The 115108-nt window shown below is 64.6% G+C and carries 99 protein-coding genes and 2 tRNA genes (2 of these 101 running past the window's edge); 41 read left to right on the forward strand and 60 right to left on the reverse strand.

The features are described 5' to 3' along the window. From plsX to ACE3TJ_RS02230, 4 genes are all read right to left on the reverse strand, one after another. Positions 1-142 carry the beginning of a phosphate acyltransferase PlsX gene (plsX, locus tag ACE3TJ_RS02215; protein WP_374593413.1) on the reverse strand. 926 nt of this gene lie to the left of the window's left edge, so the window shows 142 of its 1068 coding nt (coding positions 1-142); its start codon is at positions 140-142; its stop codon lies beyond the left edge, outside the window. A 30-nt stretch (positions 143-172) separates the two neighbouring features. Further along, positions 173-352 (reverse strand): 50S ribosomal protein L32, encoded by a 180-nt coding sequence (gene rpmF, locus ACE3TJ_RS02220; protein ID WP_184068517.1) that lies wholly within the window; start codon positions 350-352, stop codon positions 173-175. 158 nt (positions 353-510) lie between these two features. Further along, positions 511-1182: an MBL fold metallo-hydrolase gene (locus ACE3TJ_RS02225; RefSeq protein ID WP_374593415.1), complete on the reverse strand. Its 672-nt coding sequence runs from the start codon at positions 1180-1182 to the stop codon at positions 511-513. 33 nt (positions 1183-1215) lie between these two features. Next, positions 1216-3189, reverse strand: coding sequence for a prolyl oligopeptidase family serine peptidase (locus ACE3TJ_RS02230; RefSeq protein WP_374593417.1), 1974 nt, complete (start codon positions 3187-3189; stop codon positions 1216-1218). Positions 3190-3237: 48 nt separating this feature from the next. On the opposite strand from ACE3TJ_RS02230, the gene pabB reads away from it, so the two are divergent. Together pabB and ACE3TJ_RS02240 are read left to right on the forward strand one after the other, a co-directional pair. Continuing rightward, positions 3238-4995, forward strand: a complete 1758-nt coding sequence (pabB, locus tag ACE3TJ_RS02235) for an aminodeoxychorismate synthase component I (protein WP_374593419.1) — start codon at positions 3238-3240, stop codon at positions 4993-4995. A 38-nt stretch (positions 4996-5033) separates the two neighbouring features. Next, the gene (locus ACE3TJ_RS02240) at positions 5034-6239 is read left to right on the forward strand and encodes a pyridoxal phosphate-dependent aminotransferase (RefSeq protein WP_374593421.1); all 1206 of its coding nucleotides are present in this window, start codon (positions 5034-5036) and stop codon (positions 6237-6239) included. A 3-nt stretch (positions 6240-6242) separates the two neighbouring features. Here the strand turns inward: ACE3TJ_RS02240 and ACE3TJ_RS02245 are convergent, their stop codons facing one another. The 3 genes from ACE3TJ_RS02245 to ACE3TJ_RS02255 are packed head-to-tail and all read right to left on the reverse strand — an operon-like array spanning position 6243 to position 11826. After that, complete coding sequence (locus ACE3TJ_RS02245) at positions 6243-7445, reverse strand: DUF445 domain-containing protein (protein WP_374593423.1); 1203 nt, start codon at positions 7443-7445, stop codon at positions 6243-6245. Positions 7446-7499: 54 nt separating this feature from the next. Further along, positions 7500-10634, reverse strand: coding sequence for an efflux RND transporter permease subunit (locus ACE3TJ_RS02250; protein ID WP_374593425.1), 3135 nt, complete (start codon positions 10632-10634; stop codon positions 7500-7502). 22 nt (positions 10635-10656) lie between these two features. Beyond that, a complete protein-coding gene (locus ACE3TJ_RS02255) occupies positions 10657-11826 on the reverse strand; it encodes an efflux RND transporter periplasmic adaptor subunit (protein WP_374593427.1) in 1170 nt (389 codons plus the stop codon). 362 nt (positions 11827-12188) lie between these two features. Between ACE3TJ_RS02255 and ACE3TJ_RS02260 the strand changes: the two genes are divergently transcribed. Together ACE3TJ_RS02260 and ACE3TJ_RS02265 are read left to right on the forward strand one after the other, a co-directional pair. Then, positions 12189-12449, forward strand: coding sequence for a GlsB/YeaQ/YmgE family stress response membrane protein (locus ACE3TJ_RS02260; protein WP_374593429.1), 261 nt, complete (start codon positions 12189-12191; stop codon positions 12447-12449). 96 nt (positions 12450-12545) lie between these two features. After that, positions 12546-13265, forward strand: a complete 720-nt coding sequence (locus tag ACE3TJ_RS02265) for an SIMPL domain-containing protein (RefSeq protein ID WP_374593431.1) — start codon at positions 12546-12548, stop codon at positions 13263-13265. Positions 13266-13283: 18 nt separating this feature from the next. On the opposite strand, the gene ACE3TJ_RS02270 is transcribed toward ACE3TJ_RS02265, so the two are convergent. Beyond that, positions 13284-14060 (reverse strand): SDR family NAD(P)-dependent oxidoreductase, encoded by a 777-nt coding sequence (locus ACE3TJ_RS02270; RefSeq protein ID WP_374593433.1) that lies wholly within the window; start codon positions 14058-14060, stop codon positions 13284-13286. Between the two features lie 14 nt (positions 14061-14074). Further along, positions 14075-15313, reverse strand: coding sequence for an acetyl-CoA C-acetyltransferase (locus ACE3TJ_RS02275; RefSeq protein ID WP_374593435.1), 1239 nt, complete (start codon positions 15311-15313; stop codon positions 14075-14077). A gap of 137 nt (positions 15314-15450) precedes the next feature. Here ACE3TJ_RS02275 and ACE3TJ_RS02280 point away from each other — a divergent pair, with 137 nt between their 5' ends. Further along, entirely contained in the window at positions 15451-16992 is a 1542-nt protein-coding gene (locus tag ACE3TJ_RS02280) for a phospholipase D family protein (RefSeq protein ID WP_374593437.1), read from the forward strand. Here ACE3TJ_RS02280 and ACE3TJ_RS02285 read toward each other — a convergent pair. From ACE3TJ_RS02285 to ACE3TJ_RS02305, 5 genes are read right to left on the reverse strand one after another with little or no spacing between them, the layout of a single operon-like run. Beyond that, positions 16989-18101 (reverse strand): S-(hydroxymethyl)glutathione dehydrogenase/class III alcohol dehydrogenase, encoded by a 1113-nt coding sequence (locus ACE3TJ_RS02285; RefSeq protein WP_374593439.1) that lies wholly within the window; start codon positions 18099-18101, stop codon positions 16989-16991. The genes ACE3TJ_RS02280 and ACE3TJ_RS02285 overlap by 4 nt on opposite strands. A gap of 28 nt (positions 18102-18129) precedes the next feature. Beyond that, positions 18130-19536, reverse strand: coding sequence for a succinylglutamate-semialdehyde dehydrogenase (gene astD / locus ACE3TJ_RS02290; protein ID WP_374593441.1), 1407 nt, complete (start codon positions 19534-19536; stop codon positions 18130-18132). Next, positions 19533-20534 carry an arginine N-succinyltransferase gene (locus ACE3TJ_RS02295; protein ID WP_374593443.1) on the reverse strand — a complete coding sequence of 334 codons (1002 nt, stop codon included), beginning with the start codon at positions 20532-20534 and terminating at the stop codon, positions 19533-19535. The genes astD and ACE3TJ_RS02295 overlap by 4 nt, the downstream gene beginning before the upstream one ends. After that, on the reverse strand, positions 20534-21730 hold the full coding sequence (locus ACE3TJ_RS02300; RefSeq protein ID WP_374593445.1) for an aspartate aminotransferase family protein: 1197 nt from the start codon (positions 21728-21730) through the stop codon (positions 20534-20536). The genes ACE3TJ_RS02295 and ACE3TJ_RS02300 overlap by 1 nt, the downstream gene beginning before the upstream one ends. A 40-nt stretch (positions 21731-21770) precedes the next feature. Further along, a complete protein-coding gene (locus ACE3TJ_RS02305) occupies positions 21771-22784 on the reverse strand; it encodes a 2-oxoadipate dioxygenase/decarboxylase family protein (RefSeq protein ID WP_374593447.1) in 1014 nt (337 codons plus the stop codon). An 88-nt stretch (positions 22785-22872) separates the two neighbouring features. Here ACE3TJ_RS02305 and gcvA point away from each other — a divergent pair, with 88 nt between their 5' ends. From gcvA to motA, 7 genes are all read left to right on the forward strand, one after another. After that, entirely contained in the window at positions 22873-23760 is an 888-nt protein-coding gene (gene gcvA / locus ACE3TJ_RS02310; RefSeq protein ID WP_374593449.1) for a transcriptional regulator GcvA, read from the forward strand. Positions 23761-23798: 38 nt separating this feature from the next. Next, entirely contained in the window at positions 23799-24821 is a 1023-nt protein-coding gene (locus ACE3TJ_RS02315) for a COX15/CtaA family protein (protein ID WP_374593451.1), read from the forward strand. A gap of 153 nt (positions 24822-24974) precedes the next feature. Continuing rightward, on the forward strand, positions 24975-25448 hold the full coding sequence (gene rplM, locus ACE3TJ_RS02320) for a 50S ribosomal protein L13 (RefSeq protein WP_374593453.1): 474 nt from the start codon (positions 24975-24977) through the stop codon (positions 25446-25448). Between the two features lie 2 nt (positions 25449-25450). Continuing rightward, on the forward strand, positions 25451-25951 hold the full coding sequence (rpsI, locus tag ACE3TJ_RS02325; RefSeq protein WP_374593455.1) for a 30S ribosomal protein S9: 501 nt from the start codon (positions 25451-25453) through the stop codon (positions 25949-25951). A gap of 84 nt (positions 25952-26035) precedes the next feature. Further along, entirely contained in the window at positions 26036-28090 is a 2055-nt protein-coding gene (locus ACE3TJ_RS02330) for a protein-disulfide reductase DsbD family protein (RefSeq protein WP_374593457.1), read from the forward strand. A gap of 38 nt (positions 28091-28128) precedes the next feature. Next, complete coding sequence (locus ACE3TJ_RS02335; RefSeq protein ID WP_374593459.1) at positions 28129-28734, forward strand: thioredoxin family protein; 606 nt, start codon at positions 28129-28131, stop codon at positions 28732-28734. A gap of 70 nt (positions 28735-28804) precedes the next feature. Then, entirely contained in the window at positions 28805-29677 is an 873-nt protein-coding gene (motA, locus tag ACE3TJ_RS02340; RefSeq protein ID WP_374593461.1) for a flagellar motor stator protein MotA, read from the forward strand. Here motA and ACE3TJ_RS02345 read toward each other — a convergent pair. Then, a complete protein-coding gene (locus ACE3TJ_RS02345; RefSeq protein ID WP_374593463.1) occupies positions 29674-30195 on the reverse strand; it encodes a hypothetical protein in 522 nt (173 codons plus the stop codon). The genes motA and ACE3TJ_RS02345 overlap by 4 nt on opposite strands. A gap of 117 nt (positions 30196-30312) precedes the next feature. Here ACE3TJ_RS02345 and argC point away from each other — a divergent pair, with 117 nt between their 5' ends. Genes argC through ACE3TJ_RS02360 form a run of 3 tightly spaced genes read left to right on the forward strand, consistent with a single transcriptional unit; the run spans position 30313 to position 32440 of the window. Then, on the forward strand, positions 30313-31353 hold the full coding sequence (argC, locus tag ACE3TJ_RS02350; protein WP_374593465.1) for an N-acetyl-gamma-glutamyl-phosphate reductase: 1041 nt from the start codon (positions 30313-30315) through the stop codon (positions 31351-31353). Continuing rightward, positions 31350-31889, forward strand: coding sequence for a GNAT family N-acetyltransferase (locus tag ACE3TJ_RS02355; RefSeq protein ID WP_374593467.1), 540 nt, complete (start codon positions 31350-31352; stop codon positions 31887-31889). Before argC ends, ACE3TJ_RS02355 begins: the two co-directional genes overlap by 4 nt. Before the next feature lie 23 nt (positions 31890-31912). Continuing rightward, a complete protein-coding gene (locus ACE3TJ_RS02360; RefSeq protein ID WP_374593469.1) occupies positions 31913-32440 on the forward strand; it encodes a gamma carbonic anhydrase family protein in 528 nt (175 codons plus the stop codon). Here ACE3TJ_RS02360 and ACE3TJ_RS02365 read toward each other — a convergent pair. Further along, positions 32437-33420, reverse strand: coding sequence for an oxidoreductase (locus ACE3TJ_RS02365; protein ID WP_374593471.1), 984 nt, complete (start codon positions 33418-33420; stop codon positions 32437-32439). The two genes, ACE3TJ_RS02360 and ACE3TJ_RS02365, sit on opposite strands and share 4 nt — an antisense overlap. Positions 33421-33613: 193 nt before the next feature. Between ACE3TJ_RS02365 and bla the strand changes: the two genes are divergently transcribed. Beyond that, entirely contained in the window at positions 33614-34498 is an 885-nt protein-coding gene (bla, locus tag ACE3TJ_RS02370; RefSeq protein WP_374593473.1) for a class A beta-lactamase, read from the forward strand. 55 nt (positions 34499-34553) lie between these two features. Here the strand turns inward: bla and ACE3TJ_RS02375 are convergent, their stop codons facing one another. The 10 genes from ACE3TJ_RS02375 to ACE3TJ_RS02420 all read right to left on the reverse strand — a co-directional run bounded on the left by ACE3TJ_RS02375 (position 34554) and on the right by ACE3TJ_RS02420 (position 45506). Beyond that, on the reverse strand, positions 34554-35516 hold the full coding sequence (locus ACE3TJ_RS02375) for a YncE family protein (protein WP_374593475.1): 963 nt from the start codon (positions 35514-35516) through the stop codon (positions 34554-34556). Positions 35517-35763: 247 nt separating this feature from the next. Continuing rightward, positions 35764-36039, reverse strand: coding sequence for a hypothetical protein (locus ACE3TJ_RS02380; protein WP_374593477.1), 276 nt, complete (start codon positions 36037-36039; stop codon positions 35764-35766). Further along, the gene (locus ACE3TJ_RS02385; RefSeq protein WP_374593479.1) at positions 36040-36432 is read right to left on the reverse strand and encodes a hypothetical protein; all 393 of its coding nucleotides are present in this window, start codon (positions 36430-36432) and stop codon (positions 36040-36042) included. A gap of 106 nt (positions 36433-36538) precedes the next feature. Beyond that, positions 36539-36952: a holin family protein gene (locus tag ACE3TJ_RS02390; protein WP_374593481.1), complete on the reverse strand. Its 414-nt coding sequence runs from the start codon at positions 36950-36952 to the stop codon at positions 36539-36541. A 30-nt stretch (positions 36953-36982) separates the two neighbouring features. Beyond that, on the reverse strand, positions 36983-37537 hold the full coding sequence (locus ACE3TJ_RS02395) for a glycoside hydrolase family 108 protein (RefSeq protein WP_374593483.1): 555 nt from the start codon (positions 37535-37537) through the stop codon (positions 36983-36985). A gap of 113 nt (positions 37538-37650) precedes the next feature. Further along, positions 37651-37727 (reverse strand) — tRNA-Pro (locus ACE3TJ_RS02400). Positions 37728-37789: 62 nt separating this feature from the next. Next, positions 37790-40597 carry an XrtA/PEP-CTERM system TPR-repeat protein PrsT gene (prsT, locus tag ACE3TJ_RS02405; RefSeq protein WP_374593485.1) on the reverse strand — a complete coding sequence of 936 codons (2808 nt, stop codon included), beginning with the start codon at positions 40595-40597 and terminating at the stop codon, positions 37790-37792. Positions 40598-40675: 78 nt separating this feature from the next. Next, a complete protein-coding gene (gene prsR, locus ACE3TJ_RS02410) occupies positions 40676-42031 on the reverse strand; it encodes a PEP-CTERM-box response regulator transcription factor (RefSeq protein WP_374593487.1) in 1356 nt (451 codons plus the stop codon). After that, positions 42032-44113, reverse strand: a complete 2082-nt coding sequence (gene prsK / locus ACE3TJ_RS02415) for an XrtA/PEP-CTERM system histidine kinase PrsK (protein ID WP_374593489.1) — start codon at positions 44111-44113, stop codon at positions 42032-42034. It lies immediately after the preceding gene. 4 nt (positions 44114-44117) lie between these two features. Continuing rightward, positions 44118-45506, reverse strand: a complete 1389-nt coding sequence (locus ACE3TJ_RS02420; RefSeq protein WP_374593491.1) for a TIGR03013 family XrtA/PEP-CTERM system glycosyltransferase — start codon at positions 45504-45506, stop codon at positions 44118-44120. A gap of 185 nt (positions 45507-45691) precedes the next feature. Here ACE3TJ_RS02420 and ACE3TJ_RS02425 point away from each other — a divergent pair, with 185 nt between their 5' ends. The 3 genes from ACE3TJ_RS02425 (at position 45692) to ACE3TJ_RS02435 (ending at position 48053) form a co-directional block, all read left to right on the forward strand. After that, complete coding sequence (locus tag ACE3TJ_RS02425; RefSeq protein WP_374593493.1) at positions 45692-46753, forward strand: mannose-1-phosphate guanylyltransferase/mannose-6-phosphate isomerase; 1062 nt, start codon at positions 45692-45694, stop codon at positions 46751-46753. Between the two features lie 38 nt (positions 46754-46791). After that, positions 46792-46884, forward strand: a tRNA-Ser gene (locus tag ACE3TJ_RS02430). 170 nt (positions 46885-47054) lie between these two features. After that, on the forward strand, positions 47055-48053 hold the full coding sequence (locus ACE3TJ_RS02435; protein WP_374593495.1) for a rod shape-determining protein: 999 nt from the start codon (positions 47055-47057) through the stop codon (positions 48051-48053). Between the two features lie 55 nt (positions 48054-48108). On the opposite strand, the gene ACE3TJ_RS02440 is transcribed toward ACE3TJ_RS02435, so the two are convergent. After that, the gene (locus ACE3TJ_RS02440) at positions 48109-48555 is read right to left on the reverse strand and encodes an Lrp/AsnC family transcriptional regulator (RefSeq protein ID WP_374593497.1); all 447 of its coding nucleotides are present in this window, start codon (positions 48553-48555) and stop codon (positions 48109-48111) included. Positions 48556-48673: 118 nt separating this feature from the next. Between ACE3TJ_RS02440 and alr the strand changes: the two genes are divergently transcribed. Genes alr through ACE3TJ_RS02455 form a run of 3 tightly spaced genes read left to right on the forward strand, consistent with a single transcriptional unit; the run spans position 48674 to position 51440 of the window. Then, on the forward strand, positions 48674-49813 hold the full coding sequence (gene alr / locus ACE3TJ_RS02445; protein ID WP_374593499.1) for an alanine racemase: 1140 nt from the start codon (positions 48674-48676) through the stop codon (positions 49811-49813). Next, positions 49813-51069: a D-amino acid dehydrogenase gene (locus ACE3TJ_RS02450; protein ID WP_374593501.1), complete on the forward strand. Its 1257-nt coding sequence runs from the start codon at positions 49813-49815 to the stop codon at positions 51067-51069. The genes alr and ACE3TJ_RS02450 overlap by 1 nt, the downstream gene beginning before the upstream one ends. Before the next feature lie 26 nt (positions 51070-51095). Then, the gene (locus ACE3TJ_RS02455) at positions 51096-51440 is read left to right on the forward strand and encodes a RidA family protein (RefSeq protein ID WP_374593503.1); all 345 of its coding nucleotides are present in this window, start codon (positions 51096-51098) and stop codon (positions 51438-51440) included. A gap of 245 nt (positions 51441-51685) precedes the next feature. Here ACE3TJ_RS02455 and ACE3TJ_RS02460 read toward each other — a convergent pair whose 3' ends face one another. The 8 genes from ACE3TJ_RS02460 to ACE3TJ_RS02495 form a co-directional block, all read right to left on the reverse strand. Beyond that, the gene (locus ACE3TJ_RS02460; protein WP_374593505.1) at positions 51686-52777 is read right to left on the reverse strand and encodes a sensor histidine kinase; all 1092 of its coding nucleotides are present in this window, start codon (positions 52775-52777) and stop codon (positions 51686-51688) included. Between the two features lie 172 nt (positions 52778-52949). Beyond that, positions 52950-54074: a DSD1 family PLP-dependent enzyme gene (locus ACE3TJ_RS02465; RefSeq protein ID WP_374593507.1), complete on the reverse strand. Its 1125-nt coding sequence runs from the start codon at positions 54072-54074 to the stop codon at positions 52950-52952. Next, positions 54061-54879 (reverse strand): 5'/3'-nucleotidase SurE, encoded by an 819-nt coding sequence (gene surE / locus ACE3TJ_RS02470; RefSeq protein ID WP_374593509.1) that lies wholly within the window; start codon positions 54877-54879, stop codon positions 54061-54063. The genes ACE3TJ_RS02465 and surE overlap by 14 nt, the downstream gene beginning before the upstream one ends. Before the next feature lie 10 nt (positions 54880-54889). Continuing rightward, on the reverse strand, positions 54890-56008 hold the full coding sequence (locus ACE3TJ_RS02475; RefSeq protein WP_374593511.1) for a C45 family autoproteolytic acyltransferase/hydolase: 1119 nt from the start codon (positions 56006-56008) through the stop codon (positions 54890-54892). Positions 56009-56018: 10 nt separating this feature from the next. Continuing rightward, on the reverse strand, positions 56019-57353 hold the full coding sequence (locus ACE3TJ_RS02480; protein ID WP_374593513.1) for an MFS transporter: 1335 nt from the start codon (positions 57351-57353) through the stop codon (positions 56019-56021). After that, positions 57350-59260: a serine hydrolase domain-containing protein gene (locus ACE3TJ_RS02485; protein WP_374593515.1), complete on the reverse strand. Its 1911-nt coding sequence runs from the start codon at positions 59258-59260 to the stop codon at positions 57350-57352. The genes ACE3TJ_RS02480 and ACE3TJ_RS02485 overlap by 4 nt, the downstream gene beginning before the upstream one ends. After that, the gene (locus ACE3TJ_RS02490; RefSeq protein WP_374593517.1) at positions 59260-61392 is read right to left on the reverse strand and encodes a TonB-dependent receptor; all 2133 of its coding nucleotides are present in this window, start codon (positions 61390-61392) and stop codon (positions 59260-59262) included. The genes ACE3TJ_RS02485 and ACE3TJ_RS02490 overlap by 1 nt, the downstream gene beginning before the upstream one ends. Positions 61393-61399: 7 nt before the next feature. Further along, positions 61400-62935: a M81 family metallopeptidase gene (locus tag ACE3TJ_RS02495; protein WP_374593519.1), complete on the reverse strand. Its 1536-nt coding sequence runs from the start codon at positions 62933-62935 to the stop codon at positions 61400-61402. Positions 62936-63047: 112 nt separating this feature from the next. Here ACE3TJ_RS02495 and ACE3TJ_RS02500 point away from each other — a divergent pair, with 112 nt between their 5' ends. The 3 genes from ACE3TJ_RS02500 (at position 63048) to ACE3TJ_RS02510 (ending at position 66387) form a co-directional block, all read left to right on the forward strand. Then, on the forward strand, positions 63048-63698 hold the full coding sequence (locus ACE3TJ_RS02500; protein WP_374593521.1) for a TetR/AcrR family transcriptional regulator: 651 nt from the start codon (positions 63048-63050) through the stop codon (positions 63696-63698). Between the two features lie 77 nt (positions 63699-63775). Beyond that, positions 63776-65224 carry an amidase gene (locus ACE3TJ_RS02505; protein ID WP_374593523.1) on the forward strand — a complete coding sequence of 483 codons (1449 nt, stop codon included), beginning with the start codon at positions 63776-63778 and terminating at the stop codon, positions 65222-65224. Beyond that, on the forward strand, positions 65221-66387 hold the full coding sequence (locus tag ACE3TJ_RS02510; RefSeq protein WP_374593525.1) for a diaminopropionate ammonia-lyase: 1167 nt from the start codon (positions 65221-65223) through the stop codon (positions 66385-66387). Before ACE3TJ_RS02505 ends, ACE3TJ_RS02510 begins: the two co-directional genes overlap by 4 nt. A 13-nt stretch (positions 66388-66400) precedes the next feature. Here ACE3TJ_RS02510 and ACE3TJ_RS02515 read toward each other — a convergent pair whose 3' ends face one another. Genes ACE3TJ_RS02515 through leuC form a run of 3 tightly spaced genes read right to left on the reverse strand, consistent with a single transcriptional unit; the run spans position 66401 to position 69346 of the window. Then, entirely contained in the window at positions 66401-67303 is a 903-nt protein-coding gene (locus ACE3TJ_RS02515) for an alpha/beta fold hydrolase (RefSeq protein ID WP_374593527.1), read from the reverse strand. Continuing rightward, positions 67287-67904, reverse strand: coding sequence for a 3-isopropylmalate dehydratase small subunit (gene leuD / locus ACE3TJ_RS02520; protein ID WP_374593529.1), 618 nt, complete (start codon positions 67902-67904; stop codon positions 67287-67289). Before leuD ends, ACE3TJ_RS02515 begins: the two co-directional genes overlap by 17 nt. A gap of 11 nt (positions 67905-67915) precedes the next feature. Beyond that, positions 67916-69346, reverse strand: coding sequence for a 3-isopropylmalate dehydratase large subunit (gene leuC / locus ACE3TJ_RS02525; protein WP_374593531.1), 1431 nt, complete (start codon positions 69344-69346; stop codon positions 67916-67918). 103 nt (positions 69347-69449) lie between these two features. Here leuC and ACE3TJ_RS02530 point away from each other — a divergent pair, with 103 nt between their 5' ends. The 10 genes from ACE3TJ_RS02530 to ACE3TJ_RS02575 all read left to right on the forward strand — a co-directional run bounded on the left by ACE3TJ_RS02530 (position 69450) and on the right by ACE3TJ_RS02575 (position 83028). Continuing rightward, the gene (locus ACE3TJ_RS02530) at positions 69450-70367 is read left to right on the forward strand and encodes a LysR family transcriptional regulator (RefSeq protein WP_374593533.1); all 918 of its coding nucleotides are present in this window, start codon (positions 69450-69452) and stop codon (positions 70365-70367) included. A 307-nt stretch (positions 70368-70674) separates the two neighbouring features. Further along, a complete protein-coding gene (locus tag ACE3TJ_RS02535; protein ID WP_374593535.1) occupies positions 70675-73674 on the forward strand; it encodes a TonB-dependent receptor plug domain-containing protein in 3000 nt (999 codons plus the stop codon). 94 nt (positions 73675-73768) lie between these two features. Beyond that, entirely contained in the window at positions 73769-75376 is a 1608-nt protein-coding gene (locus tag ACE3TJ_RS02540; protein ID WP_374593537.1) for an AbgT family transporter, read from the forward strand. Between the two features lie 58 nt (positions 75377-75434). Further along, entirely contained in the window at positions 75435-76631 is a 1197-nt protein-coding gene (locus ACE3TJ_RS02545; RefSeq protein WP_374593539.1) for a M20 aminoacylase family protein, read from the forward strand. A 22-nt stretch (positions 76632-76653) separates the two neighbouring features. Continuing rightward, positions 76654-79077: a penicillin acylase family protein gene (locus ACE3TJ_RS02550; protein ID WP_374593541.1), complete on the forward strand. Its 2424-nt coding sequence runs from the start codon at positions 76654-76656 to the stop codon at positions 79075-79077. Positions 79078-79145: 68 nt separating this feature from the next. Then, positions 79146-79868, forward strand: a complete 723-nt coding sequence (locus ACE3TJ_RS02555) for a transporter substrate-binding domain-containing protein (protein WP_374593543.1) — start codon at positions 79146-79148, stop codon at positions 79866-79868. Continuing rightward, positions 79868-80521 (forward strand): amino acid ABC transporter permease, encoded by a 654-nt coding sequence (locus tag ACE3TJ_RS02560; protein ID WP_374593545.1) that lies wholly within the window; start codon positions 79868-79870, stop codon positions 80519-80521. The genes ACE3TJ_RS02555 and ACE3TJ_RS02560 overlap by 1 nt, the downstream gene beginning before the upstream one ends. Beyond that, a complete protein-coding gene (locus tag ACE3TJ_RS02565; protein WP_374593547.1) occupies positions 80518-81243 on the forward strand; it encodes an amino acid ABC transporter ATP-binding protein in 726 nt (241 codons plus the stop codon). The genes ACE3TJ_RS02560 and ACE3TJ_RS02565 overlap by 4 nt, the downstream gene beginning before the upstream one ends. Positions 81244-81268: 25 nt before the next feature. Next, positions 81269-81637: a cupin domain-containing protein gene (locus ACE3TJ_RS02570; protein WP_374593549.1), complete on the forward strand. Its 369-nt coding sequence runs from the start codon at positions 81269-81271 to the stop codon at positions 81635-81637. Then, positions 81634-83028 carry an NAD(P)/FAD-dependent oxidoreductase gene (locus tag ACE3TJ_RS02575; RefSeq protein ID WP_374593551.1) on the forward strand — a complete coding sequence of 465 codons (1395 nt, stop codon included), beginning with the start codon at positions 81634-81636 and terminating at the stop codon, positions 83026-83028. The genes ACE3TJ_RS02570 and ACE3TJ_RS02575 overlap by 4 nt, the downstream gene beginning before the upstream one ends. A gap of 1 nt (position 83029) precedes the next feature. Here ACE3TJ_RS02575 and ACE3TJ_RS02580 read toward each other — a convergent pair whose 3' ends face one another. Beyond that, positions 83030-85099, reverse strand: coding sequence for an alpha/beta fold hydrolase (locus ACE3TJ_RS02580; protein WP_374593553.1), 2070 nt, complete (start codon positions 85097-85099; stop codon positions 83030-83032). A gap of 123 nt (positions 85100-85222) precedes the next feature. Further along, positions 85223-85474 (reverse strand): hypothetical protein, encoded by a 252-nt coding sequence (locus ACE3TJ_RS02585; RefSeq protein WP_374599474.1) that lies wholly within the window; start codon positions 85472-85474, stop codon positions 85223-85225. Here ACE3TJ_RS02585 and ACE3TJ_RS02590 point away from each other — a divergent pair. The 4 genes from ACE3TJ_RS02590 (at position 85385) to ACE3TJ_RS02605 (ending at position 88570) form a co-directional block, all read left to right on the forward strand. Then, complete coding sequence (locus ACE3TJ_RS02590) at positions 85385-86215, forward strand: LysR family transcriptional regulator (protein WP_374599279.1); 831 nt, start codon at positions 85385-85387, stop codon at positions 86213-86215. The two genes, ACE3TJ_RS02585 and ACE3TJ_RS02590, sit on opposite strands and share 90 nt — an antisense overlap. A 173-nt stretch (positions 86216-86388) precedes the next feature. Then, positions 86389-87015: an HAD family hydrolase gene (locus ACE3TJ_RS02595; protein ID WP_374593555.1), complete on the forward strand. Its 627-nt coding sequence runs from the start codon at positions 86389-86391 to the stop codon at positions 87013-87015. A gap of 14 nt (positions 87016-87029) precedes the next feature. Then, positions 87030-88157: an alanine racemase gene (locus ACE3TJ_RS02600; protein WP_374593557.1), complete on the forward strand. Its 1128-nt coding sequence runs from the start codon at positions 87030-87032 to the stop codon at positions 88155-88157. Between the two features lie 32 nt (positions 88158-88189). Next, positions 88190-88570 carry a RidA family protein gene (locus tag ACE3TJ_RS02605; RefSeq protein WP_374593559.1) on the forward strand — a complete coding sequence of 127 codons (381 nt, stop codon included), beginning with the start codon at positions 88190-88192 and terminating at the stop codon, positions 88568-88570. A 15-nt stretch (positions 88571-88585) separates the two neighbouring features. On the opposite strand, the gene ACE3TJ_RS02610 is transcribed toward ACE3TJ_RS02605, so the two are convergent. From ACE3TJ_RS02610 to ACE3TJ_RS02650, 9 genes are all read right to left on the reverse strand, one after another. Further along, on the reverse strand, positions 88586-89767 hold the full coding sequence (locus ACE3TJ_RS02610) for a CaiB/BaiF CoA transferase family protein (RefSeq protein WP_374593561.1): 1182 nt from the start codon (positions 89765-89767) through the stop codon (positions 88586-88588). A gap of 75 nt (positions 89768-89842) precedes the next feature. Beyond that, positions 89843-92377, reverse strand: coding sequence for a TonB-dependent receptor (locus tag ACE3TJ_RS02615; RefSeq protein ID WP_374593563.1), 2535 nt, complete (start codon positions 92375-92377; stop codon positions 89843-89845). A 72-nt stretch (positions 92378-92449) separates the two neighbouring features. After that, positions 92450-93619 (reverse strand): acyl-CoA dehydrogenase family protein, encoded by a 1170-nt coding sequence (locus ACE3TJ_RS02620; protein WP_374593565.1) that lies wholly within the window; start codon positions 93617-93619, stop codon positions 92450-92452. Positions 93620-93630: 11 nt separating this feature from the next. Next, positions 93631-94140, reverse strand: a complete 510-nt coding sequence (locus ACE3TJ_RS02625) for a MaoC family dehydratase (RefSeq protein ID WP_374593567.1) — start codon at positions 94138-94140, stop codon at positions 93631-93633. Beyond that, the gene (locus tag ACE3TJ_RS02630) at positions 94133-94948 is read right to left on the reverse strand and encodes a CoA ester lyase (RefSeq protein WP_374593569.1); all 816 of its coding nucleotides are present in this window, start codon (positions 94946-94948) and stop codon (positions 94133-94135) included. The genes ACE3TJ_RS02625 and ACE3TJ_RS02630 overlap by 8 nt, the downstream gene beginning before the upstream one ends. 3 nt (positions 94949-94951) lie before the next feature. Next, positions 94952-95758 (reverse strand): alpha/beta fold hydrolase, encoded by an 807-nt coding sequence (locus ACE3TJ_RS02635; RefSeq protein WP_374593571.1) that lies wholly within the window; start codon positions 95756-95758, stop codon positions 94952-94954. Then, positions 95751-96398, reverse strand: a complete 648-nt coding sequence (locus tag ACE3TJ_RS02640; RefSeq protein ID WP_374593573.1) for an isochorismatase family protein — start codon at positions 96396-96398, stop codon at positions 95751-95753. Before ACE3TJ_RS02640 ends, ACE3TJ_RS02635 begins: the two co-directional genes overlap by 8 nt. A 3-nt stretch (positions 96399-96401) precedes the next feature. Continuing rightward, positions 96402-98324: a hydantoinase B/oxoprolinase family protein gene (locus ACE3TJ_RS02645; RefSeq protein WP_374593575.1), complete on the reverse strand. Its 1923-nt coding sequence runs from the start codon at positions 98322-98324 to the stop codon at positions 96402-96404. Between the two features lie 16 nt (positions 98325-98340). Further along, positions 98341-100398 (reverse strand): hydantoinase/oxoprolinase family protein, encoded by a 2058-nt coding sequence (locus ACE3TJ_RS02650; RefSeq protein ID WP_374593577.1) that lies wholly within the window; start codon positions 100396-100398, stop codon positions 98341-98343. A gap of 223 nt (positions 100399-100621) precedes the next feature. Between ACE3TJ_RS02650 and ACE3TJ_RS02655 the strand changes: the two genes are divergently transcribed. Beyond that, positions 100622-101359 (forward strand): GntR family transcriptional regulator, encoded by a 738-nt coding sequence (locus tag ACE3TJ_RS02655; protein WP_374593579.1) that lies wholly within the window; start codon positions 100622-100624, stop codon positions 101357-101359. 3 nt (positions 101360-101362) lie between these two features. On the opposite strand, the gene ACE3TJ_RS02660 is transcribed toward ACE3TJ_RS02655, so the two are convergent. The 8 genes from ACE3TJ_RS02660 to ACE3TJ_RS02695 all read right to left on the reverse strand — a co-directional run bounded on the left by ACE3TJ_RS02660 (position 101363) and on the right by ACE3TJ_RS02695 (position 111198). Beyond that, the gene (locus ACE3TJ_RS02660) at positions 101363-102487 is read right to left on the reverse strand and encodes a CaiB/BaiF CoA transferase family protein (protein WP_374593581.1); all 1125 of its coding nucleotides are present in this window, start codon (positions 102485-102487) and stop codon (positions 101363-101365) included. Positions 102488-102498: 11 nt separating this feature from the next. Beyond that, positions 102499-103653 carry a CaiB/BaiF CoA transferase family protein gene (locus ACE3TJ_RS02665; RefSeq protein WP_374593583.1) on the reverse strand — a complete coding sequence of 385 codons (1155 nt, stop codon included), beginning with the start codon at positions 103651-103653 and terminating at the stop codon, positions 102499-102501. Between the two features lie 69 nt (positions 103654-103722). Beyond that, entirely contained in the window at positions 103723-105027 is a 1305-nt protein-coding gene (locus ACE3TJ_RS02670) for an amidase (RefSeq protein ID WP_374593585.1), read from the reverse strand. 2 nt (positions 105028-105029) lie between these two features. Beyond that, the gene (locus ACE3TJ_RS02675) at positions 105030-106250 is read right to left on the reverse strand and encodes an MFS transporter (protein WP_374593587.1); all 1221 of its coding nucleotides are present in this window, start codon (positions 106248-106250) and stop codon (positions 105030-105032) included. Positions 106251-106505: 255 nt separating this feature from the next. Next, on the reverse strand, positions 106506-107651 hold the full coding sequence (locus ACE3TJ_RS02680; protein WP_374593589.1) for an LLM class flavin-dependent oxidoreductase: 1146 nt from the start codon (positions 107649-107651) through the stop codon (positions 106506-106508). After that, entirely contained in the window at positions 107648-109285 is a 1638-nt protein-coding gene (locus ACE3TJ_RS02685; RefSeq protein WP_374593591.1) for an AMP-binding protein, read from the reverse strand. The genes ACE3TJ_RS02680 and ACE3TJ_RS02685 overlap by 4 nt, the downstream gene beginning before the upstream one ends. Before the next feature lie 78 nt (positions 109286-109363). Next, complete coding sequence (locus ACE3TJ_RS02690) at positions 109364-110032, reverse strand: TetR/AcrR family transcriptional regulator (RefSeq protein ID WP_374593593.1); 669 nt, start codon at positions 110030-110032, stop codon at positions 109364-109366. Next, positions 110029-111198 carry an iron-containing alcohol dehydrogenase gene (locus ACE3TJ_RS02695; RefSeq protein WP_374593595.1) on the reverse strand — a complete coding sequence of 390 codons (1170 nt, stop codon included), beginning with the start codon at positions 111196-111198 and terminating at the stop codon, positions 110029-110031. Before ACE3TJ_RS02695 ends, ACE3TJ_RS02690 begins: the two co-directional genes overlap by 4 nt. A gap of 163 nt (positions 111199-111361) precedes the next feature. Here ACE3TJ_RS02695 and ACE3TJ_RS02700 point away from each other — a divergent pair, with 163 nt between their 5' ends. Continuing rightward, entirely contained in the window at positions 111362-112528 is a 1167-nt protein-coding gene (locus ACE3TJ_RS02700; RefSeq protein WP_374593597.1) for a CaiB/BaiF CoA transferase family protein, read from the forward strand. Here ACE3TJ_RS02700 and ACE3TJ_RS02705 read toward each other — a convergent pair. From ACE3TJ_RS02705 to ACE3TJ_RS02715, 3 genes are all read right to left on the reverse strand, one after another. Next, positions 112525-113784 (reverse strand): cytochrome P450, encoded by a 1260-nt coding sequence (locus ACE3TJ_RS02705; RefSeq protein ID WP_374593599.1) that lies wholly within the window; start codon positions 113782-113784, stop codon positions 112525-112527. The genes ACE3TJ_RS02700 and ACE3TJ_RS02705 overlap by 4 nt on opposite strands. Then, the gene (locus ACE3TJ_RS02710; RefSeq protein WP_374593601.1) at positions 113781-114686 is read right to left on the reverse strand and encodes an MBL fold metallo-hydrolase; all 906 of its coding nucleotides are present in this window, start codon (positions 114684-114686) and stop codon (positions 113781-113783) included. The genes ACE3TJ_RS02705 and ACE3TJ_RS02710 overlap by 4 nt, the downstream gene beginning before the upstream one ends. Before the next feature lie 72 nt (positions 114687-114758). Beyond that, positions 114759-115108: the final stretch of a TonB-dependent receptor gene (locus ACE3TJ_RS02715; protein WP_374593603.1), read on the reverse strand. 1915 nt of this gene lie beyond the right edge of the window; the window shows 350 of its 2265 coding nt (coding positions 1916-2265); its start codon lies beyond the right edge, outside the window; it ends in the stop codon at positions 114759-114761.

Below are 115108 nucleotides of genomic sequence, written 5' to 3' on the forward strand. Positions count from 1 at the left end.
CGCGGATCGCATCCTCGCGGCCATAGAGCCGGAAACGGATATCGGGGTGGCGCGTACGTGCGATTTCGGCGGCGGCGATGGTCACTGCCGGACCGCCGTCGCCACCCATGACGTCAAGCGCGATGACAGGCACGGCCGTCATCGGACACCCCCCAAAGCGTTGTCCACCGGTTTAGGCGCCGGCTTCGACAACCTCTCGGCCGTTGTAGAAGCCGCAGGCTCCACACACGTTGTGCGGAAGCTTGAGCTCGCCGCAGTTGGAGCATTCCTGGAACGTCGTCGCGCTGAGCGCATGATGGCTACGACGCATATTCCGCCGCGACGGCGAGGTTTTTCTCTTAGGGACAGCCATGCGGCACCTGTTACCTTCAACGTGAATTTTCGTGAACCGGCCGACCTTTCAGGACAATGCAAATTGCCCCGGAAACCCGCCGGATTCGGTTGAGCGCGCGAACATAGCGATTCATCGCCGCGATGCAAGTGGGCTTTCTGTTGCACGGTTCGTCTATATCAGGCGCGCGCCAAAACCGCATCCGCGACGAACGGATTCGATCGCCGTTCCTGCCCGAACGTGGACATCGGACCGTGCCCCGGAACGAACGCAGTGTCGTCGCCGAGCGGCCAGAGCTGCGTGCGGATGGAATCGATGAGCGCCTGGTGGTTGCCCTTCGGAAAATCCGTGCGGCCGATCGATCCCTGGAACAGCACGTCGCCGACGATGGCGAGGCGGCTTTCGGGGTGATGGAAGATCACGTGGCCGGGCGTGTGCCCGGGACAGTGATAGACGTCGAGCGTCAGCTCGCCCACCGTCACCGTGTCGCCGCCCTTCAGCCAGCGGTCGGGCGTGAACGGCGCGGCGCCGGTGATTCCGTACTGGTGGCCGACACTGCTCGCCATATCGATCCAGAACTTGTCTTCGGGATGCGGCCCCTCGATCGGCACGCCGAGCTCGGCGGCGAGCACGCCGGTGAGCCCGCAGTGGTCGATATGGCCGTGCGTCACGAGCAGCTTTTCGATGGTGACGCCATACTGCGCCGCCGCCGCCTTCAGCTTATCGAGGTCGCCGCCGGGGTCGACGAACGCGCCGCGCATGGTGCGCGTGCACCAGAGCAATGTGCAGTTCTGCTCCAGCGGCGTGACCGGAACGATCGCGGCGGCAAGCGGGCGGGTGTCGGAGGTCATGTGGGCAGCATTGAGGCCCGCAAGGGCGGAATGTCAACGGCTTGCGAGGGCATCGGGTACCGTCCCAAGCAGGTAGCGTTGCCAGAACAGCACAGTCGCGAGGAACTGATAGTCGGCGTTCGGCCTCTTCTCGAAGCCGTGCCCCTCGTCCGCCGCGACGACGTGCCACGCCGTCCCGCCCCGCGCGCGCAGCGCCGTAACGATCTGGTCGGCTTCGGAGGGCGGCACGCGCGGATCGTTGGCGCCGGTGACGACCAGCAGAGGCGCCCGGATACGGTCCACCTTTGTGAGCGGTGAAATCGCCTTCAGCTTGCGGCGTTCTGCCGGATCGCGCTCGTCGCCGTATTCGAGGCGGCGGAGGTCGCGGCGATATTCGCCGGTGCCTTCGAGGAAGGTCACAAAGTCCGATATGCCGACGATGCTGACACCGGCGCGGAAGTCCTTCGGGTAGCGGATCAGCGCGGCGAGCGTCATGTAACCGCCGTACGAGGCCCCGCTTACCGCCATGCGCGTCCGGTCGATCCCCGGATCATGGCGCAGGCGCTTCAGGAACGCCCCCACGTCGCGCACCGCGTCTTCACGGAGAAACGGCCCGTCGTCGAGTGCGACGAAGCGCTTGCCGTAGCCGGTGGAGCCGCGCACGTTCGGGAAGAACAGCGCGATGCCGAGTTCGTTCACCATGTGGTTGCTGCGCCCGAGAAACCCGGGGCGGGACTGCCCCTCCGGCCCGCCGTGGAAGACCATCACCAGCGGTCGCGGCCCCGGGAAGCGCGCCGGATCGGGCCGGTAGAGCAGCCCGGAGACGGGAAGTCCGTCGAAGCTCTTCACGGTGACGATCTCGGGCTCGACACCCGGCGGCAGGTCCGCGCCGCTCTCCGTCCAGCGCGTGAGTTCGAGCCGGTCGGGATCGAACGACCATACATCGCCCGGCGAGGATGCGGTCGTCAGCGAGAAGCCGACCTCGCCCCACGGCGCGATCGACAGCCCCGTGAGGATGCCGCCGGGAAGCGGGGGCGCCGCACGCGGGCGCCCGGTCGCGAGATCGAGAAGGCGAAGCCGCGACAGGCCGTTCTCGTTCACCACGTAGGCGAGGAAGCGGCCTTCGGGATCGATGCGAAAATCCTCGACGGACCAGCCGGTTTCGGGATTGAGCCTGCGCGGCAGGCCCGTCACGCGGTCGATCTCGGCCAGATAGCGGTGTTCCGCGCCGAAATCGGTGACCGCGAAAATGCGTCCGCCGGGGGCATAGCGCGCCGACCCGAAGGCAAACGGCTCGGCGGTTGGCGGGACCAGCGCCCGGAGCACGCGCGTTTCGAGGTTGATCTCGAACAGGCGGCTGATCGCCACGGAAATGTAGTTGTAGAGGAGCGCGCGTTTCCCGTCGTCCGAGAAGTCGGCAAAACTCCAGCCGCCGCCCCGCCCTTCCATCACCAGCCGGTCGGTCGCGGGATCGCGCGGGTCCATGATGTGGAGATCGGTGTCGAGGCCGGTGCGGCGCGTCGTCGAATAGCCGATGCGCTTGCCGTCCGCCGTCCAGCGGACGCCGAGGTTGCGCCCGTCATCACCGGTCAGGCTCACCATCCGGCCCTCATCGACGCGGAAGATCTGGTACTGCTCGTCGCCCTGCCGGTCCGCGAGCGCCAGCGTCACGTCGCCCGAAATCGGCGCGAACTCCCCGGCGATCACCGGCTCCTCGCCGAAGGTGAGCTGGCGCGGTGCGGCACCGGGCACGGCAACCTCGTAAAGCTGGCGATTGTCGTCAAGGCGCGCGCCGATCAGCACCGAGCGGCGCAGCGGATGCCAGCCGAGCAGCCGCGCCGAGCGGTATTCGAGATAGGGCTTCGCCTGCTCCATCAGCGTCACGGGCACGGCGGGAACGCCGCTCACCGTGAGCGCCGCGGGCGCCTCCACCGAAGCCGCGCGGGCATCATGCGGGAGAAGGCTTGCGGCAAGCGCGGCAAGACCTGCTAAGAACCACCCCCGGACCATGACGCTTCGTTTTTTCACTTTCCCCACTCTACCGATTCCGCCGGGTTCCCGGCAACGGGTGTCGTGATGCCGAGCGCGCCCTTCGTGGCGCTCGACGACGCGCGCGGCGACGGAACGCGGCCACTCACGCTCTACAGCGGCGCACATGAGATTATCACGGCGACACGGCGGGACGAGGTCCGGCCCGCGCTTGCAGCGCTGCAGCATCACGTCGATGCCGGTCGCCACGTCGCGGGTTTCCTTGCCTACGAGGCCGGGCACGCGCTGGAGTCGCGCCTTTTCGCCATTCCGGAGCGACGCACCGAAACCCCGCTCGTCTGGTTCGGCATCTTCGACGCGCCGCAGTTCGTGCCCCCGGACGCGCTGCTGGGCAGCGTGCTCGGGCGCTCGGCACACGTGTCGACGCCGGAACCTGGTCTGGACGCGGCGCGCTACGCCGCCGCCCTCGGCGAGGTGAAGGCGCTGATCGAGGCGGGAGACATCTATCAGGCCAACCTCACCTTCCCCACGCGCCTCGCCATCGAAGGCCATCCACTTGCGCTCTACGCCCGGCTGCGCCACGCGCAGCGCATGGGCCACGGTGCGGTCGTGTTCACGGGGCACGAATGGATATTGTCCTTTTCGCCGGAGCTGTTCTTCACGCTCTCCGGCGACGTGCTGCAAACGCGCCCGATGAAGGGTACTGCCTCGCGCCGTCCGCTTGCCGCAGACGATGCCGCCATGGCCGCAGCACTCGCCGCCGACCCCAAGAACCGCGCCGAAAACCTGATGATCACCGATCTCATCCGCAACGACCTCGCGCGCGTCGCCGAAGCCGGATCGGTAACGGTGAAGAATGCGTTCGCGGTCGAGCGCTACCCCACGGTCCACCAGATGACGACGACGGTCGAGGCCCAGCTCCGCGAGGGCCTCGACGCCTTCAACGTTCTCACCGCGCTCTTCCCCTGCGGCTCCGTCACCGGTGCCCCCAAGATCCGCGCGATGGAGGTGATCGAGGCGGTCGAGGCGCGACCGCGCGGGGTCTACACCGGATCGATCGGCGCCATCGGCCCCGACGGCGCGCATTTCAACGTCGCGATCCGCACGATTGAAATTCGGAACCAAACCGCGACAATGGGCATTGGATCGGGCATTGTCGCGGATAGCGATGCTGCGTCCGAGTGGCGCGAGTGCGGAGAGAAGATGGCGTTCGTCAGCGCGTCGGGGCGGCCGTTCCACCTCATCGAAACGATGGGCTTCACGCCCGACGAGGGCATTGCCCATCTGCCGCTGCATCTCGAACGGCTGGAGCAATCCGCCGCGTGGCACGATTTTCGCTTCGATCGGCACGAGGTCCGCAATCTGCTGCAGGCCGCCGTCGGCGCGCTCCGAGCGCCCGCACGCATCAAGCTGGTGCTGGCGGCGGGCGGCGCGGCTGCGGTGAGTTGTACGCCGCCACCCTCTCCGCCTGCCTCGGCGCGCGCCGCCATCGTGCCGCTGCCGGTGACGCCCGGCGATCCCCGCCTCGCGCACAAGACGAGCGACCGCACCTTCTACGACGCCGCCCGCCGCGCCTCCGGCATGGACGAGGTGATCTTCGAACGCAGCGACGGCCGGCTCACCGAGGGCAGCTTCACCAACCTGTTCGTCGAGCGGGACGGCGTGCTGCTGACACCCCCTGCGGCGGACGGCCTCCTTCCGGGCGTGCTCCGTCGCCACCTCCTCGAAACCGGCCGCGCCCGTGAGGCGTCCCTCTCCCGCGCCGATCTCGATGGTGGATTCCTGCTCGGAAATGCATTGCGCGGACTTTTTCGCGCCGCGCTGGTTGCCCCCGCAGGCGAGTGACTCTAAGAGGCCCGCGACCTCTCAAGCGGAGCCTTTTCATGACCTTCCTCTCCGACGCCATCCAGCGCATCCAGCCTTCCCCCACGCTCGTCGTCACGCAGAAGGCCGCAGCGCTTAAAGAGGCAGGGCGGAACGTCATTGGTCTCGGCGCGGGCGAGCCTGATATGCCGGTGCCGGATTTCGTCGCCGAGGCCGCCATTGCCGCCATTCGCGGTGGGCAGAACAAGTATACCAACGTCGACGGCACGAATGCGCTCAAGGAAGCCGTGCGCGGCAAGTTCAAGCGCGACAACAACCTCGACTACGGTCTCGATCAGGTCACCGTGAACGTCGGCGGCAAACACACGATCTTCAACGCGCTGCTGGTCACGCTCAATCCCGGCGACGAGGTGATCGTTCCCGCGCCCTATTGGGTCTCTTATCCCGATATCGTGCAGTTCTGCGGCGCGAAGCCGGTGTTCATTTCGGCCGGGATCGAAGCGGGCTTCAAGATCACGCCCGCGCAGCTCGAAGCCGCGATCACGCCCAAAACGCGCTGGCTGATCCTCAATTCGCCGTCGAACCCCACCGGCGCCGTCTACACGCGCGATGAAATCGCCGCGCTCGGCGAGGTGCTGCGCCGCAATCCGCACGTGTGGATCCTGTCGGACGATATGTACGAACACATCATCTACGACATCGAATTCGCGACCATCGCCGACGTTTGCCCGGACCTCTACGACCGCACGCTCACCGTGAACGGCGCCTCGAAGGCCTATTCGATGACCGGCTGGCGCATCGGCTTCGCGGGCGGCCCCACGCAGCTCATCAAGGCGATCGCCAAGATCCAGTCCCAGTCGACCACGAACCCCTGCGCCATCGCGCAGGCGGCGGCGACGGCGGCGCTGAACGGCCCGCAGGACTTCCTGAAGGCCCGCGTCGAAACCTTCCGTGGCCGCCGCGATCTCGTCGTCTCGATGCTGAACCAGACGGACGGCCTCAAGTGCGCGACGCCCGACGGCGCCTTCTACGTCTATCCGGACTGCACAGGCCTCATCGGCCGCAAGACACCCTCGGGCGCAGTGCTGGCGAACGATGAGGACGTTGCCAGCTATCTGCTCGAAGCAGAGGGCGTGGCGGTGGTGCACGGCGGCGCCTTCGGCGTCTCGCCCGCGTTCCGCATCTCCTACGCGACGTCGACCGAGCTTCTGGAAGATGCCTGCACGCGCATCCAGCGTGCCTGCGGGGCCCTCAAGGCAGCGTAAGCTCTACAGAAGCTCGGTGACGGCATGGATGGTGAGGCCGACAAGGCCGCCCACCAGCGTGCCGTTGATGCGGATGAACTGGAGGTCGCGGCCCACCGCAGCCTCGACACGCTCGGTGACGGTGTCGGCGTCCCAGCTCCGCACGGTGTCCGATACGATACGCACAAGCTCGTCGCCGTAGTCGGCGACGACGCCTACGATCGCGCGCCGCGCGTATTTGTTGAGCGCGCCGCGTAGCGCCGGATCGCTCTCGATGGTCTTGCCGATGTGCCGCGCGGCCTCCCCGACACGCCCGGCAAGCGCCTGCTCGGGGTCAGCGAGCGACGCGCGGAGCGATGCCTTGGCGTTCGTCCAGATACCGTCGAGGAAACCGCCGAGTTCGGGATTGTCGATCACTTCAAGCTTCAGCGTCTCGATGCGCGCCTGCGTTTCCGATTCGAACTGCATGTCGAACGCGAGGTCCTTCAGCCCCACCATCACTTTCAGGCGCAGCGGGTGCTCGGGATCGGCGGACATCTCGTTCAGCAGCCGCCGCAGCGCCTCGATGATCGAGTTCGCAAGCCGCTCGTCGAGCGAGGCAAGGCGCAGCAGCCACATTGTCCGCGCCTCTACGAGATCGCGGATCAGTCCCTCGTTCTGATCAAGCACGCGCGCGAGCCACGTGATGCCCGAATCGACGAGCGGCTGCAGACGCCCCTCGTCGATCGAACGGTCGAGCACGCGGCCCATCAGCGGCGCGAGTTCGAAGCGGCGCAGGTTGCCGCCGATCGCGCCGCGTATCCAGCCCGAGACCGCCTCGTTGTCGAGCGCGTCGAGGAGCTGGATGCCGAGCTTGCCGATGCTGCCGCTCAGGCGCGTTTCGGCGGGCGGCGCTGAGAGCCAGCGGCCGACGGCGCCCGCCATGTCCACGCCCCGCATCCGGCGCGCGACGATCGCGGGTTTCAGGAAGTTCGTCTTCAGGAACGTGGCGAGGTTGTCGCCGAGCCGGTCCTTGTTCTTCGGGATGATCGCCGTGTGCGGGATCGGCAGGCCAAGCGGATGGCGGAACAGCGCCGTCACCGCGAACCAGTCGGCAAGCCCGCCGACCATCGCCGCCTCGGCGAAGGATTCGACATAAGGCGCCCAGACATAGGCTTCGCCGAGCAGGCGCGCCGCCACGAACACCGCCGCCATCAGCAGCAGCATCCCCGTCGCCACGATCTTCATGTGTCGTGCCGGGTCGGCGGTCACCCAGGTGCGCGCTGGACCGATCGTCCCGTCCTACTCGGCGGGGGCAGCGGGCGCCGTTGCCGGCTTGCCCGGATGGTCGTGCGTCAGGAGCTTGCCGAACTTCGCGCCAAGCCAGCGCTCGAAGTCATCGGCAAGGCTGAAGCCCGCGGGAACGATAACCAGCGTCAGAAGCGTCGACAGGATCAGCCCGCCGATCACGGTGATGCCCATCGGGGAGCGCCATGCGCCGTCGCCCGTAAGCGAAAGCGCCGTCGGCAACATGCCCGCGGCCATGGCCACCGTGGTCATCACGATGGGCTGCGCGCGCTTGTGACCTGCGTCGATGATCGCCGTCACCTTGTCCACACCCTTGTTCATCTCCTCGATCGCGAAATCGACGAGCAGGATGGAGTTTTTCGCAACAATGCCGAGCAACATCAAGAGGCCGATCAGCACGGGCATCGAGATCACCTGCCCCGTGAGGTGCAGCGCCAGCGCACCGCCGAGCGGCGCGAGCAGCAGCGACCCCATATTCACGAAGGGCGGCATGATACGCTTGTAGAGCAGCACGAGCACCGCGAACACGAGCAGGATGCCCGAAACGACGGCGATCGTGAACTGCGTGACCAATTCGGCCTGCATCTTCGATTCGCCGAATTCGACACGCTCCACGCCTGCCGGAAGGTTGCGGAGGGTGGGCAGCGCAAACGCCACCTTCAAGCCTTCGCCCTTCACATAGCCCTCGGCAAGATCGGCGCCCACGACGATCCGGTCGCGCTGGTTGTAGCGCCGAAGGATCGACGGGCCCGCCCCGAATCCGATATCGGCGACGACCTTCAGCGGCACCGATCCGCCGCTCGATGTCGGCACCGGCAGGTTCTCGATCGTGGCGATGTTCTTGCGCGAATCCGCCGGCAGCACGACGCGGATCGGAATCTGCCGGTCGGAGAGCGAGAACTTGGCGACGTTCTGATCGATGTCGCCGATTGTGGCGATGCGGATCGTCTCGCTGAGGTCCGCCGTGGTGATGCCAAGCTCCGCGGCGAGATCGAAATGCGGCGAGATGACGATCTCGGGGCGTTGCAGATCGCCCTCGACACGTGGCGCGACGAACATCTTCTGTGCCCGCATCTCATCGACGATCTTCAGCGCGGTATCATGCAGCAGCTCGCTGTTGTCGCCGGCGATCATCACCGTCACGTCGCGCCCGCCGCTCCAGCCTTCCATCGACTGGAAGGTGATGCGTGCGTCGGGAATCTTCTGCAGTTCAGGCGTCAGCTGCTTCTGATACTCGATGCTCGAACGCTTCCGCTTATCGCTAAGCTGCGTGTAGATCATCGCCTCGCCCGGCTGCTCGATATCGATGTAGCTGAGCTGCGTTTCCGGCTCCTTCAGAAGCACGGCATTTGCGCGCTCGGCAACGGCGCGGGTCTGTTCGAGCGTGGTGCCCGGTACCATCTCGATCTTGAGCTGGGTCGAATCCTGATCGGATTCGGGCTGGAAGGTGAACGGCAGCGTCGCGAACGACACGACCGTGAGCAGCAGCGCCACCACGCCGATCCCCATCACCCAGACACGATGATCGGCAAAGCGCCACAAATGGCGCTTCCAATCCTGCCGCGCCCGCGCCTTCTCTGCCTTCCGCGTATCGAGCGACCAGTGCAGCAGCGCGAGGTAGCGGTCCATCATCGGGCCGTCGCCGTGGTTCTGCTCGCCCTGCGCCTTCAGGAAATAGGCAGCAATGAGCGGCGTGATCATGCGCGCGACGGCAAGGCTCATCAGCACGGCGACGACGACCGTCAGCCCGAACTGCTTGAAGAACTGACCCGTAACGCCGCCCATCAGGCCGACCGGCAGGAACACCGCGGCGATCGCGGAGGTTGTCGCCACGACGGCGAGCCCGATCTCGTCGGCCGCATCCATGGAGGCCTGATAGGCGGTCTTGCCCATGCGCATGTGGCGCACGATGTTCTCGATCTCCACGATCGCGTCGTCGACGAGCACACCGGCGACAAGGCTGAGCGCGAGCAGCGACAGGCCGTTCAGCGTGAAGCCCATCAGGTCCATGAACCAGAACGCCGGGATCGCCGAAAGCGGAATGGCGGTCGCCGAGATCAGCATGGCGCGCCAGTCACGCAGGAACAGGAACACCACGATCACGGCCAGCACGGCACCTTCCAGCAGCGCCGCCATCGAGGCTTCATACTGCTGCTCGGTATACTTCACCGTGGTGAACATCGGCGTGATCTTCACCTTGGGATATTCTTTGGCGAGTTCGTCGAGAACTTTGAGCGCATCCTTGTAGACCGTGACGTCGGACGAGCCCTTGGCTTTCGCCAGGCGGATGCTCACCACCTGACGCCCGTCGATCAGGCCGAGACCGCGCTGCTCGCCATAGGAATCGCGCACGTTCGCGACGTCGGAAAGCCTGAGCGTGCGCCCGCCGACGCTGAGCTGCGTCGCGCCGAGCGCCGCAGCGTCGGCCGCGTTGCCGAGCACGCGCACGGACTGTTCCGCGCCCGCGATCTCGGCGCGCCCGCCGGTGGCGTTGAGGTTGAGCTGGCGGAGCTGCTGGTTCACCTGCGCGGCGGTGATGCCCTGCGCCTGCAGCTTCATCGGATCGAGCTCGACGCGGATTTCGCGCGATACACCGCCGCCCCGGCTCGCCACCGCCATGCCGGGCACGGAAAGCAGCCGCTTCGAAGCGACGTTATCGACGAACCACGACAGCTGCTCGAGCGTCATGTCGACCGACTGCACGGTCCAGTAGGCGAGCACGCCGTCGATATCCTCGCGCACCACCTGCGGTTCGAGAATGCCCTGCGGCAGGTCGCCGCGAACCTTCTGCACCGCGTCGCGCACGTCGTTCACGGCGCGGTCGATCGGCGTGCCGATGTCGAACTGCACCATCGTCGTCGATGTGCCCTCGGTCACCCACGATGTGATCTCGTCGACACCGCTCACGTTCCGCACCGAGGCCTCGACGATCTGGGTGATCTGCGTCTTCATTTCCGAAGGCGCAGCGCCCGGCTGGGTGATGATCACCTGTGCCATCGGAAAGCTGACGTCCGGGTTGTTGTTGATGTCCATGCGGATGAAGCTGACGATGCCCGCCAGCGTCAGCGCCACGAACAGCACGATCGGCGGAACCGGGTTCCGGATCGACCAGGACGAGATATTCCGCATCGTTTCGCTTCCTGTCGGCCGCTTATTGCGGCTTGTGCAGAACCGGGCTGACTTTCTCGCCCGGATTGAGGAAGGCGCCGGCCGACTGCACGACCTGCTCCTTGCCGGAAAGGCCGCTCGAAATTGCGACACCGGCCGAAGAGACCGCGCCGACCTTGACGTCGCGGCGCTCGACCGTGCCATCCTTCGCCACGACAAAGACGAAGCTGCTCTCGGCATCGCCCATCACAGCGGATTCGGGCAGCAACGGCCGTTCGGCTTTGCCCACCTCGATCTTGCCCGAGGCGAAGCCGCCGGGGCGCAGAGCGCGATCACCCGAAAGCGCGATGCGAACGAGGCCCTGGCGGGTCTGCGGGTTGATCACCGGCTCCACCATCCAGACACGGCCTGCGTAGGCGGTCTGCGAGCCGACCATCTGCACCGTCGCCGACTGCCCGGTCGTGATACCGGCGAGATCCTGTTCGGCAACGAGCGCACGCATTTCCATCGCGCCGTCCTGCGCCATGCGGAACACGGCGGGGCTGCCGGAGCTCACCACCTGACCCGGCTCGACGTTGCGTTCGAGGACGAGACCAGCTTCCGGCGCCCGGATATCGAGCCGCCCGAGCCGAGCCTGTGATTCCCGAAGCTGCGCGGCGGCAACGCCCACGGCGGCGTTGGCGCCGTCGCGGGTGGCCGTGCGCCGCTCGATGTCGGCCTTCGAGATGAACCCGCGCGCGACCAGCGACTGCGCCCGATCGAGCTCGGACTGCGCAAGCGCCGCATCGGCGCGAGCCCGCGTCACGGAGGCCTGCAGCTGGCTCACTTCCTGCTCGAGCACCGAACGATCGATGCGCGCGAGCACCTGTCCCTTCCGCACATAATCGCCGGCATCGACAAGAACCGCGACAATCGCTCCGCCCTCGCCCTGCACGCCGACCGGCATGTCGCGGCGCGCGGCAATGCTGCCCACCGCCGTCACGCTGTCCGCGACCTGCGTTGTGCCCGGCACGATCACCGTGATGGAGGGGCGGCCAGCATCCGGGTTCTCGGCAGGCGCTTCCGCGCCGCCGCCGAAGATCAGCCACGCTGCGACAGCCGCCGCACCAAGGATCGCCGCCAGTATCAGCAGACGGCGGCGACGGCCAGCATCGGCCGATGCCCAGGACCGGGAAACGCTGCTCTTGAAGGAGCTATCGACGGGTTGATGCATGTTCATCGCCAGTGACTGAGCCTGTTTTGTATCGAAGGGTGTATTACCCGAATAAGTCAGTTAGCGCAAGGTCTGCATGACGACACGGGAAGTTCGAGATCGCTCGAAAAGATGAAAACTTGGCGGCAATTAGCACGTTTTCGACAGTCAAACGAGCCAAGAACCGAATATTTCAGCCTAAGTTGCGTAGACTCCACACCAAGTTTCGGCTCGACAGCTATTCGATAAACGGATTTTATCATCGACGAACGCACGACGAGAGTGCGTTCGGGGATCGCCCGGTCGGTATCAACCGCCGGGGCCGCCCGCAGGAAACGTGAGGGACATCTACGGTTTTTTCCGAAAACAGGAGGAGTGAGCAGATGGACTACGGTTTTCTCGGTTGGATCGTCGTTGGCCTCATCGCCGGCGCGCTTGCGAAGTGGATCATGCCGGGCAAGGACCCCGGCGGCATCATCGTCACCATCCTCATCGGCATCGCCGGCGGTCTTCTGGGCGGCTATATCGGCAGTCTGCTGGGTGTTGGCGGTGCGAACAGCAATCTCATCAACATCCTGATCGCCACGGCAGGCGCGGTTCTGCTTCTGTGGATCTACCGCCTGGTCAAGTCCCGGCAGGCATAAGCCGGTACTTTTCAACTTCGGTTCATGTCAGGCGGCGGATAGGGCGACCTGTCCGCCGCTGATCCGTTGGGGCGGAAAACGAAAGGAATGAAACACATGCGTACTGCAACGCTTCTCGCCCTCGGCGCACTCGCCGCCACCGCCGCGACTCCGGTCTCGGCGCAGACGGCGCCGAGCGTACCCGCCGAGACCCTGCTGTCGTTGACAGCGACCGGCGAGAGCACCCGCGTTCCCGATATCGCCATCATTTCGGCGGGCGTCGTCACGCAGGCCGCGGAGGCGCGCGCCGCGCTCACGGCCAACAATGGCCAGATGACGCGCGTGGTCGCCGCACTCAAGAAGGCCGGTATCGCCGAGCGCGACATCCAGACCTCCAACATCAACCTCAATCCGCAATACAGCTACGAGGAGCGCAAGGCCCCGCAGCTTATCGGCTATCAAGCGACCAACACCGTCACCGTGAAGCTGCGCAAGCTCGCGGGCGCGGGCGACGTGATCGACGCGCTGGTCAGCGAGGGCGCCAATCAGGTGAACGGACCGAGCTTCGGCCTCGACAAGCCCGAGGACGCCACGAACGAAGCCCGCCTCGATGCCATCAAGAAGGCTCGTTCGCGCGCCGATCTCTATGCGGGTGCGGCGGGCCTCCGCGTGAAGCGCATCGTCTCGATCAGCGAAGGCGGTGGTTACCAGCCGCCCTACCCGATGCCCAAGATGATGGTCCGCGCCGAATCCGCAGATGCGGGGGCCGCACCGCCCGTCGAGGCGGGCGAGGTCGGCACCAACGTCACGGTCACGGTGGTGTTCGAGCTTCAGTAGAACGCGCCGGGCAGGGCTTCAGACGACGGTCGCACCACCGTCGATCACGAAGCCCTGCCCGCTCGTGAAACCACCCGCCTTCGCAGCAAGGAACACCGCCATGCCCGCGATCTCGTCGGGCTCGCCGATGCGCTGCAGCGTCGAGTGCGCGGTGGATTGCTTCAGGATTTCGGGATTGTCCCACAGTGCCTTCGCGAAATCGGTTCTGATCAGGCCGGGGCAGATCGCGTTCACGCGCACGTTGGCGGGGCCATATTCGGCCGCGTAGTTGCGCACGAGCTGCAGGTCCGCCGCCTTCGAGATGTTGTAGGCGCCGATCATCGTCGAGGCCTTGAGCCCGCCGATCGACGAAATGACGATGATCGCCCCGTCCTTCCGCTCAACCATCTGCGGTGCGGCCATCTGGATGAGCCAGTGGTTCGAAACGATGTTGTTGTGCAGAATCTTGGTGAACTGGTCGTCGGCGATCCCCGCCATCGGCCCGAAATACGGGTTCGAGGCCGCGTTGCAGACGAGGATGTCGATCTTGCCGAGCTTCGCCGTCGCGCCGCTGATCAACGCCTGAAGATCTTCCTTTACGGAGATATTGGCGGTGATCGCGATCGCCGCGTCGCGACCGACGGCGGCGTTGATCTCGGCAACGGCCTCGTCGCACGCCTCCTGCTTGCGGCTGGAGACAACAACGCTCGCGCCGTGTTCCGCCATGCGGTGCGCGATCGCCTTGCCGATGCCGCGCGAGGAACCCGTGATGACGGCGACCTTGCCGGTCAGATCGAAAAGTGCGGGTATACCCATGATGTCTCTCCCTATCAGACGCGTTCGATGATGATCGCGGGCGCCATGCCGCCGGCTGCGCACATGGTGACGAGGCCGCGCTTGAGGTCGCGCCGCTCCAGTTCGTCGAGGATCGTCCCAATGAGGATCGATCCGGTCGCGCCGATCGGGTGGCCGAGCGCCATCGCCCCACCGTTTACGTTCACCCGGTCGCGGTCCAGCTTCAGGTCGCGGATGAACTTTTCCGCGACCACGGCAAATGCCTCGTTGATCTCGAAGAGGTCGATATCGTCCACAGTGAGCCCGGCCTTCGCCAGAACCTTTTTGGCGGCCGGAACCGGCGCATTCAGCATCAGCGTCGGGGAATCCCCCATGTTCGCCATCGCCACCACCTTGGCGCGCGGCTTCAGGCCCCGTTTCGCCGCGTAAGACGGAGAGGCGAGCAGCAGCGCCGCCGAGCCATCGACGACGCCTGACGAGTTGCCCGCGTGGTGCACGTGCTCGATCTCAAGATCGGGATAGGCCTGGCGCACGAGGCTGCGATACGTCAGCCCCGCCTCGTCGAGCGGCATGTCGATCAGCCGCGTGAACGCCGGCTGGAGCTGCGAGAGGCTTTCGAGCGTCGTGCCGGCGCGCGGAAACTCCTCCCGATCGAGCGCAAGGCTGCCGTCCTCGCGGTAGACGGGGACAAGGCTTCGGTCGAAGTGCCCGCCCGCGATGGCTGCCGCGGCACGCTGCTGGCTGACGACTGCAAGCGTATCGAGATCGCGGCGGCTGATGCCTTCCAGCGTCGCGATCACGTCGGCGCAGACGCCCTGGTGCGGCTGCGGATGCCGGTCGCGCAGGCGCCGGTTGCCGCGGTCCATCGTACGGGAGGCGTCGGCCGAGACACCCTGCCCGGTCTGCGACATCATCTCGGTGCCGCCCGCGATCACGCAGTCCTCCATGCCCGACATGATCGAGGCCGCCGCCATGTTCACCGTCGTGATGCCCGATCCGCAGAAACGGTCCAGCGTCACCGCCGAAGAGCGGATGTCGTACCCCGCATCGAGCGCGGACATGCGCCCGAGATCGCCCGCTGCCGGGCCGGTCTGCGAGCTGGTGCCCCAGATGATGTCGTCCACCTCGGCGGTATTGAGCGCGTTCCGCTCGGCGAGCGCCTTCAGCACCGTCGCCCCCACCTGTTGCGGGTGGATATCGGCAAGCGACCCCTTGCCGACCTTGCCGATGCCGCGCGGCGTCCTCACGGCGTCGATGATCAGTGCTTCGGGCATATGCGTCTCCTGTTTTCGTCTTTCCGCGCCGCTCTAGAGGAAAGCGCAGGCGCCCGGATACCGCTTCAAACTCACAGCCTGTTTGCATCGCCTGCCGCTTTGGGCCACGCTCGGCCTTGAAAACGCTGGGAGAGATCGTGCGCCGGTTCAGACGCCTGCCGCCCCTTGAACCGCGCCTTCAGAGCGAGGCGCTGTCCGACACCGAAGATACGCGGCTCGGGCGCAGTATCGAGCAGGAAGCCGCTGCAAGGCCCGGCCTTTCCGGCATCCATCTGCTCGCCGACGCGCATCAGGCCTTCGCCGCGCGCATCCTCCTCGCCCGCGCCGCCGAGCGCAGCCTCGACGTGCAATACTATATCTGGCGCGGCGACCTTTCGGGGATGCTGATGCTGGAGGCGCTGCGCGAGGCGGCGGACCGCGGCGTGCGCGTGCGGCTGCTGCTCGACGACAACGGCATCGCCGGCCTCGACAACCTGCTCGCCGCGCTCGACGTCCATCCGATGATCGAGGTGCGCCTGTTCAACCCGTTCTTCGTCCGCCGCCCGAAAGCGCTCGGCTACCTCACCGATTTCAAGCGCCTCAACAGGCGGATGCACAACAAGAGCTTCACCGCCGACAGCCAGGCGACGATCATCGGCGGCCGCAATATCGGCGACGAATATTTCGCTGCGCGCGACGGCGACCTCTTCGCCGATCTCGACGTGCTCGCGATCGGCGCGGTGGTGAACGACGTCTCCTGCGACTTCGACCGCTACTGGAACTGCGCCTCGGCATGGCCCGCGACGCGCGTTCTGCCCGTCGTCGGCATCGAGCAGCTAGAGGAACTGGCGCAGCGATCGGCCGCCGTCCACGCCGACCCGAGGGCGCACAACTACGTGGAAACCGTCCGCTCCCTGCCCTTCATCACCGATATGCTGAGCGGCTCGCTGCCCTTCATCTGGGCGCCCGTGCGCATGGTCAGCGACGATCCCGCCAAGGTGCTCGACAAGGCAAAGCCCGGCACCTCGCTCAGCGATCAGTTGCAGGAAGCGATCGGGCGACCGTCACGCGAAATGGGTCTGGTTTCCGCCTATTTCGTGCCGACCGCCGCCGGCGTTGAAGCGTTCGCCGCGCTCTCGCGGGAAAACATCAAGGTCTCCGTGCTGACGAACGCGCTCGAATCCACCGATGTCGCCATCGTCCACGCGGGTTACGCCAAGCGCAGGGAGGCGCTGATCCGCGCCGGGGTTCGGCTTTATGAGATGCGGCGCCCGCGCGCAGGCACGCGCCGGAAACGCCGCCTGCCGCTCGGCGTCGGCGGCTCGGGCGCCAAGTCCGTCACCGGCTCGATCCTGCGTTCGAGCGGTTCGATGCTGCACGCCAAGACCTTCACGGTAGACCGCGCGCGTCTATTTATTGGATCATTCAACTTCGATCCGCGCTCGGTCGCGCTCAACACCGAGCTCGGCTTCGTCATCGAATGCCCCGAGCTTGCCGCCGACGTGCAGGACGCCTTCGAAAGCGCGATCCCCATGAGCGCCTACGAAGTGACGCTCAGCGACAAGGGCCGCCTGCGCTGGATCGAACGCGAGGACGAGGGGGACGAAATCGAAATCCACGACCTCGAACCCGGCACGACGCGGCTGCAACGCCTCGCCATCCGGGTCCTGTCGCGCCTCCCGATCGAGTGGCTGCTTTAGTAGACGACCACGCTGCGGATCGACTTGCCCGCGTGCATCAGGTCGAAGCCCTTGTTGATCTCTTCGAGGCCCATGACATGCGTGATCATCGGATCGATCTCGATCTTGCCGGCCATGTACATGTCGACAATCTTGGGAACATCCGTGCGGCCCTTGGCGCCGCCGAACGCCGTGCCGCGCCAGTTGCGTCCGGTGACAAGCTGGAAGGGCCGCGTGCTGATCTCCTTGCCCGCCTCGGCCACGCCGATGATGATGCTCGTGCCCCAGCCGCGATGGCAGGCTTCGAGCGCCGTGCGCATCACTTCGGTATTGCCGGTTGCGTCAAAGGTGTAATCCGCGCCGCCATCGGTCATCGCGACGATCTTTGCGACGACATCCTCGCGGCTCATCCCCTTGGAATTGAGAAAGTCCGTCATGCCGAACTTGCGGCCCCATTCCTCGCGATCGGGATTGATGTCCACGCCGATGATCTTGTTGGCGCCCGCCAACCGCGCGCCCTGCAGCACGTTGAGGCCGATGCCGCCCAGACCGAACACCACGACATTGTCGCCGACCTGCACCTTGGCCGTATTGATGACCGCACCGACACCCGTCGTCACGCCGCAGCCGATGTAGCAGCTCGACTGGAACGGCGCGTCCTCGCGGATCTTGGCGAGCGCGATCTCGGGGAGCACGGTGAAGTTCGAGAAGGTCGAGCAGCCCATGTAGTGGTAGATCGGCTGGCCCTTGTAGGAAAAGCGCGTCGTGCCGTCCGGCATCAGCCCCTTGCCCTGCGTGGCGCGGATCGCCGTGCAGAGGTTGGTCTTGCCCGAAAGGCAGCTTTTGCACTGGCGGCATTCCGGTGTGTAGAGCGGGATCACGTGGTCGCCCGGCTTCACCGAAGTGACGCCCTGCCCCACTTCGCGCACGATGCCCGCGCCTTCATGGCCAAGCACGCTCGGGAAAATGCCTTCGCTGTCGAACCCTTCGAGCGTGTAGGCGTCCGTATGGCAGATGCCCGTCGCCATGATCTCGACCAGAACCTCGCCTGCCTTCGGGCCTTCAAGTTCGAGTTCCACGATCTCAAGAGGCTTCTTCGCCTCGAAAGCCACAGCCGCGCGCGTCTTCATGAATCAGCCCTCCCGTCAGCGAAATTGGTCACCCGTCTAATCCGGGAACCTCCACTGCGCCAACCCCTTCCGCCTCGAAACTGGCGATCGGGTACGCGCAATAGTCCGCTGCGTAATACGCACTTGGGCGATGATTTCCAGAGGCTCCGAGTCCGCCGAACGGCATATTGGCGGCAGCGCCCGTCGTCGGGCGGTTGCGGTTGACCACGCCCGCACGGCTTTCCTCGACGAAACGCGCCCACAGCCCTGCGTCTTCACTGATGAGCCCGGCGGAAAGCCCGAACACGGTGTTGTTCGCCGCGCGCATCGCCGCGTCGAAGTCCGGCACCCGGATTACCTGCACCACCGGCGCGAAGATCTCGGCGTCCGGCACGTCGATGCCGGTCACGTCGAAGATCGCGGGCGTCACGAACGCAACCGAACGCCCATCGATCCCCTCGAACGGCCGAATCACCTTCGCCCCGCGCGAGACGATCCCGTCCGCCGCCATCCGCGCCCCGGCGGCAGCCGTGTCGGAAACGAGCGGCCCCATGAACGCGGCACCCGCCTCGTCCCACGCCGCGATGCGCAGCCGCCCGGCCATCGCATCGACGGCGTCGACGATCGCGTCACCGACCTTGCCCTCGGGCACGATCAGCCGCCGCGCGCACGAGCAGCGCTGGCCGGTGGTGACGAAACTCGACTGCACGATGATCGATGCCGCCGCTTCCGGCGAATCCCACGCAACCAGCGGATTGTTGCCACCGAGTTCGAGCGCAAGGCTCACGTTCGGCCGGTCGATCAGCGCGCGCCGCAGCGCAGCGCCCGCGCCCGCAGAGCCCGTGAACAGCAGCCCGTCGATATCACCCGCGACCAGCGCCTCGCCGGTCGCCCGCGCGCCCTGCACGAGATTGAGCACGCCGTCCGGCAGCCCCGCCTCCGCCCATGCCGCCACCATCGCCTCGCCGATGGCGGGCGTGATCTCGGATGGCTTGAACACCACCGTGTTGCCCGCGAGCAGCGCCGGGATGATGTGCCCGTTCGGCAGGTGGCCGGGGAAGTTGTACGGCCCGAGCACCGCCATCACGCCGTGCCCCCGGTGGCGCAGCACGGCACGGCCGAACGGCATCTCCGCCGCCCGCTCGCCGGTGCGCTCTGCAAAGGCGCGGATCGACACCTCGACCTTGCCGATCATCGAGGCGATTTCCGCCTCGGTTTCCCACAGGAGCTTGCCCGTCTCGCGCGAAATCAGCCGAGAAAGCTCCGCCTTGCGGGCGGCCAGCACCTCGGCATAGCGCCGTGCAAGCGCGATCCGTTCGTCAACCGGGCTCGCGCGCCACGCCCCGAGTGCGGCGCGTGCCTTTGCAATCGCGGCATCGCAGTCGTCTGCGCTCGCCGCTGGGCCTTCCCAAACGGTTTCGCCCGTGGCCGGATCGATCGAACGGAAAATCGTCATGCCGACACCCTCACCGGATCGCCGCTGCTCAGCTTCAACGCGTCGGCGGCCTCCTTGCTGATCGTCACGGCGGTCTCGCCGATACCCGCCGCCGCGCGCACCGATCGAAAACCATCGATCTGCGTCGTCGAGAGCAGCGCCTGTACCTCGCCCGGCTCGCCGATTTCGAGCCGAAGCGTCCGCGTCGCGCGGATCGTCGCCACTTCGTCCGCCGAACAGGTCATCGTCGGCCCGCCGTCGAAGATGTCGATGAGACCCGAGCGTTCGAAGCCTTCCTTTTCAAGCAGCGCCAGCGCGGGTTCGCCGTCGCGGTGCACGCGGCCGATCGCCGCGCGCGCATCCTTGTCGATCAGGTCGACGTAGATCGGGTGGCGCGGCGCAAGGTCGAGGATGAACTGGCCGTCGGTGGACATCACCATACGGTCCGCCTCCTCGAACGGCAGGCGGAAGAATTTGGAGGCGACGCCCTCCCAGAACGGCGACTTGCCGGTCTCGTCGAAAAAGCCGCGTAGTTCCGCCATGATCGTGTGCGAAAAGCGCGTCGGCTCGGCGCCGATCAACATGTAGCGCGAACGCGCGAGCAGGCTGCCCGCGCCGCCGCTGCGCCGCTCGGGGCGCAGGAACAGCGAACCGACCTCGGTCCAGCCGCCGCACTCGTTCACCAGCACCAGCGCCTGGTGATCGAAGCGCGTGCCGATGGCCGACGAATATTGCGCGAGCGTCATCACGCGGAACGAGAAATGCGGGCGTTTCAGCCCCACGGCCGCCCGCACCCCGGCCAGCCCCTCGACGCGGCCGGTCTCGGTGTCCTCCAGCATGATCGTGTACCATGCCTCGGCCGGTGCGATGGCGCCCGTGAAGCTCGCCTCGGCGAGCGCGAGGCGCGCGGAGAGCGTCGCTTCGTCCTCGGGCAGGCTGGTGAACCCGCGGCCCGAAAGCACCGCGAGTTCCATCATCACATCGAGATCGGCCGGCCGCGCCGGCCGGATCACCAGCATCAGGCCGCCTTGGCGAGGCGCGTCCGCGCATCGGCGAACGCCGCGTCGAGCCGCTTCACGGCTTCCGCCGCTTCTTCGCTGCTGAGGAGCAGCGACGGCAGCAGACGCACGCAGTTCTCGCCGCCGCCCGCAACAAGGATGCCGTGATCGCGCGCCAGCGCCATGAACTCGCGGTTGTTGGGCACGAGCTTGAGGCCGATCAGCATCCCCTTGCCGCGCACTTCGACGATGAGGTCGCTGTGCTTGTCCTTGAGCGCATTGAGCTGCGCCACGAGTTCCGCCGAAACCGCGCGGGCGTGCGCCAGCGTCTCTTCCTTGGCGATCTCGTCGAACGCCGCGATGCCCACCGCCATGGCGAGCGGGTTGCCGCCGAAGGTGGAACCGTGCGTGCCGACGACCATGCCCTTCGCCGCGTCCTTGGTCGCAAGGAACGCGCCGATGGGGAACCCGCCGCCGAGCGCCTTGGCGATCGCCATGATGTCCGGCTCCACGCCTTCGAACCACTGGTGCGCGAACAGCTTGCCGGTCCGGCCCATGCCGCTCTGCACCTCGTCGTAGATCAGGAGCACGCCGTGCTGCGTGCAGAGGTCGCGCACGCGCTTCAGCCATTCGCCGGTCAGCGCCCGCGCGCCGCCTTCGCCCTGCACCGGCTCCACGATCACCGCCGCCGCCGTCGGGCGCGCGATGGCTTCGGCGATGCCCGCCTCGTCGTCGATCGTCAGCTGCACATAGCCCGGAAGCCGCGGCCCGAAACCTTCGAGGTAGGAGGCGTTGCCCGAAGCGTTCACCGCCGCATAGGTGCGGCCGTGGAAGGAGCCCGCAAAGCCGATCACGTCGATCCGCTCGGGCGCGCCATTCACGAAATGATAGCGCCGCGCGGTCTTGAGCGCGCCCTCGATCGCCTCGGAACCAGAGTTTCCGAAGAACACGACGTCCGCAAAGGTCGAATCGATCAGACGCTGGGCCAACGCCTCCTGCCCCGGAATGCGGAAAATGTTGGAGACATGCCACAGCTTCTTCGCCTGCGCTTCCAGCGCTGCGACCAGCTTCGGGTGCGCGTGGCCGAGCGCGTCGGTGGCGATGCCCATCACGCAGTCGAGCCAGCGGTTGCCGTCGGTATCATAGAGCCACGCCCCCTCGCCGCGATCGACGACGACGGGCGCCCGGCTGTAAACTCCAAGCAGATTGTCGGACATGGTCTTCTCCATCTAAAACTGTTCGGCGCTGCTTACCGCGTTACGCGGCGCGCGTCATCGCGAAGATACCGGTGGCATTGCCGCTGTCGAAGCGCAGGTCGAGGCCGTCTGTGGCGGGATCCACGTCGCGCGTGATGAACTCGTAGAACGAGCCCGGCACGGTGCGGCGCACGCCGCCCGCGAACTTGCGCTCGAAGGTATCGGCGCGGAATGCCGTCTGGCGCACGCGGCCACTGCTCGACACCTCCACCTTGTCCTTCATCGGCCGGCCTTCCGCCTTCAGCCGCGCGGCGTGCGCATCGACATCGGCCACGCGGTCGGTCGCGTGATTGAAGGCATTGCCTTCGGTCGCGATCCACGCCGCCTCGCCCGAGCGGGCGAGCAGTGCCTCATAGTCACCGAGCGACACGGCGTCGTGGTGGCAATCAAAACAGGCGAGGATCGCGGGCAGCGCGTGCAGCGCATCCGGGTAAGGCACGCTGCCGTCCGCTGCGAACGCCGCCAGCACATCCTGCGCATCGGCGCTCAGCGGATCACGCGTCGTGCCGAATACGCGCTCGGCGACGCGCACGAAGCCCTCGTCAAAACGCTCGACATGAAGCTCGCTCACGAAGAACTGCGGGATCGTCTCCGCCGCATCGCGATGGCAGTAAGCGCGACCCGTCATGCGCAGCGCGGGCAGCGGATAGGTGTCCGCCACATGGTAGCCGAGCGGCTCCAAAATACGCTGGAATGCATCCTGTCCGGCGGGAAGTGCACCGGTCGAACCCTCGCGGAACCGGATGGTACGCAGCGCGCCGTGATCGAAGGTGATGCGCTCGCCGCGCGCCACCGTGTCCGCCACATAAGCCGCGCCGCTCGGCACGCGCTTCAGAAGATCGTCGAACAGCAGCACATTCAGCGCCATCGCGAAGCCCGCGCGCGAAACCGTCTCGCCGGTTTCGGCAAGCAGTGCCGCGTCGATGGCAAGCGCGCCGAGCGCTTTCACACCCGCCTGCGGCCCCAGCGTATCCATCACCAGCCGTTCGATCGTGGCTACATTCGCATTCGACATGACAAAACTCCCTGCGTTCCGGCGCCAATTGTCAGGAAACGATTGATATGGCAAACAAGGAGCCTTCATCTGCTCATGCGAGTTTGGAATGAGTGAACGCCGCCACCTGCCGCCGATAGGGGCGCTTGCCAGCTTCGCCGCCGCCGCGCGTCACGGCAGCTTCTCTCGCGCCGGTGAAGAGATCGGCCTCACGCAAAGCGCCGTCAGCCGCCAGATCGCGCTCCTGGAGGACTGGCTGCAGACGCCGCTATTTGATCGCACCGGCCGCCGCGTCGCGCTGAACAGTGACGGCCGCGCTTATGCCGACGAGATCACCCCGGCGCTTGATCGCATCCGCCGCGCCACCGCCCGCCTCGCAACCAAACGTCCCGAAAACGCGCTCAGCATCGCCACTCTGCCCAGCTTCGGTATGCGCTGGCTCGCCCCGCGCCTTCCCCGCTTCACCGCCGAGCACCCCGACCTCGTCGTCAATTTCGCCGCACGCTCGGACACGTTCGATTTCGCCGACGAGGATTTCGACGCCGCGATACACTTCGGCCTCCCCGATTGGCCCGGCGCCGCGCACGACTTCCTGTTCCGCGAAACCTCGATCCCCGTCTGCGCGCCCGCATGGCTCGCGGCGAACCCTCTCGGCTCTCCCGCCGATCTCATCGGCAAGCCGCTGCTCTTCCAGACCTCCCGCAAGGATGCGTGGGCACGCTGGTTCCGCCTCGCCGGAGTAACCACGCCCACCGTGTCCGGCCCAACCTTCGAACATTTCCTGATGCTCGCGCAGGCCGCCGCAGCGGGCGCGGGCGCCGCGCTCATTCCCAGCTTCCTCATAGAGCCGGAGCTTGCATCGGGCGCCCTCGTCTCGCCCTTCGATCTGCCGCTCGCCACCGACAACGCCTATTATCTCGTGTCGCCCGAAACCGGCGGCAGCGAAGCGCTTGCCCGCTTCCGCGACTGGCTGGTGCGGGAGGCCGCGTCATCGTAGCGCTTGGCGCGCCCTGCGCGCTGCATTAATCCCGCCGCATGACAACCTCTGCCCGCCCCCGTGCCATTGCGCTTTGGCTTTATGTCGTTGCCGCGCTTGTCTTCGCGATGGTCGTCGTCGGCGGCATCACGCGGCTTACCGAATCCGGCCTCTCGATGGTCCGCTGGGAACCGATCTCGGGCGTCGTCCCGCCCTTGAATGATGCCGAGTGGCACGCAGAATTCGAAGCCTACAAGGCCTACCCCGAATACCAGAAGGTCAACCGGGGCATGTCGCTGTCCGAATTCAAGGCGATCTTCTTCTGGGAATATCTGCACCGCGTCCTCGGCCGCTTCATCGGCCTCGCCTTCGCGCTGCCGCTCGCGTGGTTCTGGGCCCGCCGGGCGATCCCGGAAGGCTACAAGCCGCGCCTTCTCGCGCTCCTCGCGCTGGGAGGACTGCAAGGCGCGATCGGCTGGTGGATGGTCGCCTCGGGCCTCATAGACCGTCCCGACGTGGCGCACGACCGCCTCGCCGTGCATCTCGGCACTGCGCTCTTCATCCTCGGCGGCCTCGTCTGGACCGCGCGTGACCTGACGGCGCACGCGCGCGGCGAGCGCCGTTCACGCCTCACCGGCTTCGCCCTGCTCACGCTCCTCGTGCTCGCCGTCCAGATCGTCCTCGGCGCGTTTGTCGCGGGCCTCAATGCGGGCCACGCCTTCGCCGAATGGCCGCTGATGGGCGGGCGTTTCTTCCCCGAAGGCGTGGAATGGCTGGAGCCGCTCTGGCGCAACGTCGTCGACAACCCCGTCGTCGTGCAGTGGGTACACCGCTGGTGGGCGTGGATCGCCGCCGCGCTGCTCGTCATCATCTCGCTGCGCACGTCGCGCGAAAGCGGCGGCAGCGCGCCGCGTCTCGTCCTGCTGCTGCTCACCGCGCAGATCATCCTCGGCATCGCCACATTGCTCACCGGCGTCGCGCTCCACGTCGCGGTCGCGCATCAGGCCGTGGCGGCGCTTCTGGTGTGGGCGTCGGTCTCGTGCGCGCATGGCCTCGGCAGGCCGGGATACCGGATGCGCTGAAAGCCCCTGATTCCGCACGCAAATTTGTCTGAACACCATAATACCCCACGCCTAAACACCTATTTCGCTTGACGCTTTCGGGGCGCTCCATCATATGCCGCGCGGTTCACGCGGGCGGCTTCATGCGGCCCGCCTTTGTTTTGGGATCGAACCATGCACACCAAGTCCACGGTCTCGGCGAAGCCCGCCGAAGTCGAAAAGAAGTGGCTGCTGATCGATGCCGACGGTCTCGTCGTGGGCCGTCTCGCCTCGATCATCGCCAATCGCCTGCGCGGCAAGCACAAGGCGATCTTCACGCCGCACGTCGATTGCGGCGACAACGTCATCGTCATCAACGCCGATAAGGTCCGCTTCACGGGCAACAAGCTCAAGGACAAGACCTACTACCGCCACACCGGTTATCCGGGCGGTATCAAGGGCGTCACCGCCGGCAAGGTTCTCGAAGGCCGCTTCCCGGAGCGCGTGCTCGAGAAGGCGATCGAGCGCATGGTTCCGCGCGGGCCGCTCGGCCGCGCGCAGATGCGCAACCTTCGCATCTATGCGGGCGCAGAACATCCGCATGTCGCACAGAATCCGCAGGTCGTCGACGTCGCCGCGATGAATCGCAAGAACAAGGTGGGTGCCTGATCATGTCTGAAGAGAAGATGGGTCTTGAGGATTTGAAGGACCTCGCCGTCGAAACCGTCGCGGGCACGCCTGTGGCCGTCTCCTCCGCGCCGCTGCGCGAGCAGGAAATCGACGCGCAGGGCCGCGCCTATGCGACCGGCCGCCGCAAGGATGCTGTCGCCCGCGTGTGGCTGAAGCCGGGCACGGGCAAGATCACGGTGAATGGCCGCGATCAGACCGTGTATTTCGCGCGTCCGACGCTGCGCCTCGTCATCAACCAGCCGTTCGAGATTTCGGGCCGCAACGACCAGTTCGATGTCGTCGCCACCGTTTCGGGCGGCGGTCTTTCGGGTCAGGCCGGCGCGGTGAAGCATGGCATCAGCCAGGCGCTCACCAAGTACGAGCCGGGTCTCCGCACGGTCGTGAAGCAGGCGGGTTTCCTCACCCGCGACAGCCGCACCGTCGAGCGCAAGAAGTACGGCCGCGCCAAGGCACGCCGCAGCTTCCAGTTCTCGAAGCGCTAGTCCGCTTTCAGAAGCACGTTCAAAAGGGCCGGCCGCAACGCCGGCCCTTTCCGTTTGTGGCGAGTGCCATTAAGCCTTGGCGCTATGTTTCGCGCCGTTCTCCTGCTGCTTGCCGCCCTCGCGTCGCCCGCCCTTGCGGCGAGCGCCGTTCAGAACCCCAACACGCGCGTCGAGCTGATCGCGGAAAGCGCGGCGCCCGCGCCGGGCAAGATCGCCGCGCTCGCGATCGTCACGACGCCCCGCAAGGGCTGGCACACCTATTGGAAGAACCCCGGCAGCGCGGGCATGGAAACGCAGGCGGCGTGGACACTGCCGAAGGGTGCCACCGCCTCGGCCATCCGCTATCCCGTGCCGTCGACGTTCACCGTCTCGGGCATCATGAACTACGTGTTCGAAGGCGAAGCGGCGCTGCTCGTCGACCTTTCGGTGCCGCAGCTTGCCCCCGGCACACCGCTCCCCGTGAAGGTGCGCGTCGACTATCTCGTCTGCGACGATGAGCTGTGCGTCCCGGAAAGCGCCGATCTCGCACTCGACCTCAAGGTCGGCGACGGTGCGGCGGACGCAGCTGCTCAGCCCCGCTTCGAAAAGGCGCGCGCCGCCCTGCCCCGCCCGGTGGATTGGCCCGCGCGCTATGCCCGCGCAGACGGCACGTTCCGCCTCTCGGTCGACACAACCGGCGCGGGCGACATCAGCCGTGCCTACTTCTTCCCGGAAGCAGACGGCGTTCTCGACTACGATGCCCCGCAGACGGTAAGCCGCAGCGGCGACACGCTCATCATCGAAACCACGGCAGGCGCGAACGTCGATCCGGGCGCAGTAAGCGGCGTGCTGCGGCTCGACCGTGCCGACGGCAGCCATTTCGGTGCCAGCCTCACCGCAAACGCGGGCGAGGTCGCGGCAGCGGGCGCAGCGCTGGCCTCCGCTGGGCACGAACAGCATCAGCCGGGCCTGCCTTCGGCGCTCACAGCCTTCGCGCTCGCCATACTCGGCGGCTTCATCCTCAACGTCATGCCGTGCGTGTTTCCGATCCTCGGCCTCAAGGCGCTCAGCCTTGCGAACGGCGGCCATTCCGAAGCCGCGGCGCGGCGAGAGGCGCTTGCCTACACGGCGGGCGTCGTCGGCACTTGCGTCGCGCTCGGCGCGGCAATCCTCGCACTCCGCGCGGCGGGCGCGCAGGTCGGCTGGGCCTTCCAGCTCCAGGACCCGCGCGTCATCTTCCTCCTCCTGCTGCTCGTCACGGCCATCGCGCTCAACCTCGCCGGGCTGTTCGAAATCAGCGCGCCGCGCGTGGGCGGCGACGCGCTCGCATCGCGCGGCGGCACGCAGGGCGCGTTCTGGACCGGTGCGCTCGCCGCCATCGTCGCGACGCCCTGCACCGGCCCCTTCATGGGCCTCGCGCTCGGCGCGGCGATTCTGCTGCCCACCGCGCTCGGCCTGCTCGTCTTCGCCGGGCTCGGGCTCGGTATCGCCTTGCCCTTCATCCTGATCGGCTTCATCCCCGCGCTTCGGAACCGCCTGCCGAAACCGGGTCCGTGGATGGTCACGTTCCGCCGCATCATGGCGCTGCCGATGTTCGCCACCGCCGTTGCGCTCGCGTGGGTGCTCGGGCGTCAGGCGGGCGTTTCGGGCATGAGCTTCGGCCTCGCCGCCGCCGTGTTCCTCGCCGCCGGGCTCTGGTGGGTCGGTATCCGCCAGCACGGGGGCCGCCCCGCCGCCGTGCCGCTCGTCGTTGCCGCGCTCTCCGTGGCAGCCGTCCTGCTCATCACGCCGCGTGCCGAGGCACCCGTCGCCAATGCTGCGCTCCCCAATCTCGAACCGTTCACGGAGGCCCGCCTCGCCGCGCTTCGCGCCGAAGGCCCGGTGTTCGTCTATTTCACCGCAGACTGGTGCATCACCTGCAAGGTGAACGAAAACGGCGCGCTCTCTGCCCCCGCCGTCACCGCAGCTTTCACGGATGCCGGAATCCCGACGCTCGTGGGGGATTGGACCAACGCCGATCCCGCGATCACGCGCTTCCTCGAAAGTCACGGGCGCGCGGGGGTTCCGCTCTATCTCTTCTACCCGCGCGGCAAGGAGGCGGAGGTGCTGCCGCAGCTTCTCAGCGAGGCACTGATGCTGGAACTCGCCCGCCGCGCCTGATTGTGGCATCCTCGCCTCTCACGAAAAGGAGACGAGACATGAAAACCGCCATCGCCGCCTTCGCAGCCATCGCTTTCGCGGGCGCAGCAGCAGCCGCACCGGAAGTCGGCAAGCCCGCCCCCGCCTTCACCGCGCAGACCGCAGCGGGCAAGACCGTCAGCCTCAAGGATTTCGCCGGGAAAACCGTCGTTCTCGAATGGACGAACAGCGGCTGCCCGTTCGTGAAGAAGCACTATGATTCGGGCAACATGCAGAAGCTGCAGGCCGATGCGAAGGCAGGCGGCGGCGTCTGGCTCACCGTCAACAGCAGCGCGCCCGGCAAGCAGGGCCATGTCGATTCCGCGCTCGCCGCGAAGGAAATGAAGGACTGGAAGTTCCAGCCCACGGCCTATCTGCTCGATCCGGCGGGCAAGATCGGCAAGGCGTACGACGCGCGCGCGACGCCGCACATGTACGTGATCGACGGCAAGGGCGTGCTCCGTTACGCGGGCGCCATCGACGACAAGCCGACCGCGAACCCCGCCGACATCAAGGCCGCGAAGAACTACGTGACCGCGGCGCTCGGCGACGTCGCTGCGGGTCGTGCCGTCGCCAGCCCCGTCACGCGCGCCTACGGCTGCTCGGTGAAATACCCGGACGCTTAAAACGCCCTTAACCAGCCCACCCGCACCATAGCCCCTGAGAACGTGTACCTGTCTCGCGGGGTCGTGGGTCGTGATTATCTTTTTCGGGCTGGCCATCGTGCTCGTCTGCGTGTTCGGCAGCTTCCTCATTGCGGGCGGCGAACTCGGCATCATTGCCGGGGCGCTGCCGCAGGAGCTGCTCATCATCGCGGGCGCGGCGGCGGGCGCCTTCATCATCGCCAACAGCAGCACGACTCTGCGCCGCGCCGCCGAAGGCGTGCGCCGCGCGTTCGAAGGCGAGCGCTGGGGGAAGGCCGACTACCGCGACCTCCTCTGCCTCCTTTTCCTCCTCATCAAGACGCTGCGCACGCGGGGCGTCGTCGCGATCGAAAGCCACATCGAATACCCTGAGGAATCGCGCCTGTTCGCGGCCTTCCCGCGCATCGCGGCAGACCCGGCGCTAGTCTCCTTCATCTGCGACTACGTGCGCATGATGGCGATGAACTTCGAAGACCCGAACCAGATGGCGGATGCGATGGAGGCCGATCTCGACCGCCACGTCGCCGAAGAATATCAGGCGCAGGGTGCGCTCCAGACACTCGCAGACAGCCTCCCCGCACTCGGCATCGTCGCCGCCGTGCTCGGCGTCATCAAGACCATGGGCTCGGTCGACCAGCCCACCGAAGTCTTGGGCGCCATGATCGGCGGCGCACTCGTCGGCACCTTCCTCGGCGTGCTCCTCAGCTACACCGTCGTCGGCCCCATCGCCTCGCGCCTCGCGCAGGTGATCGATGCGGAGGCGAAGTACCTCACGCTCGTGAAAACCGTCATCGTCGCCCACCTGCAAGGCCAGGCCCCGCAGGTCGCCGTCGAACTCGGCCGCCGCACCACCCCCTCGAACCACGCCCCCACCTTCGCCGAAATGGAAGCCGCGCTCGACGCCCTGCCGCGCGACCTCGTCTAGCTGAACAGCCTTGCGAGAAAACCGCGCGACGGCTTCCGATCGGCGCGAACCTCAAGACGGCCATCACGGTTCGTCATGCTGATCTTTACCCGCCCCGGTTCGGTCGACCATGCGGGAAGTTCACCCATCACCGTCAAAAACCCCGCCGAGGGTTCATCCGGCAAATCCGGCGGCGCCTGCCCTCGCAGGACGGGCGTACCCGGCGCGCGGTGGAAGATTTCAGCCGAGAGTGCGCGCACATGCCGGTCGCGGCCCGCAACATCTTCGAGGAAGCTTTTCACGATGTCGCGCCCGAACATGGTCTGTGCGGGCTCGTCCAGCATCGCGCGCGTCAGCGAAAGCGTCAGCATGGAAAATCGCCCATCCGCGCCAGTCTCCGCCGCCAACGACACCTGATCCCGAAACACTTCACTCTCGGGTCGCCACAGCAAATCTCCTGCGGGCTTCATGCTGAACCATTTGAAGAAGGCGCTCTTCTCCATCTGCTGCGGCCCGTTGCCGAAAGCGCCGAATGCCATGTCTTCGTTTCTCCCCGCCCACTGCGGGCCGAACGTAACGCATGATCCTCATGCCGTCTTTCGCCGTCCATCGCACGCCGTCTGGAAACGTCTTCGCATATCCGCTAAGCGCCCTCCATGTCGCAGAAAGTCCGCATCGCCGTGCTGGGAGCGTCGGGGTACACCGGCGCCGATCTCGTTCGCCTCGCGCTCACGCATCCGAACATCGAAATCGCCGCGCTCAGCGCCAATGCGAAGGCGGGTCAGGCGATGGCGGACGTGTGGCCGCACTTCGCCCACGTGCCACTCCCCGGTCTCGCCCGCGCCGAGGAGATCGACTGGGCGGGCATCGACGCCGTGTTCGGCTGCCTGCCGCATGCCGCCTCCGCCGCGCTGCTTTCAACGCTCGTGGGCCCGCGCATCATCGACCTGTCGGCGGATTTCCGGCTGAACGACGCGAAGACCTACGCCGAATGGTACGGCAACGAGCACCCCGCGCCGGAGCTGCTGCCCGATGCGATCTACGGCCTCACCGAATACGCCGCCGAGCTTCTCCCCGCCGCGCGGATCGTCGCCTGCCCCGGCTGCTACCCGACCGCCGCGCTCCTCGCGCTGCTCCCCCTCCTCGAATCCGGCCTCATCGGCCACGAGCGGATCACGATCAACGCCCTCTCCGGCGTCTCCGGCGCGGGCCGCAGCCTCAAGGAAGCGAACCTCTTCACAGAGGTCGCGGAGGCCGTGCACCCTTACGGCATCGGCCGCCACCGCCACATGCCGGAGATCGAGCAGGAGCTTTCGAAGCGCGCGAACGGCGCCGTCACCATCAGCTTCACGCCGCATCTCGTGCCGATGAACCGCGGCGAGCTTGAAACCATCACGGTCGAACTGATGCCCGGCAAGTCCGCCTCCGATCTCCGCGCCGCGCTCGGCCACCGCTATGCCGCTGCGCCGTTCGTGCACCTGCTGCCCGAGGGCAAGGCTCCGGCGACGCGCATGGTGCGGGGCTCCAACCACTGCGTGATGAACGTGTTCGAGGATCGCATCCCCGGCCGCGCCATCGTCATCGTCGCCATCGACAATCTCGTGAAGGGCTCGTCGGGCCAGGCGATCCAGAACATGAACCTGATGTTCGGCCTTCCCGAAACCACCGGGCTCCTGCAGGCGCCGCTCTTCCCATGATCGTTACAGACCGTTTGAAACTCCGCCCCTGGCGCGAGTCCGATCGCCTGCCGTTCCGCATGCTCTGCGCCGACAAGCGCGTCATGGAGCACCTCGGCGGCCCCCGCAGCGCGGCAGACGCCGACGCCGCCATGGAGCGCATGATCCAGAGCGAGAAAGAGCGCGGCCACTGCTTCTGGGCGATCGAGCGCAAGGCGGACTTCTCGTTCATCGGCTTCTGTGGGCTTCTCCTCTGCGAAAAGCCCGGCACGCCCGTTGACGGCGAGATCGAGATCGGCTGGCGCCTGCGGCACGATTGCTGGGGCCAGGGCTTTGCCAAGGAAGCCGCCTACGCGAGCTTCGACTGGGGCTTCGCCAATCTCGATGTCGAGCGCATCATCGCGATCACCATGTCGGAAAACACGCGCAGCTGGGGGCTGATGGACCGTCTGCGGATGCGCCGCAGGCCCGAGCTGGATTTCTACGAAACCTCCGCCACCACGGGCGGCCAGGAAACGCGCATCATCACCTATTCCCGCTCGCGCGCCTGGGATTGATCTCTCCCGAAGGACGAACACGAATGCCGGTTTACAGCTACGAGGGCACCGTGCCCGAGATCGCCGAGGATGTTTTCATCGCCCCCGGCGCGCACGTGATCGGCAATGTGAAGATCGGCGCGGGCTCCAGCGTCTGGTACAACTGCGTCGTGCGCGGCGACGTGGGTTCGATCACCATCGGCGAAGGCACCAACATTCAGGACGGCACGATCGTCCACATCTCCGGCGGCGCATTCGATACCGTGATCGGCAACCACTGCCTGATCGGCCACACCGCGATCGTCCACGGCTGCACGCTCCATGATCACGCGTTCGTCGGCCTCGGTGCCATCGTCATGGACGGCTGCGTCATCGAAAGCGATGCGATGCTCGCGGCGGGCGCCATGCTCACCCCCGGCAAGCGCATCCCTTCGGGCCAGATGTGGGCGGGCCGCCCCGCCAAGTACGTGCGCGATCTCTCACCCGAAGACATCGCCGGAAACCGCGAGGGGCCGAAGCACTACGCGCGGCTTTCGAAGGCGCACCGGAATCTCCCCGTCGTAAAACCCTAAAGCATCGACTCGCTGACCGTCCACAGCCGCTCGGCGGCGGCAGGATCGATTGCGTGCGGCCACACCCCCACCTTGCCGAGCCCATCGCCCGCCGCGGGCGCCGCGTCGCTCTCCGCCATCACCGGCGAGATGTCCGCGTTCTCGCAGTAAACCCCGCCCATGCCGTCGAGCGCGGGGCTCGTCGCGCACCACACCTGCGTCGCCGCGCCCTGCACTGCGGTTTTCAGCCCCCGTGCCGGATCGATCACCGGGCGGCCGCCCTCGTCCACCACGCCGAGCCGCTTCGGCATCTCCGGCGGCATGTGCTTGGCGAGCCCCGTGTCCATGATCGTGCCCGGATGCACTGCGAACGCCCGCACCCCCTCCGCCTGCCCCCGCGCATCGAGCGCGACCGCGAACAGCACGTTCGCCGTCTTGGACTGGCCATAGGATGTCCACGGGCTATAGGGCCGCCGCTCGAAATCGATGTCGTCGAACACGATCGGCGACAGTCTGTGCCCCATCGAAGAGACGGAAACCGCCCGCGCGCCCTTGGCGGCAACCAGCGCCGGCCACAGCCGCGTCGTAAGCTGGAAGTGCCCGAGGTGATTGGTCGCGAACTGCATCTCGTGCCCGCGTGCATCGCGCGTGAGTTCGGGCAGCGCCATGATCCCCGCGCTGTTGATCAGCATATCGAGCGGCGTGCCGCCCTCCAGAAAGCGCGCCGCGAACGTATCGATCGAGGCCGGGTCCAGTAGATCCATTGCCCAAATCTCGGCATCGATACCGGCAAGCGCTGCACCCGCCCGCGCGACATCGCGCGCCGGCACGATCACGCGCGCACCCGCCGCCGCGAGCACGCGCACCGTCTCGCGTCCCAGTCCCGAATAGCCGCCCGTCACGATCGCGGTCTTCCCCGAAAGGTCGATTCCCGCGATCACGTCGTCGGCGGTCGAGCGCGCATCAAAGCCGGAATGGATCGGTGATTGGGGCGTGGGCACGGCTTGTCTCCAATTTCAGGAGGCGGGCTTGCAATGCGCGCGCCGCGCCGGAATGATCGCGGCCCATGCCCGTAAACGATCCCCCCGCAGCGCCGCATCGTGCCGCCTCCACGTCCATGTCTTGCGCATCGCCCGCACAGAATCAAACATTGTTTGTTTCCAACCGCGACTATTCGAGAAAGCCTCACCAGCCATGACCGCCCGGTACACCCGCCGTTTCGCCCTCGCCGGTATCGGCGCGACTGTCCTCGCCGCCGGCATGCCCGCCCGCGCCGCGAGCGAGATCGTGCGCCGCCTCGAAGAGGTCGAGGCCCGCACCGGCGGCCGCATCGGCCTTTTTGTGCGGAACACCGGCAACGGCCGTGCGATCGCGTACCGCCCGGACGAACGCTTCGCGATGGCCTCCACCTTCAAGGCGGCGCTTGCCGCAGCAGTGATCGCGGGCAGCGAGGCCGGGGATTTCCGCCTCGATCGCCGCATCCCCTACACGGCGGGCGACCTTCTCGAATATGCGCCCGTCACCAAGCGCCACGTCGGTGAGGGCGCGATGAGCATCGAGGCGCTGTGCGCCGCCGTCGTGGAGCTCAGCGACAACACGGCGGCGAACCTGCTGCTGCCCCTCGTCGGCGGCCCTGCCGGGTTCACGCGCTGGCTGCGCGGCATCGGCGACACCGAAACGCGCCTCGATCGCACTGAGCCGACCCTCAACGCCAACACCCCCGGCGATCCGCGCGACACCACCACACCCCGCGCCATGGCCGTCACGCTTGAAAGGCTGCTGGTCTCCGATGCCGTTCTGCCGCAGGCCGCGCGCGACCGCCTCACCGGCTGTATGATCGCCTCGCCCACGGGGCGGGATCGGCTGCGCGCGGGCCTCCCGGTAGACTGGCGTGTCGGCGACAAGACCGGCACAGGCATGAACGGCGCCGTCAACGTCATCGCGATCCTCTGGCCGCCGAAAGCCTCAGCCCCGCTCATCGCCGCGATCTACATGGATGGGTCGAAAGCCCCCCTCGCCGATCTCAACGCAGCGCACGCCGCGCTTGGCGGCTTCATCGCCGCCTGGCACGCGTCCTAGCCGCGCCGCGCCCGCAGGCCCATGCGCGGGCGCTGACGGCGTTGCAGAGGGAACGTTACTTCGCGCCTACCGGAGACCAGCCGAGCCCGTCCCCGTTCACGCCCACGGGAAAGCGCCGCAGCACCTTGCCGCTCGGCCATTCGAGTTCCGCCACCGTGTTCGTTCCCGTCTCCGCCACGAACAGCCGCTTGCCGTCCGGCCGGAACAGGATCGTCACCTGCATCGCCTCGCCCTTGCCGCTCACCGGGATCGTGCGTTCGTGCTTGCCCGTCGCCACGCTGTAAACGCCGAGCGCACCCGCCTGCAGTTCAGAGGTCACGGCGTGCTTCCCGTCCGGGCTGATCGCGATGCGCAGCGGGAACGGCCCCGTCTCGATGCGCCGCACGAGCGTGTCCGTCGCCGTATCGTAAACATGCACCTCGTTCGATCCCCGGCTGGAGATCCACACCTCTTTGCCGTCCGGCGTGATCGCGATCCCCTCCGCCTCGCGCCCGGCGGGCAGATGGCCGACCGTGCGCCCGCTATCGAGATCGATCACACTCGCGCTGCCGCTTTTCAGGTTCGCCGTGTAAGCGCGCGGCCGCGAAGGATGCACCGCCACCATGTGCGACCCCTCTGCGTCTGTCGGGATCGACCGCAGCACACGGCCGTCCGTGCCGTCGATCACCACCAGCGTCTTCGAAGCCTCGGCCGTCGCCACCAGCCGCCCGTCGGCAAGCCAAAGCAGCCCATGCGGCCGCGAATTCGGCCCAATGTCCCACGTCGCAAGCCGCTCACCGCCCGGCACCGCATAAACATCGATCGCCGCAGCACCATAGTTCACCACCGCTGCCCGCGCCCCGTCCGGCGAAAGCGCCACCTCATGCGGATTCGCCCCACTTGCCGAGCGCGCCAACTCCTTCCCGCTCGCCAGATCGATGAAACTCACCGTATCCTCGCCCTTGTTCCCCACAATGAGCGTCTCGGCCGAAGCCGGAAGCGCGGCAATCAGCAGCGCGGCGGTGAAGATGGTACGCATGAAGCTCTCCCGATGTTTCGGGGCATATTGACGTGGATAGGGCGGGAGGTCACCTTTAAGCGACCTCAGACTAATAATAACACACCTACAACACATGACCCGACCGTCGTTTGTTCAAACTCACAGGAAATGAGTGCCGCTCCTTCACTCTCGTAAAAAAGTCGGCACTCGCTCTACAAATCAGAAAACCAGCGCGATTAAAAATCAAGTGAAGGGAAGTTTTCCATATCAGTGGGGACTGAAAATGTTAAGCACGTGCTTTTTGTAACCAATCCACAGCGATTTTCGATGCCCAGCCTTGGCGGTTGGCAATTGACAATTCTACAACAAGTATATCGTCTGTTTTGCCGAGAAGGGGACGAATCAAATCGTAGAGCACCTTCGCATCATGCGAAAATGAATAGACATAGTAGGTATTGCTCGAAAAGCGAAGCCAATCATAACCAGACAAAGCCTTCTGGATCGCCTCCGTTCTTGGGCCATCCTTATAATTTAGCGTAATCGCGAAAAATTTCCCAAGCACTTAGACCTCGCCTTCTTTTAACGCGGGAGGCAAACCGCCAAAATCCTCAATGAGTGGTGTACAACTATCAGGCGTGACCCCCTTCGCGGCCACCTCCATTCTGTGCCATTCTAGTAATTCAGCCCCTTCCAAAAGCGCTAATGCTGGGTTCCGTTCGGCATAAGAGCGGCTTGACTTAATGAACCAAAAAGCGAAGGAAGTCGCTATCGATCCCGCTAAAACCAACCCAAAATTCATCATCAGGCTCTCCGACCATCGCCATACAACAATGCCCCAAATCAGCAATGGAATGGCGGCAATGTAGCTAGTCTTTGAGGTTACACCTTTCCCCAACCGCACATTCCGAGCAGATTCTAAGGCCTTTGTCAGGCCGATGATTGGGTCGTCAGACATCTAGTGAAAATAGCAGATAATCTTGCCGTTCAAAACGGTGTCTTATCGATTTTAAAGTATTACACTTTTGCAATTATTGCGATCTTTTCGACACTCGCTTCGGCGGCTATTTATCCGCCCCCTTCGCCTTCCCCCAGCTCCGCGCCGCCGTGTAGCCAAGGTAGCCGGTGCCGAAGAGCATGTAGAGCGGTTCGGGGATCGCTTCGAGGTAGGCGCCCATCCCATCCCCGATCGCCTTCGCCATCGCCGGGTCGGCGGCGGCGATGAGGCCCATGGGGATGGACCAGAGCAGCAGCACGTACATCACATAGAGGAAGCTCGGCCGCGCGCGGCTCGTCCACGGGTCCGCCGCGTTCGCCTCCGCGATGATCGCGGACATGCGCGCCTCTATCAGCTTCAGTTCGTGGCTGTCTTCGAGCTGGATCAGCTCCAGCTTGGCGCGTTCGCGCGCCTCCTTGTCCGGGATGATGCGGTCGAGCAGCTTGGCGACCGGCGCGATGATGCCGTCAACGAGTGACATGATGGTCCTTTCTTTCCGGGCGGAGGGCTGTCAGGCGTGGAAGTCGCCGATGCGGCCGGCGAGCCAGCCGTAGACGAAGCTTTCGTTCGCGGGCCGCGCCTCGGCGAGTTCGATGTAGCGGGCGCCCTGCAGCGCTTCGAGCGCGCGGAGCAGCACGGTTTCCCCCGCCTTGCCGCGCGTTTGGAGCATCGCTTTCAGCGCGGCGAGCGTTGCCGTGTCGATGCGGCGGGTTTGCGGGATGTCCGGCCAGTCGCGTTCACGGCGGTTGAGCGCGTTCAGCGCGCGCTGGAGGAAGCCGGTGGCGACCGCAGGCCCCATGTTGACGCCGGCGTCGAAAAGCTCCGCCGCGATGCGCGGGGCGAGCGCGTTCACGCGGTCGAAGCCGGTCTCGTGCCAATAGCGTTTCCGGTAGATGTCCGCCGCCGTGCTGCGCGGCAGGTCGCGCACCGCGCCGCCGTAGCCCGCCGCCCGCGCCGTCGCCTCCGTGATGCCGAAGTTGGTGGGGCCGCCCCGGTCGTCCGGGTGGTCGATGTATCCGCCTTCGCGGCGCAGCAGCATTTCGATGAGATCGTCGATGGACGCCATGTGGGCTCTCCTGCTCTTGGGGAGCAGAACGAACCCATATGGTTCCTATTTGTCAAATCCTATCACGAAACCGGCACCACGCACCGTCTCGGTTGTTTCGCTCAAGGGAAAGCTGGTCGGAGCGACAGGATTCGAACCTGCGACCCCCACACCCCCAGTGTGATGCGCTACCAGGCTGCGCTACGCTCCGACCGTGGCCCGCACTTAAGGGCCTTGGCGGGCAAAGGCAAGCCTTGCCCGCCGGGTTTATGCCTAGCTGCCCTGCAGGCTGGTCAGCAGCTTCTGCGCCGCCGGGCGGCTGTCGAACTTCGGCGCCTTCAGCGCTGTTTCCAGCGCCTCCACCGCCTTGCCGCGCTGCCCGTTCATCGCGTAGCCGACGGCAAGGTGGAAGCGCACGTCTGGATCGTTCGGCGTTCCCGCCACCGCCTTCTGGAGCAGGCTGAGCGCCAGCTTCCTGTCCCCCTTGTTGCGGAGGAGCAGCCAGCCATACGTGTCCTGCACCGCCGGCACATTCGGCCCCACCGCATAAGCCTGCTTCCCGGTCGCGAGCGCGCGCTTGTCGCCCACCAGTGAATAGGCCCAGGCGAGGTTGTTGAGCACGGTCACGCTCTGCTCGGCGTTGGGCAGTTTGCGCAGCGCCTCGTAGTTGGCGATGGCCGCCTTGTATTGCCGCTGCTGCATCTGCAGCTCGGCGATTGCCGCAAGCGCGATCGGATCGCGCGGGTTCGCCTTCTGATAGGCCTGCATCATCGTGACGGCCTGCGCGGGCTTGCCGGTCTGCACATAGGCCTGCGACAGCGCGCGCGCGGCTGCGAGGTTGAACTTCGTCTTGCGCGCGGCTTCGAGGTACGGAAGCGCCGCCGCGGCCTGGTTCCGCCCGAGGTAGGCGCGGCCGAGCGCGAGATCGGCGAAATTCTCCTTGGGCGCCTGCTTGCGAAGACGCTCCGCCCACTGCTTCGCCGCGTTCCAGTCACCCTGCCGTGCTTCGAAGAACACGAGCTCGGAATAGACCGGAGTCGGGTCGACACGCGGCATCGTCAGGATGCGCTGGTAGGTCGCGCGCGCCGCTGCGACCTTCTTGTTGGCCTCCTGCGCACGGGCCAGCATCACGCGCGGCTGCGGGCTGTCCGGCTGCGCATTCACGAGCCGGTTCAGAACCGATTCGACCTGGCTCTTCTGACCCGCCGCTTCATAGACGCGGGCCGCCGCCAGCAGGGCCTGCGGCTGCTCGGGGAAGTCGCGCAGGATCGAGGCGACCTCGTCAAGCGCGCGCTTGTTCTGATTGGTGTCGAGGTAGGCATCGGCAAGCTGCACACGCGGGCCGAGCTGCTTGGCATCGACCGCGGCGGCCTGACGCAGCCACTCTACACGTGCGGTCGCATCGCCGCGCCGCGCCGCCGTTACGGCGAGCAACGTCAGCGCACGGCCATCGCGCTTGTTGTATTCGAGCAGCTGCTTCAGCTCGCGCTCGCCCTCGGGAATGCGGTTCGTCGCGATCAGCACCTGCGCAAGGTTGCGCCGCGCTTCGGTGTAGTCGGACTTCTTTTCTAGCGCAGTGCGGAAGCTCGCTTCAGCCTTCTTCGTCTGCCCAATGCCAAGCTCCGCGCCGCCGCGGATGTTGTAGCCCACGGGCAGGTTCGGATAGAGCGTGATGATCCGGTTGCTGGTGACGAGCGCCTTGTCGAACTCACGGTCGCGAATCTGGATCAGCGTCAGCACCATCAGCGCCTGCAGCGACTTGCTGTCGTCCTTCAGGACGTCCATCAGCCCCTCTTCGGCGGACTCGGCGTTGCCCTGAAGGAGCTGCGTCATCGCGAGCTGGGTTTTCAGCTCGCCCGCCTTAGGCGCCTCCGTGACAGCCTTTTGCAGGTACTGCTGCGCTTCGGCCATCTTGCCTTCGCGCGCGAAGGCTGCGCCGTAAAGCGCATAGGTGCGGCCATCGGCAGCGCCGGAATCGATGACCGGCTTCAGCGTTTCGATCGCGCCCCGCGTGTCATTGCCCTTCAGCTGCGAAGCCGCATACAACTTGCGGGGAAGCACAGCGTTCGGCGAAGCGCCAACCACCTTGCCGAAGAAATCGGTGGCCTGCGCAGTGTCGTTCGCCTGATAGGCGAGCATACCCTGCAGCATCAGCGCGGGCACATAGCTCGAAAGCGTGCCCTTCGTGCGCGTCATCAGCTGGCGCGCTTTCTCATACTGGCCGGCGCGGGTTTCGAGGACGGCTTCCAGATAGAGCGCGAGCGGGTGATCCGGAACCAGCCCATTGATGCGCTTCAGATCTGCACGCGCCTGATCTTCACGCTTGAGGTCGCCGAGCGTCGCAGCGCGCTCCAGTAGCGCCTCGATGTTGTTGGGATCAACCTCCAGCGCACGGTTGAAATAGGTGAGCGAGGGTTCAAGGCCCTGCGAACGGCGCACGAGGTCGCCCTTCAGCATCAGGCCCTTCACGTTCGTCGGCTTCGCGGCAAGCACCTGATCGGCCAGCGCCGAAGCTTCCTGCAACTTGCCGTCGGACGCATAGAAGCGCGCGACATCGACCAGCGTTTCCGGGTCTTTCGGTGCGATACGGCGCGCGCGTTCGAACTCGGCACGCGCTTCCGGCATGTTGCGCTGCTGTGTCAGAATCTGGCCGCGCAGCCGCGCCGCATAGGCGGCGAACTGCGGCTCGATCGTCCGCGCGTCGAGCAGGTCCATCGCTTCGCCGTACTTGCGCTGCATCATCAGCGCGTGGGCGCGCAGATGGCGCACTTTCGCCGAAGGGATGCCCGCCTGCATGGCGCGCTCCAGCTCCGTCTGCGCCTGAATGCCGGAGCCGAATTCCAGCGCGACGCGTGCCTGAAGCAGACGCGCCAGCCCGTTATTGGGGTTCGCCTTCAGCGCCTTCATCAGCTGAATGCGTGCGCTGCGATAGTCGCCGGCCTGAAAGAGGCGGAAGCCCTGAACATAGGCATCGTTCGATTCGCTCCGCGCGTCGGCGTACGCCGGGAAGGCGACAATGCCGACGGGAGCTGCAAGCGCGAGGGTCGCCGCTGCAAGCTTTAGGAAGGTCTTGTTCAACATCTTTTTATCCTCGGTAGGACGGTTCGACTTGCCGTGGCCGCGTGCGACCCTTTTTTGATAACCACGGCATTATGACCGTCAGGTCTCAATATTATATTGCTTTAGAAGATCATACAGCGTTGGCCGGCTCACACCGAGCAGCTTGGCTGCGTTCGACACATTGGACTCGGTACGCGCCAGCGCCATACGAATGGCGTTTCGGTCCGCCCGCTCGCGTGCGGACCGGAGGTTCAGGAAATCGTCGTCCTCGACTTCGGCAAGGTCGAGGTCAGCCGCTGAAAGCCGGCTTCCATCCGCCATGATGACGGCCCGTTTCATGCGGTTTTCAAGCTCGCGCACATTCCCCGGCCACTTCCACGCCTCGATCGCGGCCAGCGCATCCGCATTGAAACCCTTCACCGGGCGCTTCATGTCGCGGGCATATTTGCGCAGGAAATGATGGGAAAGCAGCACGGCATCGCCCTGCCGCTCGGCAAGCGGCGGAATCTTGATGACGACCTCGGCAAGCCGGTACCAGAGGTCTTCGCGGAAGGCGCCGTCGGCGATCATCGCTTCGAGGTTCTGGTGCGTCGCGCAGACGATGCGGACATCGACAGGGATCGTCTTGCGGCCGCCGATGCGCTCGATCACGCGTTCCTGCAGGAAGCGGAGCAGCTTCACCTGCAGCGGCAGAGGAATGTCGCCCACCTCGTCGAGAAACAGCGTACCGCCCTCGGCGAGTTCGATCTTGCCCTCGGTGGTTTTCACCGCACCCGTGAACGCGCCCTTCTCGTAGCCGAACAGTTCAGCCTCCAGAAGGTTTTCGGGAATCGCCGCGCAGTTGATCGCAACGAACGGCGTGCCTTTGCGTCCGGAACTCTCATGCAGCCCGCGCGCCAGCACTTCCTTGCCTGTGCCGCTCGCGCCGAGCAGCATGACGGAGACGTCGGTGTTGGCGACGCGCTCGATCATGCGGCAGACGCGGAGCATACTGTCCGAGCTGGTGATGAGGCCGCCGAGCGCCTCGTGACCGTCGCGTTCGGCAAGCTGCCGGTTTTCCGTCTCGATCTCGTGGAGGTGGAACGCCCGCTGCACGATAAGGCCGAGCTGATCGATATCCACGGGCTTCTGGTAAAAATCGTATGCGCCGAGCGCGATCGCCCGCAGAGCGCTTTCACGCGCGCCGTGGCCAGAGGCGACGATCACTTTGGTATCGGGTTTCAGGGCCAGGATTTCCACGAGCGTCGCGAAGCCCTCGCTGGTCCCGTCCGGATCGGGCGGGAGACCGAGGTCCAGCGTTACCACCACAGGTTCGTGGGCGCGCAGCAGCTCGATGGCGGTGCGGCGATCGCCCGCACAGATCACTTCATAGTCCTCGTAAGACCACTTGAGCTGCCGCTGCAGCCCTTCGTCGTCTTCAACGACCAGCAGTTTCGGTGCCGTTTTGTTCGCCATTCAGCCTTCTCGCCTATTCGCCAGCGGCGCCGCAGCCGCCGGCAGCTCGATCGTAAAGCAGCTCCCCACACCCGGCTCGCTTTCAACCAGGAGTTTGCCGCCCATGTCCCGTGTCATTTCCCGCGCCTCGAACGCGCCTATACCAAAGCCCCCGGATTTGGTCGACTTGAAGGGCGCGAAGAGTTCGTCGCGAATGAAGTCAGCGTTCATGCCGCGACCACGGTCGCGCACGCGCACGCGCACGGTGTCGCCCGGCTCCACCGCAATCGTCACCGCACTTCCCGGTTCGCTTGCATCAACAGCGTTCTGGACGAGATGGATCAGCACCTGCTCGAAACGCTCAGCTGTACCATTCACCATGACATCCTGCCCACAGCGATCGACGGTCACGCCGGGCCACGAGCGCCGCGCCGTATTCGCGACAGCCTCGACCGCACAGCAGACATCGAACGTGTCCCCGGAAGGGCCTGCCTGTACGCTTTGCTGCGAAAGCCGCGCCAGCAGGTCGTTCATCTTGGCGACCGAGCTCTGCAGCGTCGCGATCATGTCCGCCCGGAACTCGGGATTCTCGGCATGGCGCTCCGCATTGCGCGCAACGAGGCTCAGCTGACTCACGAGGTTCTTGAGATCGTGCATGATGAAGGCGAAGCGGCGGTTGAACTCGTCGAACTTGCGCGATTCCGCGATCTTCGCGAGCGCCGCAGCCTCGGCGACGTAGCTCGCCGCCTGCCGCCCCACGGTACGGAGGATGTCGAAATCCTCCCAGTTGAGCTCGCGCTGGGTAAGCGGCCGTTCAATCAGGATGAAACCGATCGCCTCGTCGATATGAATGAGCGGCACGATCAGCCACGCCTGCGGGTCTTCGACCAGCCATTGTGGAAGGCTGAGCGCCGCACTCTCGCGGCCGCCCCTATGCTCCTCGATATCGAGGACACGGCCGCTCGCCTCAAAATGCGCCTTGAGGCGAGCCGCGCCTTCAATCCGCCCTGGCCGCAGCGTTCTGTAGTTCCAGCGGGCGAGGTGTACAAAGCTGTCGTCCTCCGCCCCGATGAACAGTGCACCGCCGGGCGAATCCACCGGCTCGCAAGCGGCCTGAACGACGCGCATGTGCAGCTCGCCGAGTCCCGGCCCCGAGCTCGATACCGTGTTCACGAAACGAAGCCATTCCTGCCGGTAGTCATACTTGTAGGCGAAGAAATGCTTGTTGATCTGGACGCGGAGCCACGCCCGCGCACGGCCCGAGAATAGAATGACGGCCGCGAGCACCGCCGCCGCAAAGATGAAGCTGATCTGGAGCAGACGTCCCCAGTCTCCCCCCACCAGCCGCAGGCCGTAACCTGCAAGCGACATCAGGACGAGATAGAAGCCGATCGCGCCGAGCGACAGCGTATGGAACGCCGCCTGCCGCGAAACCTGCAGCTTCAACCCGCGATTGCGCGCGGCGGACAGATAGATGAGCGGCACGACGAACGCATTCACGAGCCCGCGCACTTCGACGAGGTCCGGCCCCATCGCGGGATCGAGCAGGAACAGCGTGTAGAGATTAAGGTCGTAGGCGAAGATGCCAGCAAGCGCGATGCAGAGCAGGCGGATGCTCCAGCGGTTCGCAGGCGCGGAGTTCACGTAGACGTTGTGCGTCAGTACCAGCCCACCGATGGCGACGGCGAGCCGCCCCATCGTATAGAAATACTGCAGCCATCCCGGAACGGCGGTCCCCCGCACAAGGCTCCAGATGTCCCCTGCCAGTTGAAGCACCACGACGGCGGCAAGCGCGATAAGCACGCTGCGCGAGGGGTTGTGCGCCGTATCCTGCCAATTGCTGATAACGAGGACCGCTGCGAAAACGGCCCACGCTGCCGAACGCAGCGTTTCCGCGATCGAGACGAGCACGGAATAGGCCGGGTCGACGACGGGAACGAGGACGACGAGCACCGCCCACACCGCCATCGCCAGCGATGCGCCGACCAGCCACATGTCCGCGCGCGATTCCAGCCGGCGATAGATCAGCAGTCCCGCGAGCAACAGATAGCCGATCGCCGCCACGCTGTGGCTGAATGTGCTGACATCGCTGTAGGCGGGCACGGCGCTAGCGCACCCCGTCCTGCCAGACGACGACGCGAACGGTCTGGATCAGGATCAGCAGGTCGAGAAACAGGCTGTAGTTCTTGATGTAGTAAAGGTCGTATTCGAGCTTGTGGCGCGCATCCATCACGCTCGCGCCATAGGGATAGTTCAGCTGCGCCCAACCCGTGATGCCCGGCTTCACGATATGCCGTTCCCGGTAGTACGGGATTTCAGCGGCGAGCTCCTCCACGAACACCGGCCGTTCAGGGCGTGGGCCCACGAAGCTCATGTCCCCGGTGAGCACATTGTAAATCTGCGGAATCTCGTCGATTCGGCTCGCGCGCAGGATACGGCCAACCGGCGTCACGCGCGGATCGCCCGACTTTGCCCACTGCGCTTTCCCGTCCTTCTCCGCGTCCGCCACCATCGAGCGGAACTTCACGACATTGAAGGTCTTGCCGAACTGCCCCACCCGCTCCTGCCGGTAGAAGGTATCTCCCGGGCTCGTCAGCTTCACCGCAAGCGCCGCCACGATGAGGATGGGCGAAGCGAGCACGAGCAGGATGAGGCTGGCCGTGACGTCGAACAGCCGCTTCAGCATGATCGAAACCGGCTCGGCGCCCAGAAAACCGTCCGAATAGATCAACCACGAGGGCGAGATCGAACGCAGATCGACGCGCCCCGTCTGCCGTTCGAGGAAGCTGCTGATCTCCGAAACCGGAAAGCCCGCCAGCTTCACCTCGAGCAGCTTTTCGCTCGGTGCCGCGCCGCGACGCTCATCGAGCGCCAGCACGACCTCATCGATCCGCAGCCGCTCGCACAGATCAACAAGCGACGGCACCGAATCGATCGGAATCGCATTGTCGATCGCATTGCCCGTGTTGGTGAGCCGCACCACTGCGGCGGCGGTGAAGTTCGAATCGGAGGCTTCCGCGGCGCGCGCCAGCCGGGCGCCGCGTTGCCCCGCGCCGATGATGAGCACACGGAAACGGAAGCTCTTCCACTTCACGATCCGCGAGATGAGGACCCGCCACGCGAAGATCACGACGAACGTGAGCGCGATCGCATAGAGGACGACCGACCGCCAAAGATCGACGTCCGGGAAGAAGAACAGGATCACCGAAATGGCGGTGATGCTGACCAGCATGGCCACGGCAAGCCGGCTCATCGCCATGCGCAGCGACCGGAAGCAGTCCATCTGGTAGGCGCCAATTCCGAGCATCACGAGGTACACGGTCAGCGCATAGAGCGCGAATTGCGGCGCGCGCGCCACAATGCTGCCCGGGTCCATGTCGATCTGCTGCGTGCGGAAAAGCCACGCAGCCTGAGCCGAAAGATAGATCAGCACGATCTCGATAAGGCCGAGGATGAGCAACGGACGTGGGAGATAATGGTTGAAAAGTCGGATCAAACGCGGCCACCCCTGCTCATAGACTTCGACTATCCCCCTGCTTTGCCGACAGTTTACAATAGCTTGCTAGGAACACGCCAGCGACGGATTTATGGCATGGATGCGCCAGACCGTGTTCGGCACCGCTTGTGGGCGCCTTAACCCGGACCTAATGGCTGTGCAGGTAGAGCAAGGCGGTGAACAAAGTGCAAACCACGCCCGTTATCCTTTCCGGAGGCGCCGGAACCCGCCTATGGCCGCTGTCGCGCAACGCGACCCCCAAGCAGTTGCTCCGCCTCCTGGGTTCCGAAACGCTGATCCAGTCGGCCGCACGGCGTGCGCCTGCTGAAAATGGCTTCAAAGCGCCACTTATCGTTGCCGGAGACGCACATCTCGCAGAGATCGAAGCGCAGTTCGCTGAGATCGGCGTTGCGCCGCGCGCGATCGTTCTTGAGCCCGCGGGCCGGAATACGGCGCCCGCGGTCGCGCTTGCGGCGCTGATGCTTCCCGAGGACGAGCTGATGCTCGTTATGCCGTCCGACCACATCATCAACGATGTCGAGGCCTTCCGCGCCGCGATCGCACGCGCCGAGCCCCTGGCGAACGACGGCTGGCTCGTCACCTTCGGCATAACGCCCGACCGCCCGGAAACCGGCTACGGCTATATCGAAACCGCCGAATCCATTGCAGACGGCGTCCACCGCGTCGCACGCTTCGTAGAAAAGCCACCGCTGGAGACGGCGAAAGCCTATCTCGAAACCGGCCGTTTCTCTTGGAATGCCGGCATCTTCCTGCTTCGCGCCGGCAGCTTCCTTGCCGAGCTGCGCCGCCATGCCCCGGACATAGAAGCCGCCGTGCGCCAGTCGATGGCGGGTGCCGCAGATGAAGGCGCGATCCTTCGCCCCGACCGCGAAAGCTTCCTCGCCTCCCCATCGGAAAGCATCGACTACGCCGTAATGGAGAAGGCCGATCGTGTCGCCGTCGTTCCCGTCGAGATGGGCTGGTCGGACATTGGCGCCTTCAACGCCCTCCTCGAGCAGCTTCCACGCGACGACGCAGGCAACGCCGTGGGCGGCGACGCCATCGCACTCGACACCACGGATTGCCTCATCCGCAGCGAAGGCCCGCTCGTGGCCGCCATCGGCGTCTCGAACATCACCATCATCGCCACCGGTGACGCCGTCCTCGTCGTAGCGAACGAGCGCGCGCAGGACGTGAAACGCATCATCGACACACTAAAGGCGAATGGCCGTCACAACATGAGTTGAACGTAGCGAACGGCTTCGCTATAGCCGCGCCTTCGGCTGGAGACGTGGGTGAGTGGCTGAAACCAGCGGTTTGCTAAACCGCCGTACGGGGTTAACCCGTACCGAGGGTTCGAATCCCTCCGTCTCCGCCAAGAACTGTGCAAGTACAACCCCTTACGGGGGTCAACCTTGCAACACTCCTTACATCAGGTCAGCGCTTTAAAAGTAGTCGTGTAAGGTTGCGTCCGTGAAGACCAACGATCACGCACCGGTCTGGACGGTGCTTGATGACAAAGGCCAGGCCCCCTGATAAGCGTCGCCCATGGCTTCACTTTTCTCACGGAGGCCCGATCTCGCGATCGATTTCGGGACCGCCAACCTGCGGGTGATACGGCGCGACGAAGGCGTCGTCTTCGACGAGCCATCGCTGTGCTGCTTCAGCAAGGATGGGAACGCGCCGGGCCTCGTCGCCGCGGGTATGGGCGCGCAGGCTATGGTAGACCGCACGACGGGAAACCTGGAGGTCAAACGGCCGCTCCGCCGCGGCGTGCTTCAGGATATCGATTCGGCGCGCGAGCTGCTGCGCTATGCGGTTCCCAAAGCGCTCGGGCGCAAGCGGACGGCCCCGGTTCGCGCCGTGATCGGCGTTCCCGCAGATGCGACAATGGCTGAACGCAGCGCATTGCTGACAGCCGCGCGCGACGCAGGCATCGGTTCCGCCCGTCTCATTGCGGAGCCGTTCGCGGCGGCGATCGGCGCGGGCCTTCCGGTCTCGGCAGCGACCGGAACGATGCTGGTTGAATGCGGTGCCGGAACCACCGAGGTCGCGGTTCTCTCGCTTGGCGGCATCTGCCTCACACGCTCTGTGCGGATCGGGGGCGCATCGCTCGATCAGGCGATCGCCGACGCCCTGCACTTCCGCCACAAATTCCTGATCGGAGACACGACGGCGGAACGAGTCAAACAGGAGTATGTCCAGCTGCGCGAAGCCGCGGCCAAAGCGGCAGGTACAATCGCCGTGAAGGGCCGCAGCCTGACCTCGGGAATGCCGACCACGATCGATGTGACCCTGAAGGAACTCGATACGGTCGTCGAAAGGCATGTGACGGAGATCGTGGAGGTCGTTCTCGATGTCCTCAATGGAACACCCCCCGAGCTGAGCCAGGACATCCACGACAATGGCATCGTGCTTACGGGTGGCAGCGCCGTGGTCCCTCTTATCCGGTCCATGATCGAAAATGCCACCGGCCTACGAGTGGTGGCAGCGGATACGCCCGCGCAGTGCGTCCCAAATGGCTTGCACCACATGCTGCTCAACTAGGACCCACTTTAGCCTCAAACCGATTGCAGTCCTGGCCACCGAACGAAAAAAGTGACTATGCACGCCGGTGGCTTCGCATGGCGAAGCTCGACGTGATACGCGACACGCCCGGCAGGCGCGACAGCACATCCCTGTGGAACTGCCCGTAATCATCGATGCCGGCGATCTGGATGCGCAGGATATAATCGCCCGCACCGGTCATAAGATGCCATTCCTCAATCTCGGGATGTTTCCGTAGCGCCGTCTCGAAACGCGACAGATACTCTTCGGTCTGCCGCTCAAGTTCGACCTGCACGATCGCGACCGTCCCTTCCTCGGGCAGAGCGCCAGCGACGATCGCCGTATAGCCGCGGATGACGCCGGATTTTTCGAGAAGGCCGACGCGGCGAAGACACGCCGATGGGGAAAGCCCAACCTTCTGCGCGAGCGCATTGTTGGGGATGCGCGCGCTGAGGCGAAGCTCATTGAGAATCCTGCGGTCGATATCATCGAGCGAGATCATGCATATCATTCCAAAACATCGAATATTATTTTATTAATTTGATTTCATTGACACTTCAAACATCAAAGAAGCGGAAAATTCGAACCTGGTACGGATATGCTCTTTCTCGGAGGTGAGCATGTCGAGACCCATCAATGCGATGTTTTCAAGTCGGCTGACGGTCGATCTCGACGCATTACGCGCCAATTATCGCCCGATCGCCAGCCATGTCGCGCCGGCCGCGTGCGGTGCCACGATAAAGGCCGATGCCTACGGCCTCGGTGCAAGAGACGTCGCCCCCGCACTTTACGAGGAAGGTTGCCGCACCTTCTTTGTAGCGCAGCTTCGCGAAGCGCTCGCCATCGGCGATACGCTTGGCAGGGACGCCGAGATCGTCATCCTCAACGGCCTCGACCCGGGCGCCGAAGCCGTCTGCGCGGCGCATGGGTTTCTGCCCGCCCTCAATGCTGACAGTCAGGTCGCGCGCTGGCGCGGTCTTGCGCGCGCACTCGGCAAACCGCTTCCGGCCGTGCTCCAGGTGGACAGTGGAATGGCGCGTCTAGGGCTCAATGCCGCCGCAGCCGAAGCCCTGGCCGCAGACCCGGCATTCGCGAAGGACGTTCCGCTTCGCCTGATCATGACGCATCTCGCCTGCGCGGACGAACCGGACCGCACGGCAAATGCCGAGCAGCTCGCGCGCTTTCAGGAGATATGTTCCCTGTTTCCCACGACACCGTCTTCGATCGCCAATAGCGGCGGAGTTTTTCTGTCGTCCACTTTCCACTGCGATCTCGTTCGGCCCGGCATCGCGCTCTATGGCGTGCAGCCCCATTCAAGCGGCACACCAATGCGCCCGGTGGTCCGGCTCGACGCGCGCATCCTTCAGATCCGGAATGTCGAGGCAGGTGTTCGCGTCGGCTACGGGCTCGACTACGCCGCGCCGTCACGGCGACGCCTCGCGACACTGGGTATCGGCTATGCCGACGGCTGGCCGCGCAGCCTCGGAGGCGTCGGCGCGGCATGGCACGCCGGAAAGCGACTTCCTGTCGTCGGCCGCGTTTCGATGGATAGCATGACAGTCGATCTGACCGCGCTGGCACCCGATACGCTGGCAGAAGGCGATTTCGTCGAACTGCTCGGCCCTTCCCAAGCACTCGCCGACGTCGCGCGCGATGCCGGAACCATTCCCTATGAAATCCTCACACGGCTCGGCGCGCGCTCGGAACGCATCATTGTAGGGCATAAAACTGCCGCGGCGGCGGCTTTGGAGACAGTGTAATGAAGGTCGCAGTCCTGGGTGCAGGCGTCGTCGGCATCACGTCCGCTTATTATCTCGCGGAAGCGGGCCACGAGGTGACGGTGATCGAACGGCAGGCCGGTCCGGCACTCGAAACGAGTTTCGCCAATGCGGGCGAGGTTTCGCCGGGATACGCGTCGCCTTGGGCAGCCCCCGGAATCCCGGTAAAAGCAATGCGCTGGCTCTTCATGCGCCATGCACCGCTCATCCTGCGTCCGAAGCTCGATCTTGCGATGGCGCGCTGGATCGCCGCCATGCTGCGCAACTGCACCGCGTCGCGTTACGCGCTGAACAAGAGCCGGATGGTACGCCTTGCCGAGTTCAGCCGTGACGAGCTCGCCGAACTGCGCGAGCGCTTGCCGCTCGAGTACGACCACCGGACGCTCGGCACGCTTCAACTGTTCCGGACACAGAAGCAGCTCGATTCAAGCGCGGATGACATCGCCGTTCTGCAGTCCTACGGCGTGCCCTACGAAGTTCTGGATCGCGATGGTTGCGTGCGCGCGGAGCCCGGCCTTGCGGCATCGCGCGACCGTTTCGTGGGCGGGCTCCGTTTGCCCGGTGATGAAACCGGGGATTGCTACAAGTTCACGGCTGCACTCGCGGAGTGGCTGGCGACACGTGGCGTGGGCTTCCGGTACGGTACCGATGTCGAGGCGCTGGAAAAGGCATCCGGCCGGATCAGCGCTGTGCGAACGACACACGGGACCATCGCGGCCGATGCCGTACTTGTGGCACTCGGCAGTCATTCGCCGCGGCTGGTGCAATCGCTCGGCATTCGCCTGCCGGTCTATCCCGTGAAAGGCTATTCCGTGACGCTGCGGATCGCCGAGCCGGACCGGGCGCCTGTTTCGACGCTGCTCGACGAAAGCTACAAGGTTGCCCTCACGCGGCTCGGCGACCGCATCCGCGTGGGCGGCATGGCCGAAATCTCCGGCTACGACAACAGCCTCCCCGATCGCCGCCAGGCGACACTCCTGCATTGCGTGAACGACCTGTTCCCCGGCGCCGCCGACCTGCAAGAGACAGGATATTGGCGCGGTCTGCGCCCGATGACGCCCGACGGCCCGCCGATCATCGGCGCGACGCCGGTGCCGGGCCTGTTCCTCAACACCGGCCACGGCACGCTCGGCTGGACGATGGCCTGCGGCTCCGGCCGGCTGATTGCAAGCCTCATCAGCGGAACGACGCCCCCGATCGATCCGGAAGGGCTTGACATCAAACGCTATTCATCGTGACGAACACAGCGAGAAGGAGAATTTCAATGAGCATCCAGCGTTTGCATTCCGGGGCCCGCATGAGCCAGGCCGTGATCCATGGCGGCATCGTCTATCTGGCAGGCCAGGTCGCGCTCGGACCCGACGTACCGGCGCAGACGCGCGCCGTTCTTGCACAAATCGACAGCCTTCTTGCCGAAACAGGCACCGACCGGTCCCGGATTCTTCAGGCCACCATCTGGCTTGCGGACATGGCAGACTTTGCGGCGATGAACGTCGAGTGGGAAAAATGGATCGGCGGCGCCAACGCCCCGGCGCGCGCCACGGGCGAGGTTCGCCTCGCGACCCCTGACTACAAGGTCGAGATCATTGTCACGGCCGCTCTGCCGTGAAGTGACTGTCGGAATGACAGGATGAACGCGTGATCGGCCCTAGTGGCCTAACACGCGCTCATCCTGTGGTTATGCATCGATTTGACCGTCGGCACTATCCGCCCCAGCGTTTCCAGGTCGTAGGACGGTCCGATCGATAGAACGACGAATTGACCTCGACGCGCGAGAATCGTTCAGCCTGCACAAGAGGTGGAACGATGACGCCCTGCCTGTCTCCAGCGGGCCCGATTTCGCTTCCATACAAATCAGGCCGCATCCGCTCTTTCCGACGGTGGTGCGGGCCAGACGAACCGGCATCCGACGGTTACCGGACCGACCTCATAGTGCACCTGTCCCGCCGGAACGGCTGAGAGCGCTGACCGAATGACTTTCGTACCAAGTCCAACACGGTCTCCGCTCGGGGAGATCGCCAGCCCTCTCTCTTGCCATTCGATGTGGAAATGGTCATCGAGCCGCCGGACCCTGAGTTCAACCGAGCCCTGCGGATTGGCAAGCGCTCCATATTTCATCGCATTGGTCGCAAGTTCGTAAAGCGCCATACTGAACTGTGCGACTGCACGTGCCGGTACGCTTGCACCATACTCGATTTGCACATGAAGGCGCGGATTGGGCAGAAACGGACCAAGCGTCGCATGGACCAACTCTTCCACGGGAAGATCCTGCCATTCGCTTTTCAGCAGCATATCCTGCGTAACCGCGAGCGCATTCAGTCTTTCGTCGAGCCGGTCCCGATAGCTCTTCACATCGCCGGCACTCGCGCTGATCTTTCGCGAGATGGACTGTACCACCGCCAGCAGATTTTTAATCCGGTGCACCGACTCCTGCGCCGCCCGTTGACGCAGGTCTTCCGTACTGGCGAGTTCGTCGAGCAGAAGCCGCGCCATGCCGCTCGTAAGAATCGTCACACTGGCGGTGCAGAGGTACACGAGGGCGGTCATGATCCTGAGCGGATCAAGCGCCCCGGGCGTCGGCGGCGACATCCACAAGGTCCATGCCACCACGGCGCTGAGCACAACCGCGAAGAGGCCAACCCGCACACCGCCCAAGAATGCGCCAAGGACGATGGCTGGATAGAGCGTGATATAGGGCGGAAGCGGCTGCCGCGCGACGGCATCCATCGGAATGCGGGCCAGCACTGCAAGTCCGATCAATATTACCGCGCATAGATAGGCTTTGGGACTCGCGGGCGGCGGAAGCCAAGGTCGCACCTTGTCGATCAGTCGCGATTTTACCTTGGACGCGTCCTGCATCACAGCCTTCCAGTCGAGTACCAGTCCAACCTTCACAGCGCGCGCGGGTACGGCGCGAAAGTTTGCGTACAAATCGCCATAACGCAATGCCCCCTGCGATGAACGGACGCTCAGCCTCTGATTTGGCCTCGTCACAGCTCCTTTTTGGACAGATCGCCCTTGATCCTGCCATCAAGCTCATCGGCCTATGGTGTGCTACGCGGTGGACGGCAGGGCGATCGCCCCCTCGGAAGGCGGTATTTTCCGCTTGCCGAGGTTTCTACTGAGAGCGTCCCCTCGCCTCGATCGGCCATACATCCACGAGGTGGTCACCCTGGACCACGTGGTAGGCATCGTAGAGATTTACGGTCGGGTCGCAGTGGGGGACCGAACAGGTGATCACGGTGCCGATTGCAAGTGTGCTGCCCGCCGAGAGGGTCAGGCCGCCCTGTTCGTCGCCGTAGAAGAAGTAGGTGGTGTCCGGTGAGGCCCCAGCCAGAATCCGGGGAACTTCGGCATCGGTGGCGAAGGCCTTGTAGCCGGCGTCGACTGTGGCGAGGCCGGGGTGGTTGGTGCTGATCACGGTTGTTTGGACGAAGAGCGACGAGCGATACGGTGCGGGTTCGCCGGCGGTGACCCATACGTCTGCGTACTGGCTGTCCATGAACGGATAGGAACCGGGCTGGAGCTCGGTGAGGAGACCCATTTCTGTATCGATGGCGAGGCTGCCGGTGCCGCCGCCGGTGGTGAGCGGTAGCGGGATTCCGCGCCCGCGCAGTGCGGCGAGCGGCGCCATCGCGGCTTCGAGCGCGGCGCGGCGGGCGGGTGTGCCGGCGACGTGCATCAGATGCCCAGCATAGGCCTGCACGCCCGCGAATTCGAGAGCGGGATGCGCGAGGATCGCGTGGATGAGTGCTTCTGCGGCTTCGGGCGTCGCGGCGCCGGTGCGGTGCAGGCCAACATCGAGATCGACGACGAGCTTCAGGCGCCTGCCCGACGCGGCGGCGGCATCGCCGATGCGCGCGAGTACGGCGGGATGATCGACGACCGCGCTGAGATCGTCGACGCAGGCATTGAGCGCCATCAGGCGGGCGATGCCATCATCGGTGACGACAGGCGAGGTGACAAGCAGGCCATCGATACCGCCCTCCGCAAGCGCCTCCGCCTCACCGAGCTTGGCGCAGCCCTGCCCCACCGCGCCCGACGCGATCTGCCGCCGCGCGACGCTGACCGAACGATGGCTCTTGGCGTGCGGGCGGAAGGTGCGCCCGTTCGCGCGGCAGAATTCGGCGACCGCCGCGATGTTCGCCTCGAACGCATCGAGATCGAGCACGAGCGCGGGGGTCGGTATCCGCCAGCGGCTTCCCGGCTTGCCGATCAGATCCCAGATATCAGAAACCGGCATGGGCGGCCCAGCGGACGGTGCGGAGCGCCGCCTTGTCCGTGCGGTCGAGCGCAAGCGGCGTGATCGTGATGCGCCCGGTGCGATAGGCGGCAACGTCCCCGGCCGCAGGCGGCGCGGTTTCTTCTGCAATACGTGCCCGGTAAAGCGTCACGCCCTCGCCCGCATCCTTCGCGTCGAACCCGGCGATGCGTACGGTCATGCCGCGCGCGGGCGCGATGGTGACACCCTTGGGGTCCATCGGAATGTTGACGTTGAGCATGACCCCTTCGGGAAGCCTCTTCGCAAGCGTCTTTCGCACCAGCTTGCGGGCAATTTCGGCGGAAGCAGCGTAGTCCCGCCCGTACCCCATGTCCTGCGAAATGGCGATGGCGGGAACGCCGCGCACCAACGCCTCGACCGCGGCGTTGACCGTGCCCGAATAGAGGTTGGCAAGGCCGGTGTTCTCGCCGCGGTTGATGCCCGAGACGACGAGATCGAACGGCCTGCCATCCGACAGCGCAGTGAGCCCGAGCCCGGCAGCCTCCGCGGGTGAACCTTCGACGGCATAGCCCGTGCCGCTGCCCACCGCGACGCTGCGCACCCTGAGCCCATCGCGAACGTTCGGGATCGCATGGCTCGCGCCCGATTGTTCACCGGCAGGCGCGGAGACGACGACGTCGCAATCCACCCTCAGTGCATCGGCGAGCGCGGCGATGCCGGGGGCGCCGACGCCATCGTCGTTGACGATGAGCAGACGGCATCCCCCGGCGGCCGCCGGGGACGCAGCGGCAAACAGGCAAGAGACGGCGATGATAGGCTTCAACATGCGGACCTCCCTATTCGACATCGAACGTGCGCCACGGCGTTTCGCAGGGCGGCCCGGCAGCGACATGCAGGCGCGGCGGGCTGCCGAGTTCGTAGATCATCGACCCCGCCGTGAACCCGATCGGGCTGCCGAGCACGTCGCGATGCGTGCGCGAGACGGGGTTCGCGGGATCATCGTGCGCGGAAAGCGCGGCGCGCAGGGTTTCGAGCGTAGAGGCGCCGCCCTGCTCGACACGTCCGGCGATCGAGAGAAGCCGCTGGCGGCTGTTGTTGAACGTGGGCCGTTCGGTTTCGGGAAGCGCGGCGATACGCGCCTGAAACGCGCCGAGATCCGAACTCGCGAGCACATGGTTGGTATGGCAGATGCGTCCATTCTCCGCGCCGCCGGGACATTCGGTGACGCTGAACGCAGAGCATTCGAAACTGCCGACGCGAGCGGGCGCGGAGAGCAGATAATTCTGCCCCGAAGCATGAGGCACGGCGCGCAGGAATGCCTCTGCCTCCGCGAAGCTGCGCGCTTCGAGCAGGCGGCGGACGATGAAGGCCACGGGGAGCCCCGTACGCGAAGGCTGGAGCTGATTGAGCGAATTGCAGCAGAGGCCGAGGCGCGAACTGTTGACACCATTGAGCCCGATCATGCCCGCGAAGCTGAAGACGAACGCGACATGCCCGTCCGGTTCCCGGATGCGCATCAAAATCTGGTGCCCATCGAACATCGGCGGAATATCCATGTTCTGCCCGCCGTAGGTGATGCCCTCCCCCACGATGCCGAAGCTGGAGCATTTCTGCCGGGGATGCGCCGGTTCGTGATGGAAGAACCCGTACTGCCACTCTTCGTCGCCGAACTGCGTGTAGACGACATCATCGGGATCGAGCCCGGCACCTTCCGCGATACCGATCGCCTCTTCAAGAAGGTGCGGCGCGTGTGTGCGAACGGCGGGCAGGAAATCGGCATAGCGCCGGAAGCCCGCGTAGAATTCTGCCGGATCGAGATCGTAGTAGGCGCGCACATAATCGCGGTATTTCGCGCGCAGATCCAGGATGTTCGCGCGCAGCGTTTCGCCGTGCGCGCGGCCGCGTTCGCGCGGCGTGCCCTCGAGATCGAGGACCGGAAGGTTCGCGGTGTCCATAACAGCTCTTTCAGATTGCCCGCGTACGGGATTCGATGCGGCGGCGGAGGATTTCCTGCCGCTTGCGGGTGATCGGAAAACGCGTCGCCATGACGGCGGCAGCGGCCCAGAGGAGAACCGGGAGCCCGACGAAGACCGCAATGAGCCCGCTTGCTGCAAAGCCGTTATTCACGCCCGTCGCGCTGTAGCCGATCAGCCCGAGCAGCAGGAAAGCCGCGCCGCCGCCGATCGCGAAGTTGAGCTTGGCGATCAGGATCATGAACGAGAAATAGCTGCCGGAGCGATCGACACCGCTGCGCCACGTTTCATAATCGACGATATCGCCGACCATCGCATAGGGTGCGACCTTCGTCGCCGCCTCGGCAAACCCGAAGGCGATGGCGAGACCGATCATCGGCACGAATGCGGCCTCCCCCTTCGGCACGGCGAGCATGGCAAGCTGGACGAACACGAGGCTGCCCCAGCTGAGCGCGAGCGCGCGATGGCGCCCGATGCGCTGCATCACGCGGTGCCAGAGCGGCATACCGGCAAGGTTCGCCGCGGCCGACGCGACGTAAAGCATGGCGAAGCGATCGCCGATGCCGAGGTGATTATCGACGAAGAGATAGAACACCGCCGTGAACGCGCCGGTGCCGAGGCCGCCGAAGATAAAGGTGACGACGAAGATGAGCAGCGGGCGATTGCGCGCGAGCGAACGGATCGCCTCCAGCCCCGTGCTGCGTTCTTCGGGCAGTGCATCGCCTTCGGGAACGCGCCAGACAGCGAGCACGACGCAGGCAGGAAGCAGCACGGCGATGACCATCGCCATGAGCGCCATCGTCGGCGGGCCGATTTCCGACGAGGCAAAGATCGGCAGCAGGGGAATCGCCATGAACAGCAACGTGCCGAGCGCACCCATTACCGCGATCGCCGTGGAGATCTTCGTGCGCTCCGCATAGTCGCGCGAGAGTTCGACGCTCCACGCACGATAGGGGATTTCGAGCATCCCCCAGCCGAGGAACAGCGCCATCGACGCCGCCATCAGCCAGCCGGCTCCTGCATCCGGCGCGGGCGTGAACAGCGCCCAGACGGCGAGGACCATCACGGCCGCACCGGCAACGACCCACGGCTTGCGGCGCCCGAACGGCCCGCGCGTGCGATCGCTCATATGACCGATGACGGGATCGATCATCGCATCGAAGATGCGCGAGACGAGGAACACCGAACCGATCGCCGCCATCGAGGCCGCGGTGTGCTTCGCATAGAAGGACGGGATGATCGCGCCGACGGGGATGTGCGCCATCACCACCGGCAATGCCGGAAGGGCGAACAAGGCAATGCGTGACGAGGGGATACGCTGCGTCATGGCAGGTGCCAGCCGACGAGATTGAAATAGAAGAGCGCGGCGGTGAGCAGCGCGCCGCCGATAACGAGCGTGGCGAGCCATAGGCATCGCCCCCTGCCCGGCCCCTCACCCCCGAGCCCGGCCAACATGGCGAGCGCGAGAACCAGCGTGGACGCCGCGATGAGGTTGCCCGCGACCGTGAGCGCGGCGAACAGACGCGTATCGGAGAAGGCCCACGCGAACACCGGATTGCCGAGCCATGCCGTTCCCGCAACCGGGATGAGCATGGCGATAAGCGCGCCGATGCCGAGCATGAACGCCGACCATCGCGCGACCTTGTGGGGACCGCGCCTTGGGCGCCAGAAGATCGCGGCGAGACCCGACAGCGAAAGGACGAGACCCACGCCGCCCGCCAGCCGTGCCTGCGCGGGGCTGAACCGCGCCGGAGCGAACATTTCGATCGCGACGTGTGTTGCGGCGTAGCGGACCTTGCCGTCGCGGTCGGTTGCGAAGGCATAGAGATCGGAGGCCCCGGCGTCCGGCATATATTGCGTCACGTCGGCGCGGAAAAAGCGCCCCGGCGCATATTGCCGGTAGCCGGAAATGCCGTTGATCGTGAGCGTGCCCCCGGCGCCCGCGCGCGCATCGATCACCGCGCCGGGATTGGTGAGCGCTTCGGGCGTTGTCGCGGGGCGGCGCGCGGCGCGGTAGAGCCCGGCGAATTGTGCTGGCGGCGGCAGCGGGCCTGCAACGGCGGGCGGCGCGTAGCCGCCGAGTTCGCGTTCGAGATAGCTGCGGCGGATTGCGAACATGTTGAGGCTGGTTTTGGCATCCAGCGTCTTGCCGGAAAGCTTCGCGGCGAATTTCTCCCAAGCCGATGGCCCAGCATAATCCCCCATCACCAGCACGACGAGCGCGCGGTCGCGGCCGGGGAGCAGGATGAAATTGGCCTGAAAGCCGGGACCGGAACCGGCATTCTCGACGATCCGCGCGCCGTTCCAGTCGCTGACGACGAAGCTCATGCCGAACCCCGACACGTCGGGCGCATTGGCGACCATGCGGCTGTGCATGAGTTTCGTCGTTGCGGCATTCGCGATGCCGGGTGCGCCCGCCCGCTCGGCGGCGATCTGTGCTGCGGCGAAGCGCGCCATGTCTTCCGCTGTCGAGACGATCGCCGCGGAGGGCGCAATGTAGGGGTGATAGGCCCACGTTTGTGGTACGGGCGTGCGCTCGCCGTTTGCGTGCAGCGTCGTGGGCAGCGCGATCGGCTGGTCCGGCCGCGTGCGCACGAACGACTTCGCCATGCCGAGCGGACCGAAGACATGACGCGCGACGTAATCCTGATAAAGCTCGCCGGTGACATCCTCGATGAGCAGGCCAAGGATCGCGTAGCCGTTGTTCGAATAGACCGACACGTCACCGGCGCGGCGCACCTGCGGCGGCAGGCGCTTTTCGATCGCCTGCGTCGGCAGCGGCACCTTCACCGGGGCGGGTGTCGCGAGGCCGTAGGTGCTGTCGTCGAAACCCGCGCGGTGCGTGAGAAGATTGCGCACGGTAATCTCGCGGCCGCCGCGCGCGGGCAGATGGATGCGTTTCAGATAGCGGTTCGCCGGATCGTCGAGCGATGCGATGCGGCCGCTTTCCAGAAGCTGCGCGATCGCGGTCGCGGTGAACGACTTCGAGACGGAGCCGATCGAGAACGGCGTGCCATTCGGCGTGACCGGGCGGCCCCGGTCTTCGCCGTAGGCCTTGAGGAACACGGTTTTGCCGTGCTCGACAATCGCGACCGCCGCGCCGGAGGCTCGCCCCTCTGCGACAGCGCGGCCCACGACCGCGTCGGACCATGCCGCGAGGTCGCCGCTCGCCGCTGCTGCCGGAACCGGCGACAGGGCGAGAAGCAGCGCGGAGAGAAGACCGGGAAGTCGCATCAGAAGGCCGCGGCCAGGCGGACGCCGTAGGTACGCGGCGCGCCGTAGTTCACGTATTCCTGACCGAGGAGACCGCCGAGCACGGGTGTGCCGCGCGCATTCAGATAGCGCTTGTTCGCGAGGTTCTTGCCCCACAGCTCGACCGTCCAGACGCCATCGGCGGTGGTGAAACCGAGCCGTGCGCTGTAGAGTGTGTAGCCCGGAATGCGATCCGCCGGCGTGTTTTCGGGATCGACGAAATAATGCGCGCGGTAGGTCATGTCGCCGCGCAGCGTGACGTTGCCGACGCCGATATCGTGCGTGTATTGCGCGCCGAAACTCGCCGTCCAGCGCGGGGCTTCGGGGAGGCGGTTGCCGTCGTAGTCGACGCCTGCACCGCCGGCGTCCTTGAAGCTGTCGAACGTCGCGTCGAGATAGCCGACGCTGCCGTCGAAGCGCAGGCCCGCAATCGGCGACGCCTCGAAATCGAGTTCGACGCCCTTGATCGTTGCCTCGGCGGCGTTCGAGATGTTGAAGCCCGCGAACTGCTGGAACTGGATCACCTGCAGGTTGCGGTAATCGGTGACGAAGACCGCGAGATTCGCACGCACGGCGCGATCGGGCGAGACATATTTCGCGCCGGCCTCGTAATTCGTCGCGCTTTCGGAATCGAAGTCGACGAGCGCGCTCGGCACGTAATCCGCGTTGAAACCGCCGGATTTGAAACCCTTCGCGACCTTTGCGTAAAGATTGAGCGTGTCGTTCGGGCGCCATGCGAGGCCGAGCGTCGGCGACAGATCGTCCTCCTTGTACCGATGGCCCGAAAGCGAGACGGTCGCGATACCGAACAGCGGCGAGCCGACGAGATCCATGTCGAGCGTCTTCTTCTCCGACGTGTAGCGCAGGCCGCCGGTGAGCGTCAGGGCGTCGGTAATCTTGTAGTCGAACTGGCCGAAGGCGGCATAGCTGTCGGTGAGCACCTTTGCATCGAGCGTCACGTCGATCTGGAACGGCAGCAGGTTGGTGAGGCGCGATAGGCGCGAGGTGGTGACGCGCTGGTGGAAATAATAGAGGCCTGCGACCCATGAGAGGAGCGTGTTGCCATTGGAGGCGAGGCGGAGTTCCTGCGAGACCTGTTCCTGATCCTCCTCGAAATGACCGGTGAGGAACGGGTTTGAAGAGCCGTCGTCGTCGGTGAGGAATTCGATGTCGGTCGTGCGGTAGGCGCTGATCGAGGTGAGCGTCGCCGGGCCGAAATCGAGATTGGCGGTGGCGCTGGTGCCGAAGACGTCGCGCTCCTGGTAGACGGGCGTGTCGATGTCCACGTCGCGAGGTTTGCCAGTGGCACCGAGCCCGCTCGCCATCTCGTTGACGTTCGGGCGATAGCGATCGTGCAGGCCGTCGACGGCGATCTGGAGATCGAAACCGTCCGCGGGCGTCAGCAGCAGCTTCGCCATCGCGCCTTTCGAATCCTCGGTGTAGAGATCGCCGCCGGTGTGGAGATTGTGCTGGTAGCCGTCGCGTTTCCGCATGTAGCCGCCGACACGGATCGCGAGCTTGTCCTTCACGATCGGGCCGCTCGCCGACGCGCGGACGCGGAGCGCGTCGTAGTTGCCGTACTGGAGTTCGAGATTGCCTTCGAATTCCTGCGAGGGCGCGCGCGTGATGATGTTGATGGCGCCCGCGGTGGTGTTCTTGCCAAAAAGCGTGCCCTGCGGGCCGCGCAGCACCTCGACCTGCGCGACATCGAGCATGTCGACGCTGAACGAACTCGGGCGGCCCGTGTAGACGCCGTCGACATAGAGGCTGAGGCCGCTTTCGAAGCCGATGTTGCGCGCATCGCTCGAAATGCCGCGCAGCGAGATCTGCGGGCTGACGACGTTGTCGACGCTGGTGAACATGAGGTTCGGCACGGAATGTTCCAGATCGCGCAGCGCATTCACGCCGCGCGCGGCGATATCTTCCGCGTCGAACACGGTCATCGCGATCGGCACGTCCTGAACGCGCTCTTCACGCTTGCGCGCGGTCACCAGGATTTCCTCCGGTGCGACGGCGGTTTCCGCCGCAAGCGCCGGCATCGCCAGCGGTACGGCGAGCGCCGCGAGCGCGACGCCTGCGAGTGAGCGGCCCGAAACCATCATCGAAGACCGCATAATAGCCTCATCCCTGCTGAACATCGACTTTCCCCCTTTGCTGGTGATCGTCCCTCCCCGGGGACGTGGTGATGACGCCCGCCCCGTCCGCGAAGGGATCGGGATCGAACGGCCATTTCGGACGGCTGAGATGCCGGTAGCGTGCGGCATCGCCGGTAAGACTGAGAACGCCGGGCGATTCGACGTAGGCGATACGCCCGGCGATCGCTTGGAAACCGGCAACGAAATGCTGGGCCGACTTGACGACGATGACACGCGCCGCCTCCGGCATTGCACCCAGCATATGGAAAACCGCAGGATCGACGCATTGCACACGCCGGTCGCACACGGCGAGGCGAACGCCGCCGATCTCAAGCAGCACCGCGTCGCCCATCGGCCAATCCCACCCGTCGGCGTGCTGCACCGCATCGCGCACCACCGAAAGGACGCGCGCATCAACATCGAGCGGCTGGCCGGACCACGGCGACGCCTTGCCGCCGATGCGGAAGCGCGCCTCACCGCCCGGCCCGAGGGCGGCGGCCTGACGTACCAGCATCGGATCCCAGACGAGGCCCGCGAGCACACCTTCGATGCCCGCGTCGATCAGAGCCCCGATCAGCCATGTCGCATCGCCGGGCGCGCCGCCGCCGGGATTATCGGCGGCGTCGGCGAGCACGAGCGGTGCGCCTTGCCAGCCTTCCACCAGCGCGGCGGCTTCGGGGACCGAAAGCAGCGGCGGCAGGGTCGTGCCGCGCAGCGCGAACAGGCGGTGCCCGAAGCGCTCGGCAACCTCTTGACCCAGCGGGGCGTTGCCGTCCGTATAGACGAGCATCTTCGTGCCCATCTCCGGCACGTCGCCCCACGGAAAACCGTGAACGAGCGACACGGACAGGATCGCCCCCTCCTCCGCCGCCGCCATGTCGTCCACGAACACGCGCATCGGCTCGCGGTCGGTGAAATAGAAATCGATCATCCGGCAATCGAACACCGACGCCACGGGCCGGATCGCGCCCGCCCGGCATTCGATGAGCCTCTCGACGAGCCGCTGCGCGCGATCCTCGATATCGGTGTGGGGATACTCCCTGAAGAAGATCAGGAGATCGGCGCCCTCCACCATCGCATCGGTGAGATGCGCGTGGGGATCGAGCACGGCGCCCACAGGAACGTCAGGCCCGACAATCGCGCGCACGCGCTGCAGAACGTCGCCCTCGCAGTCCGGAACGCCGGCCGCGATCATGCCGCCATGCAGGCTGAGCGCGACAGCATCGACAGGCAGCGCAGCGCGCAGATCGTCCAGCAGTCGATCGCGAACCTCCGCATAATCCGTGGTCGACATCGGAGCGGCGGGTTCGGCGGCGACGCACAGGCCCTGCGCAACATGCCATCCATGCGCCCGCGCGGCGAGCCGGAAGCCTTCGAGCGGCGCGGGCCAGATCGCCGCGTCGCCCAGCGACCCTGCCTCGACCCACAGATGATCGCGGAAGCTGCCGATGTCGGTCGGCACCGGCGAGAACATATTCGTTTCCGCCGACAACGCCCCAACGAAGATCTTTCCCGCGCTCATATTCCTCCCGACTCATCGACTGACTGTCAGTCACTAGAGTTGACACTCGCGATATGCCGTGTCAAGACCGTTGCCATCACGCAGGTTTCGGGATCAGGAGAGACAGGTTCGGATGGCTGGCACGAGCGCACGAAAAAAGCCGGACCTTGCCGCGAAAGGCGCCGCGACCAAGCGGACGCTGCCGCCCGAGGTCCGCAAGGCGCAGTTGCTCGCCGCCGCACGCGCCGTGCTCGCCTCCACCGGCTTCTCGCAGATGCGCGTGTCGGACGTGGTTGCCGCCGCAGGGCTGAGCCAGGGCGCCTTTTACCTGCACTTTTCCAGCAAGGACGATATCGTCATCGAACTGATCCGCGCGATGGTGGCGGAAGCGGTGGCAACGCTCGGAACGATCCCGGTGGAGTCCGCGGATATGGAGACCGGCGTTCGACAGGTGCTGGAGGGATATTATCGGACCTGTTTCGCCTACCGCGACGTGCTCGACAACATCGACAGCGGCACTTCGACCGGCATCGACCGCGACCGGTGGAACGATGTCTTTGCGCCGCTGAACGTCTTTGCCCTGCGCGCAGTGGCGACGTGGCAGGCCAAAGGCGAGATCGGACCGGGTGATCCCGATCTCCTCTCGTGGCTGTTAATCGACACGATCAACGGTGCCCTGCCCCGCCTTTTCGGCCATTCACGCAACCGCATGTCCGCGGACTATCAAGACCGCGTCGGCGACTGGCTGCTCGCCGCCCTGCGGGGTTTCAAGAGCGGAATCTGAACAGGCCGGCATTGCCCGCGATAGACGTATTTTGCATTTTTCATGACTGATCATCAGTCGTTTATGGAGACACGCCCTTGCGAACCGATGAGTATGCACGCTGCGATGCGCTTGACCTCGCCACCCTGATTCGCGACGGCAGCGTAACCGCGACCGAGGTGGAGAACGCAGCGCGCGACGCGCTCGCGGCCCTGAACCCGGCGCTCAACGTGCTGGCCGGCCCGGTGCCTCCTCCCACCCCTGCCACGCACGGCACCTTTGCGGGCGTACCGACGCTGGCAAAGGACATCGGCTGGGCGATGGCCAGCGTGCCGCAGGAAATGGGCTGCCTGCTTGCAGAGGGGCTGCGGCCCGCCGAAGACAGCGAAGTCATCAAGCGTATCCGTGCAGGCGGCTTCTCCATCATCGGACGGTCGACGACACCCGAACTCGGCAGCGCCTTCACGACGGAATCGCGCGGGATCGGCATAACGCGCAACCCATGGGACGTGTCGCGGTCCACCGGCGGATCGAGCGGCGGCGCGGCGGCGGCAGTTGCCGCGGGGATCGTTCCGCTGGCCCTTGCCGGAGATAGCGCCGGCTCGATCCGCATTCCCGCGCACTGCTGCGGAGTGTTCGGGCTAAAACCCTCGCGCGGCCGCCTTCCAAGCGGACCGCAGGCGGGGGAAGTCAACAGCGGGCTGACCGCCGCGCATGTGATCACCCGCAGTGTCCGCGATTCCGCCGCCGCACTCGATCTGCTCGCCGGGCCCGATACCGGCTACCGCTACACGGCGCCATCGCCGGGAAGCAGCTTCCTTGCCGCGACAGAGCGCCCACCCGCACCGCTGCGCCTTGCGCTGCTGACGGCGAGCCCCTTCGCCGATACCGTCGACGCCGGTGTGATCATGGCAGCCGAGGACACCGCACGGCTTTGCGAAGCGCTTGGGCATTCGATCGAGCCGATCGCCATCGCCTTCGACGCCGACGCGGCGATCGACATGCTCGTGACGATCTGGTCGGCGAACATCCTGCGCGCCGTCCGCCGCATTGAGGCCGCGACCGGACGACGCGCGGACGCCGATACGGTCGAGGGAGCAACGCTGGCGATGATCCGCCACGGCGAGACGATCAGTGCCGAGGCGTATCTCGCCGCGCTCGATCAAATGAACGTGTTCTGCCGCCGCATGGCAATCGCTGCCGACGCATTCGATGCGGTCATTTCCCCGGTCTTCGCCTCGCCCGCCCTGCCGCACGGCGTGCTTTCGCACGATCGCCGTGTAGGCCCGGGCGTCGAAGCGCTGTCCGCATTCTTCGCCGACGTGTTCCGCCGCGCGCCATTCACGGTGCAATACAACCTCACCGGGCAGCCCGCGATGAGCGTGCCGCTGCATGTGCTTGACGGATTGCCGATTGGCACGCAGATCGCCGGTCGACCCGGTGGTGAGGAGAGCCTGCTTTCGCTTGTCGCCGCGCTTGAAAGCGCACGGCCGTGGCGAGACACGCGGCCGCCGGTCTCCGCCACGCGAACCGGAGTTGCCGCATGACCGAGTTGCTTCTGAACCCGCTCAAAACCGCTGATCCGCAGGGAGGCCTGCCCGCCGACGCGCATCTCGAGCCGATGGCGATGCTCGCCGCCTGCCCGGCCTACGCGCCGACACCGCTCGTTCGGCTGCCGGGGGTCGCGCGGCGTCTCGGTGTGCGGCAGGTGCTTGTGAAGGACGAGAGCAAGCGCATGGGGCTCGGCAGCTTCAAGGCGCTGGGCGGCGTCTATGCGGTGTTCAGCGTCGTACGTGCGCAGGCCGAAGCCGCGCTCGGGCGCACGCTCGATCCCGCCGAACTCGTCGGCGAAGAGGTTCGCGCCATCGCCTCGGACATGCATTTCGTTTGCGCCAGCGACGGCAACCACGGCCGTGCCGTGGCGGCGGGCGCGCGGCTCGTGGGTGCGCGCTGCTCGGTCTATCTTCACGCGGGCGTGACCGAGGAACGCGCCGATCATATCCGCAGGCAGGGCGCGGCGATCGCGCGCGTCGATGGCACCTATGACGATTCGGTCGAACAGGCGCGGCACGATGCGGCACGCACGGGCGCCATTCTCGTTTCCGACACCGCGGACGCACCGGAATGTGCGGACGACCCGCTGCCTGTTCGCGTGATGCAGGGCTACACCGTGATTGCCGAGGAAATCCGCGCACAGCTTTCGCCCGACGAGCGGCCGACACACCTGTTCGTGCAGGCCGGTGTCGGTGGACTCGCTGCCGCGATGGCGAGCCGGTTCAGCGGCAGCTCCGACGCGCCGCGCATCATCGTCGTCGAGCCCGACAGCGCCGACTGTCTGCTGGAAAGCGCGCGCGCCGACGGCGCGACCGAGATAGCGCACAGCGCAGAGACGATCTTCGCGATGCTCGATTGCCTGCGCCCTTCGCTGCCGGCATTCGCAATTCTGAAGGACCGTGTGGACGCCTTCATATCGGTGGCCGACACCTACGCCGCCGAAGCCGTCCGTAGCCTCGCCGCCCCTGCCGAAACGGATACCGCGATCCGCGCGGGCGCATCCGGCGCCGCCGGGCTCGCGGGCGCGCTGGCCGCCACCGATCTCGGATGGCGCGAAGCGATCGGCGTGAACGGCGACGCCACTCTGCTCTTCATCATTACGGAAGGCGTGACGGATGAAGGCGAGTTCGAACGATTGACGCAGACAGCACGGTAAATCGGGGCTGACCTCACGCCTTCGCGAAGAAGGTTTCCAGTTCCGCGAGCAGCACGTCGGGGATTTCTTCCTGCGGGCTATGGCCGCACGGCAGCGCACGGCCGCTTACGTCCCGGGCCTTCGGACGCCAGCTTTCCATGACATCGAACAGCGCTCCCACCGTGCCGTAAGCACCCCAGAGCAGTAGCAAGGGGGCTTCGATCAGGCGCCCTTCGTCCACCGCATCATGTTCGAGGTCGATGCTCGCCGCCGCGCGATAGTCCTCGCAGATCGCATGGCGCGTTGCCGGATCCCGGTAGCAGCGGCGATATTCGGCCACCACGCGCGGATCGAGCGCGCCTTCGATCTTGATCTGGCCGGCGAGGTGGCGATCGAGGAAATGGTCGGGATCGGCCGCGATCATCCGCTCGGGTAGGTCGAACGGCTGGATCAGGAAGAACCACCAGAAATAGCGTGTCGCGAATTCGCGATTCGTCTGTGCGTACATCGTGGCGGTGGGTGCGATGTCGAGCAGCACCATCCGGCCGACACGGTCCGGATGATCGAGCGTCATCCGGTGTGCGACGCGGGCGCCGCGATCATGCGCGACGACATCGAACCGATCGAAGCCGAGGGCAGCCATCGACGCCACCTGATCCGCCGCCATCGCACGCTTGGAATAGTTTCGGTGTTCCGGGTCGCCGGGCAGCTTCTCACTGTCGCCATACCCCCGCAGATCGGTGGCGACGACGGTGAAGCGCTTCGCCAGTTCGGGCGCGACCTTGTGCCATGTGAGGTGCGTTTGCGGGTGGCCGTGGAGGAGAAGCAAGGGCGGCCCCTCGCCGCCGACGGCCGCCCCGATGCGAACGCCGCCCGCATCGATATCGTGCCAGCGAAACCCCGGCATCAACTCGCTGTATTCAGGATGCGCGCTCATCACCGTGCCCACCCATAAGCCACGGCTTGCCGGCGAGATAGGCCTTCTCGAACGACCGGATGCGATCGGCATAGGTCAGCGTCTCGCCGATGCGGTCGAGCCCGAGCATCAGCGCCCTCCGCAACGCCTGATCGATATCGAAGCTTCCAGCGTAGGCGCCGATCTCTATGCGCTGCGCTTCAAGATCGACCGTCATGTGCCCCGCCCCTTCCTCGAGATGCGCTGCAAGTTGGGCAAGCTGCGCGGAGGGCAAGGACAGGAGGAGCAGGCCGTTGTTCGCCGCATTGTCGGCGAAGATCGCGCCGAAGGAGGAGCCGATGATCCCCCGGATGCCGTATTGGAGCATACCCCAAACCGCATGTTCGCGTGAAGACCCGCAACCGAAATTGGGCCCGACGAGCAGGAAGCGGGTCTCGGCCATATCGGGCCGGTTCAGGATGAACGCGGGTCGCAGCGTACCTCTTTCATCGAAACGCAGATCGTGGAACAGGCCCGCCGCAAGCCCCGACCGGTCGATGCCCTTCAGGAAAGCCTTCGGCATGATGACATCGGTATCGATGTTCGCGGCGGGCATGGCTGCGACTGGGCCCGAGAGACGCACGAAATGTTCCATCAGGAGAGGGCCGCGAGCGCGCGCACGTCGGCCAATCGGCCGCTGACGGCTGCCGCCGCGACCATCGCCGGGCTCATCAGGTGTGTCCTGCCGCCGACCCCCTGCCGGCCTTCGAAATTGCGGTTGGTGCTGGAGGCGCATCGCTCGCCCGGCGCGAGGCTGTCGTCGTTCATCGCGAGACAGAGCGAACAGCCTGACCGGCGCCATTCGAAACCCGCTTCGATGAAGATGCGATCGAGCCCCTCGGCCTCCGCCGCACTGCGAACGCCGCTGCTGCCCGGCGAGATCATCGCGCGGACGCCGGGCGCGACCTTGCGCCCCTTCAATATGCTCGCCGCGTCTCGGATGTCCGACAGGCGCGCATTGGTGCACGAGCCGATGAAGGCGCGGTCGATCGCGATGTCCTGCAGCGGCGTGTTCGGCGCGAGGCCCATGTAGGCCAGGGCGCGCACGGCATCGGCGCGGCGGGCGGGCGGAAGCGTATCGGGGTCGGGAACCACGTCGGTGATCGCGAGCGACTGATCGGGGCTCGTGCCCCAGCTCACCATCGGCGGGATGTCGTCCGCGCTCAGCCACACTTCCTTGTCGAACCGGGCATCCGGATCGCTGCACAGCGCCCGCCATTCGATCCGTGCGCGTTCGAGCAGATCGGCCGACGGCGCGCGCGGGCAACCGTCGATGTAGTCAACGACCTTGTCGTCGGGCGCCATCAGCGCGACGCGCGCGCCGCATTCGACCGCCATGTTGCAGATCGTCATGCGCGCCTCGACACCGAGCGCATCGATCGCTTCGCCCGAAAACTCGACCGCATGACCGGACGCCCCGTCGGCGCCGATCCGGCGGATCACCTCCATGATCAGATCCTTTGCCGTCACACCCGGCGCCAGCCGGCCCTCGACCGTCACCCGCATCGTCTTCAGCCGGCGATAGACGAGCGTCTGGGTCGCGAGCAGATGCTCGATATCGGAGGTGCCGATGCCGAAGCCGACCACCCCGAAGGCGCCGTACGTTGTCGAGTGGCTGTCACCCGCCGCAATCACCATGCCCGGAAGGACGAGGCCGAGTTCGGGCATGACGACATGCTCGATGCCCTGGCGGGAATCGAAAAGATCGAAGATCTCGATCCCGAAATCGCGGCCGTTTTCGGAGAGGTACGCGATCTGCCGACGCGCGCCGTCGTCGAGATGGCCCGCCTCCCGGTCGGGATTGGTCGAATTGACATGATCGACGACGCCGAGCGAAGCCTCCGGCCGCCATGGCTTCCGCCCCGCGTCGCGAAGGCCGCTGAACGCCTGGGGGCTTGTGTACTCGTTGAGCACCGTTCTATCGATATAGAGCAACAATCGTTCGCCAGCGCCGCCAGCTTCGTCGAAAGACAATATGCGGTGTTCGTCGACGATCTTGTCGTAGAGCGTTTTTGGCGCCGACATCCATAGACCTTTCCCTGCGGATTCGCAGGGCCGGGCTTACCGTGGAGGGTTTGGGCGAAGCCAATGCCGGGACAGTATCAATTGATGCGACGGGTGGGTTCAAATGGATATCATGTGGCTCGAGGACTTCATCAAGCTTGCGGATGAAGGCAATTTTTCCCGCGCCGCCGAAGCGCGGAACCTCACCCAGCCGGCCTTCAGCCGCCGCATTCGCGCGCTGGAGGAATGGGTCGGCGCGACGCTCGTCGACCGCGACACGCATCGAATCGCCCTCACCGAAGCGGGCCAGGCCTTCCGCGTTCTCGCCGAGGAGATATTGCGGCGGCTCACGCTCGGCCGCGACCACGTGCGCGAGATCGGGGGCACGCTCAGCAACGAAATTCGTTTCGCCTCGACCCACGCGCTGTCGACGACCTTCTTCCCATCCTGGCTCCGCAGCGTGAGCGACGGGCATGAGGCCGGGACGATCACGCTGATCGCCGATCATATGGTTGCCTGCGAACGGTTCATGCTCGAAGGCAAGGCCGACTTCCTTCTGTGCCATCATCATACCGCCGCCGCGCATCGCCTCGATCCCGCTGGTTTCACCTCGCTCGTTCTCGGACAGGATGTGCTGCTGCCAGTCGCAGCGCCCTCCGGCGACGGATCGCCGACCTACCTGCTGCCGGGCACCGACGACCACCCGCTTTCCTATCTGGAGTTCGAGGACAAATCGGGCATGGGCCGCATCCTTCAGGCGGCGCAGGTGATATCCGCGGGCGCCGCCTCGCTTCGCACGGTGTTCCGTTCGCACATGGCGACCGCGCTCCTCTCGATGGCGCGCGACGGGCGCGGACTTTGCTGGGCACCGCTCAGCCTTGCCAGTGCCGATTTGGAAAGCGGCCGCCTTGTCGCCGCAGGCGATGCGCGCTGGAACGTCCCCATCGAGATCCGCATTTACAAGCCGATCGCGCGGCGAAGCCCCAGTGTCGAAGGCTTCTGGAGCATGGTGAAGGCCCGCTTGAAGACCGAGACCGCCTAGGGCGGATCGACATTCAGCTCTGACAGCCTGCAAATGGCGGCTCTCCGCGCTTCCGGTGCTGACGTACCTTTAGCACGCTCCGCTCCGGGTCACGAACATCCACCATTTTCGGCATGTCATCTTCTGAATGTCGATCCGCCTAGGCCGATGGCCGCGTAATAATGCTGCGCGCGGGCCTTTCACACCGCACGAATGATTCTATGTCGAACCGGCATTGGGATCGCTGCCTACATCCCCATAGACATGCTGGACCCTTGCACTAACCGACGGGTGGGCGGCTTTGGCAGGGCTCAGGGTGGAGAAAAAAATGATTCAGGGAACGACAAAGGCGAACAGTCGCAAGCTCAAGATTTCCGCATCCCTCCTCGCGATTTCGTTTTGCGCTGGACTGGCAGGCACCGCGCGCGCGCAGGACGCAGCCGATGCAACAGACACGGTGATGGAAGACGAAAGCACCATCGTCGTGACCGGTTCGCGCATCGGTCGCCCCGTTCTCGATTTGCCGACCCCGGTCGGCGTCGTCACGTCGGACGCACTTACGAACAACAATGCCCAGTTCGATATCGGCCGCGCGCTCGCGCAGCAGCCGTCAATCGGCTTTTCGGGCAGTATGCAGCAGAGCCAGCAGACCGGCGCATCGGGTTCGCGCGGCGAAAATAGCGGCGGCCTCGCCGTCGTCGACCTGCGCAGCCTCGGCGCGAACCGCACGCTGGTGCTCGTGAACGGCAAGCGCCGGGTCGCCGGCGCCACCGACAGCGCGGCCATCGACCTCAACTCGATCAACCCCAACCTCATCGAACGTATCGAGGTGATCACCGGCGGCGCTTCGGCGATCTACGGTTCAGACGCTGTCTCCGGCGTCGTCAACATCATCCTCAAGGAAAATTTCGACGGCATCCGCCTGTCTTTCAACGGCTCGCAGCCAGCGCGCGGCTCTGAAGGCTTCACCTATGGCGGCAGCCTCGTCGCCGGCAAGAATTTCGGTGAGGGCCGCGGCAACATCACAGTCGCCGCCGACTACACGAAGGTGCAGGAAATCACGCCGCGTCAGGCCGACATGAAGAACTATGTCGCGATGATCAATCCTGCCGACACCGGGCCGGATGACGGCATTCCCGACATGATCCTCGCCCCCGGTGCCGAAGCGCTTCGCTTCTCCGGCTACGGCGTCGTCGGCTTCAGCAACGACACGGGCGGTCTTGGACGTTTCGCTTTCAACGACGACGGGACAGTGCGTCCCTTCCCAACACCGAGCCTGACCGATGGCGGCCTCTTCGGCGTCTTCGAAAATTGCGGCGCCGCGTGCTTCCGTTTCGATGATTCCATCTCGATCGTGCCCGATATCGAGCGCTACAATCTCAATCTCAGCACGCACTACGATTTCAGCGACAGTGTTCGCGGCTATTTCGGGGTCGATTACAACAACACGTCCAGCTTCGGGCGCGGTCAGCCCGTGATCCGTTCGGGCACGCCGATCAATGTTGCGGAGAATGCTTTCCTCAACGAGGATTTCCGCGCGGATCTGCTCGCGGCCGGCGCAACGACGGTACGCATGGACCGGCTCTACACGGATCTTGGCCTGCGCTACAGTCAGGTCGACCGTAACAGCCTGTCGTTCGTCGGCGGCTTCAAGGGCAAGGTCGAGACGGGCTTTTCAGACCTGCGTTACGACGTTTACGGCACCTATGGCCGCACCAAGGCGAAGTTCATCGGCTACAATCGCCTGCTCGTTCGGAACCTGAACGCCGCGCTCGATTCGGTGATCGACCCCGCCACCGGTGAGGCGGCCTGCCGTATGAACGTTCCGGCGCTCCAGCCGCCCGGCTACGTGCCGCCGAGCATCGTCGGCAGTGCGCCGTGCGCCCCGTTCAATCCCTTCGGTTCGACTGCCAGCTCGCAGGCAGCGCGCGACTTCGTCACGACGACGACGGTCTCCAACGCCTTCATCCGGCAGACGACCGCCGGCTTCTCGCTTGCCGGCGACTCTGAAAAACTCCTGACAATGCCGGGCGGCGGCGCGGTCGGCTTCGCGCTTGGTGCGGAGTATCGCAAGGAACGCAACGGTCGCACCACCGATCCGCTGGTCAAGGCAGGCCTCACCAATCAGGCCGCGACGCAGGACTACGAAGGCGGTTACCATGTCACGGAGCTGTTCGGAGAACTTAGCGTCCCGATCCTCACCGACATGCCGTTCGCGAAGCTGGTGTCGATCGAAGGCGCTGTGCGTCATGCCGACTATAGCCACGCGGGGCAGGCAACATCGTGGAAAGCGGGCGGCATCTGGGAACCGACGGAGGGTTTTCGTCTTCGCGCGACGATAAGCCGCGCAATCCGCGCGCCGAACATCTTCGAGGCCTTCCGGCCGAGCGAAGGGCAGACGACCAACGTCGACGATCCCTGCTCGGAAACCAACATCGGTGAGAATCCCAATCGCGCTGCCAACTGCGCCGCGCTCGGGCGCCCTGATGGCTATGTTCCGCTGAACGGCGGCATCGGCGTGCCGTTTATCGTATCGGGTAACGAAAACCTGAAACCGGAGGTTTCGGACAGCTGGACGGCGGGCTTCGTCTTCACGCCGACCTTCCTGCCGGGCCTTCAGCTCTCGGTCGACTGGTTCAACATCCAGATCGATGATGCGATCAGCTTCCTCAGCCCGCAGCAGATCGCCGAAAACTGCGTCGATCGCGCCGGTGGACCGGATCCCGATCTCTGCTCGCTGATTACCCGCGAGTCGAACACTGCCAGCCCGAACTTCTTCGGCATCACCACGGGCAACAGCACCTATGTGAACACGTCGAAGCTGAAAACCTCGGGTCTCGACGCGCAGATGTTCTATGCGCAGCCGGTCGGCAACGGTCGCATTTCGGCCAATCTCGCCTTCACCTATCTGCACCGCCTGCGGACCTACACGTTCCAGGCGCGACCCGACCTCTACACCGTCCTCGAAGGCTTCTACGGCTATCCGAAGTACAAGGGCGTGATGGGCCTCACGTATAGCAACGGCCCGCTCACCGTGGGCTGGCAGGGACGCTACCAGTCGAGCCAGTCGCTGACGGACATCTCGCCGGGAATCAGCCGCGAACTGGTGTCGGATCGCAAGACGGGTTCGCGCTTCTACAACGACATCTCGGCATCCTATGTGCTGCCGATGAACGGGCGGCAGGAAGCCAAATTCTCGTTCGGCGTCTCGAACCTCTTCAACGAGAAGTTGCCGAAGATGGAATCGGTCCAGGTCATCGATCCGTCAGGCGGCGGCTTCGATCAGTTCGGCCCGGTGATCCGGGCGGGACTCGAAGTGAACTTCTGATCTTGGCTCAACACTATGAGGCTCGCGCTGCGCGCGTGAGCCTCATAGTGTCTGTATACGAAGACACGAATCCATCCGGGCAGGAGGCGCAATCGTGACTGCCGAAACCATCCGCCCTCTCCGTCAGAGGGGGGTACTGGGTTTCATCGAGCGCGTGGGCAACTACCTGCCCGACCCGACGATCATCTTCATCTATCTGATCGCCGCGCTGATGCTGCTTTCCGCGCTCGGGGCCGCCTTGGGATGGAGCGCCTCGCTTCCCTTCGCGGGCAAGGAAGCCCCCGCCAACGCCGAACTCGCGAACGGCATCCTCATCTACCGGGCATCCAACCTCTTCTCGGCGGACAACATCGCCCGCCTGTTCACCGAGATGCCCCGGACCTATGCGAGCTTCGCACCGCTCGGCATCGTCCTCACCATCATGATGGGCGCGGCGGTGGCTGAGCGATCGGGGCTGTTCTTCGCGCTGATCCGCGGTTCGCTTCGCAATACGCCCCGCCGGTACATGACGCCGATCATCGCGATCGTGGGCATGGTTTCGCATCATGCCGCAGACGCCGTCTATGTCGTGCTGATCCCGATGGCGGCGGTACTCTTCGCATCGGTCGGGCGGCATCCGCTTGCCGGGATCGCGGCGGCGCTCGCCGCAGTATCTGGCGGCTATGCTGGGAACATCATGCCCGGGCAGCTCGATGTCCTGCTGTTCGGCTTCACGCAGGAGGCTGCGCGCATCATCGAACCCGGATGGATGATGAACCCGCTCGGCAACTGGTACTTCATTCTTGGCATCGTGATCTTCTTCACACCGATCATCTGGTTCATCACCGACAAGGTCGTCGAACCGCGCCTCGGCATATGGGACGAGGAGGTTGACGATCAGCTGCGTGCGGATCTCGAAAAAGGCGAACTCAGTGATGATGAGCGCCGTGGCCTCCGCCGTGCCGGTGTCGTTGCACTGCTGGTCGTGGCTGCGTTCACGGCCTTGTGTCTGTGGCCCGGCTACACGCCCTTCATAGATCAGGATGCCGAAGGCCCGATCCGCCTCCAGCCGCTCTACGCCTCCATCATCGCGGCATTGTTTATCCTGTTCCTGGCGACCGGCGCCGTGTTCGGGCGCGCGGTGGGAACGGTGAAAGGCTCCGCGGACATCGTCGACATGATGCGCGATGGCGTGAAGACGATCGCGCCCTATCTCGTCTTCGTCTTTTTCGCCGCGCATTTCGTGGCGATGTTCAACTGGTCGGGCATCGGGCCGATCATCGCGATCAGCGGGGCCGAGAAGCTGCAGAGCATGGGCCTTCCCGCCCCTTTCCTGCTTGTCTGCGTGCTTCTGCTGTCCTCGGTGCTCGATCTGTTCATCGGATCGGCGACGGCGAAATGGAGCGTCCTGTCCTCCGTCGTCGTGCCGATGTTCATGCTGCTCGGCATCAGCCCGGAGATGACGACCGCCGCCTATCGCATGGGTGACAGCTACACGAACATCATGACGCCGCTGATGAGTTATTTCCCACTCGTGCTCGTCTTCTGCCAGCGGTGGGACAAATCGATGGGCGTGGGTTCGCTGCTCGCGCTGATGCTGCCCTATGCGCTCTGTTTCATGGCGACAGGGATCGCGATGACCGTTGGCTGGGTGGCGTTCGACCTCCCGCTCGGGCCCGGCGCGCAGGTCTTTTATCAAATCCCCGCGCACGCTGTGCCCTGAGAGGAGACGAAGATGAAAATCGCCCCCACACCGTCGCAGCGCCAGGAGAAGCGTTCGTATGCCCGTTGATCTGACATCGCTCGAAGCGGACATGACCGCCTGGCGCCGGCACATCCACCGGCATCCCGAACTCGGGTTTCACGAGCAGGGAACCGCGCGCTTCATCCTCGACCTCCTCGCCGAATTCGGGATCGACGAGGTCCACACCGGGATCGGCGGCACCGGCATCGTCGCGACGGTTCGCGCCGGGCAATCGGGTCGCGCGATCGGTATCCGGGCGGATATCGATGCGCTGCCGATGACCGAACTCGCCCAATCGGATCACCGATCCTGCACGCCGGGCGTGATGCACGCGTGCGGGCACGATGGGCACACGACGATGCTGCTCGGCGCGGCGAAACATCTCGCGGCGACGCGTAATTTCGACGGCGCGGTTCACCTGATCTTTCAGCCCGCTGAGGAATCTCTCGGCTATCAGGGTCCCGATGGCGATCCGGATGGCGGCGCGAGCGCAATGATCCGCGACGGGCTGTTCGAACGATTCCCGATGGAGGCGATCTTCGGCATCCACAATCGCCCCGGCATCGCTGCCGGCAAGCTCGCCGGGCGCGCCGGTGCGCTTTACGCTGCGGCCGACCGGTTCGAGATTGTCGTGTCCGGCAAGGGCGGACACGCAGCGCGGCCGCACCTGACGGTCGATCCCGTGCTGGTCGCGGCGCAGATCATCGTCGCGGTGCAGAGCATTGCCGCCCGCAATGCCGATCCGATGGATTCCGTGGTCGTGTCGATCTGCAAGGTTGAGGCGGGCACGGCGTTCAACATCATCGCCGATGAAGCGCGGATGGGCGGCACGGTGCGCACCTTGTCGCGCGCGAGCCAGGATTCCGTCGAGCAGCGGCTGCGCGATATCGTGACCGGCGTCGCGGCGTCGTTCGGCGCGACTGCTGAACTCCATTACGAGCGCGGCTACCCCGCCCTGCACAATCCCGCCGATCTCTATGCGAGGGTGCGCGAGATCGCGATCGGCGTGGTCGGCCTCGACCGCTTCGTCGATCTCGATGTGCCGGGCATGGGGGGCGAGGATTTCGCCCGTTATCTCGATGTCGTCCCCGGCTGCTTCCTCCTGCTCGGCAACGGCGACGAAGGCCCCGGATCGGTCATGCTGCACAATTCGCACTACGCCTATGACGACAGCATTTCGCCCACGGGCGCCGCGCTGTGGGTCGCCTTGGCGGAGGCATTCCTGCCCAAATAACGGCCTCGGGGAGACGCTTTTCATGCGCCATTCGACTGCACTCGTTTTTGCATCCTTCATCGCGGCGTCCACGGCCAATGCGCAGGTTGTCGCGGCGGGGACGGTGACCATCTATCGCGATAGCTTCGGTGTGCCCCACGTGCAGGCCGAAACCTCGGATGCCGTGATGTTCGGCGCAGGTTACGCGATCGCACAGGATCGTCTCGCCGCGATGGAGCTGGCGCGGCACAACACGCAGGGGCGCCGCGCCGAGCTTCTGGGCGCCTCGGCGATCGAAATGGACAAGGTCATGCGCGGCCGCAAACTCTCCGATGCCGTGCTGATGCAGCGCTACCGCGCGCTCGCACCCGAACACCGCAAGATGATCCAGGCGATGGTCGACGGCATCAACAAACGCGTCGACGAAGTGAATGCCGACCCCGGGCGTCTGACGCCGATGGAATTCATACGCTGGGGCATCAAGCCGACGCGCTGGAGCCTCGTCGAATATCTCGCCCTGATCACGGCGGCACCGCTCGGCCGCGATACCTATGAAATCCGGAATCTCGAATTCCTGAAGGACATGACGGATCGCTATGGCCGGGAAAAGGCCTGGCAGATCTTCAATGATGTCGTGCCGATCTCCGACCCGGATTCGCCGACGACCATTCCCGCGGGGGACGACCTCGCACCCGCGCGGCCTGTACCCGTGCCTGTCCTCGCCCCGGCCCAGCTTCCGCCAGGCGGCGTCACCTCCGCGGCGGCGCAAACCGCGCCGGTCGAACCGGTGAAGGGCGCGAGCCGCTGCATGGTCATAGGCCCGGAAAAGTCGGCAAGCGGGAAAGTGCTGATGCTGGAAGCCACCGCCGACGGCCCTGAAATCCATCTGCACGGCGGCGGTTTCGACAACGCGGGCTTCGGCTCGACCGGCTGGGGTGTCCCCACCATGGGCCGCGGCGCCCAGCACGGCTGGCTTCTCGTATCGGGCAGCAGCGAAGCCGGCACGGTGTTTGCCGAAAAGCTCAATCCCAAAAACCGTTACGAATATTGGCACAAAGGCGCATGGCGAAGGATGGAACGCCGGACCGAGACCTTCAAGGTCAAGGATGCCGCGTACGTCGTCCATGAGGTCGCCTGGACGATCCATGGCCCCGTGATCGCCTGGAACACCGAAAGCAACACCGCCTATTCGCAGCAGATGGGCGTTCACGGCAGGGAGCTCGACACGTGGGTCGCCTTCGCTGAAATGGGCCGCGCAAAAAGCCTGAAGGAATTCAGGGAAAAGGGCGTCGACCGTCTCGGCTGGAATCTCGGCGCCTGCTACGGCGGCGAAGATGGCACGATCGCCTATTTCGAAGCGGGTGCGCTTCCGAAGAAGGCTGCCGGCGTCGACCCACGCCTGCCGACGCCCGGCACCGGCGAATATGAATGGACCGGCTTCCTCTCTCCGCAGGAAAAGCCGCACACGATCAACCCGGCGCAGGGTTATTTCTTTTCGTGGAACAGCAAGGCGACGGGCTGGTCGCAGGAAGGCGACGGCGCGCGCATCGGCGCGACGTTCCGTACATGGCTCGGCGATCGACTGGCCAAAGCCGGTCAGTCGCTGACGCTGCTCGACATGCGCGACTTCAACGGCCAAATTTTCAACGCGCTCGGCGCGGTCGATCGCAACCAGGCCGCACCCGACTTTTTCGCCCCGTACATTCAGGAAGCGATTGGGGCGAGCAGCGACCCCGAGGTGAAGCGCGCCGGTGAATATATGCTGAGCTTCAACGGGCTCTATCAGGATCGCGATGCTGACCTGAAATACGATAATCCGGGCCTGACGCTGTATCGCGCGTGGCTGCAGGTCGCCCCGCGCATCGTGTTCGGCGACGACATGGGCGATTGGTGGAAGAAGATCGACGCCGATCGCTACCTCACCTATCAATCGAGCCTGCTTCTGCGCGCGTTTCAGCGTGATGCCGCGGGCGCGCCGCTGGCAGTCGATTATTTCAACGGGCGTGACCGCAGCGCTGTGATGATCGACACGATCAAGGCGACCATCGCCGAGGTCGGGGAACGGTTCCCCGGCAAGGACATGGCCGAATGGAAACATCCGATCTTCTGGAAGTATTTCGACGCGTCGCTTGAAACGCCCGAGCGTCCGCAGATGGCGGAAGACGCGCCCGAGCGGCGTCTGTCCGCTGTGCTGCGGCTTGGTCCCACGATGGCGCCGCACAACGGCGGGGAAAGCTGGGTCGGGCTGATGGAAATCGGCGCGGATCGGCGTGCGCTCTATTCGGTGGTGGATGCTGGCGGCCAGAACCTGTTCATCGATCCCGACGGCAAGGGCAACCCGCACCTCACCGATCAGACGATGATGCACGAGACGAACGAGCTCAAGAAAATCTCGCTCGTGCCCAAGGAAATCCGCAAGACTGCAGTGTCGAGCGTGACGCTCGAATACCGTCCGCAGTCCCGTTAGCGCGGCGGGAAGCAATCATGCGGCACCCACCGACGGCAAAAACAATCCATCGGCGGACAATGCTCGGAATGATCGCGGGTTTGCCGCTCGCCGCCTGCGCGCGCCAGTCGCGCGCGCCGGGCGAATTATGGGTCGGATCATCGCCGACCGGCGTGCCGTTCAGCTTTGTCGACCCCGCGACCAACGAGCTGACAGGTGCGATGATCGACATCGCGAAGGCTGTCCTGCATGACGTCGGCCTCACCGGCGATTATCGCGCGGCGCCGTTCTCGGCACTTATCCCGTCACTCACGACCGACCGGATCGACATGATCGCGGCAGCGATGCAGCGAACGCCTGATCGCGCGCGGGTCGTAGACTTCAGCACGCGGGTCTTTTCCTACGGCGGCGGCCTCGTCGTTCTCAGCGACGACCGGGGTACGTATCCGGCCCTGTCTGCCATCCGGCACATGCGCGTCGGCGCACAGGTCGGCACACGCTTCATCGATCAGCTTCACGGAGCGGGTATCGGCCGCATCAAAACATACGATGGACTCGGTGAGATCGTGCGCGACCTCGCCAATGGACGGATCGATGCCGGATACGGCGACGCGCCGATCCTGCGTTACCAGCTTCGCGTCGGGCCGCGCCGTCTAGTGCGCATGGTCGAAGAGTTCAGGCCGCCGGTGGAGGAAGACCTCTGCCTGATCGTCGCGAAAGGCGACCCGCTGCTGCCGCGCCTCGACGCTTCCATCGTTCGGCTCCGGGAAAGCCGAATACCGGAAATTCTCCGCCATTGGGAGCTCGGCTGATGCAGGACTTCCTCATGGACGCGGCACAGTTCCTCCCGATCCTTCTGCGCGGGCTGGGCGTCACCCTCCTGCTGACGGCCGGAGCCCTTGTCGTCAGCATCGTGCTTGGTCTCGTGTGGGTGTTGATGGGCTATTCGCGGCTGGCGTTGCTGCGCGCGATCAGCCGCACGGTCATCAACGTCATCCGCGGCATCCCGATCATCGTCCAGCTGTTCTGCATCTACTTCGTGCTTCCCGAATGGGGCATTGATCTGCCCCCGTTTGCGGCGGGCGTGATCGGTCTCGGCCTCGCCTATTCGGTCTATCAGGCCGAAAATATCCGCGGCGGTCTCTCTTCGGTCGACAAGGATCTGATCGAGGCAGGCACCGCGCTCGGCATGTCATGGCCGGTGCTGATGCGCCGTGTCGTGCTTCCCCTCGGCATCCCCGCGGCGCTCCCTTCGCTCGGCAATACGACGATTATGCTGCTCAAAGATTCGTCGATCGCTTCGACGATCACCATCGCCGAACTGACCCGCGCCGGGCAGCTGCTCGCCATCTCGACCTTCAAGAACGGCACCGTCTACCTGCTCATCGCCCTTCTGTACCTCGCCGCGAGTCTGCCCATGGCCGCGGGCGTGCGTGCGCTCGAGCGCCGGTTCGCGCGCGCATGATCCGGCTCCGCAATGTCCGAAAATCCTACGGCACGCGCGAGGTGCTGCGCGATGTGAGCTTCGATATCGCTCCGGGCGAAGTCGCCTGCCTGATCGGTCCATCAGGCTCAGGCAAATCGACGATCCTTCGATGCATCAACGGGCTGGAAAACCATGACGCCGGATCGATCGCGGTCGACGGCGTGCCGGTAACGCCCCGGTCGCTGCCTCAGGTCCGCTCGGCGGTCAGCATGGTCTTCCAGCGCTTCAACCTCTTTCCGCATCGCACCGCGCTTCAGAATGTCATCGAAGGGCCTGTGCATGTCCTACGCAGGCCTGTCGGCGAAGCGACCGAGCGCGCAATGTCGCTGCTCGAAAAGGTCGGCATGGCGGACCATGCGGATGCCCTGCCCCGCCAATTGTCGGGTGGACAGCAGCAGCGCGTCGGTATTGCGCGCGCGCTCGCGATGGAGCCGCGCGCGATCCTGCTCGACGAACCCACCTCCGCGCTCGATCCCGAACGCGTGGGCGAAGTGCTCAAGGTCATGCGCGATCTCGCCGAGGGCGGGATGACGATGATTATCGTCACGCACGAAATCGCCTTCGCGCGCGAGGCTGCGGATTCGATCCTCTTCGTCGACGGCGGCACGATCGCTGAGCGCGGACCGGCCGCCGACTTCATCGCGAACCCGAAAACCGAACGGACACGGCTCTTCCTCGGCCGCGTCCGACATCTGTTGTGAACGCACATCTTTCAAGGAACCGCCAATGACCGTCGCCACGATCAGCCTTTTCCGTCCGAACGACCTTCTCGCCCCCGCCGCGGCGATACCCGTCGCCGAGCCGCTCTGCGAACCGGTCTCGCAGGTGCGATCGGTTTCCATTCCGGGCGCCGGCGCCAGTCAGCACGGGGTATGGCACTGCACCCCCGGCATCTGGCGCCGACAGGTCGTTCAGGCCGAATTCTGTCACTTCCTCTCGGGCGAAGCGATCTTCCGCCCGGACAAGGGCGAACCCGTCCATATCACCGAGGGCGCCGCGGTCTATTTCCCGCCCAAGAGCAGCGGCACGTGGGAGATCCTGCGCGATAGCCAGAAGATTTTCATTGTCTTCGAAGAGGCGGAGGCAGCCCGATGACACCCACCATTTCGCCGGACACGATCGGCAGCTATTGGCTCGCGAGCTGCGACGACGATCTGACACCGCGCGCTGCGCTCGCCGGTGATGAGATCGTCGATGTGGCGATCATGGGCGGCGGTTTTTCGGGGCTCTGGACCGCCTATTTCCTGCTGCAGCGCGATCCGAACCTCTCCATCGCGATCGTCGAGCGGCAATTTTGCGGCTTCGGCGCATCGGGCCGTAACGGCGGCTGGTGCTCACCACGCTTTCCGATCAATCCCTCCGCCCTCACCCGCCGCTTTGGACACGAGATGGCCCGGTCGATGCTGCTCGCCCAGCAGGCGATGGTCGATGAGGTCGGCCGCATCTGCGCAGAAGAGGCCATCGACGCGCATTTCAATCCGGTGGGTGTGTTGACGCTTGCCCGCAGCGCCGATCAATTGCCGTCGCTGCGAAATTCGTTCGATGCTTATGCCAAGCTCGGCATGACAGACGGCTGCGAGATTCTGGATGCCAGCCAAGCGCAGAAGGCCGTGAACGCGACCGAGGTGCATGGTGCGTTCCGCCTGCGCGCCGGCGCGACAATTCATCCCGGCCGCCTCGTGCGCGGGCTGGCGCGCACGCTCGAGCGGCGCGGCGTGCGTATCTACGAGGGAACCAATGTGCTGCGCGCGATCGATGGTACCGCGCCCGCGCTTGTCACTTCCGGGGGGACGATCCGCGCACGGCGCGCCGTCCTGCTCGCGGGTGAGGCCTTCATGACCAGCCAGGCCGAATATCGCCGCCGGCTGATCCCCATGGCCTCGACGATCATGCTCACCGCGCCGCTCACGGCGGAGCAATGGGCTGCGGTCGGATGGAGCGGCGGCGAATGCCTCAGCTCCTATGTTCACACGACCAACTATCTCACGCGGACCGCCGATGGGCGCATTCTGTTCGGCAGTCGGGGCGCACCCTATCGCTATGGTTCGGACATGTGCGAAACGGCGCTCAGGGAGAACGCCAATTTTGGCTGGATCCGCGATCGACTCCTCGAATGGTGGCCCTCGCTCGAAAGCGTTCCCTTCACGCATCAATGGGCCGGTTATCTCGGTATTCCGCGCGACTGGCTGCCGACCGTGCATTTCGATTCCGAACGCCGCGTTGGCCACAGCTATGGCTACACAGGTCATGGCGTCATCACGAGCGCGATTTGCGCGCGAGCGCTTGCCGGGCTTGTCGCCGGTCATGCACCGGGCGTGCACACCCCCTATGTTCGCCAGCAGGCGCCGAACTGGGAGGCCGAGCCGCTACGCTGGGCGGGCATCCGCTACGTTCAGAATGCCTTCCTGCGGATGGACCTGGCGGAAGCCGCGGGGCAGCGGCCTCCCCTGGATTCTGGTCTCGCGAAATATCTGGGCGAGCCCTGACCTATTCCGCCCCTGCCTGCAGCGCCTTTTCAAGCCCTGGAACAAACCCTGCACCGGTCTTCAAATCGACCTGTGACCCGACAAGGTCGTCGCCATAGGGTTCCGCTTTCCCGCCGAGGCACTTCGAAAGGAAATGCTCGGCGATCGCAGCGAAGGAAATGTTACTTTCATCCTTCGCATAGACGTGCCCCTCATCACGGTAGAAGGCATAGGTCACCGGCTTGCCGCGCGCCTTCAGCGCATCGACGATCTCCTGCGACTGATCGGGGAAAATGCGCGGATCGTTGGCGCCGTTGGTAACGAGCAGCGGCTTAGAGATCGCATCGACGCGAGAGATCGGAGACCGCCGGAGCAAATCCGCTGCACCTTCAGGCGTAGACGGATCGCCCATCCGATTGAGGAATTGCGGCTTCTGCCACGTCCACCATTCGGGCATCGAGGAGGCCAGCCGCACGAGATTGCTGGGGCCGGCCAGGTCAACGCCACACTGGAAGACATCGGGCGTGAAGCTCAGCGATACAAGCGTCGAATATCCTCCGTAAGACAACCCCATCACCGCGACGCGATCCTTCGCCGTCACGCCTTTGTCGATCGCCCACTGCACGGCATCGAGCAGGTCGTCATGCATCGTTTCGGACCATTTCCTGTCGGCCTTCGCCATGAAGGCACTTCCGAATCCGCTCGATCCGCGAAAATTCACCGATAGAACCGCATAGCCCCTGTCCGCGAGCCAGGCGTGCTGCGGATCGAACGCCAGATCGTCGCGCAGCCAAGGTCCACCGTGGACGAGGAGAACGAGCGGTGCGGGCTTCACGGGCATACCGTCCGCGCCGAGCTTCGCGCCCGTCGGAAGCGTAAGATAGCTCGGCAGGCTGAGCCCGTCGCGCGATGTGATGGTCACAGGCGTGCGGCGTGCGAGCGTCCGCTCATCAAGCGCCGGACGCATCGACACGAGCGGCGTCAGCGTTCGGCCCTTCCTGTCCCACCAGCTATAACGATCGGCGCGGTTCGGCACCGTTTCAAGGAGCAGCCAGCGGGCATTGTCGGGGGTTTGCCCCGCGATCCTGAACGGCCCCGCGACCGCCGCCTCAAGCGCCGCGAACTCGGCACGCATATCGTCCGACCGCACCGTCCATTCGTTCACGAGCGGATCTTCGCGCGTCGCGAGCAGTGCGCCGCTCTCCTCGTCAAAGAGCGGCTCCATGATATCGGCGCGCCGGGCTTCGGCCAGCAGCGTCTTTTTGCCGCTCGCGAGATCGATGGAAACGAGGTTCGCTTTGTCGCCGTCGCGGCTGTCGAGCATCGTGAGCCTGCCCGCCGCATCCAGTCCGAAAACCTTGGAATTGCGCAGCGAAACGAGTGGCATGGACATGAACTCGCTCGGTCCGGCGGGATCGAGGCGGAAATAGGTCCACGAACCGTCGGCATTCCCGCGAACGCCCATGCGGATGTTGAAATCGGGATCGGCAATGACATCGATATAGTTTGGGTCGTTGCGGAACACTTCGGTGCGCTGGCCGGTCGCAAGATCGATGCGATAGATGTCGCGATACCGCGGGTCGCGGATGTTCATGCCGACGAGGATTTCGCCGGGCCGCCGCGCCGAGATTTTTACGATCTTCGTCTGCACTGCGGGGTCGGCAGTCGCGTTGATGACCGTTTGTTTCTCGAGGTTCGCGATCCAAAGCTGGCTGTGCTCTTCGCCGCCGATATCCTTCAAGATGAGGAGGAAGCGCCCGTCCGCGCTCCACTGGAATCCGTCCGGAGGCCGGCTATCGAAACGGGTCACGGGTGTCGCCGAGGCAAGATCGTCGATCGGTGCGATCCAGATGTTGAGCACGCCGTTCAGCGGGTGGAGAAACGCGAGCGCCTTTCCATCAGGGCTGATCTGCAGTTCGGAGTAGGTCGGCGATGCGAAAAGCTCATCGCGCGGAACCAGCGTCGTCTGCTGGACAGCCTCAGCGCGTGCCCAAGCTTCCGGCAAAGCGCCGGGAACAACGCCGGCGCAGATGAGCGTGGCAGCCAGCGCCGTGCGGCGAAGGCGTAGTCGCCGCAAAACCTCGAAACCCATACCCGAAGCTCCCTGAATCAACCCCGATCCCGGCAGATGAGCGCCGGAAAAAGCGGGATGGTCCCCAATCGGCACAGATTGCCAACCGGACCCTTCCGGGGCCAATACAGATTATGGATCAATCTATGCGTACCAGGAAGCATCGCTCCGGCGCTCGATCGTATACAAGAGGAGCCCGGAAATGGCTGCAACGGATACGATGACGGGCAGATAACGATGGAAATGGCGTGGCTGGAAGATTTCGGCGCCCTCATCCGCGCAGGGAACTTCTCGCGCGCGGCATCGGTGCGCCATGTCACGCAGCCTGCCTTCAGCCGCCGCATTCGCGCGCTTGAGGAGTGGCTGGGCGTCGAGCTTGTCGATCGCAGCACCCACCAAATGGCGCTGACACCCGCCGGCAAACGCTTCGCCGTGATCGCCGAGACGGTTCTGCGCGACATCGAACACGGGCGGCGGGAGGTTCAGGAGATCGCGGGCACTTCCGCGTCGACGATCAAGATTCTCGTCACGCACGCTTTGGCCCTGAACTTCTTCCCGCAATGGCTCGCCGCCCTGCAGGCGATGTCGGATTCGGAGATCCTTATCCAGCTCACCGCCGACAACATGGGTGCATCCGAGAAGATCATGCTCAACGGCAAGGCGCATTTCTGCCTGTGCTATTTCCATCCCGGTGCCGCATCCGTTCTCGATGACGCGGGTTTTCATTCGATATCCCTCGGTGGCGACACACTCATACCCGTCAGCGCGCCGAGCGGCGTTGATCAGACCCCGCTGCACGCCCTCTCGGAGGGCGCGGGGGATGCGGTCAATCTGCTCGCTTATGGATCGGAGTCGGGCATGGGCCGCATCGTTTCGGCCACGCTCGCGGCGAATGCGATGCCGGTCAGCCTGACGCCAGTGTTCACATCGCACACGCTGGTCCTCGCGCGTATGGCAAAGGATGGAAAGGGCTTGGCCTGGCTTCCCCTGAGCATCGTTGCGGATGATCTGGCGAAAGGTTCGCTCGTCCGGGCGGGCGACGCTTTTTGGGACATTCCTGTCGATGTCCGCCTGTATCGCCCGCGCGGACGACAATCCCCATCGGCTGAAGCGTTCTGGAAACTGGCCTCGGCGTAGATGAGACGCTTACGGGACGGCATATAACCATCAGCAACGGGCATTGGCCGAGGCAATCCCGCTCTTGTTAATCGCTACCAACGAAGCGGCGCAGCCTTGCATCGCACGCGCCGCCGCGAGCCGGGATCGGGGTACCGAACTCGACCGGTATGACGGAGTTTGGAGTTTAGGGTATGAAACGGCTCGCCATTGACGCGGTGGTCTTCGACCTCCTCACCGCACTTCTGGACTCATGGTCGGTCTGGAACCGCGCAGCGGGGTCGGAAGACGATGGGCTGCGGTGGCGCCGCGCCTATCTGGAACTGACATATGGATGCGGTGCCTACCGACCCTATGAGGACCTCGTCCGCGAGGCGGCTGTGGTGGCGGGGGTAACCACATCCTCTGCCGATGCACTCGCCGCGCACTGGAATACGCTCCGCCCGTGGCCCGAGGTGCCGGCCGTGCTCGGCGATCTGAACGCCCGCGGCATCCGGCTGGGCGTCGTCACGAACTGTTCGATCACCCTGGGCCGACAAGCCGCGGAACGTGTCGGCGTGCCCTTTTCCGTCGTCGTGACGTCTGAAGAGACGGGCTATTACAAGCCGCAGCCCCAATCGTACCGCGCTGCGCTCGACCGGCTCGGCACGGACCCCGCGCGGACGCTTTTCGTCGCGGGTTCGCCCGCCGACATCCCGGGAGCCGCCGGGGTCGGGATGCCTGTTTTCTGGCACAACCGGGCAGGACTGCCATTCGTCGCCGATACGGCGCGCCCCCTTCTCATTGCCGATACGCTGCACCCGCTCGGGGAGCTCGTGTGACGGAGCCGTCAGCAATGTTCGAAGGATTGGAGACGCCGCGCCTCATTCTCGACGCGGAACGGCTGAAGCGTAACGCTGTCCACATGCGCACCCGCTGCGCCGAATTGGGCGTCACGCTGCGCCCGCATCTCAAGACCGCCAAATCGATCGACGTCGCCCGTATCGCCGCGGATGGCGGGCAAGGGCCGATCACCGTCTCGACATTGGCCGAAGCCGAATATTTCGCGGCGGCCGGCTGGCGCGACATCCTCTACACGACCGCCGTCGTTCCCGCGAAGCTCGCCCGCGCCGACCGTATTCAGCGCGCGCATGGCGCTCGGCTGCTGTTCGTCGTGGATGACCGGGATGCCGCCACGGCCATCGGGAAGGCGGCAGCATCCCTCGGCGCGCACTTCGGCATCCTCATCGAGGTCGATTGCGGCGAACACCGCAGCGGCGTCGAACCGGCTTCGGACGCGCTGGTCGAAATCGCCGACGCGATCCACGCCTGCGCGCCGCATCTGGAACTGATGGGCGTGATGACCCATGCCGGGCATTCCTATGCTTTCGACGAACCCGCACCAATCAAGGCGCTTGCCGAGGTCGAGCGGCAAGCCGCGGTGGCCTCCGCCGAATTGCTGCGCGCCCGGGGACACCCCTGCCCCATTGTCAGCGTTGGCTCCACCCCCACAGCTCTCTTCGCGGAGCATCTTTCGGGCGTGACCGAAGTGCGTGCGGGCATCTACCTGTTCTGGGATCTGTCGCAGCTCTCGCGCGGCATGTGCGCGGAGAAGGATATCGCAGTCTCGGTGCTCGCCACGGTGATCGGCCATCAGCACAGTGCTCCGAGCCTCATTCTCGACGCCGGCGCGCTCGCGCTGTCCAAGGACATTGGCGCCAACCGTTTCATGCCGGAGGCGGGCTACGGTCTGGTCTGCGATCCCGTAACGCTGGAGCGGCTGGGTTCGTTGGCGGTTACGACCGTGCATCAGGAGCATGGCGCCGTGCCGGTGCCCGATGAAAGCTGGTTCGCACGGCTGCCGATCGGCAGCATGGTCCGCATTCTGCCCAACCATGCGTGCCTGACCTGTGCGGCTTATGCTTCATACAATGTGCTACATGCCGGAAAAGCGACCGAATGGCCGCGCATCGGTGGATGGTAAGAATTTCGGAGATCAGGATGAAACGTCAAAAAATGACCGAGATACGTTGTGCGGAGGCACCTCCCCCGGGAGGGCACTACGCTCAGGCCATCCTCCACCGCGATACGCTCTACGTTTCAGGTCAACTCGGCGTTACCAGCGAAACACCCGATGCCGAAAACGTCGGCATCGCCGAGCAGGTGACGTTTGCGCTCCAAAACATCGCAGCCATTGCAGGCGTCGTGGGCGCCAACGTCGACGATATCATCCGATGCACCGTTTACGTGGCCGACATCACACATTGGAACGAAGCGAATCGCGCCTATGCAGCGTTCTTTGGCGCGCATCGCCCGGCCCGGTCCATCGTCCCGTGCGGCCCGCTCCACTACGGCGCGCTGATCGAGATTGAAGCGGTCGTCGCGGTGGGCGACTAAGGCAGCCGCCTCCCGTCAGATAACGCCGTCGTCATGCAGGCTGCTCATCTGTTGCCGGCTCATCCCCAGAACAGCGCCGTAGATTTCCTCGTTGTGCTGGCCGAGTTCAGGCCCCGCCCACGCGACCTCGCCCGGCGTTTCGGAGAGCTTGGGAAAGACGTTCTGCATCCACAGGTTCTGGAACGTCGGATGCTCCACCTTGATGATGGACTCGCGTGCCTTGAAATGCGGGTCTTCCAGCATGTCGGGTGCCTTGTAGATTTTCCCCGCCGGCACGCCGTGCGTCTCCAGGTGCGCCAGAAGATCGGCACTGGACCATGATTTCGTCCATGCGCTGATCATGTCGTCCAGTTCCACCTGATGTTCGCCGCGCGCATGATGCGTGGAGAAACGCGGATCGCTGCCGAGCTGCGGCTGCCCCATCGCTTCCGCCATGCGCTTCCACACGCTGTCCTGATTAGCCGCGATCAGGATTTCGCCGTCCGAGGTGGAATAAACGTTCGAAGGCGCGACCTTGGGGAGCGTCGCCCCCGTCCGCTCGCGCGTGAAGCCGGCTTCGGTATATTCGGGAATCGTCGATTCCATCATGGCCAACACCGCTTCGTAGATCGCGGAATCGACCACCTGCCCGTGCCCCGTACGATTCCGGTGCTGCAAGGCCATGAGTGCACCGAGACAAGCATATGTGGCGGCCAGAGAGTCTCCGATCGAAAGGCCGACGCGGCTGGGCGGGGTGGAAGGATCGCCCGCGAGGTTTCGGATACCGCCCATGGCCTCGCCGATCGACCCATAGCCGGCGCGCCGCGCATAGGGACCGGTCTGCCCGAAGCCGGTCACGCGGATCATGATCAACCCCGGATTGATAGCCGAAAGCTGCTCGTAACCGAGGTTCCACTTTTCCATCGTGCCGGTGCGAAAATTCTCGAGCAGGAAGTCCGATTTCTCCACCAGCTGCCGCACGATCTCCTGCCCGCGCGGATCGCGAAGATTGAGCGTGATGCTCTTCTTGTTGCGCGCGACGACGGGCCACCAGACCGGCTTGTTCCGCCCCCACTCGCGCATCGGATCGCCTTCGCCAGGTGCTTCGATCTTGATCACCTCGGCACCGTGATCGGCCATCAACTGTCCGCAGAAGGGCCCGGCGATGAGTTGTCCCATCTCGACAAGCCGCAACCCCTGCAACGCCCCAGACGCCATCATCAACTCCTCCGGAGCTTCCGGATCAGCATTCGCCGATCCGGAAGGCTTCCATTCTTCTTGCAGTCGCCAAGGTTAGAACTTGTACGCCAGTTCCACGCCATAGCTGCGACGGATACCCGCCGTAAGGAAGTCGCCGCCGAATTCCGGCGCGGGAATGACTTCCGCCACGTAGTTCTTGTTGAACATGTTTTCGGCAAAGGCGCTGACTGACCAGCTATCCGACTTCAGGCCAACGCGCAGGTTGAAGATGCCATAGGGATCGCGCTGCGAGTTCTTGAAGTTCGCTGCAAGCCCGAAGATCGTGGGCACGGTATTGTCCTGCACCGTGTGGAACCAGGTCTTGCCGGTGATGCGATAATCGGCGCGCACAAGCAGCGACAACGCGTCGCTGAGCGGTGCATCGATCTGGCTGCCGATGTTCAGCGTGTAATCCGCCGTGTAGGGAGACTTGTTGCCTTCCGTATACGGCCGCGCATCGTTGCGCTTGATCTTGCTGTCGGTCACGTTGAACGAGCCGAACAGCGACCAGCCGTCGATCAGGCGGAAGCTTGCCGAACCCTCGGCACCGTACAGCTCCACCTTATCGATGTTGGAAACGACGCGCAGAAGTCCGAACGGCCCCACGAAGAACTCGAAGAACTGCATGTCCTTCACGGTCGTGTGATAGCCGGCGAAATCGAATGTCAGGCGTCCATCCAGCGCCCTGCCCTTGATACCCGCCTCGAACGCGCTCGAGCGCTCCTTGCGGTAATCGTCGAAGATCGACAGGCCCGACGCGATCGTCGCGTTGAAGAAGTTGTCGATAACCGCCTGCGAACCGCCGTTGTTGAAGCCGCCCGATTTGAAGCCGATGCCCCAGTTCGCGAACAGCGAGACGTCGGGGCTGACCTTGTAGCCGAGCGTGATCTTGGGCTGCAGCTGCTTGTAGGTCTGGCTGCGGTCGGCAAGGATGCCGCTCGGGTTGTAAACCGGATCGAGACCGGGGTTCAGATAGTAATTCGCCGGCGTCGTTGCCGTGCCGTTCGGGTTCCCGGTGAGCACGTTGCCCACCCAGCGGGTGAGCCGCCCCGTCGGCACGTTGTTGCTCGTGCTGCGATCTTCGATGTCATAACGCAGAGCTACACCGATCTTGAACGCTTCGCTCACGTCATAATCGACCGAGCCGAAGGCCGCGTAGACCTTCGTCTTGAAGTTGTCGTCGACTAGCGCCTCGGTGGGGTTGGTGGGATCGGTCGTGTAGCATTCGCGAACGACACCCTGCCCCGTATCGAGACCGAGGTTGATGCAGGTTCGCCGATCGAGTGTCAGGAAATAACCGCCGAGCTGCCAGCGCAGCGAATCCGTTTCGCCGACCAGCCGCAGTTCCGCACTGAAATCCTCCTGATTGCGGCGCTGGTACTGCGTTCCGTCGCACGATGCTGGCGAGTAAGGTTGGGAACCGACGAACGCACCGCCGAGATACGCTTCATCGAACGGTGCCTGATTGACCACCGGCACCGTGCCCGCCGATGTCGCCTGGCACGTGGATTCATTCGCGAAGAATCCGAAGGCTCCGCTGGTTCCGTCGGCATAGAAGTCGTTCTTGATGTTGCTGTAGGCGACATAGCCGATCAGATCGACCGCACCCAAAGACTGCGTGAGACGCGCGGACGCCTCTATGGTCTTCTGCGTGTTCAGCGGATCGATGTTCGGCGTGAAGATGAACTTGTGATCGTTGATGTCGATATTGAACACCTTGTCGGCGCCCTCTAGCGCCGGAATCTGGAACGCCGCGTTGAACGCGATCGCGCCGCTGCGGACCTTGCCGTAGCGTGCCTTCAGATCGATTTCCGTATCGTCGCTCGGTGTGAACACGAGGCGGCCGTTCACGTTCCACCGCTCGTAATTGTCCATCGAGTCGGCTTTGGTGCTGTTGCCCGGATAGAGCGTCTTGTTGATGTCGGTCGGCAGGAAGCTGTTGCGGAAATAGCCGTCTCCCCGGCCGTAATCGCCATTGAGAACGAAGCCCACGGAGTCGCTGAGCGGACCCGAGATCAGCGCGGCGGCTTCCACCGTATTATTGTTGCCATAGCTGACGCGTCCGCTGCCTTCCAGTTCGGAGCCCGGCTTCTTGGTGGTGATGATGACAGCGCCGGCGGCGGCATTGCGGCCGTAAAGCGCGCCCTGCGGCCCTTTCAACACTTCGATCTGCTGCACCGATCCCTGATCCTGGTTCAGCGACGACGTGTTCGATTTCTGAATGCCGTCAACGACGAGCGCAACGTTGCTCTCCGCGTCGCGTGCGCCGTTGATGCCGCGGATATTGATCTGCGTGTCAGCCGCCTCGACGTTGCCGGTGACGATCGTGACACCCGGCGTCAGCTGCACGAAATCGGCCGCGACGCGGGCGCCCGTATTCTCGATGGCTTCCGCCGTCAGCACCGAAACCGCTGCCGGAACGTCCTGCAGCTTTTCGTCGAACCGGCGTGCCGTAACCACGATCTCGCCTCCGAAGGGTTCGGCGGTCTCGTTCGCCTGTTCCTGCGCGTAAGACGGCGCGGGAAGCGAAAGCACGATCGCGAATGCGGTCGTAAGACATGTTGCAAGTCTAAGTTCGGATTTTGTCATGGTATCCCCCTTGTCCCTTTCCAATGCTGTTGCCTGAACGCTCGCCTGCGAATTTTTCTGCTCTTGAAACCTCTACGCGGAATGCCGTTTGACCCATTGTTTGGAAATGATGATCCGCTGCATCTCGTTCGTTCCCTCGCCGATGCACATCAGCAGCGAATCCCGGTAATAACGTTCGATCTCGTATTCCTTCGAATAGCCGTAGCCGCCGAAGATCCGCATCGCCTCCTCGGAGTTCCGCACTGCGGCTTCGGATGCGAAATACTTCGCCATGCCGGCCTCCATGTCGCAGCGCTCGCCGCGATCGTAGGCTTCGGCAGCATCCTGGGTGAGCAACCGCGCGGCTTTTGCGCGCGTCACCATCTCGCCGATCTTGAGCTGGATGGCCTGATGCTCGCAGATCGGCTTACCCATGGTCTGGCGAACCGTCGCGTATTCGGTTGCGAGGCGCAGCGCGCCTTCGGCAAGCCCGACCCCGCGCGAAGCCACGTTGATGCGCCCGAGTTCGAGCCCGCCCGCCACCTGCAGGAATCCCTTGCCCTCTTCGCCACCAATCAGGTTCGCGGCGGGAAGCCGGTAATTGTCGAAGATCAGCTCCGCGCTGTCGATCGCGTTGTAGCCGAGCTTCTTGATCTTCTTGCCGACCTCGAAACCGCTGAGCTTGGGCGCGATGAAGAGGCTCATGCCCTTGTGGCGCGGCTGCGCGGCAGGATCGGTCTTCACCAGCAGCGCGAAGCAGCTGCCGTGGATGCCGTTCGATATCCACGTCTTGGTGCCGTTGATCACATAATCGTCACCATCGCGCACCGCCGTCGTGCGGATCGCCTGCAGGTCCGTCCCGGCGTTGGGTTCGGTCAGCGCAAGGCCGCCTCGGATTTCGCCGCTGGCGAACTTCGGAAGCCATTCCGCTTTCTGCTCCGCCGTGCCGAAACGCTCGACGGCAGCCGCCAGCATCAGATGCGAATTGAAGATGCCGGTGATCGCCATCCAGTAGGACGCGATTTTCGCGACGATCTTCACATAGGTCGTCGCTGGCAGGCCGAGACCGCCGTACTCCGGCGAGATCGTCGCGCCGAATAGGCCCATCTCCGCCATCTGCTCAACGAGCTTCGCGGGCCATTCATCGTTGTGATCGTGGTGCATCACCACGGGCCGCACTTCCTTATCGATCCAGCGATCGATGGAATGCAGCAGGACGGCCTCTTCTTCGGGGTCCATCGTTCGCGCTGTGTTGTCTGACATCTGCCGTGCCCTCAATCGTCAGCCGGGCCGAAGCCCTGCTTCCACACGAGGATCGAGCGTTCGAAGGTGCAGACGACGTCGCCCTTCTGGTTCCGTCCGGTCGTCTTCACGGTGACGATGCCCTGTTGCGGCCGCGAACCGGACTCGCGCTTGCTCAGCACCTCGCTTTCGCCATACAGCGTGTCGCCGCAGAACAGCGGATGCGTCATGCTGATGTTCGTCCAGCCGAGATTGGCCACCGCCTTCTGCGAAACGTCGCTGACGCTCATGCCGACGAGGATGGCGACCGTCAGCGGTGAACAGACCAGCGGCCGCCCGAACTCGGTCTTCGCGGCATATTCATAATCGAAATGCAGCGGATGCGTGTTCATCGTCAGCAACGTGAACCACACGTTGTCGGCGTCGGTGACCGTGCGGCCGGGCCGGTGCTCATAGATGTGCCCAACCTCGAACTCTTCGAAAAAACGCCCGAAGGTTTCCCGGAACCGTCCCGGTGCAACTTCGATGACACCCTTACGCATTACGGCTTTCTCCAAATGCGGCGAGACGCTCCAGTCGGCGCATGAACGGCACCTCCAGCATCCGGCCTTTGAACATGACGGCCTGCCCGCCAGCCGCGGCGAACGCCTGAAGCGCGGCCCGCGCCTCTTCGATGTCGGACGGCTGCGGACGCAGCACGTCCTGAATGGTCTGCACCTGCGCCGGATGGATCGCGGCCTTCGCAGAGAAGCCGAAGCTCTTCGCGCGCCGGACTTCCTCGGCAAGCCCATCCTGATCCGCGATATGGATGAACGGCACATCGATCGCGGGAACGCGCGCCCGTGCGCAGGCGATAATGAACTGTCCTCGCGCCGCCGCAAGCGGCTCCCATTCGAGCGCGACGCCAAGTTCAGCGGAAAGGTCGCCGCCGCCGAACATCATCGCGACCACAGCCTCCGCCGCCGCGATCTCCGCTGCCGCGGCAAGGCCTTTCGTGGTTTCGATCAGCGGGATGATCGCGGGAGCGCCAACGGCCTGCAGCGGCGCAAGCTCGCCTGCGCTTTCCACCATCGGCACCAGCAGCAGCGGCAGCGGCCCGGCATCCCTCAGCGCCAGCAGATCGCGCAGTCCCGCCTCGGTGCGCATGCCGTTCACGCGCACTGCGATGCGCTCTTTCGGCAGGCCGGCAAGCGCCCCGATCACCGCCGCGCGCGCCTCGGCCTTCGCGGCCGGCGGCACCGCATCCTCAAGATCGATGCAGACCAGCTCCGCGCCCGTCGCCAGCGCCTTTTCAAAACGCTCCGGCCGGTTTCCCGGAACGAACAGAAGGCAGGAGGCGGCGCGGTCCATCGATCAATGCTGCGCGTAGAATTCGAACAGGCGCTGCGAGAAACGGCTGCGCTGGTCCTTGCCCGCAAGCACGTGCGCGGCGCCTTCCATCAAGAATCCGGTCGCGTTCGGTAACGCCTCCTCGATCGGTTTGGTCGCGCGCGGGCCCGTGATGGTGTCGAGCGGCGCGTGCATGATCAGCGCGGGAATCTGCACCTGCTTCAGATCTTCGATGACATCATAGTCGATGCTTGCATCGATGAAGCGCGCGTGCGTGTCGATCTTGCCCTGCAATTCGCGCCACGGACCTTGCGGCCCGATGAGGCGATCCGCGTTGGCATTGTAGTAGTCCGCGCTGAACGAATACGCGCAGACGAGCCGCTGGAACGTCGCCCAGCCGGCATCGCGGTGAATGTCCAGAAACAACCGCAACTGGTCGGCGAGCAGCGGGTCCATCGTTGCCCACGCGCCGGTGTTCACCAGCGACCGGGCAAGATCGGGCCGCACAATGGCGATCTGCTGGCAAACGCACGCGCCGATGCCGACCATGCCGAGCAGGTGGACATTTTTCAGCCCCAGCGCATCGAGCACGGCAATCGCATCGTCGGCATAGACGCGCATGGAAATCGGCGTCTCGGGGTTGTCCGTGGAGTCCGCGATGCCGCGATAATCCATCAGGATAACCTGATAACGCTCGGCCAATCCGAACGGCAGGCCGCCGCTGTTGCCGTGGCAGAACGTACCCCAGCCGCCGAGGCAGAGGACTGGGTCACCCTCGCCAACAACTTCATAATAGATCACCGCGCCGTCGGGGCGCTTCAATTCAGGCATCTTTACGCTTTCCACTGATCGCTTGAATGACCTCGTCGAGGCCCAGAACGTCGGCGTAGCGACGCCCGACGTCGGCAAGGTTTGCCTGATGTGCGGTCATCTCCTGATCGCCGCAGCAGGGCTCCGGCACCATCACCCGGTAGCCGTATGAAAACGCGTCGACGATCGATGCGCGCACGCAGCCGCTCGTTGTGCAGCCTGTCACGATCACCGTGTCCACGCCCTGACGCGTCAGGAAGGTCTGCAGCGGCGTACCGAAAAAGATCGACGGCGCACCCTTGATGAAATGAAAGTCGGAAGGATCGGCGATGCGCGGATCAAGCTCCATGCCGGCGTCGCCGTAGAACATGTCCTTGTAGACCGAGCTGACCTTCCAGTGGCCCATGTCGCGCGGGCTGTTCCACCCGACGCTGCACGTCGCGACCGGCACGTTGTTCGCACGGGCGACCTTCAGTAGACGCGCGGTATTCTCCACGGCCTGATCGACATGGCCGGAACGGCCCATCGGATAGGCGCTATCGGTGAACGACCGCTGGAAATCGACGACCAGCACGGCCGACTGCCGGCCGAACCCGATATTGCCCTGGTCGCCATAGCCGGCCGCGGAAAAGCCCCTAGCGTCTGCCTGATCGCTCGCCATGGCTCACTCCGCCGCGTAGCGCTGGGGCATTGGCACGGCTTCGCCGCGCTTGCTGAACCACGCGGTGGCGATCGGCGACGGTTTGGGGTCGACGGGCGGATTGAGCCCGGTCTCCTCAAGGCAGCTCGCGCGCAGTTCCGCGATCGAAGGCCCGAACTCAAAGGCATTCACCTGCGGACGGTTCTTACGCATGTCTGCGCGAAGTGTCTCGGTTGCTGCATCGTCAACCACGCCGGATTCGGAAATGACCACGCCGTAGCGGCGCGCGCCCTCTGATGTGACGAGACCAGCCTCCACATCATAGGTGACGGCAGCGATATCGCGTTCCAGCGGATCACCCCAGCCGCCGCCACCCCACGTATCGAAGATCAGGCGGTCGCCGGGCTGCACGAAAATATGATCGATCTTCGACGGCAGGATTTTCTCCTCACCGCCCGCGCGGACCAGAAGCTTGCGGCTGCGCTTGCCCGGCTGTCCGCCCTTCACGCCCCACGGATAGGTTAGCCAGCGGTCGTCGTGGATGGAGATTTCGCCTTCCACGTCGAACACATATTCGGTGCGCACGCCGTTGCCGCCGCGATGCTTGCCCGCCCCGCCGGTGTCCGGCAGGGATTCGAAGCGATCGATCCGGATCGGGAAATAGGCCTCGATATATTCGTTCGGCACGTTGCGGAATTTCGGCCACAGGGAGTGGCCATCCGGCCCGTCGCCGCCGGGCTTGCCGGGGATGCCACCGAAGCCGATCTGGAACAGCAGGAACCAGTCGTTGCCCTTGTTGAAGCCCGAATACATGAAGTGCGGGCTGTCTGAAAATCCGGCGGCGACGAGGAAATCCGGGTTCGCCGAGCCAAAGAGCCCGCTGATGATGTCGAAGATGCGCCCGAGCGCATGCGTGCGTCCGTTGAGCGCCGCCGGCGCAATCGGATTGAGCAGCGTGCCCTTGGGGATGCGCACGTCGATGAGGTCGATGTAGCCGTCGTTGAGGACGATCTGCGGATCGTACACGTTCACCATGAACTGCCCGCAGAACATCTTGAACATGCGCTCGTTGAGCAGGAAGTTCACGCAGCCCGCCGATTGCGGATCGGTGCGCGAGAAATCGAAGATCAATTTGTCGCCTTCGCGCCACATCTCGCAGCCGAGCTTGTAGGGGCCATGGCCGATGGCATCGTCGCAGATCCAGTCTTCGAACACGACCTTCTTCTCGGGCATCGTCGAGACGATGAGCGCGCGCATCGCCTCGCGATTGCGCTTCAGAAGCTGGTCCTGCGCGGAGACGAGCACATCCGGCCCGAAGCGGTCCGCCATCTCGACAAGGCGCGCCGCGCCCGTGCGGCACGCCGAAAGGATCGCGAAGAAATCGGCTTCGTTCCAGTCCGGGGTGCGCGTGTTGCGCATCGCCATGCGCAGCAGGTCCTTCTGCAGCTCGCCCTTGGAGACGATCTTTACCGGCGGGATGACGATGCCTTCCTGCAACAGATCGGAAGAGGTCACCGGCATCGAAGCGGCCGTCATGCCGGAAATGTCCGACATGTGGCCGAACATCGCGGTCCAGCCGAGCAAACGCCCTTCATAGAATACGGGCATACAGAACAGCCAGTCGTTCAGGTGGCTGATTGCACCCTGGCAGGCATAGGGATCGTTGGTGAGAAGGACGTCGCCCTCGGAGACCTCCCCGTCATAATTGTCGACGAACCCGTCGACCGGCGATCCGAACTGCCCGGCGAGCATCATGCCTTCGCGGTTGGTCAGAACCGGGAAGCCGTCGCGCTGTTCGCGGATGATCGGCGAGATCGCAGTGCGGAAGAGAATGGCATCCATCTGCACACGGGCGTTCTGGAGCGCGTTCTCGATGACATCGAGCGTGACCGGATCGACATCGACCGTCGGCCAGGGCTTGGTGTTGGTTTCGATGATCCTTGCCATCTTGTGCCTCCAGTTCTCAGCGGTCGTCGCGGATGAGCAGATTGCCGACGGTGTCGACCGTCGCGTGGCTGCCGGGCAGGATGAGCGTGGTGGAATCAAGCTCGGTGACGATGGCCGGGCCGTTCACACGGTCCCCGGCGAGTAGCTTGCGCCTGTCGTAGATCGTCGCCTCGTGCCACGCGCCGCTGTCGAAGATGCGTGTGCTGTGAACGGCGGCGCGTGCCGGGTCGCCGTCGCCTTCCGCCAGGGCAAGCTGGCCGACATTCGCGCCCGGCCCCTGTGCGATGACGCGCAGATTGACCAGCTCTTTGCCCTTGTCGAGGCTGAAGCTGAACATCTGCTCGTGGAGATGATCGAACCGCTCGGCGGCTTTGGCGAGGCCGTGCTCGGTGAACTCGGCAGGCGGCAGCGAAACGGTGATATCCGCAGATTGGCCAGCATAGCGCAGATCCACCTGATAGATAATCTCCTGCGCGTCCTCGGGGATCCCCTCGACGTCGAGCGTGGCGCGAACGCGCTCCTCAAGCTCATCGAGCAGTCCCCGCAGTTCAGCAAGGTCGATACCGTCCACCGGACGGATCATCGTGCGTGCCGCTTCATCGCGAAGACGCGTCGTTGCGTCACCCGCAGCGCACAGCACGCCAGGCCCACGCGGCACGATGACCGGCCATGCCTGCAGCAACCGCCCGAGCGCATTGGCGTGGAGCGGCCCTGCGCCGCCGAAGGCCATCAGCGAGAAGTTGCGCGGATCGTAGCCCTGCTCGACCGACACAAGCCTGAGGGCGCCGAACATGTTCTCGTTGACGATGCGGATGATACCTTCCGCAGCCGTCTCGAGCCCAAGCCCAAGCGCATCGGCGATCTTTTGGACGGCCTGCTGCGCGAGATCACGGCGAATGACCATGTCACCGCCAAGGCGCGCATCCGCCGGCAGATAGCCGAGCACGACGTTGGCATCGGTGACGGTCGGCTCCGTGCCGCCCTTGTCGTAGGCCGCCGGACCCGGGACTGCGCCTGCCGACTGGGGACCGACACGGAGCGCCTTGGTAAGCTCGGGAACGGTCGCGATGGAACCGCCGCCGGCGCCCACTGTGCGCACGTCCACCGAAGACGCGCGAACGACAACGTCATGCACGACCGTCTCGCGGCGCACCTGCGCCTCGCCGCCCTCGACGAGACAGACGTCGGTCGACGTGCCGCCCATGTCGAAGGTGATGATGTTGGGGAAGCCCGCCTGCTTCGCGACCCAGATCGCGCCGGCGACACCGCCCGCGGGGCCGGACATCAGCAGGTTGACCGGGAAGTCGGCCGCGGAGGCCGCCGTCGCGAGGCCGCCGTCCGAACGCAGGATCGAGAGCTTCACCTCGCCGGTCGTGCGCGCCTCGAGGTTGTTCTTGAGGTTGGAGACGTAGCGCGACACCACCGGCTTCACGAACGCGTTGGCCACCGTGGTGATCGCGCGCTCATACTCCTGCATTTCCGGCAGCGTGTCGGAAGACACGGAGATCGAAATGTCGGGAAGCTCCTCGCGGACGATCTCCTCGACACGCTTCTCGTGCGCGGCATTCACATAGGAGTTCATCAGCGAAATGGTGATGGAGCCGACGCCGCTGCCCTTGAAGCGCTGAAGGTCCGCGCGCAGGCGGGCCTCGTCTAGCGGGCAGACGACCTCGCCGCTGGCGCTGATCCGTTCGGAGACCTCCAGCGTGTGCTTCAGGGCCGCCATCGGCTTGCCCTTCACGAAATTGATCCACCCCGAAAGCGCGCCGGGTACGAAGCCGCGCGCCAGATGCAGAACCTGCCGGTAGCCTTCGGTGACGATCAGACCGACCGACGCGCCATTGCCGGTCAGCACCGCATTCGTCGCGACCGTGGTGCCGTGCATCACATGCGTGATGTCCGCCATGTCCAGGCTGTTTTCGCGGCAGGCTTTCTCGATTCCGGCGATCACCGCTTCCGAAGGATCGGCCGGCGTCGAAGGCACCTTGGCCGTGTAGGTCCGGCTGGCCCCTTCATCGAGCAAGAAAATATCCGTGAACGTCCCACCGACGTCCACTCCAACCCGAAGACCCATGCCACTCCCTCCACTCGCGAAACGGATTTCATCGTGCCGGCGCCCTCCCAGGGCCAGGCCGCACATGTCGCGCAGTCCGTAAGCTGACAAAGGGCGGCAGGCAGGTCAATGGAAAAGTTCGAACTTTTAATTTGGTTAGTTTGATTTATTGAATTCTTGTGCTTTTCGAGCCAAGTACGAACCGCTGACGCGGGCCATGCCGGCGGCAACGAAGGAGAACGGAGTGAGCAAGGTGAGCGCCGGACGACGCCCGAGGTATGAAGGGGTTTATACAGAGCTGCGCGAGCGCATCGATTCGGGCGAATTCGCCGTTGGCTCACCCTTCCCCACCGAGGTGCAACTGTGCGCCGAACTCGGATCGAGTCGCTATGCGGTGCGGGGCGCGCTCCTGCAGCTCGAAGAGGAAGGTCTACTGAGCCGCCGCCGGGGCGCGGGCACAACGGTGTTGCGCCACACGCCGATCCAGACCTTCCGCCACGCCATCGGCTCCCGCGCCGATCTCCTCCACTATGCGCACGCCACGCACATGCAGTGGGAAGCGCGCGAACGCCTGAGCGCGGACGGGCAGCTCGCCCGTTTGCTCGGCTGCGACGAGATGCGCGAATGGCATACGATGCAGGGCGTGCGTTATGACGACCACGACATGCCCCTGTGCATCGTGCGTGTGTACGTGGACGTCACGCGTGCGGTGCTGCCCGACGTAGACGGATTTTCGGACGAACCCGTCTACGAATGGCTGCACCGCGTTCACGGCATCAAGCCGTCGGGCCTGTCGCAGGATATCCGCGCCAAGATGCTCACGCCCGCCGAAGCGGGCAAGCTCGGCGAACCGATTGGCGTTTCCGCGCTGCAGATCATCCGGCGCTATTTCGATGCCGGCAACAGCATCTACCTGATCTCGGTGAACACGTTCCGTTCGCGCGATTTCGTCTACAACATGCGCCTCGAACTGAAGGACTGAGCTTCAGCCGCGCGCCCAGCCCGTGGCGCGGATCGCGGCGCCGTCCGCGTCCAGCGTCGGCGCGCACAAATGCACCTCGCCGGGTTCGTCCGCGAACTTCACGGGCGTGCCGACCACGCGGCCGCCGATCCCGTCATCGATCAGCATCTCGCGGGCGGCAGCGTGCGGGTGATCGAAACCTTCCGCCATGTCCAGCACCGGCGCCCAGCTGACCTCCACGGTCGGCAGGAATGTGCTCCAGTCGTCAAAGTCGCGCGCCTTGAATATCTGCCGAAGCTCCCCGATCAGCTGCTGCTGAACAGGCCCCGGCTCGGCCTCGGCAAGCGGGATCAGTTCCTCCCGGCCAAGCGCCGTGAGCAATGCCCTCGCGAACTTCATTTCGCGGCCCGTGAGCGCGATGAAGCGGCCATCGCGCGTCTCGTACAGATTATAGAAGGCCGAGCCGCCGATGGACCTGTGCGTCCGCGTCGTCGGCGACAGGCCGCCGCCCAGCACCGGGCCGGACAGATGCGCCGTCCACGCTATCAGGGCGTCGTACATGGAGGCATCGACGATATCCCCGCGTCCCGTCTCGGTCCGCCGGTGAAGCGCCATCAGCACCCCGACGAGGCCCGTCAGCGCGCTCCCCATGTCGGCGGACGGCAGTCCAGGCACTACCGGACGCCCATCGCCATTGTCATTGATCGCCAGAAAGCCGGTGTAGGCCTGCGCGCCCATGTCGTGGCTCGCCTTGTAGGAGAGCGGGCCGGACTGCCCGAACGCCGACAGCGAACAATAGATGAGGCGCGGGTTCCGCGCGCAAAGCGTCTGCGCGTCGAAGCCCAGCTTCGCGGCGACGCCGGGCCGGAAGCCTTCGACGAAGACATCGGCTTCGTCCGCCAGGCGCAGCAGTACCGCCAGGTCCTCGGGCTTCTTGAGGTCGAGAACGATGCTGCGCTTGCCGCGGTGAACGTTCTTGAACCAGATCGAAAGCCCCTCGGCATCATAGGGCCCGAAGGCGCGGCTCGGCTCGCCGCCCGGCGGTTCGATGCGAATGACGTCTGCGCCGTGATCGGCCATGATCTGCGTCATCACCGGTCCCGGCAGGAACATGCTGAGATCGACGACCTTGATACCTTCAAGCTTCACGACTTCCCCTTTCAGGCAGCGTCAGCGGGAAAGCGCCCCCGCAGCGCCGGACCATCCGCATCCAACCCGGGCGCGGCCCGCTGCGCCAGACGCGCACCGTCGAAACGCAGCGGGTTGGCGAACATCCTGAGCGTGCGGCCGGCGGGATGCGGCACGTCCTGCACCATGCCGACCTCGGCCACGAACGGATTGTCGATGGCTCCGTCCAGCGATTCCACGGGCGCCGCCGGAATCTGGCCTTGCAGGATCTGCATCCACTCTGCGCGCGTCCGCGTCATGAACGCCGCGTCCAGCACCTCGGTGAGCATGTCGCGGTTCTCGCGGCGGCTGGCCAGATCGGCGAAGCGCGGGTCGGCGCCGAGGTCCGGACGGCCGATCAGCCTGACGAGGATTTCCCAGAATTTCTGGTTCATGCAGCAGATGTAGAGCCAGCCGTCCGCCGTCTTGTACAGTTGCACCGGCGCAGTCGAAGGGTGCGCTGAACGCGGCGTCTGCGGCGTGATGATGCCTTCGTTCAAATACCAGGTGCCCTGATACGCGAGCTGGTGGAGCGCCGCGTCGAACAGCGAAACGTCCACATCCATGCCGATGCCGCTGCGCTCCGCGCCCCGGATCGCGCTGACGAGGCCGAATGCCATCATCATGCCGGTCATGTAGTCGACCATCGAGAGGCCCACTCGGGTCGGCGGGCTGCCGGGGTCGCCGGTCAGTGCCATGAAGCCCGCCTCCGCCTGCATCAGGAAATCATAACCCGGCCAGTCGGCGCGCGATCCGGTGCGGCCATAGGCGGAAATGTGGCCACAGACGATGCGCGGGTTGACCGCCGAGAGCGCCGCATGATCCAGCCCCAGTTTCGCGGGCAGGCTGCCGCGCAGGTTGTTCACGACCGCGTGCGATGTGGCGACCAGCCGGTGCAGCAGCGCCCGGTCGGTGTCGGCCTTCAGATCGAGGATGAGGCTGCGCTTGTTGAGGTTGAAGCACTGGTAGTAAAGGCTGTCGGCCTCGCCCAGCGTCAGCGGCCCGGTCTTGCGGGCATAATCGCCGTCCGCGCCTTCGACCTTCACGACATCGGCGCCCAGATCGGCAAGGAACATCGTCGCATATGGCGCGGCGCCATATTGCTCGAAACTTATGATTTTCAGGCCTTCGAGTGGCAACGCAGTCATGAGCCCTCCCCTTTCGCGGGCGGAGACTGCCGAAAAGGCTGGGGACAATCAATACAAATGTTCGAACTTTTAATCGTGATTGATCGGACAGCGCCGACGTTGATGCTCTGTGGCCTCCTCGAAGGCCTGCGCCACACGGAACAGCATGGCCTCTGCGCGCCAGGAAGCGGTGAGCTGCAGTCCGATGGGCAGGTTCCGGCGATCGAGGCCGCACGGCACGCTCAGCGACGGCACACCGGCGGCGCCGAGATCATAGGTGTTGCGCGCCACGAGGCGCGTCGTCGCCACCATGTCCGCAGCCTCGGCCCAAAGCGGTGCGGTGACGGGCGTCGTCGGCGTGAGCAGCACATCGATCCCGGCGGCGAACGTCTCGCGAAGCGTCCGCTGGAACTGCTGGAGAAGGCGGATGCAATGCGCGTAATCGGCACCGCTCACCTGATGCCCCAGTTCTATGCGCCGCCGGACTTCCGCGCCGATCCGATCCGCATGTTCGGGGTACACATCGCGGCGCGCATCGGCGACATCGGCGAGCACGAACCGGAACGCGCCGCCCGTACGCAGAGTTTCAGCCTCTCCAAGCGGCACGTCGACGAGCGTGCAGCCCAGCCGTTCCAACACGGCTGCGGCTTCATCCACCGCGCGTGCCACGCAGTCCTGCAAATCCTCGTAGAAGAACGACCGCGGTAGCCCGACACGCAAACCTTTCACGCCGCCATCCATTCCTTCCAGCAGCGGCGCCGGGTCCGCGAAAGACAAGGGATCGCGCGGATCATAGCCCGCGATGGCTGCATACAGCCGCGCGGCATCCGCCACGGTGGCGCCGAACGGCCCGACCACATCGCAGATCGTGCTGACATCCAGCACGCCATGATTCGAAACGCGCCCCAATGTCGGCCGCAGCCCCACGACACCGCACAGCGCGGCGGGCACGCGCACCGAGCCGCCCGTGTCCGTGCCGATCGCCGCGGGCACGATCCCGGCACCCACGGCGGCCGCCGATCCGCTGCTCGATCCGCCCGTGATGCGCGCGGTGTCCCATGGATTGCGACAGTTGCCGAAGGTGGCGTTTTCTCCGGTCGCGCCGAAGCAGAACTCGGTGAGGTGCGATTTCCCGAGCAGCGTGGCACCGGCATCGAGCAGGCGACGCACCACCTCGGCATCTTCGGCCGCCGGCGCCGCATCCCGATAGACCGCCGAGCCGTGCGTCGTCGGGCGGCCCTGCCAGTCGATGCAGTCCTTCACCAGAACCGGCACGCCGCCGAGCGGGCCAACACCGGCCTTCGCCTCGCGGTCGAGCCACAGCACGGCGTTGACCGACGGATTGACCCGGTCGGCTGCGTCCAGCGCCCGTGCGATCACTGTCTCATCCCGCATCTTCATCCTCCGCAGCGTCTCGGTCGTACCAGTAGCGCCGCACTCCCGCCGATCAGCAACACGACGCTGACAAGCGCGAACGTCCGGCCATAACTCCCCATGATCTCATAGAGCAGCGCAAAGCTCGCCGGCCCGACCATGACACCGGCAAAGACATAGACGAGCGTGCTCCCCATCACGCTGCCGACCTCGGCGGGCGCGGCGTGGCGGAGCACCTCCGCCATCGCGACGCCATTCCAGCCATTCAGGCAGAAGCCGAGGAAACACAGCAACGCGACCTGCATGTATGCTGGAAAGTCCGCGAGCCACGGCAACAGCAGCAGACCCGCGGCGCTGCCGAGGCCAACGAACGCCAGCACGCGAAACCCGGACCCGAACCGGTCGGCCAAAACGCCCCAGCAAAGCCGCCCCAGCACGCCGAAGGCCTGCACGCCCGCCGCAGCGGACGCAGCATGAAGCAGCCGCCACCCGCAATCCGCGGTCAGCATCAATACGGTGAAGGTGGAAAGCGTCAGCTGAACTGAAGAGTAGAGGAAACCGATGATCGTCAGCACGCGCAGGTCGCCGCGCCGCCAGATCAGCCGCTGCTCTTTCAACAGACCGCGCAGCAACGGCGCCTCGTTTCGCGGCGGCGTGTGCGGCACCTTGTGGCCCGCCAGGACGGCGAGCACAGCGCACGGCAGCAGCGCCATCAGGACAAACGCTGCGCGCCAGCCGATCACCGTGTCAAGCAACGGCAACGCAATACTCACCAGCACCACGCCAAGCGGCGCCGCCGCCTGCTTGATCGAAAACACGACGTTCCGCCGGTTAAGGGGCGTAACGGCGCTCAGGATCTGAGACGAAGCCGGATTCTGGAACCCATAGGCAAAGCCGATGAGCAGAGAGGCGATCACGCCGACGGAGATGTTGGCCGTTGCCAGCCCAAGCAGCCCCAGCGCGAACATGCCCATTCCGAACTGTTCGGTGCGCACGGCACCCAAACTGCGGATCAGCGTGCCAGCCAATACGGATCCAAACGCGCCGGACGTGAAAAGCAGGCTCACCTGATAGCCGACGACATGGGCCTCCACGCCAAAATCGGCAGCAACACGCGGCGCGATGGGCGGCAGCACCAGCGCCGTGCTGGTTGCCAGCAACTGCACGAGCACAGTCAGGATCAGCGCTTTGCCGAGGCTGTCAGCAACCGAACGCGGATTTTGTTCGAACAAATCTTGGCCCATGCCCCCGCATAAGACGAGTTTGTCGCAAAGGCCAAGATGATTTGCCGGCAAGGATCACGACGCCATTCGCACGGTCAGCGAAAAATGAACGTCCACGGACAGTCGGTGGCGCCCCGGCCAGACTCGAGCTTGCTTCCGAGAAGCGCAAAATTCAATAAACTTACATTTATGTAAATTTCTGACACCATGATCGATACCAAGGGACTTTTAACCCATCGCATCGGTTCGAGTCCAAAAGCGGCACCTAGGCGTGCCTCAAAGTCGTGATTCGCAAAGAGAGGAAATCGCTCCACTTTGCCTGACATCATGCTCGACAAGACGCGGCAACACATCATGTGCCAGTCGATGCAAGGCGTCGATATAGTCGATCGCGCTGAAGATCACGCCATCGATACCGGCACTGGCCATACTTACGAGCTTCGCGACCACAGTCTCCGCATCGCCGACAATGGGCGTTCCTGAGCCCAGCGCAACCGTCCGCCGCATGAAGCGCATATGCTCTGAATCCTCGGCAATGCCGTTTTCGCGCGCCAGCGTGCCAATGAAGCCGTCGATGGCGGCGTAATCCGCCCGGTCTTCGGAATAGTAGCGCAGATAATCGACTGCCTCGGCATCCGTATCCTTCAGAACGAGTTGGGCGTTGGTCCAGACCTGAACATCTCGACCATATTCGTCTCGCGCCAGCGCTTTATATTTTGTGACCTGAGCCCGCCACTGGTCGGGGTTCTCGCCGAAGAGACCCACAAGGCCTATGTTCGAATGGCGGGCGGCGAATCGCATGCCGGTCTCGGAAAAGCCGGCGTTCATGATCGGCACCGCACCGCCCTGCAGCGGCTGCGGGCGAGATAGCGCACCTTTCATGCTGAACCAGCGGCTGTCGACATCGAACTCGCGCGTCTCCGACCATAGGCGGCGGATCAGTGTCAGCCACTCCGCGAGATACTGATATCGCTCCTCATGACCGAGCATCTCGATACCGAACATGTCGAACTCGCGCCGATTCCAGCCCCCGACAACGTTCATACCGAAACGGCCACCTGAAATCGCGTCGATCGTCGACGCCTGCTTCGCAACGATCAGCGGATGCACGGTTGGTGCATGTGTCGTCGCAAAAATCCCGATATGGCGCGTCGCCTGCGCGATCGCGGCAGCATAGGTGAAAGGCTCGATCACATCGTGCGAGGCATGCCCGAAGTCTCCATCCACGTAGCCTTTCCAGCGCGCGATCGGTACGATGGCTTCGAGGCCGGCTTCATCCGCTAGCTGCGCAATGCGTAGACACTCCGCCCAGTTCGGCTTGAACAGTTCCGGAACGGTCGTAAGGGCGGGCATTGTGTTGACGCAAAACACGCCGAGTTTGAGCCTGTTTTTTGAGTAAACGGGATGCTGCGAACCCGTCATTGTGCCAGGGCCTCGCGGCGGACGCGTATCCCGGCCTTCTCTCGGTCCCATGTGTCCGCCGTCAAACCCTCTTTTCGCAGATCACCCTTGAGCACTTTGGCCGACGGTGTCTTCGGTAACGCACTCATGACGCGGATATAGCGCGGCACCATGAAATAGGGCATCCGGCCCACAAGGAACTCAGTCAGCTCAGCCATATCAATCGTGCTCCCGGGCACGGGCGCGACCACGACCATCACCTCGTCTTCGGAATACTCGCTTGGCACCCCGATCGCGGCGCACTCGCGTACAGAGGGGTGCGCGCAGACTTCCGCCTCCACTTCAAACGAAGAGATGTTCTCGCCGCGCCTGCGGATTGCATCCTTCATGCGGTCAACGAAATAGAAATAGCCGTCTTCGTCCATGCGAAACGCGTCGCCCGTGTGGAACCAGCCGTTCCGCCAGGCCTCGGCCGTCGCGACCGGGTTGGCATTGTAGCCGCTGTTCATGCCCCAGGGGCGGTCCGTGCGGACAAGCATCTCGCCGACTTCGCCCACAGGAACCTCGCAATCGTTCACGTCGACGAGGCGCACCTCGACATCTGGGCGCGGGCGGCCGCAGGTACCCCGCTTCGTGGGGTTTGCCTCCGACACGATCGGAGAGGAAATCTCCGTCATGTTGAAGATTGTATAGATGTCGATGCCGAACCGCGCCTTGAACGCTGGCGCGTCATCGGTGAACGGCACCATGAAGGCCAACTTCACCTTGTGATCGCGGTCGCGGTCCGATGGCGGCTGCTTGATTAGGAAAGTCGCCATCACCCCGAGCAGGAAAACCACCGTGGTTTCCGTTTTCCGTACCACCTCCCAGAACGTGTCCGTCGAGTAGTTGTTGACCACAGCAACCGATGCGCCGCGCGCAAGCATCACGAACGGCGGCCCCATGCCGCCAATGTGGAAGATTGGCGCGACGGTCATGTAGCGATCGTCTTCCGTCACCATCGGCCAGCTTTCGGGGCCAGCGTTGGAGAACATATGGAGATAGGACGATAGCACGCCTTTCGAAGGGCCAGTCGTGCCCGAGGTATAGATGATAGACTGGATATCCCAGGGATCAATCGGGAGATCGAGTGGCTGCAGATCGGTTTCCGTGCCGGAGAGATCATCGAAGCGGGACGTCGGAAGGCCGAAGTCTGGAGCTTCAAGGGTGGTGGTCAACACCGCTCGTTCAAGACCGGCCATGCCTATTTCGGAAAGGCGCGGCGCAAGTTCCGGATGGACGATGATCACCTTGGCGCCTGAATTCTCGACGACATGTGCAAGCAGCGTGCCGCGATACGCCGTATTGAAAGGGACAAATACCGCGCCGATGTAATTGATGGCATAGAAAGCGAGCAGCGCATCGTGCCCGTTTGGAAGCCATACCGCGACGTAATCGCCCTGCCGGATACCAAGCGCCTGCAGACCAGCCGCCTTCTCGATCACGCGCCGGCGAAGATCGCGAAAACTCCATTCCTCACCATCTTCGAAGATGACATGGGTCTTGTCGGGGCGCTCCACCGCCCACCGATCGACCAGATAGCGTAGAACACACTGGTTTCTGTTAGGAATGCGCGGATCATGAAAATCGCGCGCGGCATCCTCGCGGTCAGCCATGGGAACTCCCCTCGTCCGTATGTTCGTCATTGCGGTTGGAACGACTCCAACCGATGCGCGCATAGCTGCGCACCAACCTCAGTCGAGGCCGATCAGCCGCATGCAGGCGTGTGATACCTGCTCGATCACATCGTCCCGCTTCCGGCGGCTACCTCGCCAGTAGCAATTGGGAATCCACGACAGCAGACCACCCATCCAGACCGACATCGCGGCAGCGTCATGCAGAGTCACAAGGCCGTCCGCCCGGCACTGCTCCACAAGGCGCGCGATCCTCAGATCAAACTCGTGCCGCAGCCGCAAAATCTGCTGTGCATCGATGTTGGTGAGGTTCTTCATCTCACGCTGGTAGACGACGATATATTCCATCCGATCGATAATGATCGCCGCCACCTCTCGCAGCGCCGCCCGCAGTTGATCGACCGAGTTTCCGGGCGCGGCCGCCGCGCGGTCCAGCGCATCCAGCGATTCCGACACGCCGACGGCGCAAACAGAAGCCAGGATCTCGGCCTTGTTCTTGTAGTATGTATAAAGATACGGCTTGGTGACGTTCAGCTCGTCCGCCACCATGTCGAGCGTCGCTGTTTCATAACCCTTTTCGTGGAACAGCCGGCTCGCCACCTCCAGAATGCCCTGCCGCTTCAGGGCAACGACATCAGGTTTCGACATGCGCCGACCGCGCGGCCGCGCCTGGCGTGGTGCATTCGCACTCGCCACCTCGGCCGATTTGCTACGCGTTGCTCTCTTCATGCAGCCCTTCTCAGGATCTCCAGTATATCCGCAGGTGACCGCACCGGACGTGGATTGGTCCGCCCCCAGATATCAAGCATGGTATATTCAGCAACCTGTTGGAAGCGATCTTCGCCGACACCGACCTCCGCCAGTGTGCGAGGCATGCCGAGCGTTCGGATGAAACGGTCCAGCGCGGCAGACGCCGTGCTCTCGGGCTCCCCAAGACAGGCACTGATCCGCTTCTGGCGGCTGTCGTCATACTCAGCGTTCCACGCGAGCACATAGGGCGACATCACGCACGAGGTATAGCCATGCGGCACATCACAGGTTCCACCGAGAATGTGGCCGATCGCGTGGCTCGCGCCCATGGGAACCCCGCCGATTATGGAGATCATGGACTGCCATGCGCCGATCTGGCACTTGAGGCGTCCCTCCAAATCGGCGGGATCGCGCTTCACGCGACTTAAACCTTCCACGAGCAAGCGCAGCGCACTGTCTGCCAGACCATCCGCGAAATCGTTGGACTCGTAGGATGCCAGCGTCTCGACAGCGTGATCGACCGCGCGCACGCCGGTTGAGAACCACAACCATTCGGGCGTGTGCTGCGTCAGTTCGGGATCGAGCACGACAGCGATAGGCGCCATGTTGCGGTGCTCATAGCCCTGCTTGTGCATCACCGCTTCGTCAGTCGCCCCCGACAGGGCGTTGAACTCACCGCCAGAAAGTGTCGTCGGTACGCAGATCACGCGCACATCTGGGCCAACCGTGATCGGGTTGATGACCTGACCGTCGTCGGTGACATAAGTTCTGAGGGGCTCGAAGGCTTCGACGCTCCGCACATCGTGCTTCAGGAGCAGTCCGATGATCTTGCCAGCATCGGTGACTGAGCCGCCACCGATCGTGACGATCAGATCCGCATTGGCAACACGTGCCGCGTCCGCGCCGGCAAGCACGCCCGATCGCGGCGCGTGTGGTGCAATTCCTGTCCACGTCGCGGCATGGCGTGCGCCGAGTGCAGCCTCGACCTTGCGCACGGCATCCGTTGTGTTCGCAAGCGTTGTTCCAGCGAGAATGAACACGCGCTCTGCACCCAAAAGCGTAGCCTGCTCAGCGATTGCCTCTGCAGCAGACCGGCCGATCACGACGCGCTCGGTCGACGTGAAGCCCATTGCCTTGCCAACCATGTCATCCTCCGCAGTTTTTTCGTATGCTGGCACAACAAAATTATACTGTCCAGTATATTCAATATATGCGCACGACGACGCAGTCTCGATGCCGCCTTGACAAAATCATACCCATTAGTAGGTCGATATGCGTAACAATCGATAATACCGGGGATGGATGGCCGTGGCGACAGAAGGCGACGAGGGCACGACAGGCCCGCTATCAGGCCTCCGGATTGTGGAATTCGCCGGTCTTGGCCCGACGCCTTTCGCCGCAATGCTGCTTGCCGATTATGGCGCGGACGTTCTGCGCATCGATCGCAAGGGACAGCCCCCTCTCTCTCCCGGCGACGGCAGGCAGGACTTTCTAAGCCGCAGTCGCAGCTCAGTTGCACTCGATATCAAATCCGTCGATGGCCGGGCGCTCGCGCGGCAGTTGATCGGCAAGGCCGATGTTCTGCTCGAAGGTTACCGGCCAGGCGTCATGGAGCGGCTGCAACTCGGTCCTGATAAAGCGTTCGCGCTCAACCCTCGACTGGTTTACGCGCGGATGACCGGCTGGGGGCAGAGCGGCCCGCTCGCCCAGAAGGCTGGGCACGACATCAACTATGTTGCACTTACCGGCGGCCTGCACATGATGGGCAGCGCGGACGCCCCCCCTCCCGTTCCGCTCAACGTCGTCGGTGATTTCGGCGGTGGCGGCATGGTGGTCGTCTCAGGCATTCTGGCCGCCCTTGTAGAGCGCCAATCGAGCGGGCGCGGCCAGGTTATCGATGCCGCCATGATAGACGGCGCGGCCCTGCTGCTGACCCAGCTCTACGCCTGGAGGGCCATGGGTTTCTGGTCGCCGGAACGCGCCTCCAACCTTCTGGATGGCGGTGCCTACTTCTACCGCTGCTATGAAACTGCAGATGGCTACGTAGCAGTGGGTGCGATCGAACCCCAGTTTCACGCCGCGCTGATCGCGGGGCTTGGCCTGAACCTTGCGGACTTCGCCGATCACATGAATCGCGCCCTCTGGCCTGAACGCACACGGACGCTTGAAGCGCTGCTTAAAACACGCACACGCGATGAATGGGTTTCAGTTTTCGAGCCGTTTGATGCATGCGTAACGCCGGTGCTGACGCAGGACGAGGCTGTGCAGTATGCTGCAAATACGCAGCGGAGCGTGTTCACCGGCGTGGACAGCGCGCAGCCCAATCCGGCGCCGCGCTTCTCGCGTACGCCTGCACAAATCCGCAGCGCACCGACACTTCCGGGCCAGGGCGGCTACGCAGCCCTGAAAGCCTGGGGCGTTTCCGAAACAGAGATTGGCGCGCTCGTCTCTCGCGACGTAATACGCGCAGACTAGGACGGCCAGTCTATCTGGAGTTCGGTGAGGCCGCGAAAGTGTACGCCGCGCCAGTGCGGATCACGCGTTTCGGCACGCATTTGCGGCAGTCGCCGCGCAAGCGTTGCAAGGCCGATTTCGCCTTCCAGGCGCGCAAGTTCAGCGCCGACGCAGAAATGAATTCCGCCACCGAATGTAAGATGTCGTGGCCCATCACGCGCAATGTCGAAAACGTCCGGGTTCTTGAAAACCCGGGGATCGCGGTTGCCCGCGCCTAGCATCGCCATCACGCGCTGACCGGACGCGATCGTGTGTCCACCAAACGTCGTGTCGGCAAAAGCTGTGCGATACGTCATCGTGAGCGAACTTTCGAAACGCAGGATTTCCTCGGACGCAGAGGCTGCGAGGCCCGGATCACTCACAAGCCTGGCCCACTGTTCAGGATAGCGGTGCAGCGTCAGCAGCCCGTTGCCAAGCATATGGGCCGTCGTTTCGAACCCGGCCCCGAACAGCGCAATCGCAACCGTGGTCATCTCCCACTCGGAAAGGCCATTGCCGTCTTGGCGCGCATTCAGAAGTGCCGTCGCCAAATCGTCGCGCGGCTCCATGCGTCTGCGATCGAAAACAGTCTTGAAGAAGCGCTCGAGGAAGAGGATCTGATCGTTTGCAAGCTTCAGCTCATCCGGTGGCAGCGGGCGCATTTCGAGAACGAGGAAACTGTCCTGTATCGCCTTGTTGAGCGCCATGAGCAGATCATCATCTGCCTCGTCTGCGTCAATTCCAAGCATGTCGCACATAACGGCGGTCGGGAGCTTGTAAGCGAAATCGTGGATGAACTCCATGCGACCGCGACCGATCACCGCGTCAAGGAGACGGTCAGTGATTTCCTGAATACGTGGTCGCATAGCCAGCACGCGGCGCGCCGTAAGAGCCTGCGTCACCAGCCCGCGAAGCCGTGTGTGCTTGGGCGGATCCTGAAATACGAACACATCGGCGAGCCAGCGGTAAGCCGGATGCGAGAAAACGTCGAAGTCCTCGCCATAGAGAAGGCGAATATTTCGTTCAAAATCGCCCTGTCCGAAGTTCTGACGATCCATGACGATCGCACGAACATCGTCGTAGCGCGTCACCACCCAGTATCCATGATCCGACCAGTGCACGGGATCATGTTCGCGAAGCACGGCAAACGCCGGGTAGGGATCGGCGAGCAGCTCCGCATCGTTCGGATCCATCGCGAAATTCCGAAGCCAGCGTTCGGTCGCGAGATCCGCCATCATGCAAGCCTTTCAGGGCTGTAGACCGGCCTGAACTTCCCATCCTGTCGTAAAACACGGACAGCGTGAACGCCGCCGAAATGTGCAGGCACAAGCAGCGCGCCCGTTCGCGCTGTCTCTTCCAGAACCGCGCGACGGCTTTCCCGCGCCATATCCTGATCTTCGCAGAACTGACTGTTCCAGTCCGGATTGTGAATCTGAATCGGATGATGAAGTACGTCGCCCACGAACAAGGCGGAATCGCTCTCGCTGACGACGCGCATCGCCAAATGTCCCGGCGTGTGTCCGGCGACTGCGAAAAGATCAATGCCGGGCATCACCTCGAACCCGCTTTGCGCCCACACGACGCGGTCCTGATCGATCAGGGGCTGTATGCTGTCCTCGAACACCCCGGCGTTCACCGCTCTTCCCGTCGCCGAAGGCTCCACACTGTCATCGCTGGGATCCCAGCAGGCGCGATCCGCGATCGGAAGGACATATCGCGCATTGGGAAATGTTGCTTTCCACCCGTCTGCTGAACGGACGGTGTTCCAGCCGACATGATCGATATGGAGGTGAGAACAGACGACCGTATCGATATCTCCAGGCGCGAAGCCCGCTGCGCTCAAACGCTCAAGAAAGTTCGTCTGCAGTCCGCCGAAAATCGGAATCCCCGGTCGCTCCTTGTCGTTCCCGGCACCGGTATCGAACAAAATTTTCTCTGAACCGGTATCGATCAGCCAGCTTTGCAGGAAACCATAAATGAGCCCGGTTTCGGCCTGGTGGTAGTCCGGCACGAACTCACGCTCATGCGGCTGCCAGAGAGCGTCGTCATAGCCTCGAAACATCGCGGAAGGAGGCGCAAAGCCACCCTGCCACTCCTCGATCCGGTGAAGCGTCACGCCTCCCAAACGAAACCGATCCATCCCTACCGCCTCCGAGAGTTTCCCGTCCGGACGCCGACAACCTGCGGCGTCCGGATCACGAAATCGACGCGATCAGAACTCGTAGCCGAGCGTGAACCCATACGTGCGCGGCGGGATCACCGAGCCCACACGCACAAGCGCAAACGTCGGTGCTGTCACAATATTGTTCGAAATCGCGAACTTATCCGTAAGATTCCGCGCCCAGAGGCTCGCGGACAGCCCGCTCTCATGCTTGTAGGTGAGGTTTGCGTTCACAAGAGCATATCCGCTTTGCGCTGCATCCCTGTTGTTGAACTCCGTGAAATACACCTTGCTCTGATAGCTCATGTCCGCACCGAGCGTCAGTTCACCCGGCCCGACGTCCACCGTGTAATCGAAACCCGCGCCGAACGAGAATTTCGGCGCATTCGGCAGGCGCTTGC

Origin of the sequence: Sphingosinicella sp. (genome assembly GCF_041916975.1) — a bacterium.
Classification (GTDB): domain Bacteria; phylum Pseudomonadota; class Alphaproteobacteria; order Sphingomonadales; family Sphingomonadaceae; genus Sphingosinicella.

What these genes read in the sequence shown, in the direction of transcription:
- ACE3TJ_RS02530 (WP_374593533.1), top strand. Translation starts at nt 69,450, where the DNA reads ATGGATATCATGTGGCTCGAGGACTTCATCAAGCTTGCGGATGAAGGC.
- ACE3TJ_RS02335 (WP_374593459.1), top strand. Translation starts at nt 28,129, where the DNA reads ATGAAAACCGCCATCGCCGCCTTCGCAGCCATCGCTTTCGCGGGCGCA.
- ACE3TJ_RS02395 (WP_374593483.1), bottom strand. Translation starts at nt 37,537, where the DNA reads ATGGCGTCCATCGACGATCTCATCGAAATGCTGCTGCGCCGCGAAGGC.
- ACE3TJ_RS02550 (WP_374593541.1), top strand. Translation starts at nt 76,654, where the DNA reads ATGCGCCATTCGACTGCACTCGTTTTTGCATCCTTCATCGCGGCGTCC.
- ACE3TJ_RS02510 (WP_374593525.1), top strand. Translation starts at nt 65,221, where the DNA reads ATGACCGAGTTGCTTCTGAACCCGCTCAAAACCGCTGATCCGCAGGGA.
- ACE3TJ_RS02255 (WP_374593427.1), bottom strand. Translation starts at nt 11,826, where the DNA reads ATGCATCAACCCGTCGATAGCTCCTTCAAGAGCAGCGTTTCCCGGTCC.
- ACE3TJ_RS02630 (WP_374593569.1), bottom strand. Translation starts at nt 94,948, where the DNA reads ATGGACCGCGCCGCCTCCTGCCTTCTGTTCGTTCCGGGAAACCGGCCG.
- ACE3TJ_RS02555 (WP_374593543.1), top strand. Translation starts at nt 79,146, where the DNA reads ATGATCGCGGGTTTGCCGCTCGCCGCCTGCGCGCGCCAGTCGCGCGCG.
- ACE3TJ_RS02640 (WP_374593573.1), bottom strand. Translation starts at nt 96,398, where the DNA reads ATGGCGAGCGATCAGGCAGACGCTAGGGGCTTTTCCGCGGCCGGCTAT.
- ACE3TJ_RS02570 (WP_374593549.1), top strand. Translation starts at nt 81,269, where the DNA reads ATGACCGTCGCCACGATCAGCCTTTTCCGTCCGAACGACCTTCTCGCC.
- ACE3TJ_RS02500 (WP_374593521.1), top strand. Translation starts at nt 63,048, where the DNA reads ATGGCTGGCACGAGCGCACGAAAAAAGCCGGACCTTGCCGCGAAAGGC.
- ACE3TJ_RS02250 (WP_374593425.1), bottom strand. Translation starts at nt 10,634, where the DNA reads ATGCGGAATATCTCGTCCTGGTCGATCCGGAACCCGGTTCCGCCGATC.
- ACE3TJ_RS02265 (WP_374593431.1), top strand. Translation starts at nt 12,546, where the DNA reads ATGCGTACTGCAACGCTTCTCGCCCTCGGCGCACTCGCCGCCACCGCC.
- ACE3TJ_RS02535 (WP_374593535.1), top strand. Translation starts at nt 70,675, where the DNA reads ATGATTCAGGGAACGACAAAGGCGAACAGTCGCAAGCTCAAGATTTCC.
- ACE3TJ_RS02605 (WP_374593559.1), top strand. Translation starts at nt 88,190, where the DNA reads ATGACCGAGATACGTTGTGCGGAGGCACCTCCCCCGGGAGGGCACTAC.
- ACE3TJ_RS02260 (WP_374593429.1), top strand. Translation starts at nt 12,189, where the DNA reads ATGGACTACGGTTTTCTCGGTTGGATCGTCGTTGGCCTCATCGCCGGC.
- prsT (WP_374593485.1), bottom strand. Translation starts at nt 40,597, where the DNA reads ATGTTGAACAAGACCTTCCTAAAGCTTGCAGCGGCGACCCTCGCGCTT.
- ACE3TJ_RS02650 (WP_374593577.1), bottom strand. Translation starts at nt 100,398, where the DNA reads ATGGGTCTTCGGGTTGGAGTGGACGTCGGTGGGACGTTCACGGATATT.
- ACE3TJ_RS02360 (WP_374593469.1), top strand. Translation starts at nt 31,913, where the DNA reads ATGCCGGTTTACAGCTACGAGGGCACCGTGCCCGAGATCGCCGAGGAT.
- gcvA (WP_374593449.1), top strand. Translation starts at nt 22,873, where the DNA reads ATGAGTGAACGCCGCCACCTGCCGCCGATAGGGGCGCTTGCCAGCTTC.
- ACE3TJ_RS02240 (WP_374593421.1), top strand. Translation starts at nt 5,034, where the DNA reads ATGACCTTCCTCTCCGACGCCATCCAGCGCATCCAGCCTTCCCCCACG.
- ACE3TJ_RS02305 (WP_374593447.1), bottom strand. Translation starts at nt 22,784, where the DNA reads ATGTCGAATGCGAATGTAGCCACGATCGAACGGCTGGTGATGGATACG.
- ACE3TJ_RS02665 (WP_374593583.1), bottom strand. Translation starts at nt 103,653, where the DNA reads ATGACTGCGTTGCCACTCGAAGGCCTGAAAATCATAAGTTTCGAGCAA.
- ACE3TJ_RS02625 (WP_374593567.1), bottom strand. Translation starts at nt 94,140, where the DNA reads ATGCGTAAGGGTGTCATCGAAGTTGCACCGGGACGGTTCCGGGAAACC.
- ACE3TJ_RS02680 (WP_374593589.1), bottom strand. Translation starts at nt 107,651, where the DNA reads ATGACGGGTTCGCAGCATCCCGTTTACTCAAAAAACAGGCTCAAACTC.
- ACE3TJ_RS02710 (WP_374593601.1), bottom strand. Translation starts at nt 114,686, where the DNA reads ATGGATCGGTTTCGTTTGGGAGGCGTGACGCTTCACCGGATCGAGGAG.
- ACE3TJ_RS02275 (WP_374593435.1), bottom strand. Translation starts at nt 15,313, where the DNA reads ATGCCCGAAGCACTGATCATCGACGCCGTGAGGACGCCGCGCGGCATC.
- ACE3TJ_RS02435 (WP_374593495.1), top strand. Translation starts at nt 47,055, where the DNA reads ATGGCTTCACTTTTCTCACGGAGGCCCGATCTCGCGATCGATTTCGGG.
- ACE3TJ_RS02545 (WP_374593539.1), top strand. Translation starts at nt 75,435, where the DNA reads ATGCCCGTTGATCTGACATCGCTCGAAGCGGACATGACCGCCTGGCGC.
- leuC (WP_374593531.1), bottom strand. Translation starts at nt 69,346, where the DNA reads ATGTCGGCGCCAAAAACGCTCTACGACAAGATCGTCGACGAACACCGC.
- astD (WP_374593441.1), bottom strand. Translation starts at nt 19,536, where the DNA reads ATGACGATTTTCCGTTCGATCGATCCGGCCACGGGCGAAACCGTTTGG.
- ACE3TJ_RS02285 (WP_374593439.1), bottom strand. Translation starts at nt 18,101, where the DNA reads ATGAAGACGCGCGCGGCTGTGGCTTTCGAGGCGAAGAAGCCTCTTGAG.
- rpsI (WP_374593455.1), top strand. Translation starts at nt 25,451, where the DNA reads ATGTCTGAAGAGAAGATGGGTCTTGAGGATTTGAAGGACCTCGCCGTC.
- ACE3TJ_RS02670 (WP_374593585.1), bottom strand. Translation starts at nt 105,027, where the DNA reads ATGCGGGATGAGACAGTGATCGCACGGGCGCTGGACGCAGCCGACCGG.
- rpmF (WP_184068517.1), bottom strand. Translation starts at nt 352, where the DNA reads ATGGCTGTCCCTAAGAGAAAAACCTCGCCGTCGCGGCGGAATATGCGT.
- ACE3TJ_RS02690 (WP_374593593.1), bottom strand. Translation starts at nt 110,032, where the DNA reads ATGAAGAGAGCAACGCGTAGCAAATCGGCCGAGGTGGCGAGTGCGAAT.
- ACE3TJ_RS02515 (WP_374593527.1), bottom strand. Translation starts at nt 67,303, where the DNA reads ATGAGCGCGCATCCTGAATACAGCGAGTTGATGCCGGGGTTTCGCTGG.
- ACE3TJ_RS02635 (WP_374593571.1), bottom strand. Translation starts at nt 95,758, where the DNA reads ATGCCTGAATTGAAGCGCCCCGACGGCGCGGTGATCTATTATGAAGTT.
- ACE3TJ_RS02560 (WP_374593545.1), top strand. Translation starts at nt 79,868, where the DNA reads ATGCAGGACTTCCTCATGGACGCGGCACAGTTCCTCCCGATCCTTCTG.
- ACE3TJ_RS02295 (WP_374593443.1), bottom strand. Translation starts at nt 20,534, where the DNA reads ATGCTGGTGATCCGGCCGGCGCGGCCGGCCGATCTCGATGTGATGATG.
- ACE3TJ_RS02465 (WP_374593507.1), bottom strand. Translation starts at nt 54,074, where the DNA reads ATGCCGGTTTCTGATATCTGGGATCTGATCGGCAAGCCGGGAAGCCGC.
- rplM (WP_374593453.1), top strand. Translation starts at nt 24,975, where the DNA reads ATGCACACCAAGTCCACGGTCTCGGCGAAGCCCGCCGAAGTCGAAAAG.
- ACE3TJ_RS02300 (WP_374593445.1), bottom strand. Translation starts at nt 21,730, where the DNA reads ATGTCCGACAATCTGCTTGGAGTTTACAGCCGGGCGCCCGTCGTCGTC.
- ACE3TJ_RS02485 (WP_374593515.1), bottom strand. Translation starts at nt 59,260, where the DNA reads ATGCGACTTCCCGGTCTTCTCTCCGCGCTGCTTCTCGCCCTGTCGCCG.
- prsR (WP_374593487.1), bottom strand. Translation starts at nt 42,031, where the DNA reads ATGGCGAACAAAACGGCACCGAAACTGCTGGTCGTTGAAGACGACGAA.
- ACE3TJ_RS02615 (WP_374593563.1), bottom strand. Translation starts at nt 92,377, where the DNA reads ATGACAAAATCCGAACTTAGACTTGCAACATGTCTTACGACCGCATTC.
- ACE3TJ_RS02440 (WP_374593497.1), bottom strand. Translation starts at nt 48,555, where the DNA reads ATGATCTCGCTCGATGATATCGACCGCAGGATTCTCAATGAGCTTCGC.
- ACE3TJ_RS02375 (WP_374593475.1), bottom strand. Translation starts at nt 35,516, where the DNA reads ATGCGTACCATCTTCACCGCCGCGCTGCTGATTGCCGCGCTTCCGGCT.
- ACE3TJ_RS02225 (WP_374593415.1), bottom strand. Translation starts at nt 1,182, where the DNA reads ATGACCTCCGACACCCGCCCGCTTGCCGCCGCGATCGTTCCGGTCACG.
- ACE3TJ_RS02490 (WP_374593517.1), bottom strand. Translation starts at nt 61,392, where the DNA reads ATGCGGTCTTCGATGATGGTTTCGGGCCGCTCACTCGCAGGCGTCGCG.
- ACE3TJ_RS02390 (WP_374593481.1), bottom strand. Translation starts at nt 36,952, where the DNA reads ATGTCACTCGTTGACGGCATCATCGCGCCGGTCGCCAAGCTGCTCGAC.
- alr (WP_374593499.1), top strand. Translation starts at nt 48,674, where the DNA reads ATGTCGAGACCCATCAATGCGATGTTTTCAAGTCGGCTGACGGTCGAT.
- ACE3TJ_RS02595 (WP_374593555.1), top strand. Translation starts at nt 86,389, where the DNA reads ATGAAACGGCTCGCCATTGACGCGGTGGTCTTCGACCTCCTCACCGCA.
- ACE3TJ_RS02675 (WP_374593587.1), bottom strand. Translation starts at nt 106,250, where the DNA reads ATGGGCCAAGATTTGTTCGAACAAAATCCGCGTTCGGTTGCTGACAGC.
- pabB (WP_374593419.1), top strand. Translation starts at nt 3,238, where the DNA reads ATGCCGAGCGCGCCCTTCGTGGCGCTCGACGACGCGCGCGGCGACGGA.
- ACE3TJ_RS02610 (WP_374593561.1), bottom strand. Translation starts at nt 89,767, where the DNA reads ATGGCGTCTGGGGCGTTGCAGGGGTTGCGGCTTGTCGAGATGGGACAA.
- ACE3TJ_RS02270 (WP_374593433.1), bottom strand. Translation starts at nt 14,060, where the DNA reads ATGGGTATACCCGCACTTTTCGATCTGACCGGCAAGGTCGCCGTCATC.
- ACE3TJ_RS02495 (WP_374593519.1), bottom strand. Translation starts at nt 62,935, where the DNA reads ATGAGCGCGGGAAAGATCTTCGTTGGGGCGTTGTCGGCGGAAACGAAT.
- ACE3TJ_RS02580 (WP_374593553.1), bottom strand. Translation starts at nt 85,099, where the DNA reads ATGGGTTTCGAGGTTTTGCGGCGACTACGCCTTCGCCGCACGGCGCTG.
- ACE3TJ_RS02695 (WP_374593595.1), bottom strand. Translation starts at nt 111,198, where the DNA reads ATGGTTGGCAAGGCAATGGGCTTCACGTCGACCGAGCGCGTCGTGATC.
- ACE3TJ_RS02385 (WP_374593479.1), bottom strand. Translation starts at nt 36,432, where the DNA reads ATGTCTGACGACCCAATCATCGGCCTGACAAAGGCCTTAGAATCTGCT.
- argC (WP_374593465.1), top strand. Translation starts at nt 30,313, where the DNA reads ATGTCGCAGAAAGTCCGCATCGCCGTGCTGGGAGCGTCGGGGTACACC.
- ACE3TJ_RS02475 (WP_374593511.1), bottom strand. Translation starts at nt 56,008, where the DNA reads ATGGACACCGCGAACCTTCCGGTCCTCGATCTCGAGGGCACGCCGCGC.
- ACE3TJ_RS02345 (WP_374593463.1), bottom strand. Translation starts at nt 30,195, where the DNA reads ATGGCATTCGGCGCTTTCGGCAACGGGCCGCAGCAGATGGAGAAGAGC.
- ACE3TJ_RS02330 (WP_374593457.1), top strand. Translation starts at nt 26,036, where the DNA reads ATGTTTCGCGCCGTTCTCCTGCTGCTTGCCGCCCTCGCGTCGCCCGCC.
- surE (WP_374593509.1), bottom strand. Translation starts at nt 54,879, where the DNA reads ATGTTGAAGCCTATCATCGCCGTCTCTTGCCTGTTTGCCGCTGCGTCC.
- ACE3TJ_RS02645 (WP_374593575.1), bottom strand. Translation starts at nt 98,324, where the DNA reads ATGGCAAGGATCATCGAAACCAACACCAAGCCCTGGCCGACGGTCGAT.
- ACE3TJ_RS02575 (WP_374593551.1), top strand. Translation starts at nt 81,634, where the DNA reads ATGACACCCACCATTTCGCCGGACACGATCGGCAGCTATTGGCTCGCG.
- ACE3TJ_RS02565 (WP_374593547.1), top strand. Translation starts at nt 80,518, where the DNA reads ATGATCCGGCTCCGCAATGTCCGAAAATCCTACGGCACGCGCGAGGTG.
- ACE3TJ_RS02450 (WP_374593501.1), top strand. Translation starts at nt 49,813, where the DNA reads ATGAAGGTCGCAGTCCTGGGTGCAGGCGTCGTCGGCATCACGTCCGCT.
- ACE3TJ_RS02705 (WP_374593599.1), bottom strand. Translation starts at nt 113,784, where the DNA reads ATGATGGCGGATCTCGCGACCGAACGCTGGCTTCGGAATTTCGCGATG.
- ACE3TJ_RS02685 (WP_374593591.1), bottom strand. Translation starts at nt 109,285, where the DNA reads ATGGCTGACCGCGAGGATGCCGCGCGCGATTTTCATGATCCGCGCATT.
- ACE3TJ_RS02455 (WP_374593503.1), top strand. Translation starts at nt 51,096, where the DNA reads ATGAGCATCCAGCGTTTGCATTCCGGGGCCCGCATGAGCCAGGCCGTG.
- ACE3TJ_RS02355 (WP_374593467.1), top strand. Translation starts at nt 31,350, where the DNA reads ATGATCGTTACAGACCGTTTGAAACTCCGCCCCTGGCGCGAGTCCGAT.
- ACE3TJ_RS02315 (WP_374593451.1), top strand. Translation starts at nt 23,799, where the DNA reads ATGACAACCTCTGCCCGCCCCCGTGCCATTGCGCTTTGGCTTTATGTC.
- ACE3TJ_RS02600 (WP_374593557.1), top strand. Translation starts at nt 87,030, where the DNA reads ATGTTCGAAGGATTGGAGACGCCGCGCCTCATTCTCGACGCGGAACGG.
- bla (WP_374593473.1), top strand. Translation starts at nt 33,614, where the DNA reads ATGACCGCCCGGTACACCCGCCGTTTCGCCCTCGCCGGTATCGGCGCG.
- ACE3TJ_RS02480 (WP_374593513.1), bottom strand. Translation starts at nt 57,353, where the DNA reads ATGACGCAGCGTATCCCCTCGTCACGCATTGCCTTGTTCGCCCTTCCG.
- ACE3TJ_RS02245 (WP_374593423.1), bottom strand. Translation starts at nt 7,445, where the DNA reads ATGAAGATCGTGGCGACGGGGATGCTGCTGCTGATGGCGGCGGTGTTC.
- ACE3TJ_RS02620 (WP_374593565.1), bottom strand. Translation starts at nt 93,619, where the DNA reads ATGTCAGACAACACAGCGCGAACGATGGACCCCGAAGAAGAGGCCGTC.